Source organism: Desulfovibrio litoralis DSM 11393 (assembly GCF_900143255.1).
Lineage (GTDB): Bacteria > Desulfobacterota > Desulfovibrionia > Desulfovibrionales > Desulfovibrionaceae > Frigididesulfovibrio_A > Frigididesulfovibrio_A litoralis.
Window position 1 is genome coordinate 69854 of the sequence record NZ_FRDI01000002.1, and the last position, 102987, is coordinate 172840.

The window sequence follows — 102987 nt, forward strand, 5'->3', positions numbered from 1 at the left end:
AAGATATAGGCTGAACTGGGAAGGGTATAAGAGAAAAAATCTTTATTCAGTGAATCGTTTTTGAGACACTCATAAAATATTTCTTTTAAACTTTCTTTTGTGGTTGCCAAAGGTTGTTGGAAAAAAGCCTGTTCTGTTGTTGAGCTTATTGTCTGTAGAGCTAAAGGTTTTGATAAAAGCTCATTTAACTCTGTTAAATTTTCTTCGGTCAACATTGGGTTAAGGTAGTTTAGCGGAATACCGTTAGGGGTAAAATAATCTAACAAACTAGTTTGATTTTTAACAAAAGTGTCTGTTGTCGCAATCAGCAAATGTTCTGATAAAGATGCGTCGTTTAATATTGCGTTTAAAATAGTTCGGATAAGTTTATCGTCTTGGTTGACTTTATTGTGGAACTTAAAGTCATAGCAGGTAAGCTTTTCTTTTTGGCTTTGCTTTAAATTTAATGAATTCAACCATGCGGGTTCATAGCCCGTAACAATAATTTTTCTGACCCAAGGAAAGCCGTTTAGAAAAAATTTAAGAGACAGGGCGAAAAGTTCTTTTTGGTGTTTGAAATTTAGCTCTGAGTTTTGAGGCATTAAAACCAAGTCAACCTTAAAGTTAGGAGAGATCGATGTGCAAAGATTGTTTTTAACGGGTTTTTTGATCTCGCTACAAGACGCACAACAAGAAAACCAAGGGTGTTGCCTGATTAATGCGTTACGCAAAGTGCGTGAGAACGGACGAGATATAAATTGTAACATGGCTTTAACTTTTGTGTTTATTAAAAACAGCCCTGAAAAACATTTAATCTTTCAGGGCATTTTAAGTTGAATAATTTTTATTAGAGCTTAAGCTTTTTCTAAAACACGTTTGAAAATAGTATCTTCATGGCGTAAGTAATATTTTAAATCAAATATTTCCGACAGATCGCTTTGTTTTAAATATTTACGAATTTCAGTATCAGCATAAACTAAGTCGGTAAACGGAACCCCTTGTTGCCAACTTTGCATGGCACATTTTTGTACCATGACATAAGCTTCTTGGCGAGAGAGTTGTTTATCGCTTTTTCCGCCTTTTTCAATCAGGGCGGTTAAGACGCGTTGAGAAAAGAATAAACCGTGAGATAACCAAAGGTTACGTTCCATATTTTTAGGATAAATAACTAGATTGGCTATTAATTTAGTTAAACGGTTGAGTACATAATCTGTTAAAATGGTTGAGTCAGGCATAATGACACGTTCAACAGAAGAGTGGCTTATATCTCTTTCGTGCCAAAGAGGCATATTTTCCATAGAAGCTAAGGCGTTAGTACGGATAAGACGTGATAAGCCCGCCATATTTTCAGCAGAAATAGGGTTCTTTTTGTGTGGCATGGCGGAAGAGCCTTTTTGTCCCTTTCCAAAGCCTTCTTCTACTTCTAAAACTTCAGTACGTTGCAGGTGGCGTAATTCAACGCATAAACGTTCTACTCCGCCGGCTGTTAGTGCTAAGGCGGTAAAATAATCAGCGTATCTGTCGCGTGAAATAATTTGAGTGGAGACGGTTTCAACGCCAAGCCCCAATATTTCACAGATGCGTTTTTCAAGTTCAGGGTCAAGCATAGCGTAAGTTCCGACAGCACCGGAGATTTTTCCGACTTTGATCCCTTCGATGGCGTTGACAAATCTGGCTCTATGTCTTTGAAATTCAGCATAAAAACCTAAGATTTTAAGACCAAAACTTGTTGGTTCGGCGTGAATTCCGTGTGTACGTCCTATACAAAGTTGGCTTTTTGTTTTTAAAGCGAGTTCTTTCAAGGTTAAAAGTAAGCCGTCAAAAGCTTTTAAAATCATATTTCCGGCACGCACCAAGAGTAGGGCATTAGCCGTATCAACAATATCTGATGATGTACAACCAAGGTGAATAAAGCGTGCGGAAGGACCAACTTTTTCTTCAACAGCCGTCAAAAAAGCAATAACATCATGGCGAGTTTCTTCTTCAATTTCCAAAACTCTGTTAACGTCAAAGTCAGCTTTTTCTTTGATTTCTTTCATGGCTGCGTCGTCAATTATGCCCCGTTCATTCCAAGCTTGACAAACAGCCAACTCAACCTCAAGCCAAGCTCTTAATCGACTTTCTATAGTCCATAATGCACCCATTTCCGGTCTGGTATAACGCTCTATCATTTATTATCCTCATTATAATATTCAACTCTTCAAAGAGTTTTGTTAGATTCTTTTTTATATAAAATCTGACAACATTTAATAAATTAAAATCTTAGTATAAAACTTTAAACGTTTTAAAGCAATAATTTTAACGCAAAGTTTTTTGGTAATTTGGGTTTTGCTAGATTACTTTATGACGATTGCACAATAGTCGCAAAGCGGCTTTCTTTAGAAAGACACTCCAAAAAACACGAATAAGGACAATTTAATTTCCCTGTAAAATAAGTGTTTTTGTGTTTTAAAACGTTTTAACTATAGTATACAGAGCATAAAACTATGATAAAAGCACGCAACACAGAGTTTTGCAATGGTCTTACTTTATGACGTTTATTTTTTGGTTTGTTCCGGATAATTCACAAACTTTTGAATTAACTTAAAGCGATCAATTGCAAGTAGCAAGATAAACGCCGTTAAAGTTGCAAAAAAGAAAAGACTTAGTCCGGCAGTAAAGACGCCTGTTGCGTATAAAAAGGCTTCAATAGCTCTTGTAATTATACTTGTTGGGTGATGAATTACAAGTTGTTCTTCTGTCAAAGAAAAACGTACGGTAAAAAAGGCATTGATTTCATCAAACTCACCCAGTGAAACGCCAAGTGTTTGTAGTTCTTGTTCAACTTCAAGAATACGATTTTGCAATTTTATAAAATCTTCAATTTTTCCTTCATGTTTTTTTAATTCAACGAGGGAAGCTTTTGTACTTTCCAAAGAGGCTCTTTTTGCCTTTAAAGTTAGAAAGTGGTTTGTTCGGTCTTGTTTTTCGGTAGAAACGCTACGAACAGTACCTATTTTTTGGGCGGCTTCATAAAAAGTATCAAAGCTAGCAGGGGTAACACCGATAATTAAGTGAAGACGCCTTGAGCTTTTACGCCCTAAAGTTTGTTCATCTTGAATAATCGCTTTTTGTTCACTGATTAAATTGCGTATTTTCTTTTCATCTTCGTTAAAAGCTCGGGAGCTTGCATTAATCGAAGCTGTTTTTTCAAACTTTTGTTCACCTTTTTGTTTGTTGGAAAATGTATTTTCGCTAGGAGTATGTTCCACCATGGCAGAGATTGATGGTGCTTTTGCTGGTGCGGCATATGTTATACTTGCATAATTTTTCTTTGTTTGAGCGGGAACGGGATTGTTGTCGTAATATTCCAATTGCCAAGATTCACTTGTAGTAAGTCTTGGATTTTTATAAAAATCGTAAGCTAAAAAACAAAGGAAAAGTCCGATATATATTCCCAACATAATTAATAGAATACGCTTGATACGCATACCTAATGACATAGTTTTTCTCCTAATATACTAATAAATTTTTATGTAATTATTATTTTTTCTTTTTTGTTGTTTTGCTAAAAGTATTTTCCACAAAGCTGTTTGTTTCTTTTAATACTTCGCTCATACTGCTTTCCATAGCAATAATCATGCTTCTTAAAGTGCGGTCTGTTGCTTTTGTAGATTTTGTGATTTGCGTGGAACCTAAGATGCTTGCATCTCTCGTATTAATTATACGCAGGTGAAATGTTACGCTCGCTGTTGGAATTCCCCCGACCTCAGGGTAAGTAAATTGAAATTCTCTGACGCTGACTGTTAAACGATAATCAGGAAAAATTCCGCTAGTTTCGTCTAAAACGCCGTTGAGTATGTTACTTGTTTCAAGAGAGTCTAAGACGAGACGCTGAATTAATCTTGGAGCGGGGCTTGACCATTTTGCACCGCTTAAATAGCGTACAAGGTTTCCGTCAAAGATTAAGGCAATATTATCGGTATCTAAATCAAAACCGAGTTCGGGAATAGGAACGAGAACTTGATAAGGCAGGGGCGTTTCTCTTACCTTTTCGTTATTGATATTTAAAAGAACTCTATCGGGGGCAGGGCCTGCGTCTAAAATTCTGCCGATACAGCCACCAAAACTCAGCAAAGTTAAGACTAAAACAAAACTTAAGAATAGTTTTTTTATATTATTTTTCATTTTTTGCACTATACTCCGGTAAGGTATTTCCAAAGAAAAAGCGTCTTGGATCGCTTTCAAGTTTTAAGGCAACACGGTTTAAAGTTCCGAGTAATAATCTTGCTTCAGAAATGGCTCTGCGTGCGTCGTTTAAGCCTTCTGTCGCAAACAGGGTAATACTTGGTTCTGATTTTTTCAAAATGTTATTAATTGATTTTATCGTTTGGTTTAGTTCAGTTAGGGTTCCTTTTAGTTCTGTGTTGCTTAATTTATTTAGGTTATTGATTAATTTATTTAAGTCCTGACTTGCTTTCGCTAAATTGTTCATGGCAACAGGCATAGAGTCTGCTCCATTGGCGATGTTTGATAAGATTGTGTCTGTTGATTCTAGGATCTCTTTAATCGACTTTTGGTTTTCTTCGCTGAGCATAGCCTGAACATTTTGCATGGCTTTATTTGCCGCTGTGATCATTTCAGGGGCGTTACTCAAAAAAACGTCAAGAGGTGATGAAATAGTTTGTATCTTTGGTATTCTTTCTTGAGCGGTGGGAACTAAAAGGGGGCTTTCGGCGGAACCGCCGGAGATTGAAACAACCGCCAATCCGGTCATGCCTCTTGCTTCAAGTCTTGCGACAGAGTCTTTTCTGACCGGTGTATCATCGGAGATTTCAACCAGTACGTTAACCAAAGACGGATCTTTTTGGTCTAAATTTATACGACGAACTTGACCAACTCTTACCCCGTTAAACAGGGCATCGTTGCCGACAGAAAGACCACTTACGCTACCGCTGAAAACAGCCTCATACATCATCTGATCGTTTTGATTATTGTTTGAAGCACTCCATAGGCTAAAACTTATTAAGCCAACAATGCTTAATAAAGTAAAAAGTCCTACTAATGCGTAACTTGCGCGAATTTCCATTTTGCCTCCAAAGTGATTGGCAATATTAATATATTGTTGATAATTTAAAGTTTGTTTTTTTCTTGCGTTCCGGAGACTTCTCGTCCACGTTTTCCGTTAAAATATTCTTGAATCCAAGGTAGTGGAACTTGTTTAACCTCGTCAATTGTTCCGATAGCGGCGATTTTTTTTTCGGCTAAAACGGCAACACGATCGCTAATGGCAAATAAAGTATCTAAGTCGTGGGTTACAATACAGACGGTTAGACCGAGGGTTTCTTTTAAAGAAACTATAAGAGCGTCGAACGCTTCGGCGCTGATTGGATCTAGACCCGCCGTTGGTTCATCTAAAAATAAAAGTTCGGGGTCGAGAGCCAAAGCTCTTGCGAGACCGGCTCTTTTGATCATTCCGCCGGATAATTGAGAGGGGTATTTATCAGCGGAATTTTCGGGGAGTCCGACCATGCGTATTTTTAACATAGCTATTTCGTTAACTAATTTATTGTTTAAGTTTGTATATTCATTTAGTAGGGTAGCGATATTTTCTTTTACGGTTAAAGAAGAAAATAAAGCACCGCCTTGAAATAAAACGCCCCATCTTTTTCTTAATTTTTGAAGTTCGCTTTCACTCGCTTTTTGAATATTGGTATTAAAAACCGAAACAGTTCCGTGGGTTGGGTGTCTTAACCCTAACATACAGCGTAGCAAAACACTTTTTCCCGAACCGGATCCACCAATAAGGCTTAAAACTTCACCTTTATAAACATCAAGGTTTAAGTTTTTATGAACGGTATGTTTCCCAAAGCGGTTTGTGATATTATGCAATTTTATTATTGTAGCTTTATTCATTGTTTTAAAAACCTATGTTTTTATAAATAATTGCAAAAATAGCATTAATCACAATAACCATAAAAATAGATTCCACGACTGACTTTGTTGTAAGTTTTCCAACCGAATCGGCACTTCCCGTTGATTGAAAACCTTGATAACAACCGATAAGAGCAACAGCCAAGGCAAACACGGGGGTTTTTAAAAGACCCGCCCAGATACTGTTTGTTGAAATTACTTCTTGAAGGCGAGAGACAAAAGAGAATAAGTCCATATCAAAACTTATTTTTAAGGCAAACCAACCACCCAATAAACCTAGAATATTGGCGATAAAAACAAGTAAGGGCAGGGTAATAACAAGCCCCAAAACCCTCGGAATAACTAAATAGCGTATTGGTTCAAAGCCCGAAACGAGCATGGCGTCAATTTCTTGGTTGGCGACCATTGCCCCAATCTCTGCGGTATAAGACGAACCGGAACGTCCGGCAACAACAATCGCCGTCAACATCGGTCCGAGTTCTCTTAAAAGAGAGACAGACAAAAGATTTATGACAAAAGGTTGGGCCCCTAGTCTGGTTAATTGGTCGGCTGACATATAAGATAAGACCATACCGATTAAAAATGATAGTAAGCCGACAATCGGAACAGCCATAACTCCGGCTTGTTCCATATGATAAAAGACAGAAGTCCAACGCAGTTTCCACGGTTGAAGCAGTTCTTTAATAAGCTTAGTTACCAATAACCCGAGAAAAGCCAAAACTTGAACAAAGGTTTTGCATTCGTTAATAACACGTTCACCGATTTTGGTAAGAGTTACAAGTAAGGGTGAAACTTGTTCTTTTTCTTGTTTTTCTTCTTTTGTATTAACTAAGGTAAAGAGTTGTTCTTGGTTTTGGGTTGTGTTAATAAATTCTGTTTGAATACCTGATTTTTGTATTTTATTTTTTATTAAAGTAATAATTAAAGCACCGGCAGTATCTAACGAGTTTAACTCAGTACAATTTAACAGGCATTTATTTTTTTTTTTACTTTTTAATAAAGACACAAAACCTTTATTTTTGAGAGTCGAGTTTAACTCTTGATTAACAGTATCAAGGTTTAATACTCGCCAGTCTCCGAAAAATAACAGTTCGGCATTATTTGAACTCGGGTCAAGGTTGAGTTTAAATGAGGCTTGTTTCATATAAAGTGCAAATTTTGCGGGTAATAAATTGATATTTTTTAATATTCATCGTTGTACCATTCATGTTCCAAGTCGTCATTAAACGAATAATCTCTTACAAAAAAATAACTACGTTCATTTTCGTTAAAGATATTACCTGTTGCGGTAATGTTTGCGTTTAAGCGTTCTAAAAGATCGTTCCCCGCCCCTTTAGGGAGTATGATGTACTGTTCTCCGCTTGTGGTTACAAGGGATATTTTTGCGTTTTTTTCAAGTTCTTTGTCATTTTCGGCGATTATAGGTCTTATGTATCCTGTAACGGTAGACTTTATAGCTTCTTGGGTCATGTGTTAGTTGCTCTTTAAGAATACTTGTTTTTTTTGAATGACATAAAAAATAATATGCAAATTTATAATATAAAAAAATATAACAATCAAGATTTTTATCTTAAAAGACGGCTTAAAACAAGAATACAATAGTCTTAATTAAGACCATAGCACAACTTCGTTATGCGTGTGTTTTTCATTGTTTTATGTTCTGCAACACTAGCATGAAACGCCTTTAAGTCACGCAACTCACTTATTTTACAGGAAAATTAAATTTCACCCATTGTTTCGGGGATACCCTCAGAAGCCCCAAGTTCACTGGCATACAAAGGCAACGCATTGTTTTTATTAGTGTTTTTTGTAGTGTCTTTTTAACGAAAGCCACTACAATACTATTGTTAATAGTCTTAATTAAGTTTTTTGGGTTCTTTTAAGATAATCAAAAAGATCGCGAAAAATATTAAGCTGGCACCCAACAGACCTAAAGGCGGAAACAGCTCTCCCCACCACCACCAAGCAAGCAGCGAGGCGATAACCGGTTCAAGATTGGCGATTACAGCGACTTTTGTGGCATTTAAACGCATCATACCTTTGCAATAACTAAAATATGCAAGATAAGTAGATAAAAAACCCAAAAAAAACAAAATAGCCACAAAATTTTTATCTTATAGAGCGGGCTTAAAACAAGAATACAATAGTCTTAATTAAGTTTTTTTGGGTTCTTTTAAGATAATCAAAAAGATCGCGAAAAATATTAAGCTCGCACCCAACAGACCTAAAGGTGGAAATAGCTCTCCCCACCACCACCAAGCAAGTAGCGAAGCGATAACCGGTTCAAGGTTGGCGATTACTGCGACTTTTGTGGCGTTTAAACGCATCATACCTTTGCAATAACTAAAATATGCAAGATAAGTAGATAAAAAACCCAAAAAAAACAAAATAGCCCAAGCGGAGTTTGTTTTATTGGCAAACTCAGTAACGGGGAAAAGCGTTAATGCACCAAAAGGCAGACAATAAGCGTATAAAGTTATGGGAGAGTGTTTGCTTAAATATTTTTTGGTAAATACATAATGCAAAGAATAACAAAAACCGGCGAGCAGTCCACAGACTATTCCCGTTATGCTAATTTGAGTGTTTGAAGCGTTTCCGGAGCTACTTAATAAAACAACTCCTAAAAGAGCAATGAACACAGAAGTTGTTTTTATTTTAGTAAAAGGTTCGTTAAAAAACAGGGCGGAAAAAATAATTACCCAGATAGGGGCGGTATATAATAAAATAGCCGCTAAAGCCGCACCGCTTTCTTTAACCGCAATTTGATAAACAGTAAAAAGTATGGCGACTCCCACCACCCCAAAAAGAGAAAAGATAATTTTTTCTTTGAAAGTTGTGTGTAATAAATTACAGACTATAGCGTGGATTAAAAAAAATGCTCCACCAAAAACCGAACGCCAAAACGAAATTTCTTGAGGGCTTATTCCTTCCGCTAAAATAAACTTTGCTAAAGGACCAATAAGACCCCAACAAGTAGCGGCAAATAAAACAAAAATATAACCGCTGGTCGCCGATGGCATCTTGGCACTTAGTTTATTCATTTGTTTAGCCTAACAGAAGCATAAAGTGCTTTAATTTCTTGTTCGCTAAGCGAGCGAACTTTTCCCGTAGGTAAAGCAGCTAATTGGATTGGGCCATGCGATATACGACAAAGTTTAAGTATTGTTAAACCCAAATCACGACAAACTCTACGAATTTGGCGATTTAAGCCCTGAATCAAGGTCATTTTTATAATAGTATTTTCGTTGTTATGTAGGTAGCCAAAGAGGTGGCGATAATTATTGGTTTGTGGAGATAAAATTTCAACTTGCATAGGGGCGAGTTTGTCTCCCTCGCTTAAAGTCATACCTTTTTGCATAATATTTTGCATTTCAGGCGTAAGCTTACCATGCGCTAAAATAAACTTTGCTAAAGGACCAATAAGACCCCAACAAGTAGCGGCAAATAAAACAAAAATATAACCGCTGGTCGCCGATGGCATCTTGGCACTTAGTTTATTCATTTGTCTAGCCTAACAGAAGCATAAAGTGCTTTAATTTCTTGTTCGCTAAGTGAGCGAACTTTTCCCGTAGGTAAAGCAGCTAATTGGATTGGGCCATGCGATATACGACAAAGTTTAAGTATTGTTAAACCCAAATCACGACAAACTCTACGAATTTGGCGATTTAAGCCCTGAATCAAGGTCATTTTTATAATAGTATTTTCGTTGTTATGCAGGTAGCCAAAGAGGTGGCGATAATTATTGGTTTGTGGAGATAAAATTTCAACTTGCATAGGGGCGAGTTTGTCTCCCTCGCTTAACGTCATACCTTTTTGCATAATATTTTGCATTTCAGGCGTAAGTTTACCACGCACAGCGACAATATATTCTCTTTGTAAATTAAAAGAAGGGTGGGTGAGCCTATGTGTTAACTCACCGTCATCACTTAATAAAATTAGACCCTCAGAAAAATAATCAAGACGACCAACAGGATAAATTCTGCGTTTTTGATTGTTTGGCAGTTTTAAAAAAGTATCAGGCACAAGGTCTAAAACGGTTTTTCTACCCTCCGGATCTTTAGCTGTTGAGACAATTTCAATCGGCTTGTTGAGGAGTAGATAACAAAAATTTTCCGCTTGGGCGTTTTGGTTTAATTCGATTTTTCGTCCATTAATCAATATTGTGTCTTGACTTAAATCAACATCTTGACCTGTTTGTGCGGTTTCGCCGTTTATACGGACTTGTCCTTGGCTAATAAGTTCGTCCGCTTTACGCCTGGAACAAATGCCGGCTTGTGCTAAGGCTTTATTTATACGCATTATATTTTTCTTTTTGTTATGTTGTTTTTATCTTTATCTTTTTATAGAAAGCATAACTCAGTATAACTTAGTTAAATTTGTACAGCAAGTTTAAAATAGCTGTAAAAAGCCAAGGTTTGATTATTGTGGTTTTGCGATTTTTCTTATATGATGTTACGATATAGACAAATAATTTTTTATGCTTAATATAATGATAATATTTTTTTGTTTTTCTGCTTTACAAAATCTAAAGAATAGCTTAATAGTAATAATTGTTGTTAGTGTTAGTTAATTATAAACTTAAAATAAAAGGAAATTATTATGTCAAAAACACAAGAAAACTTAATGGCTGCCTTTGCCGGTGAATCTCAAGCTAACCGTAAATATTTAGCTTATGCTAAAAAAGCCGAGAGCGAAGGTTTTACTCAAGTTGCTAAACTTTTCCGTGCTGCTGCTGAAGCTGAAACCATTCATGCTCATGGTCATTTGCGTATTGCCGGCGGAATTCATTCTACTTTAGAAAACATTAAAGACGCTATTGCCGGTGAAACTCATGAGTTTACAAGCATGTATCCTCAAATGATCAAAGAAGCCGAAGCCGAAGGTAATAAAGCTGCGGCTACTTATTTTAAATTCGCTAATGAAGTAGAAGAAGTACACGCAAAACTTTATAAAAAAGCCCTAGAAGCCGAAGGCAAGCTTAAAGATGTAGATTATTATATCTGTAATGTTTGTGGCTATACTCACGAAGGTCCACACAATGATAAATGCCCTGTTTGTAAGGCGGGAGCAAACGCTTTTTATAAAGTAGATTAATTTTTTAGTTTTTATTTAACAAAAACGTCTGTTAGTAACAAAAACGCCTCTTGGTTTATAACTTTGGGGCGTTTTTTTAATGATACTATCAAAATACTTTTCCTAAACTCAAACCATTGCAAAACTCCGTTTTGCGTTCTTTGTCATCGTTATATGCTCTGTATGCACACAGTATGAAACGTCTTAAGCCACAAAAACCACTAATTTTACAGGAAAATTAAATTTTCCCTTTGTTTCAGGGGTATCCTCCGAAGCCCCCAAGTCCCCAAATCTCAATGGCAGGCAAAGCCAGCCTAGTGTCCTTATTCGTGGTTTTTGGAGTGTCTTTTTGACGAAAGCCACTTTGAGCCTATTGTGCAAAAGTCTCAACTCGTTTTTGCGAACAAAAGACTTGTTAAATTGTTCAACTTGTTTTATTAATTTTTTTCAGTCAAAAGATTGTTTCATTATTATAATAAAATTCGGAAGTGTTTCGTTACCGGTGTAACGCCTGGTCTTCAAAACCAGTGGACGGCTAATACCCGTTTGTAGGTTCGACTCCTATGCACTTCCGCCAAATAGAGTTTTATAAAGCCCCGTAAAGTCCAAAAAGCCTTACGGGGCTTTGCTTTTGTGGGGGTTGGTTGTTTGATGGTGTCCAGTGGAATCCATTGACATACCAACAATTTGTTGGTATTAATGTTGGTATGTTGAGCTTGTTGAGAGCGTTAATTTGTAAATACCAACAAATGTTAAGAGTCTTAAATAACAAAGTTTTTTTAAGTGTTGTTGGTATTTTTGTTTCTTTAACTTATAATTTAAAGATAGAGTACCAACATTATGAAATTAACAGACACGCTTTTACGCAGTTTAAAAGCTCCTGATAAAGTACAAAAACTAACAGATGGTGGTGGCTTGTATTTGCAGGTTGAACCAAAAGGCGGGAAGCTTTGGCGTTTGGCTTATCGATTTGGTGGCAAACAAAAAACGTTAGCTTTTGGTGCATATCCAGCAGTTTCTTTAAAAGAAGCTAGAAAAAGGCGAGATGAGGCTAAAGAACTTATAGCGAATGGAGTAGACCCTAGTGAACAAAAAAAGGTTGAAAAAGCTAAAACAGTAGCAAAGCAAAAAGAGTTAGTTTCTACTTTTGAATCTGTCGGGCGTGAATGGTTTAATAAAAGAACAGTGCATTTAACAGAAGAATATAGAAAACAAATTTTATCACGCATAGAAAACCAAATATTTCCTTATATTGGAACAAAATTAATCTCTAACTTAGAACCAGCTGATATTTTGTTTGCTGTTAGTCATGCAGAAAAAAAAGGAGCTATCGAAACGGCTCATAGACTTGTACAAATATCTGGGCAAATTTGCAGATATGCTCGCCTTGCTGGGTATTGCAAGTATGATATTACCGCTGGTTTGACAGAAGCCTTACCTAAAGTTCAAACAAAACATCTTGCATCAATAACAGACCCTAAAGAGTTGAGTTTACTTTTGCAGTCGATAGAGAATTATCAAGGTGATCTTAGCGTAGTTTATGCTTTAAAAATATTACCTTATGTTTTTGTGCGTTCAAATGAACTAAGGGGAGCTAGGTGGGCGGAGATTGACTTTAAAACAGCGGAATGGGTTATTCCAGCTGGACGCATGAAAATGAAAACAGTGCATGTGGTGCCATTGGCAAGTCAAGTATTAAAACTTTTAGAGGAATTACAGCCTCATTCTGGACATAGTGAATTTTTATTTATCAGTCCTGCCAGTGCCAGCAATCCTATTAGCGATATGGGCTTATTAAATGCTTTACGTCGTATGGGCTATCAACGAGGCGAGATGACAATTCATGGCTTTCGTTCGACTGCTAGTACGCTGTTAAATGGAATGGGGTATAATTCAGATTGGATTGAACGCCAACTTGCACATTGTGAAAGAAACGCAGTAAGAAAAGCCTATAACCATGCCGAATACTTGCCAGAACGTAAAAAGATGATGCAAAAATGGGCTGATTATTTGGATGGGTTGAGAGAAAAGACAACTCAAAGTTAAATACATAGTAATATTTAATAAAATAAATCCAAACAAGTGCAAATTCCTAAAGGTAGCAATTAATCATATAACTATTTGCAATTACTGAATATAAAAGTATTAAATTTTAAAAGGTGTCGGTAGCGTGTCGGCTCTTTTTTTAGGAAAATAGCATTTAATACCAGTGTTTACTTCCCCTAAAATAGGCCCATTTCAAAAGAGAGACTTTTAGTCCAAAGTGCGGACAGGAGTTTTCTATGAAAAAGACAAAATTTAGTGAATTTCAGATTGTTAAAATTTTAAAACAGGCAGAGGCTGGGCGGACTGTGGTTGATGTTTGCCGTGAATACGGCGTTAGCAGTGCTGCTTTTTGTCGTTGGAAATCCCAAGATAGTGGATGGAGACGGCTAATATTAAGCGAATGAAGGAGTTTTAATCGTAAAATACTAAGCTAAAACAGATGGTTGTAGGAATTAGTCTCGAATGCAAAATGCTTAAAGACGTTATCGAAAAAAATCTTTAATACTTCTTTTTCTCTTGCCCTTCAATTTCTTTAACCTTGCGGAAAATTGTGCTTCTATCAACCTGAAAGTTTTTAGCGAGCTCTGTAATATTGCCATAGCGTTTTAAACCCGCTTTTATTACAGAGGTTTCAAGGTCTTTCATAATATCTTTAAAAGATCTACCTTCTATTTCTAAAGAGCCTACATTCAATAAATCTGCTTCTGTCTTATTATTAAAGGCTTTAGTTATAGGCAGATCCATGGCTTCAACAAGGGGATTTTTCCCCGTTATTACTAACCCTTGAATCATGTTTTCTAACTCGCGCACGTTTCCTGGCCAAGTATAGTGTTGTAACAGATGTTGGGCATCTTCGCTAAAAGTTATTTTTTTATTATATTTATTACAAAACAGATTTAAAAAATAAGTTGCTAAAGGAAGAATATCGTCTTTTCTTTTACGCAAAGGTGGAATTGTTAACACAGCAACTTTTAAGCGATAGTATAAATCGCTACGAAAACGCCCCTTCGCCACTTCTTTTTCTAAATCTCTGTTGGTTGCGGCGATAATGCGTGCATCAATAAACTTAGAACTTGTAGAGCCGACTCTCATTACTTCTTTGTCTTGTAAAAATCTGAGTAAACGAGATTGGGTGCTAAGCGGAAGTTCTCCAATTTCATCTAAAAACAAAGAACCAGAAGCAGCAGCTTCAATAAGACCCACCTTACCATTTTTATTCGCACCAGAAAAAGTACCTGTTGCGTAACCAAATAATTCTGTTTCGATTAAATTTTCAGGAATACTCCCGCAATCTACTTTAATAAATACTTTATCTGCTCTTAAGCTATTAGCATGTACAGCTCTTGCAACAACATCTTTACCAACGCCAGTTTCACCTAACAATAAAACAGTTGCATCGGTATCTGCGATAGTTTCGACTTCTGCATACAATTTTCTCATTGCAAGGCTATTAGAGACTTTGGGAGTTTCTCTATTTTGACCTTGTAATATTTTAAATGTTGTTAATAACTCTTTTTGTGAAGCTATTTTTTGACGTAAGTTAGTTAGTGCCGTTATATCTCTCATAAAAGTAACAACAAAAGCTACATTACCGTCTTTATCAAAAACAGGGTTTCCGTCTAAAACCAAAGTGCGACCATTAGAAATATTTTGCACTCGCGTAATAGCCTGTTTGGTTTGAACAATTTCTGGATTTAATACAACATCAAAAACACCATTACGCATCATTTCGACAACAGAGCTACCAACCATTTCTTCTTTAGGTATACCAGTTAACTCAGTATTTTTTTTATTCACTAATATAATAATACCATTTTTATCAGAAATGGAAATTGCGTCACTAAACGCATCACATAGTTGGTGTAAATAATTTTTTAACATTATATAATTACCTTAAAGATATATTTAATAAATTAATCAAGTAGTTGAATTTTTTAAAAAGACCATTAACAAAGACCATAGTTAAACTTTTTGATAACTATCAGTCAACATTCCTCTTTAACAAAAACCCTTTGTTATAAAAGAAATTAACTCCTATTACAACAAAGGGAATAGCTTAGCTATAAACTATCTTGATTTTTATTTTTTAGAAATAAGACAATGGTTATAACTTATATTTAACTAATTAATTATATTAATTATATTAATTATGTCCATCTAATAATTGTTGTTTTCTCATGCGAGCCATCCATACGGTACAGGCAGCACTCATAATAGCAACAACAAGAAGATAGATACAAAGGAACCAAGGTTGGTGGTCGTTCCATTCTGTTAAAGTAATAGCAATCATTGGAGTAAGACCCGATGCAAAAATAGCTGTAAATTGATAAACAAAAGAGATACCAGAATAACGCACAGAAGCATCAAAACTTTCAGAGAATAAACCGGCCATTGTGCCAAATACAGCAGCATGGAAGATACCAAAAGGTATACCTAATGCTAATGTAACTAGCATGAAGTGATCAGGGTAGTTATTCAGAATCCAAAAAGCCGGAAAACTTAAAATACCTACCATCAATGCCGAACCACCATAAATTTTTGCTTTACCTATTTTATCAGCAACAGCACCCCAAAAAGGAATACACAGCGTCATAACAATAGCCGCAATCATCAAGGAGCTTAGGGCTACGTCTCGGTGAATATTATGGGTTGTTGTTAAATATGTTAAAGAATACACACCAAATACGTTAAAAGAGACACCGTCGATAAAACGTGCCCCCATACAAGCAATCATCATCTTAGGATAACGCTTAAACGCATCTAAAAGAGGATATTTCACTTCTGGTCTTTGTTCTTTAGCTTCTTTAAAATCTTGAGTTTCATGTATAGAGCTTCTCATATAAGAACCAACAGCCAGAAGCACCGCACTCGCAATAAACGCAAGGCGCCAACCCCAGCTTAAAAACGCTTCATCACTTAAAGTAGCAGAGAGAAGAGCAATAACACCAGTAGCGAGTAATAAGCCTAACGACATACCAATTTGCGGTAAACTACCATAAAACGCACGTTTGCTCGCTGGAGCAGATTCAAAAGACATTAAAACAGCCCCACCCCATTCGCCACCTAAGCCCAAACCTTGAGCTAAACGACAAATAATAAGTAAAATAGGAGCCCATATACCGATCTGTTCATAGCTTGGAATCAAACCAATACCAACAGTTGCAACACCCATAATTTGTAAGGTCAAAATAAGTACTTTTTTTCTACCTATTTTATCGCCAAAGTGTCCAAAAACAATACCACCCAAAGGGCGAGCCACAAAGCCTATAGCAAAAGTAGCAAAAGCCAATAAAGTTCCAACGGTTGGGTCAAAAGATGGAAAGTATAAGTGGTTAAAAAATAAACTAGCCACAACGCCGTATAAAAAGAAGTCATACCATTCTATAACAGCCCCTAATATAGATGATATTACAATTTTACGAAGGTTTTTATCTTGGTCAAATTCGGTAGTATTGCTCATATTTTATTTCCTTTTTTATTTCCTTTTATCGATAGTTTAAAGAATTAATTTGTTATGCCAAGTAGTTTTGCGGCGTTATTATACATAATATTTTCTAAAACATCTTTTTTAAACGCTAAACTCTTATAAAGAGCTATTTGTTTTTTAAAATCAAGAAACGGTGAGGCACTAGCAAAAATCATTTTATCACCAATCAAAGTATTTGCGGCTTTTATGTATCCTTCAGAAAAAGGAGTTTCTTCGTATTCTGAAATTTCCATAAAAACATTTTTGTGGCGATGAACAACCATAATCACTTCATTAACCCAAGGGTAACAACCATGACTTATAACAATCTTTAAATCAGGAAAGTCACAGGCAACTCTATCTATATGCTTAGGGTGTGCATCTTCCATCACAGCATTTTTAACTAAAGTCGCGGGTCCAGTTGTAATAACAATTGGAATATTTAATTCACAGCATTTTGAATAAATTGGATAGTATTTAGCATGATCAGCAGGAATACGAGCCAGATATGGGTCTGTTGCTACTCCTTTCATGCCATGTTCCAGCACCATTTTATTTAAGCCATAAACAGCTTTCATCCCTTTATGTGGGTCTACACCAGCAAACCCAATAAATAAATCAGGGTGTTTTTGCATTAATGCCAAAACACCTTGGTCGCCAGAGGTTAAGCCATAGGTCGTTTCAGCATCACGACTAGTAACAACACCTTTTACAACATTCATAGCACGGAGATCATTCACTATATCATCTAACTCTTGGGGGTTAGCACGTTCGGCATAGTTGAATAACTCAAACATATCACCGAAAACTTTATGGTTTAACATTCCCGCAACAGCATCAGGAGTATTAGGGCGGAAACGAAAGTCAATTATTTTCACAAGTTAACGACCTCTCAAAAATATAAAATTATATAAAGGACAAAACGAGAAACCTTCTTAAAACAAGACAACTCTAATGTATATTAGCAAATACAATGCCACTGTGAAAAAAATCTCAATATAAAACAATAAATCTATTTATGTAGTATTTATATATTAGAATTTTATTAAAATTATATACATTTCAAGACATTATAGCGTTAATGCGTTCTTTTTTGCTCTTTTTGTTTTAAAAATTTAATAACTCAAATAAGCTTCTAGCTTTAACTGTTTAGAAAAAATTAACAGATTGATAAGCATTACTGTTATATATAAAAAAAATATAATAAAATAAGCATGTTAAGAAAGAGATTTAACATAGCTTTTGTTATTTTTTTTCGTTGCAAAAAAACACAAATATTTTACTGCCAAACATTAATTAGGCATACACACAACAATTAAGAATTTCTTACATTAAGCATTGCAAAAAAACACAGGAGTATTCGTTTTTTTATGTTTTTTTACATCAATATAAATAAGTTACGGTGTAGCTATTAAATCAGTTTGTTAATCTATATAAATGCGAAAATGCAACAGAGTATATAAAATACTATGTTGCATTTTTTTCTTTATTTATTTGAGTTATATTTTGAAAATATTTTGTAATAGACTCATATAATTAATTGTTTTAATGTTTCCATCTCTTGAGGTGCTAATGCTTTACCGTGCATTTCATAATTACGCCCAAGATATGAATATTTTGGTTCACCCATTCTATGATATTCCAACAATTCATAACTAATATTTGGCGTTTTAGGTAAAAAGTTGCGAATAGCAATAATATCTTCTTGAGTATTATTAAAACCAGGTACAACAGGAGTGCGCACGAGTATTTTTAAGTTGGGAAAGTCCTCGCAAACTTTTTTAAAATTTTCTAAAATAAGCTTGTTCCCAACTCCTGTAAATTCTTTATGTTTTTCAGAAGAAAGACTTTTAATGTCATATATTAATGTTTGTAAATATTGGCAGGCTTCAGCGAGTCTTTTGTAGGGATAATGCCCACAAGTTTCTATTACTGCATTGATATGGCGAACTTTTGCTTCTCTCAACAGCGCATTAACAAACTCTGGTTGCATTAACACCTCACCGCCACTAAGAGTTAAACCTCCACCAGAACGAGAATAAAACACACCATCTTCTTCAACACGGCGTAATACTTGATCAACGGTCATTTCTTCGCCATACACCGTTTGGGCCCCAGAAGGGCAGGCATTGGCACACTTAAAACAAGACTGACATTTAGAAAAGTCATTAAACAATAAACCATCAATATTTTGTATCGTTCCAAATGAGCAAGATTGTACACAACGCCCACAAATTTCAGCACTTAAACAACGCATCGGGTTATAAGCTTTTTCAATGGCTAGCTTTTGAGATTCTGGGTTGCTACACCATTTACATTTTAACGGACAACCCTTTAAAAAAACTAAAGTTCTGATGCCTTTTCCATCGTGTACTGAAAATTTTTGTATGTTAAAAACAATACCTTTTTGGTTTTTATCTAACATATTATAATCCTTTGAAATTATTATTTTTCATTTAAAGGCTTAAGCGAAAAAACTGTAAATCTAAAAAGAGTACTGCCACTTTGAACGTTTTCTGGAATTTCAAAGTGGCAGTGGTTAGAGGGTTATTATCTATTGTGTGTGTTTACTTTTAATTAGATGCTTGCATGTTCAGTGCGGTCAATAATATCATTTTGTAAGTCTTTAGATAAATCACAGAAATAAGCACTATAACCAGCGATACGCACTAAAAGGCTACGGTAGTTATCAGGCTCAGCTTGGGCAGCCACAAGAGTTTGGCGGTTTACAATGTTAAATTGTAAGTGCCACAATTTCAGATCACACCAAGTACGGATAATATTTACGATTTTTTCAGTGCCATCATGTCCGGATACACTCTTAGGAGAAAGCTTAATGTTAAGCAAACGAGAAGCACGGTTTTTTAAACCATAGTTTTTAGTATGATAGTTAGACAAGAGAACAGCGGTTGGTCCGTTTTTATCTGCACCATGAGAAGCTGAAGAACCATCTGAAAGAGCTGTCCATGCTCTACGTCCGTTAGGAGTCGCAGAGACGACCTTGCCGAAAGGCACGTGAGAGGTGATTGGTACATAGCGTACGTCGCAGTTGACACCACGTTCGTCAGAATATTTTTTAGCATAAACTTGGGTAATATGGTCAATGTCTTTTGCTATGCTGTCAACATACGGGTCATTGTTGCCATAACAAGGAGCGTTACGAAGCATTTCGCGTACAGGTTCATAACCTTCAAAGTTATTTCTTAAAGCAGAAACAACTTCTTTCATTGTGAGTTTTTTCTCTTCAAATACTAACTTTTTAATAGCAGATAAAGAGTCAACAACAGTGCCATAACCTAAGAATTCAAAATAGGAAAAGTCTAAACCGCCCTCAATTTTTTGAGACTGTAGGTCTTTAGCCTTGTCCATACAAAGGTCATGCATTACTGATGCAAAAGGGCTAGCAAAGTGTTCAGGGCGTAAACAATCAACAATATATTGTTGTTTAAAAGCTTTTTTGAGTAAGTTCATGTGTTGTGCTTTGTAAGCATCATAGAAACTTTCCCAGCTATCAAACTTAGTAACATCACCAGTTTCAACGCCAATTACTTGGTCGCCATATTTCAACATATGCCCGTTATACATTAGCATTTCTAACGCAGTGGCAAAGTTGATGTAAACACAACCAGAAGTATAAGTTTCGTGGTTTGGCAGACGAGCTTCTGTGCATCCAGACACTGAGTAGTCTAATGCTGCTTCCATTGGTGCACCTTTAATGGCATAAAGAGGCACAACTTCTTCATCGTTAATCAGCTTAGGGAAACCAGAACCGTCTTTAACAGTTAATGCAATCTCTTTCAGAAAACGCTCTGGGGAACGAGAGTGAATACGAGTAGCTAAATCAGGGTAGTTGAGCGGGAATTCACGTTTAGATTCAAGAAATAAATAAGACAAATCGTTAGTAGCGTCTTCGCCTTCTGGAGTTTGACCGCCAATTGTTACAGCTTCCCAGTGAGCATAACCTTCGTTAAATTCATTACCGGTGGGGTTAATATAAAGATCAATAAATTGAGCCATTTCAACCCACATGCATTCAAGCAATTCTTTAGCTTCTTTGTTAGTAATACGACCTTCTTCAATATCTTTTTTGAAATAAGGAAATAAGTATTGATCCATACGACCATTTGAAATAATCGCACTAGATTTTTGTTCAATACGTGAGAACATTTGAACAAACCATTGGCTTTGAATTGCTTCACGGAAGTTAGTAGCAGGGTGAGCAGGTACTTTTTCGCAAATATCAGCCATTTCTAATAATTCTTTTTTACGTTTAGGGTCGCTTTCTTGAGCAGCAAGAGTACGAGCCAAATCAGCATGACGCTTAGACCAAATCATAAAAGCATCACAAACAATAATCATGGCTTCATAAAATGGTTTTTTATCCCAACCTTGAACAGGACTGTCTTGGTCTAGTTGAGCCATTTTTGCACGTGCTTCAGCTTGAATATTGAGCATACCACGACTTAAAACTTTTTCATAATCATGCACCCATTGTAAGGCTGAGCGATAAGAAGAAGTTTCACTTACAACAAACTTAGATTTTAACCCCTGATCATCATCATAAGTTACGCCACGTAAATCTTCAGGCATAGCATTGTTTAAATGTTCGTGATAAGTTTTACCTTCCCAGTAAGGAGCGATTTCATCTAAAATGATGTTAATATCTGTATCGGAAATTTTAAAAGGACTTTTTTCGCGATTAGGTAGATCCTTCATAACAACAGCGTAAAAATCGCCATCAATTTCAGGATATAAAATACCATAACGTCCAAATTGACCTGCACGACCAGCAATAAGCTGATCAGGAGTAATATATACAGTCATTTTTTCTGCAATATGCTTTAGAGCTTTAGCCCAGCGTAAGGTTAAAAGCTGACCTTCTGTTTGCTTCATAGATTCAGTAAAATAACGGGCACGTTCAACATCAATGATAGGTATTTGGAACAAAATACGATCAAGAATTTTATAAATACGCTCACGACCTTTACGGTTAGTGGATTTTTCTAGAATACGCTCTTCCTGTGGAGAGAGGCAAAGATTTTCACAACAAGACATAATATTTCTCCTGAAAATTTTTTATATATGGGAACACAGTGCTTGTGATTTTTATCCCAATCGGTAATGTTTAATTAGCATCTTCTGTGCCAAAGATAAATATTCTATATTAACAGCATGTTATACGTGTTTGTAATGTTTTCTTATCTAAGCAATATATTGATGAATTTATTGCAATACAACACGATATAATATATAATATATTGATAATATTTATATTTTAATATTAGTGTTTTTTTGCACTGTTGTTTTTTTACACTGATAACCAACGCAGCTATCATATCTAATTAATATTATTTAATATTATTTTTATCATCTTATTTGTTAAATGTGAAGTGCTACTCGCATAACAGTCTGTATTATATAGATAAAATTCGTTTATTATTCAGATATTGAAAAGCATTCTATTTAAGCATATTGTGATTTTTTTTACTTGTATTTAAGCTTTTACGCTTGACGTCTCGACTCGGCTCAACTGTTTTTAGGCTAAATTTTTACTCCAGTTTTCGCATAAGGATTTCTTACCCGTGGTAATCATGACTATCACTGAAAACCTGCCTATCTATGTCGATAAACGATTATAAGTTAGGTTCAAACATAGATTGTCTAGAACTAAAGAAATACGTTGCGAACGAAACAGTATTGCTTGTTTTTGGGTAAAGGTTTAAATAAATATGTGGAAAAATAGTACGGTACAGCATGAAGTGTGTAGATGAAAATTCGGAGGTGAATGTGCCTAATACTAATTCAAATAATTTGTTTGCACTGTTAACAAATAGAAAGATATTAGATATTGTGTTCTAAGTGAAAAAGCTTGAAATTATATCAAACTAAAAATAAACTTTACCAATAAAGCTATTTGTGTATTTTCACTCTTATTTATGTTTTAATATAATTTGTGTTTCTATGTTTCCTAAAACATAGGTGTAATAATATTACTTTGAATGTTGTCTTCTATTTCTACAATTATGTAACACTCTGAGATAAATACTTTTATATGTGCTTGACTCCTTTTAGTTCTATTTTTTTGTAGCTTGCAGTGCTAAAAAAGCTTGAAATTCCTCCTTAAATTTTCTTTTGCTTCCCACGTTGATCTCTGGTGCTTCTTATTGTAATGGGGTGATTTTGCAACGATCAAGGTACGCTTGCACATCTATAAGCTTGTACCGGACGCTTCTACCAATTTTTGCATACGGTAACCCTCTGTGTTTATGTCTATCTTGTCTCAATTTACTGACACTACATGCTAAAAGCTGTTCGGTGGCAAACTCGTTCATCCATGCAAGGTTATCTTTTATATCTACGTTTTTTATGGGTATTGATAATACGCTCATAATTTCCCCTTTTTTTATCTTTTGTGTTTTATGTTGATTGATAAATAAAAAAAATAAAAACACGCCATTTTTTATAAAACGGCGTTTTAATAGCTTTTTTCCAATCTTAAAAAATTTAATAATGAAGACTATTGAATATTTTTATGTTTAACCTGTTAATAATATTAATAAAAATATAACTAGGATTCTAGCATCATTAAAAAAAAGTGCTATAAAATAAATATATAATTCGTTTAAAAAAAAATGATTTTTTTTTAATTTTGAAAAGCTTAGACTAACATGGTTTAACGGAGCACTTTTTAACAAGTTTATTTTTCACTAAAATGATTATAATTGAGAGTATTGATAAAATAACGAGATAAAACATTCAGTAGAGTTGACAAATGCTTTTTTTGATGCTAAATAAAGCACCTAATAAGATATAAAATTACATATCAAGAGGGAAGCCATGCAAACTATTCATGCGGAAAAAACAGTGAGTGTTACCGAACTCAAGCGAAATTTTTCTGCTATTCTCAGCCAGGCAGAAGATAACCCGGTGGCCGTGCTTAATCACAACAAGCCAGAAGCCTATCTATTGTCTGCTGCTCATTATGAAAAGCTGTTGGGGCGTCTGGAAGATTTGGAAGATATAAAGCTAGTGCAAGAGCGTTCTGGTGGTCCTTTTGTGGAAGTGGATATAAATGAGCTATAAACTACGCTTTCATGAACTGGCTTTGAAAGAGTGGCAAAAGCTTGATAGAACCCTGCTGGAGCAATGAAATGAGAAAACTTAAGTTGATGTGTGATTATTACTGTTATCCGTTATGGGACTCTGAGTCAGATGAATATAATATTGATCCATTGAGTCTTAATATCTCACAAACGTTGAACGCTCAACTAATGACCTAACCGCTAAAGAGGTACATCATGAAAGCAAAAATATATGTTTCGTTGTTAAACGAAGGAGTTTCTACATATAAATACATACTAGCAGAAAGGATACGCGATACTATCTATACTATTTCAGAAGACAATGATTATGACTCAGAAGACGAGGAGTGGGAGTTTATTCCAGGAACTACAGTAGTTGTAGAAATGAAAAAGTTCCAGGATGGGACTAGCGATCTCGTTGCAATTAAAGAATATAGTAAAATGTAATAAGTTGTGTTAGTCGCAAATTAAGTTAACAATATTGTTGTAGATCAAGGCAAAACAGATTCCGACTGGGTGGGGCAACAGACCAGTATTGTTGGTCGTAGCGAGGTAGATATTTATGTGGAAAACAACACCCATATCAAAGGGGCTATCATTGCCACTGAACCGGGTGGCGATTTAACCCTCAACACCAACACCCTAACCTTTGAGGAAATAAAAGACAAAAATAAAGGCTACGACTGGTCATTTAACGTTTCCTGAAGTGTTAGCAGTGGCAATGGTGGGCTTGACAAAGACACAGAGATTTTGGGAACAAAACCTTATGACTACACCACTAAATCGGAAAACGGCAATGGCGGTAACACGGAATACAAGCCAAATAGTACTACTACAAATAAAGACAATATTAAAGCCACCCTTTTTAGAGTGGCTTATTAATGTGTTCTTTAACTTATATACTAAGCAAATGCACTTTTTATTAACCTTTTATTCTTATTTAAGACCATTGCAAAACGCCGTTTTGCCTACTTTTTTCATCATTTTATGCTAAACATAAAAAGTCTTAAGTCTCAAAAATCACTAATTTTACAAGAAAATCAAAGTTTTCTTATTTGTGTTTTTTTGAAGTGTCTTTCTAAATGAAGCCTCTTTGAGCTTATAGTGCAATAGTCTCTAATAATACTTCTAATACGTATTATTGAATGATGGTGACACTTTTACATCACAATAACTGTGATGACAGAATAATTTCTGATTTTATGGCTTTTGGTGCAATACGCTTTTTAAAAAGTCTTTAAAGTCGTCTACCTTGAATAACTCGTACAAGAATTATTATAACAGCTAAGACTAAAAGTAGGTGAATAAATCCGCCCATTGTGTAGGAAGAAACAAGACCCAAAGCCCACAAGGCCAGTAAGAGAATCGTAATGGTTTCTAACACATCTGCCTCCTTATTCAACTATAGGGTTACTGATTAAGTTAACAATAATTGTATTTATTAAACCCGTCTGTACGGTGTAGCACATAACAATAAGTATTTTGATAACAGTTTGTCTTTGTCTTGCTTAAAAGCATTGCGTAGTGTACATCTAAGGGGTGGAATATATATATTTGATATTAATTAATTTATTTTCATTCCAAATTTTTTTTACAGGGGTTTATCATAGAAAAAAAATCACAGGCTTTGAAAAATCATCTTCTGGCTACTTTGTCGCCAAGCATTTTTGAATCAATGTTACCACATCTTGAATTAGTAGAAATGCCACTTGGTAAGGTTTTATATGAATCAGGAGACACGTTAAGCCACGTATATTTTCCTGTTGATTGCATTGTATCCTTGCTCTATGTAATGGAAAACGGAGCATCAGCGGAAATTTCAGTTATTGGTAATGAAGGAATTATCGGCATATCTTTGTTCATGGGTGGCGAAAGTACGCCAAGCAGAGCTATAGTACAAAGTGCTGGGCAGGCATATCGACTCTGTAGTCGGATTTTTAAAGAAGGGTTCCACCGTCATAGTGAGGTATTATATTTATTACTACGCTATGTTCAGTCCCTCATCACTCAAATGGCTCAAACTGCTGTTTGTAATCGCCACCATTCAATAGACCAACAGCTTTGTCGTTGGCTTCTTTTATCTCTAGACCGATTGCCAAGCAATAAACTAACAATGACCCAAGAACTGATAGCTAATATGCTTGGGGTGCGTCGTGAAGGGGTAACAGAAGCGGCTGGAAAGTTGCAAAAGCTCGGTGTTATAAAATATCACCGAGGGCAGATTACTGTTCTTGACCGCCCCAAGCTTGAAGAGTTGTGTTGCGAATGTTATGCCGTTGTTAAAAAAGAAACAGACCGCCTCTTACCTTAAAAGAAATGATTAAAGCTCGTGTTAACACCACATTGTTATAAATGAAGACCATTGCACAATAGTCTCAAAGCGGCTTCATTTAGCAAGGTAATCCCAAGCACGCATAAGGACAATAGGCTGGCTTTGCTCGTCCATGGACTTGGAGCTTTGAGCTTATACCCCAGAAACAAGAGAAAAAGTTATTTTTTTGTAAAATTAGTGTTTTTTGCGACTTAAGGTGTTTTATTCTTTGTGCAAACGAGGCTAAAATGATAGCAAAGAACTCAAAACAGAGTTTTGCAATGGTCTTATTAATATATAAAGAAAAGAATTAAAATTTGCGGGTACTTTTCGGAGTGTATCAAAAAGATAAAGACATTCTATTAATATATTTAAGCATATTACCTCTTGGCTTTTGGTCCAAACAGTTCTAAAAATTTTAAAAAAATTTTGTTTATAGTGCTTTCTGTATCTGCAAAAAAGTTATTAGGGTTATCTTTAAATTGCTTATAGTACTTGGGTTTAGCTATTAGTTTTAAAATTGGAGTGTAAAAGAATAAAAAGAAGCTCTGTGGAGTGTTGGGGAAACTCACTAGATGTTGTGAAATATTGCCTAAATCACTTTTTAAATATTTATCTATTGAAGACCTTAAGAGGTTATTTTTTTTTAACCAACCTGCAATATTATGTTCTTTTCCTGCTACAAATGGGTGCAACTCAACACCATGAACATTTTTCAATCTTTCACAGGCAATTTTATCTCTTTCATACTCTTGGCTATAAAATAAAGCAATATTGGCATTCAAAGATTGCCAGTCAAGAGAGGTCAGTAAATCAAAATAAGTCTGGTCTACTCCATTTAAACAACTTACATCTGGTAAAGGAAGAGGGCGAGGTAAAAGAGTTTGAGGTGCAAAAGCTATAATACGTTTAGCTCCCAATAAATAACCAAATAGTAAAGATGCATAACCACCGCTAGAACAACCTATAGTAAAAATGTTAGAAGACTCTTTCTCAAGTTCATTAATTTTTTTTCTTAAATATAAAACAGTATCAGGTACATCATTCGTAAGAAATGCTAACCCTTTTAAATACCATGCATCATACATATCTCTTACAAAAATTAAATTATAATTATAGACTGAAAGTATATCTGTTAGTTGATAATTCAACTCATTTATTTTCTCATTGCGACTAGCAAAGCAAATCAGAGTACAATCACTTTTTTTATCAATTATCTTTATATTCAATAGCTCAAGAAGTTCTACGTTTTTATGGTGTTGCAACTCTATAATAGAAAACAATAAAAATGGGTTTTTCTCTAACCATGAATAATATTGAGAAACTGATTTATCAATAATGAATAAAGATGCAAGTTGCATTATTTGATTGTTGGAAAGTTGCTTTTTTGCACAATTAAAAAATCTAATAAAAAGGCTGTTATCTCTAAGTTTTTTTAAAGATAAAAACGCTGTATTGTATATGGCATCAATATTATTGTATTGAACTAAATAACAAGCCCTATTTAATAAAAAATAAGATAGATTTAAAGATGTTGAGCAATAACGTATATATTCTGATTTTTCTCTTTTAATCTCTAGCTTCACTTATGAATATCCTTTTTTATTGGATTCTTTCTACTCTACTTCTGCTAAAAGCAACGTACCAATAAAAACATTATTATCAAATACTTTAACTATTTTAACTCGATATCTCAAGTTCCAGATTCTTCGTATGGGCTACAATAAATTCAAAAAGTTCATTTGTATTTTCTGTAACGGTTTTATTTTCTGTAACAATAATTAAGTCAGGATTAGTTGGGGCTTCATAATTAGAGGAAACTCCGGTATAATTTTTAATTTCCCCTGTTCGAGCTTTTTTATAAAAGCCTTTTACATCTCTACGTTCGCATTCTTCGGAAGAACAAGAAATAAAAACCTCTTTAAAAAATTCTTCTCCAATAATATCTTTAGCATTTTTTCGTGCCGTTTCAGAAGGCGAGATAAAAGCACAAAGACATATAGTTGCATTTCTTACTAATATTTTTGCGAGTTCTGCTATACGTCTGTTATTCTCTTGTCTGTCTTCAGGCGAAAAACACAAGTCATTACAAAGCCCTGTGCGAATAGCATCTCCATCTAACACAACTATATTATAACCCTTTTCAAAAAGCATAAGCTCTGCCGTGTGTGCAAGAGTTGATTTACCTGCTCCTGATAAACCTGTTAGCCAAAAGACCATGCCTTTATGAGAGTGCCTCGCCTCTCTCATTTCTTGACTTACATGGCTACGAGGAGCAACTAAGTGAATGTTTTCTTTATTATTTGTCATTTTATTATATGATTAAAAACGTTTTGCCTTTGGGCCAAACAGCTCTAAAAACTTTAAAAATATTTTGTTCATAGTACTTTCTGTATCTGCAAAAAAGTTATTAGGGTTATCTTTAAATTGCTGATAGTACTTGGGTTTAGCTATTAGTTTTAAAATTGGAGTGTAAAAGAATAAGAAGAAACGCTGTGGAGTGCTAGGAAAATTAATTAAATGTTGTGCGATGTTTTCTATTGTTTTTTGCAATGCAGATAACGTATTTTCAACCTTAATCAATTGTTGAGTATTGAGTTTTTGTAAAGTAGCATTTTCATTTTTTAAATTATTTATTGTATTATTTGAAACGGAACGCATTTCACTGATTCGTTGATGTCGCCAACGTATCATGTTAATAGCTTGTATCGCTATTGATATTTCTTGTTCTGAAATGTTCTTCTTTGAAACAGGAAGTTCAGTGCTATAATTAAATATTTCAAAGTCTTTTTGATATATAGTTTTTATCAATTCAACAGACCTAGCCGTTATAAATTCTGTGTTATAGGATAACAGGCTAACATTATTCCCTTTATCTTCAAAAGGGAGTGCAACATCCTCTCCTAAATGTATTTTTAAGGCTTCTTTTAATTTTTCTTTTTCTTCTAATTTAACAATTAATGAGTATGGGAATATATCTGGGCGTAATATTTTGTATTGAGGCATAAAATGAGGATCCAGAAAGTTGGCAGGATGTTCGTAGGCATATAAATGTTCTAAAAAATATTCGAACGCCAAACTTATGTCTTTTTTGTTATCAATTTTATAGTTACAAAAATCGTATTTTTGATATGGTATTATTCGCAATGGTTCTTGCAATAACATTTTTGACTGCCATGCAGAAAAAATACGCATATAAGGATTACGCACCAGAGTAAAACAAAAGGCATCCTTTTTTGAAAGATATTCTTCTATTACACTCAAGGGTAACCTTGTCAAATGTGGAGCAATATTAGCAATATCGTGTATTACTAATTCTGGGGTACTCTCAAGACTCTTGTGTATAGAAGAAACATCTAAATCAACTGCTTCAAGTTTTGCAAACCACCATTTCATAGTCGTGCAGGCAACCTTTGGGACAGCCACATACAAAAAGTTATAATTATATGATAAAAAACCATTAATTAATAAGTTATTTAAGAATGGCTTATTCTCTTGAATATTTTTTATGTCAAGTTGTTTATATAAAGTTTGCATTGTTATTGTCCTACAAAGAAATAGTAATTATTACACATCAATTTGACTATGCTTTATTAAGGCTAAATCAACCTTAGATAAAATCTTGTTAAAAAAACGCACATTTTCCCCCTTTATTTAATAACACTTTAATCAGGAATAATCTTTGTCAGTTTTGATAAAATATGGTCTTTGTTATGTTTTTGGAGAATATTATATTTTAAGCGTTTTCTGTCTAACATTAACAAAGATATAATCTTAAGCCAATGAGGAGCTTTTTTGTAGCGTTGTTCAAGGGTAATATCTCTATTTTTTTGTATTCGTTTTTTGTATTCAGCTTTGGTTAAAAACACTTTTTCAAATATTTTTTGTGGATATTCACAAATGGATTGTGCAACTTCAATATATTCATAAAAATCTAAATCATTTTTTTCAAGCTCTTTGCGAAAAACTCTTAATAATAAAACGCGGTTCCACATATCCGGCTCACTATGTATTCTTAGTAAAATGAGATCAAACAAACGGTAACATAAGGCATAATAACTTCTATGATATTTATCGAAAAGATTTTCTTTAATATAAAACTCTTTTAAATTTTTACATATATGGGAAATGTCTTCTATGCCTTTTTTATTTTTCACTCCGTAGGTCAATGAATCTTTTCTAATAGCCCAAGAGTAACCTATATAAGGTATAGTTATGCTTTGAGAAGAAAAGTAATGAGCTTTTAAGGAAAACTCTATATCTTCGTGGTAAACATACTCTTCAAATAAAAGATCATGTTTTCTGAAAAAATCTATGCGATATAATTTTGCCCATGCAGAGAAAGAATGTCCAATACTCATTTCTTGGATTGCCGTATAACCCGAGAAGTTTAATGAGGCTTGATATGTTGCTATTATCTTATCCTTTTCGACTCGTTCATAACCACACTGTACAATATCAGCCTTAGCTTGTTCTGCTGCTGTATAAAGATTTAACAACATATCTTGTTTAATTACATCGTCGGCATCAACAAAGGTGCAATATTTACCTTGAGCGTGATGTATGCCAGCATTGCGGGCTCCAGCAGCACCTTTGTTCTCTTGAGAAATAACTTTTATGTTATCAAAATTTCGAGCATATTCTTCAATTATACTTAAAGTTGAATCAGTAGATCCATCATTAACTATAATTATTTCAACGTCTTTAAAAGACTGATATATTATAGAATTGATAGTGTTAGCAATATAATTTTCTACATTATAAGCTGGTACAATTACAGAAATTTTTATATCTCTACTTTGTTGTTTTTCTATTATGGAGCTTACATAACTCTTAATTTCTTCCGGACTTTTATTTGGAGCATAACTGTCGCTCAAAACCTTATCATAGTTATCACGACGAAAAACATTTAATTGTCCACCGGGGGTAATATTTATAATTTCTCTATTATCTAAATCAAAAGCTCTTTTAGCTTTGATATAGCAAAGTTCCATACGATTAACTAAAGGTATATGCCAATGATAACCCTTTCCAAAATAATTAGGGTGAAAATGATTAGGATCGTCAACCGTAGATAGAATATCATCCCCTTTTACTATAGCAGATGAAGGAATTGTATATTCATGGTCAAAACCAATAAGGTAAACATTCTTAAATCCCATATAATATGCGAGTTGCATATTAATATAAGAAACTGTTCCGCCAACCCATAAACGCCTCGAAGCATCTATACTAAAGTAAGGGTATCCAACATAACGACGATAATCAACTAGCGTATTTACAAAAAGATTATTTGTGTGTGCTAATATACAATCTTTCAAATAGTAACCATAAAATTTTATAGTACTATTCACTTTTTGCATTTCATGCTTACGTTCTTTGGCAACGTGTGTATCCTCAACACAATAAAAAGTTGGCTCAAATCCCATCTTATCACGAGCTAAAAATATAGAATTAACACCAAAGGTAAATTCATTTTTAAGTTTTGTTAAGTCAACTTTATTTAAAGAAGGACCATTGCCAAGAATAAAACAACGCTCTCCAGCATAGCGATCTTTTAAAGCTTCAATATCAAATAAAGATAAGTTTTCCTTCTTAAAAAAAGAACAAGTCCGATTACTAGCTGCTAGTTGCTTGTCATAAAGTGGAGCAAGCTTTTTTTCATATTCGTCTGACCATATGTCATTTTTATTGATAAACTGATATTCGTTAAGCCACAGCAATGCAAGGTCAATATTGTTTTTTTTATAGGCTTTTATTATTTTTTCTTTTAAAAGTTCTGATGTTTTTTCTTTACCCATGTTTTTAGTTGATTCAAGAAAATCATTTAACTCTGAAAAAATATCACTATTGATTGTTGTTTCATCCCAGCTACTGAGGCTCATAAAGATATTCTCCTTTAATATATAACCATACAATAAAACGCTGATAACTGTCTATGTTTATTTAATTATTACGTTTTCAAATATATCACTCATACATTGTAATAAACCCTGACCCATATCAATATGCGGGTTGTTTACAATTTTACGTCCAACTTTAGGGCTAAAATTATACGGAGTGATTTTATAATGTGAATCTCGTGTAGAAGGCAGTATCTCAATATCTACATTATCATGCAACATTTCTTTAATCATTGATAATAATTCAATATATTGCATTTTCTCAGGGCCAGTTAAGACAACATTCTCATTAATAAATTCATCAGATAATATTTTTACACTAATATCAGCCGCATCTTTTACATGAATAAATTCTCTTATTTCATTACCTGTGCCATAGTAGGTGATTTTTTTATTATGTAAAGCTTGTTTGATTAATTTAAAAATACTATTACGCTCGTCTGCTCTAGGTCCATATAAAGAACCATAGCGTAAACAGGTGTATTCTAGCCCATGTAACTTATTGTAAGTTTCAATATATGCCTCACAAGCTTGTTTGCTACAACGATAAAAATATCCTGCATCACTATAAACATAAGCAGAACTGGCAAAAACAAAACGTTTGATATTCGCTTTTATGGCAGATTCTAATAAATTTACTGTACCTAAAATATTAATATTCACTGTATCAATTGGTCGCTGCTTACATTCATCAATGTCGGCTATCCCTGCGAAATGATATATTATATCTGAACGGCTAACTAGTTTTTCGATTAATGGATAATCAAGAATACTACCAACAGCCATCTCTTGTTCTTCTTTTAAATAAGGCGAGTTTTGTTGGTCAAAAACAATAACTTTATGCCCAGCCTCAGTTAACGCATCTGCTACATGACTACCTAAAAAGCCAGCTCCACCGGTAACTAGAATTCTCATATATTATCTCTTATTTTTTTTCTGTATTGCTAAAAGCTCGGCTAAAATAAAGTCTTCTTCTTCATCTATGTCTACAGACTCTAACTGTCCAAGAGTAAATATCTGAGCTTTATTGCCTATTCTTTTATTATTGGCAGCTTTAAACGATTCTTTTGAAAATAAATAAATACAAGAATTTTCTTCATATAGTGCTGGTAAGTCTTGAGTTCTCAATAATTCGTTCGGATTATGATTTACAGGATTACCATTTTCCCAGTAAAATCTTGTTTGCCATTTGGTTACAGAAAAAAGAGAGTCAAATTCATTTAATTTCTTAAAATATTTATGGATACTTTGTTCTATGGAATTTTTTGTTAATAAAGGATTAGTAGAATGCGTTTGTAAAAAATGTTCACTATTACTATGTGTTATATCGTAGGCAATAATATCATTCATAGGTACTGTATCACCGCATAAGTGGTTCGGCCTTTCTATTATCTTCACTTTTTCTTTGTTTTTAGCTAAATCTGCAATTTTTTCACTATCTGTGTTGATTAATATTGTCGTAATTTGTTTACAATCAATAAGAGTATCCAAAATGTGAAAAAATAATGGAACCCCCGCAAAATCACGGATATTTTTATTTGGTACTCTCTCTGAGTTGCCTTTCATGGGTAGTATTGCTGTGATCTCGTTCAAAAGAATATTCCTTCATATAGTAGTTATAGTTTTTTTTGATTTAATTTGAAAACATTCTAAAAAAGATATAGCGTGAATTGCTATCATTTCTCAAGGCTATTTCTCTTAGTATTTTCTATATATTTATTGTATATATTTGTTTTTAGCCTTTTAGGATCTAATAAGCACAAGGATAATACTTTACGCCATTGAGAAGCTTTTTTATAACGTTGCTCTAAATTGACAAGAGTATTTTGCTTAATTGTTTGTGCTATTTTAACTTTCTGTTCTTTCTTCCAATTTAAATATTTACGCATTAGTTGATGCCTAGCTTCTTTTATCACACTTTTTTGTTCATCATGTGCAGAATCATGATAAATATATATGGTTGGAAAATAAAAAGTAGCATCTTTACTATATTTTTGGTGGATTCTATAAGATAACTCTGTTCCCTCATGTCCAAATAGTAATGGATCCATTCCGTCAAATTCTTTGTATATATTTGTTCTCCACGCTGAGTTTCCTTCAGTATTAATAACCGAAGGAATAGGAATGTCTCCAAGGTCATAACAAGGTTCTGCTATTTGAAACGCTGTTGTCGTCTTAGGTAATATTTTTCCTCTTATAGCAGATAGATTAGTATCTAATAATACATCTAAAATCTTTTCAACAAAGTTTGGCGGAGCAATAGCATCATCATCTAAAAAGATACAAATAGGTGCTGTTGCAAAATGAACTCCAATATTACGCCCTTCTGATAGTATAAGGTTTATAGGCGTTTTAATATACAGTATGTCCATTTTTAATAAGATTGGCACTACAGAATCATTTTTGCCATTATCGACTACAATAATTTCAATATCTTTTTCATTTCCATCCATTACAGATTGTAAACAAGTAATTAAATCTTCTTGAGTATTATAAGCAACGACAATAACTGATGCTTTAGGATTTTTGTTTGTACGGTTGTCTACTGTCTTTAAATCATTGTATAATATACTATTTCTGTATATATTCATTAATTTATACGCCAAAATAAAATCTTTTTGTTGTAATGCGTTTTGTGCTTGTAAAAAAATATTACACGCATATATATTTTGCATAGAAGTATTTTCAATATGTTGAAATATGCTTTGCTCTTCTTGATTCATCTTTTCACTCCTTTCGAAAAATATTTTTACCCAACTGTAGCATATAGAATAGTATCCAACATTGTTTCTGAATGATGTCCGATATAAAATTTATAGCCTAAATTCAATTTATCTATAAATAGTGGAATCTCAAAAATATGTGTTGGCTTATAATGTATTGAAATGGCTAGGTTTGGAAGATGATTTCTTAGGGTTTCTATACCACTCTCTAAAACGATTAATTCATCGCCCAAAGCATCTATCTTAAGAAAATTTAACGAGTCAATCTTATATTCTTTCATAATTAAATCAATGCAAGCGAAGCTATTATTAACACAATCACTAGAAGAAAGACTGTGGTTGCAACATGTTGCTGGGTTTATAAATGTAACATTCTCTATACCACAAAATTTTTCTTTATTATTCAAATGAGCATTAATGGAAAAAATATGACCTTTATCACCAATAGTTTTACCAGCTTGTTTTATTATGCCAATATCATTACCCCCAACACACATCAAAGTATCATCTTGATGCAAAACGACATTTGGGTGGCAATATGCAGAATATATATCTTTTATATAATAAATAGGATTACCAGTTGTTCTTGCTTTTATTATTTGAACCAGGTTTTGCTTACTACTCTCATCTTTCAACAAATTATAGACTGATTGGAATTGTGATTTCCATGTTAAATAGTGATGCGGTAAAAATGTTTTATCTTTACCAAGAGCGAGTATTTCTTCTGATGTATTAATTATAAAAGAATTTGCTTTATCATTTTCAATAATGCACTTTTGAACCGATTTATCTAAATTATAAAAAACAAATTCTAAGTAACCAACATTGTATAAAGAAGTTATATTACCAACGGAAACAGATCGTTCACCGTTTTGATCACTAAAAGGAATAACATCAGGCAAGTTATCAGTAGCATCAACAACAATAACTTTTTCTAGACGGCATTGCGGGTATTTCTGCATTATCTGAGAGATATTATTCAACTCTTTTTTACTTAAAAAAAGTGCAATTTGAGTGTTATATTGCGGAATTTGAGCGAAGTTAAATAAAGAGGCAAAAATAAGGCGTTGTTCTAGCGTTAAAGTGTTTTTTAACTCTTTTAATTTATCTTCAGTTTTAGTTATGCGACTACGTTTTATTAAGGCTAAATCAACCTTAGCTAAAATTTTGTTAAACCATTTCATATTAAATTTTTCCTGTTTTTCATTATCATTTTTTATCTAACTCTAAAATCGATTGATAAACTCTTTCGCAGTTTTTTCCGTCACGAAACTGAAAAAGATCTTCCATTCGCTGTAAATAGTTAGGCATAGGCTGTGCGTTATTTTTTAATATCTGTTCAAGTTCTTTTAAAAGAGTATTTTCGTCTAAAACAACAGGTCCAAAACCATCTCGTTCATAATCAAAATAACCTTTTAATGTTAAATGTGCTGCACCTGAAAAAATAGTTTCTTGATCAAACTGATAATACAAGACAGCTTTCTTTAAAAATGCCATTTCAAAAGCGACAGAGGAATAATCAGTAATCATGATAGAAGCTTGTTTAAAAAGATTTTGAATAGAACTGTCTGAATGAGAAAGCACTTTAATGTAGTTTGGAATTGTAAAAAACGGAATATACATTTGCATATTCATATGTGGAAAAAATATAATATTCATCTTAAATTTTTCAGTCAGTGCTTTTAAATAATCTGAAATCAAAAAAGATTGCCATGCTTGTGCATATTGTGATTGCATAAAGGTCCCAAGAGGCCTTCTTTTGTTGGTTTTACCTATCACCTTTCCTACCAAACTTTGTCTCCAAGTAGGCATAATAAGAATGGTATTTTCGTGCTGTTGTATAAAGGGGACTAAAGCATCATGGCGTGGAAAACCTGTTAGGAAAGTATTACGTTTTGAATGCATGTAAGGAGAACCGTCAGCTACGATTGAGTTATATTCATGATGCGTTGTGGTAACAAATAAGTCTATTTTTTGACTATTGAGCCAACGAGATATATTATCTTTAGTTACACCATGTTGTAAAAACACAAAGTGTTTATCTTTGACTAAACCTTTAAAATAATCTGTAACATAATGGTCCGCATGAGAAGAGATAATTTTAGAACAACCTAATAAAATTCGTTCATGGTGTTTGCTACCAAAATCAAGGAGGTTAAAGCCTTCTGCTTCTAATCGCTTCCAGTCAGAAGAGGTTTTGCGTAATGCAAAAAATATTTCTTGGGCAGGATAGTTATTTTTTATGTAGCGATATAAATGTTCCGCACTATCATCAGCATGAATGTCTCTATCCATTAAAATCCAAGCATCTTTATACGGGGAATTGTTAGATAGGTTGCAATTTACAAAAGCACTTTCTATATCTGCCTTTTTAATATGACTAAGTTCTCTCCCCTCAACAATCAATTGAGTATCTAATTCATCCATATTACAGCTTAAAGTATACTTAGCTTCAGGTAGTTGTATCCAAACTTGTCGACGTATGCAAAAGGGTTTACCTGCAAAAGTAAGTTGTGTGTTTTTTGTAAACACAGGCTCTTGTTTTATTCCATTCACAAGTATGTCTTCTGTTTCGTCGCCTTTTCCCAAATATACAAGACAAAGCTGATTTTTCACTCTGTCATATTCATAAATATAGACTTTTTGACTACTTGGTTTAATATTTTTCAAACAGAGTAGAGTTCCTACTTTATGTTCCCAGTTAAACCCATTAATAGTGCTATCATAGTTTTCAATAATGTCTTGGTCTATATATTTGAAAATATTTTTTAAAATGGCTTGGTATTCTTCCGTTTCTTTTGGGTTTAGACAGAACGGAGGCGGGTTGTTTAAAAACTGTTTTATTTGCCATGATGAATTGTATAAGATTATTTGTTGCATAAAATATGGAATATTAGTTTTCTCTTTATAAATAGCTTCCAATAATTCTAGCTGGCTCTCTCGAGGTTCTGCTAAATATTTTTCTTTTTTAAGACTGCCCAAATCCACGTTAGAGTTTTTCGCTAATCGCTTTCTATAATAGTAACGAGGCAAACTTGCAAAAGCAATAACGCCTTCATCTAGCAGGTTAAGGTATCTTAAAATCAAGTTTGCATCATCAAACCCTGCCCATTTACGTTCGTCAAATAATATATTTTTTTTTATTAGGTCATTAACGGGAAAAAAAGCAGTAGCAACACTAAGTTGCATAAAATGATTTAACTTTTGAATTTTAAAAATACTTTCTTTTTCTTTAAACTTAAATTTTAGAGGGTGTTTGTTGAAAAAACGCTGATTGTGCTCGTAATACATAATAAGATTACACGCCAACATTTTTATTTCTTTATCAGCTACTCCTTCTACATGATGTTTTTTTAAAAAATTATCCACATGAGAAAAATAAGTAACATCAACAAAGTCATCAGGGTCAATAAAAGTTACCCAAGGAGTCTTGACTCTCTTCAGTCCATAATTGCGAGCGGAGTTTAATCCTCCGTTCTCTTTATAAAGGTAAGTAATATTATCGGGATATAATTTTTGCCATTTTTTAATTATAGAGGCAGAGGAATCAGTAGAACCATCATCAACCAAAATAAGCCAGATATGTGATTTGAAGTCTAATGTTTGATCAACAATAGATTTAAAAAAATCATCTAAATATTTTTCCACATTATAGACACTAACTACAACACTATATTGATATTGACCATTTTTGTGTTTTTTTCGCCAAATACGATGCGTACGAGAATAATCTATGCAAACCCTTTTTATAAAAGGGATTGTTTGTCCGGTATAATATTTAGTTTTATCATAGATATGATCTATTCGCATGAAAAAATCTCAATCATGTTAGTTTTTATTATTTATTGGCTTAGAAAATTCTATAATGCTGTCATAAACTCTTTGGCAATTGTTTTGATCAAAAAAACAAAAAAATGATTCTATTCTTTTTTTATATTTTTCTTTTAGCTGACAATCGTTTTTTAAATATGATTCCAGCAGAGCATTTAATTCACTATACACTGTTGCTACTTCTCCAAACCCATCTTTTTTATAGTCAAAATAACCTTTTTTACAAGAATGATGTTCAAAAAACTCTTCTTGATCAAATTGAAAATAGATAACTGGCTTTTTTAAAAGGGCAAAATCCATAGCGATAGAAGAATAATCAGTAATAAGTAACGAAGATCTTACTAAAATATCTTGAATGCTTTGCGTATCGTTTTGATTATCAAAAACCATATTAATTTGTGAACAATTAGTAAATTCAAAATCACTTAAATAGCTCTGAAAACATGGGTGAATTTTGAAATATATAGAATAGCCATATTCTGTCAATAAATTTAAGAACATTTTATCGGTTAATATATTGAACCAGTTTTTATAAAACAAACTATCTTTAAAAGATTGCTCAGTTGACTGAGCCGTAAACGTTATATTTTCATCAGTCAGGTATTGTCTCCAAGTAGGCATGATAAATATTATTTTTTCTTTAAGTATAGATTCTGTTTTTTTTAATAAAATATCATGTCTTGGTAGACCTGTTAACACAACTTCTTTTTCGCTAAGGCAATAAGCGTATGATTCAGACTTGGCTAAAGATTCATGTTCTCTAACGGTTGACGTAACAAATAAATCAATATTTCTGCGAGCGATTTGTGGCATATAATCTTTAATAATACCATGTTGTAAAAAGCAAAACTGATGGTTAACAATATCAGCGTAAAGCATACGCCAACCGGTTTTGTTTAACGCACCAAAAGAATGAGAAGAAATAAGCCAATTACAATGCATAAAAGCAAAAGCGTATTCTAGGCTATATAAATTAATTAGATTGAAATTATCTTTTTTTAAACGTTGCCAATCTTTTGAATTTTTATCTATGACAAAAAATATTTTTTGTGATGGAATATTCGCTCTAACCCAACGATATAAATGTTCAGCGTTGTCATCAGCTTTGTCCGGTCTGTCTGAAAAAATCCAAGTGTTTTCATATTTGTTTTTGATGAATGAGAGTTGGGCTATAAAAGCAAACAATTTGTGAGTGATTTTTTTTCTTAAAGGAGCGTTAAATATCTTAGTTAAGTATTCGGTGTGAATAGTGTAATGTACGTTGTTATTACATATTATTTTTATTGATTTGTTGTTATTTTTAACACTTATTATACTGTTTTTTGTAAAAGCAATCCAAAAGATGTGTGCATAGCGTTTGATGTTGTGATCAAAGCTGTATAATGCAGTACGTTCAAAGTTAACAAAGATATTTTGCTGTTTATCATCAAAGAATTTTATATTGTGAGTTATCGTTTCAGAAAAAAAGATAAAGCCTAATAAATTACGTTTTAAATCTATATCAAAACAGTATATTATATTTGTTTTAGGTTCTGATGATTTAAGTGAAGCGTAATAATTAAGAAACACTGATTTTAAATTATGTGGTAGGTTATTTAGTACATTTTCCATGTCTATGTGAGTTGTGTGCATGCACCTATTCCTTATGGTGTAAAAGACACGTATCTTTTATCTTCCTACACATAAACAATAGTTGGTAAAAAGGCAATATTACTTAAATCGGGTGCTGTTCGCATTGGCTACGAACAGCTTGTTAATCAATTAAGAGATATTTTTTGTTTTTATATTACTGGTGTTATTTGTGTGTTTTGGGGTTAAAATATAACTCTTTTATAAAGCAAAAGGCAATACCATCTTCAAACGGTACTGCCTTTTTTTCTACAACTTCAAATGCACCCAGCTAATCCACCACTAAATATCAATCTCTATCCCTCAACTCCCAGTGCCTCTAATCTTTTCTCTAACGCCTCCCATTTTTCGAGGATTTTGGTTTGTTCCGATTCGAGCTTTTCTAATTGTTTCGCAATGCTGGCAAATTCGTCGGGGTTTTGTGAAAAAAAGCTTGGGTCAGAGAGTTTTAGTTCAAGTGTTTTTTGGGTTTCTTCAAGGGCTGTTAAACGTTGAGGCAATTCGCTTAGTTCTTTTCTGAGCGTTTCAATCTCTCTTTGTTCTTTAAAACTCAACTTTTTGGGTTTTTGTGGTGCGGAATTTTCAGAAACGCTTGTTTTTGTTGCTTGAATATTGTTTTTTTCTATGGTTTCTTGCTGACTGCGTTGGCGTAACCAGTCGGTATATGCCCCGACATATTCATGCACCTGTCCGTCTCCTTCCAATGCCAAAACGCTTGTAACCAAATTATCCAAAAAACTTCTGTCGTGGCTGACCATAATGACTGTTCCAGAATAATCGGAGATTAGTTCTTCTAATAATTCAAGAGTTTCCATATCTAAATCATTGGTGGGTTCGTCGAGTACCAAAAGGTTAGAAGGGCGAGTAAACAACTTGGCGAGCAATAAGCGGTTGCGTTCTCCACCGGATAGAACTTTGACCGGCAATCTTAACCGGTCGGGTGTGAAGAGAAAATCTTGTAAATATCCGGCAACATGACGAGTATTTCCCCCGATAGTAACAACGTCGTTTCCTTCGGCAACACTTTCCATTACCGACTCTTCAGGGTTTAAAGAGGCTCTTAGTTGGTCAAAGTAACTTATTTCAAGTTGAGTTCCTAGGCGTATTGAACCGCTTGTTGGTTTTAGTTCGCCTAAAAGAAGACGCAGTAAAGTGCTTTTTCCTACGCCGTTTTGACCTATTAAGCCGATTTTGTCGCCTCGTTGAATTACGGTCGAAAAGTTTTGAAATAAAGGTGTTTGATTAGGATAAGCGAAACTTACCTCGTTTGCTTCAATTACCAGTTTCCCCGAGCGTTCTGCCTCTTGGGCAAAAAGATGGACATTACCTTGTTTTTCTCGTCTGATCCTTCTTTCGGAACGCATTTTTTCCAAAGCTCTGACCCGTCCCATATTGCGGGTGCGTCTGGCTTTTACTCCTTGACGAATCCAAACTTCTTCTTGGGCGAGCTTTTTGTCAAAAAGAGCAAAGTGGCGTTCTTCTATTTCGAGGCGTTCTTCTCGTTTTTCGGTATACTGAGCAAATCCACACCCATAGCTATAAAGTTTGCCACGGTCTATTTCAACCATGCGTGTTGCCAAGCGTTGGGCAAACGCCCTGTCGTGGCTGATAAAAACAAGGGTTCGAGCTTTACGCAATAAAAAATCTTCAAGCCAAGTAATGGTGCTAAGATCAAGATGGTTGGTTGGTTCGTCCAATAAAAGGTCATTAGAACACAATAAAGCCCCGGCGAGGGCAACACGGCGTTTTGTTCCCCCCGAAAGGCTTGAAAAATCGGCATCAGGGTTTAAGTCTAAGTGGTTGATAATACTTAAAACATCTCCGTAACGCTCCCAAGCATGTCCTTGTTCCAACAATTTTTGAGCAGTTTTAAACTCTTGAGGATTCAGTTCTTTTTCTTTGCCCGTTGAAAAAAGATGGGCTGCGTTTAAGGCTTGCCCTTCTTCGCCTAAAACGGAGCTTACTACTTTTAAGACAGAGCCTGTCCAAGCTTGCGGAACATCTTGGGGCATTTGACCGAGTATGGGGCAATCTCTTATTATAGTGCCGCTGTCTGCTTTAAGTTTTCCGCCAAGCAAGGCGAGTAGCGAAGACTTTCCCGCTCCGTTACGCCCCATAAGGCAGACTCGTTCACCCGGCTCAACCGCAAAATCAACATTATCGAGTATTGTTTTACCACCGAGATTAAGGCTTATTCCATGTAAATTCAATAAGGACACTGAACTCTCCACTTACTCTTTTTATTACATTTTCTTAAGTACGTTTTGGTTTAAATGATTTTTCTGGTTTAGTCATTGCTTTTGTAAGGTTATATTATAGTTTTTTATGCTTTTTATACAATTTACAAGTAAAATCATTTTGTTAGTTTGTAAAATGATAATTGTAAAACGCAAGATAATTTTTTGTTCACCTTGCACTTTAATAGATTATATGCAATTATTTAGTTAGGCTTTTTATTTTTCATGTAACTTCTAAATAAGATGAGGTATGTTATGAAAGGTTTCGCAATGATGTGTATTGGTAAAACGGCTTGGATTAACAAAGAGCGTCCTATTATTGGGCCCTTTGACGCACTTGTTGAACCACTGGCTTTAGCCCCTTGTACTTCTGATATTCATACAGTTTACAGTGGTGCTATTGGCGAAAGAACTAACATGATTTTAGGTCATGAAGCTGTTGGACGAGTTGTTGAAGTTGGATCTGAAGTAAGAGACTTTAAAAAAGGTGATAGAGTTGTTGTGCCTGCGATTACTCCAGAATGGCGTACGACTGCTATACAAGAGGGCGTTCCTGCTCAACATTCCGAAGGCATGCTCACTGGTTGGAAATTTTCAAATATTAAAGATGGTGTTTTTGGGGAGTTCTTTCATGTAAATGATGCTGATATGAACCTCGCAATTTTACCAGAAAGTATAAGTTTAGAACAAGGTTTAATGATGTGCGATATGATGACCACTGGTTTTCATGGTGTAGAAATGGCTAATGTACAGTTTGGTTCAACAGTTGCCGTTATTGGTATTGGTCCTGTTGGCTTAATGGCTGTAGCAGGAGCTGCTTTACGTGGTGCTGGGCGTATATTTGCTGTTGGTAGCAGACCTACTTGTGTAAAGATTGCCAAAGAATATGGGGCTACTGATATTGTTAATTACAAACAAGGTTCTATCGTAACACAAATTCTTGAAGCAACTAAAAATCATGGCGTTGACCATGTGATTATTGCTGGTGGTGATAATTCTGTGTTGGGTGATGCTGTTACTATGTTAAAACCGGGTGGAGTTATTGGTAATATTAACTATTTTGGAGAAGGCGACTCTCTTCCTATCCCCCGTTTAGCTTGGGGTTGTGGTATGGCTCATAAGTATATCCATAGTGGGCTTTGTCCAGGTGGGCGTGTACGTATGGAACGCATGATTGCTTTAGTTAAATATGGTCGTGTTGATCCTGCTAAAATGGTTACTCATCGCCTTTCCGGTCTTGAGGGTGTTGAAAAAGGTTTAGAAATGATGCATTCAAAAGATGCTGATGTTATTAAGCCGATTACCATTATTTAATTTTTTGTTTATTTAATTTGATAAGTTGGTTATAGGTATAAGTACACACTGTGCTTATACCTATATTTTTTTTATATTAAGCTTTAATTTCGGAGTCTGCCCATGTTTTTTCCACCTTCTGCATGCATAAAACAACTCAATAACTTAGATACAACAGCAAGTTACGGAAAGGTAACCAAAGTTGTTGGTTTGGTCGCTGAGGGAAGCGGAATAGAAGCTCCTTTGGGTGCTGTTTGTCATATTATTCCTGAGGGCGTATCTTTTTTAAACGGAGAATTAAAAGACGATGCTGCTGCAAACATGATTGCTGCGGAAGTTGTCGGCTTTAGAGACGGAAAGTTACTGTTTATGCCTTACGGAGATTTAAGAGGCGTAAAACCCGGAAGTTTAATTCGCAATAGTAGTCTTCCGCCTTTGTTTCCCGTTGGAGCCGCCAGCCTCGGACATTCTTTTGATGCTTTTGGAAAACCATTAATGTCTGATCTTGTAATTAACCTTGATGATGTTGTGCCTATTTATGCCTCACCTCCAAACCCATTGAGCAGGCCTCGTATTACTGATATTTTAGATGTTGGAGTGCGTACTATCAACGCTCTTTTAACTTTGGGCAAAGGACAAAGAGTTGGGATTATGGCGGGTTCGGGTGTTGGTAAATCGACTCTTATGGGAATGATGGCTCGCTATACTAAAGCTGATGTAAACGTTATTGCACTGATTGGTGAACGTGGGCGAGAAGTTCTTGAATTTATTGAGAAAGATTTAGGCCCTGAGGGAATGGCTCGCTCTGTTTTAATTATTTCTACTTCTGATGAAAGTCCGCTTGTGCGTATGCGGGCGGCTTATGCTGCTACGGCTGTGGCGGAATATTTTAGAGATCAAGGGAAAGACGTTTTGTTAATGATGGACTCTGTTACTCGTTTTGCTATGGCAGCTCGTGAAATCGGTTTGGCAATCGGAGAACCACCGACAACAAAAGGTTATACTCCGACTGTTTTTGCCCAACTTCCCAAATTGCTTGAAAGAGCAGGGCGTAGTAGTAAAGGAACAATAACGGGTATTTATACTGTTTTGGTTGACGGAGATGATTTTAACGAACCGATCGCAGACAGTGTACGTTCCATTATTGACGGTCATATTGTTTTAACCAGAGAGCTGGCGGACCAGGGGCATTTTCCCGCTATTGACGTTTTGCGTTCAATCAGCCGTTTGCGGACGGATATTTGTGAACCGAATATTATTAATGCCGGTAGGAGAATTACTTCTTTAATGGCGACTTATAAACGAGTTGAGGATATGATTAATATTGGTGCTTATGTTTCCGGGTCAAACCATGAAATTGATAAAGCGATCGCCATGCGTGAAGATATTGCTTTATTTTTACAACAAAATGTTTCGGAACAACAAACGGTTGAAGAATCTTTTAGCAGTTTATTGGCTTTAGCTGCAAAGTAGATTATATGTTTCAAATTGATATTACGCAGTAAAAACATGGTATTAACTACAGAATATAAAACAGAAATGATTCAGGATAACCCCGAGATAAAAAAAGGTATTCTTGTAACCAAGAGTGAAACTGGGCGTAAACTCATTAATTTTTTAAGTTTACGTTTAGAAAAAATGCCTGATTGTACCATGTCTGTTTTGCAAAAGTGGATACGTAGCGGACAAGTTAGAGTAAACGGCGGGCGTTCAACTCCGTATATTCCGCTAAAACAAGGTGATATTGTTAGAATTCCACCTTTTGCCATCTCTTATCTTAATAATAATGCGAGTTCGGAGCCTGAGTTGTTTGTTGGTTTGGAGTTACCTTTTCAAGGTAAAACGCAAGAATCTAATATTGCAGCCTGTTCCGAAAACCCTAAGTTGTTATTTCTTGAACCTGAATTACTTGTATTTTTTAAACCTGCGGGTTTGGCGGTTCAACCGGGAAGCAATACGCATGACAGTTTATCTGAACGCTTAAAAAAATATTTTCAAGATACTTATTTTGTACCTGCTCCTGCACATCGTTTGGATAAATTTGCCTCGGGTTTGGTGCTTTGTGGGCGTAATCAAGAGGCTCAACAACAGCTATCAAACTTATTAAACACCGAAAATATCAAGTTAGCTGGCGTTCTTAAAAACGGCGAGCTAGAGCAGTATGTTACCAATCAAAAAGAATTGATGCCATATTTTGAACTTTTGCCAAAGATAGTTCAAAGAACTTATTTGGTTTGGGTTCAAGGTCGTTTCCCTTTGGCTCAAGAAACTTTATTGCAAGATTATCTTTACCTTGATTATGATGCTAAAAGCCAAAAAGAGCTTGTTAAAGCCAGTTGTGTGAATAATGCAAAGGCTAAACTTGCTTTAAGTTTGGCAAAATGTCTTTGTGTTAAACAGCACCCTAAACTTGGGTTTTGTTCCTTGTTGGAAGTACAGCTTTTAAGCGGACGTAAACATCAGATTAGAGTACAGATGGCGAGTCGTTCTTTCCCTGTTTTGGGCGATTTTAAATATGGTAATTTTCCCGTTGTGAGTGTTGATATTCAAAAAAAACTTTTTAAAGGTTTATTGTTGCATGCACAAAAGGTTGCCTTGCCTGATGGTCGCATTTTTTCGGCTTCTCCGCCGTGGAAAGATTTTTTTGCAGTATAAAAAGCAGAAAAATAATTTTTAAAATTTTCAGTTGTCGTGATATTTTGTAATGCCTTATTCGTGGTTTTTAGAGTATCTTTCTGGTGCAAGCCACTATGAGATTATTGTGAAATAGCCTCTCATAGATTAATTTGAATAAAAGTTTTAACTAGTTAAAGAAAAAAGAGTATAATCATGTTAAAACAAATAAAAGCCTCTGCCGGTTCGGGAAAAACTTATACACTCACCAGAGATTTTTTAACTTTATTAAAAGACTCAAAAGAAAGGCAGAGTGCGTTATGTCGTCTTTATAAAAAACAAGAACACAAGCCTTTACTCAAAAATACTCAGGCAAGCCTTTTTGACGAAACCTTATCTTATGCGTGGTCTGATATTTTAGCTGTTACTTTTACCAATAAAGCGGCGGCTGAAATGAAAGAGCGTATTTTGAAGACATTAAAAACCTTTGCGTTAGCCCCTGACAATTTAGAACTCAAAAAACAGAAAAAAGATGAATTTACTTTGAGTAAGGGACAGGCGAAGAGCTGGCTTAAAAGAATTTTAGCGTCTTATGCCGCTTTAAATATTCGCACTATTGACAGTTTATTGACCCAGTTGGCTCGTTTGTCGGCGTTAGATTTATCTTTGCCCCCTGATTTTCAGCCGGCTTTTTCTTCTAAAGATTATTTTGATCCGGTTTATGATGCCTTGGTTTTAAGACTGGCTCAAGGAGATAGGGAATTAAACTCTTTATTTAGAGAGGCAATTCAAAGCTTATTGTTATATACAAACAGTCGAGGTTTTATTTTGCGTAAAGCTTTGACGGAACGCTTGCAAAGCTTAGTCGAACTTGGTTTTGTGAATATGCCGTTTTTGCAGGTTGAGAATGAACAGGCAAATTATTTTTCCCGTTTTTTAACTGTTAGTTCAGATGAACTTAAAACTCGTTTTAAAAAAATACATGGTCATTTTCAAAACACAGCTCAAACACTTTCAAAAAATATTGCCGAAAACAATATCGCTTTGAGTAAAAATGCTTCAAACGCTTTGGGAAAAGCAATAAATTCCTATGGATTATCTATTCCAAAATATTCTGCACTTTATGAAAAAGATAGCTTAGAGGCTTTAGTTCTCAAAAAAGATCAGGATAAAATTAACGCTTTTTTAGAAAAAGATTACCAAACGTTTAAAGATGCTTCTCAAATTCTTTATCAAAAAGGTGTTTTATATAAACTAATTCTTGAATATTTACCTTTTATTGAACTGGTTCAACCTGTTTTTTCAGAACTTTGTTCTTTGCAAGAAATACATGGTAAAATTCCGTCCGAAAGAATTTATAGCGGAGCCGGCGAAATAGTGAGTAGTGAGCTTGGTGTTTCTACTGCGTTATGCCGTTTGGGAGCTAATTTGGCTCATGTTTTAATTGATGAATTTCAAGATACTTCACGCACTCAATGGCGAGCAATCGCCCCTTTAGCCGAAGAATGTATTTCTCGAGGCGGTTCTTTAATTTATGTGGGTGATGTTAAACAGGCAATTTATGGTTGGCGTGGCGGTGATGCTTCGTTATTTGATGAAGTTCCGGAATATAATGATTTAAAAAATAAAGTTATTGATTTTAAACAAGACAATTTAAAATATAATTGGCGGAGTAGTCGGGCTGTTGTTGAATTTAATAATCACTTTTTCAATACCTTGGCAGATTATAAAAAAGCCTTCGCCGTGGCGGAAGAGATGTTGCCAAAAGAGACGCCAAACGCCGATATTTGTCTTTGTGCCGAACTTTTGCAACGTTCTTTTGAAGGTTCGGAACAAGCGCTTCCGCCAAGAACTATGCTTTTAGATGAACAAAATAAAGAAAATTTACAAGATTTAAAGAAAGATACGGAACAGCTTGAGAAAAAAGACTCTTTGCCTGCGGGTTTAGTACGTTTAAGTGTTGTTGAAGGTGCATCAAAAGGCGAAATCGAAGAAGCCGTGCGTATTCAACTGCAAAATACTTTAAAAGATATTATTCAAAGGCGTGGACAAAGCGGGATAGCAATTTTAGTCAGGAAAAACAAACAAGCTTCTCAAATAGCGGGGTGGTTAAGCGAACTAGGCTTACCTGTTGTTACAAATGCGAGTTTTTTGTTGTCGGAAAATCTATTGATTCAAGAGTTGATGGCATTTTTGAGATTTTTGGATAATCCCCAAGATGAACTTGCCTTTTGGACAATTATTTCAAGTCAAAACTTGTTTTTATCTCATGCCCGGTTTGAACGTGAATTTATTTTTTCTTGGTTGGCTGAATTAAAAATAAAATCCAATAAAGATAATAGCTTTGAACGTAATATAATATCCGCATTCAAAAACGATTTTCCCGTTTTGTGGACAAAGCTTTTCAAACCTTTTTTAAACAGTGCCTCATTTATGAACGCTTATGATTGCGTTTCTGAACTCATTCGCTGTTTTGATTTGATGAATTTATACACTGAACAACAAGCCTATTTATCACGTTTTTTAGAAGTGTTACACTCGGGAGCAGAACAGGGATTTAGCTCTATTTGTGAGTTTTTGGGATATTGGAATGAGGTTTGTGAAAAAATACATCTACCGGCACCGGAAGATTTGAGTGCTATTCGTATTTTAACAATTCATAACTCAAAGGGTTTGGAATTTCCTGTTTTAATAGTGCCTTATCATGATTCAGACAGTTCAAGCAATAAAGATGTAAAGCTGGTTGAGGGTGTTGTTGATGGGCAAGAGTTTTTACTGCCTTGTAAAAAAGAGATTGGTGAGTTGTGGTTTAAAGAAAAAGTGAAAAGTGTTTCCGAAACCTTAAATTTGCTTTATGTGGCTTGGACAAGAGCCGCAGAAGAAGCCCATTTATTCATTAATCGTAGTGTAAAAAAATCAACGGAACAAAACACAATGGCTGATACAGCGGAAGAAAAGCTTTCTTCTTCTCCGACAATCAGGGGTATTGAAAAGATTCTTGAATTGAATAAGTTAGAATTAAAAAGAGGCGAAAGCTTAAGTTTTATTTCCGGTTTTGATAATAGGCATTATGATAAGTTTGGTGAAACTGAGTTGTTTAAGGGTTTTAATTCTATGGATAAACCTATTGATAACTTGGCGGATAAACCGAAAAGAGCAGATTATAATACAAATCAGAATTTGCAGTTGATTAAAGAACAGATATTTGATTTAAACGCACAACACGATAAAATTGCGAGCTTCCAACCGATGCAGTGGTTGCCACGTTTAAAGATCTTTCGTAACCAACTTGAGGAATTTAATTTTACGCCAAAACGCCGTGGAATGTTAGTTCATGCTTGTTTGGAACATTTATTTTTAACGGGAGATGATCGGCATGATGCTGAGGCTGCCGTGCGTTTGGGGCTTAGCGGTTTTCCCTTGCCTGTGCCTGATGTGGAGCAGATTTCTAAAGAGCTTGTGAACCTGTTGCTTTGGTTGATCAAAGAGCCACAGTTAAAAGATTGGTTGAAATATGGCGTAGCAGAACAAAACATTTTAGACGAAAATCAAAAATTACACAGAGTAGACCTGTTGGTTGATGACGGAAAGAGTATTTCGGTTGTGGAATATAAAACCGGCGGAAAAGAAGATGCACATATTCAACAAGTTAGGCGTTATTTAGGCTTGTTGGAAAAAATTTATCAAACAGGATATAGTTTTAATGCTTACCTTGTGTATTTAGATGAAAAAGAGATAGAGACTGTTACACAATAGTTTTTATCTGGTTTATCTCGGGAAGACACTCAACTCTAATTACGTATAATGACAAAGTATGCAAAAAACAGTTTTGCAATGGTTCTATTTTAGGGGAAGTGAACAGTTTAAATAAAAAGTGGAATTATAAAAAAAGACTGCCTGATAAATAAGTTTATTCAGACAGTCTTTTTATTTTTAAACTAAGTGATTAATTAAGAGAATCAGCATAAATTTCAATAGTATGCTTGACTCCTACCTTGTCTTTGTTTTGTGAAAGCACGTCAATCATTTGCATCATACAAGCAGGACAACCGGCGGTAACAATATCAGCACCTGAGTTTATGATATTATTGCGTTTACGTTGACCAATTTGTTTTGATAAATCATAATGATAGATGTTAAAGCTTCCGCCTGAACCACAACAGCGGTCGGCTTCAGCCATTTCAACGAATTCATATTTATCATTCATACCTAAAATCTGGCGTGGTTCAGCACTAACGCCAAGTGATTTTTTCATATGACAAGAATCGTGATAAGTCAGTTTTGTTCCGCCTTTTGGCATTGATTCCGGCTTAACATTTAATATTTTTACTAAAAATTCATTAATATCCATAACTTTGTCATGGATAGCTTGAATTTTTTTACGTTCTGCGGGTTTAAAATAATCTGCCATTGTCGTCCATACTTCTTTAAAAGTAGCGGTACAAGTGGCACAAGGTGTGATTAAATAATCAAACTCGCTGTTATCAAAGATTTCAAGGTTTTGGCGTACGAGTTTTTCAAAGCTTTGAATATCACCGGAAGCTAAAGGCGGAATTCCGCAACACGCCATTTTTTCAGGCATGCATACTCCAACTCCATGATAATTAAAGACTTTTAAACAGGCTTCGCCAATTTGCGGAAGCATTTTATCAGTAACGCAACCCGGGAAGAAAAAGACCTTAGGCATTCCGGGACGACCGGGAACATTAAGGTTTTTGGCAATACTGTGAAAAGGCTTATCGGCAAGCTTAACAAAGTGGCGTTTTCCGATAATCGGGTCTAACATGGCGGCACAAGAAGCACCTTGAATATCGCCCGTATCTTTAACCATCAAACCTTGGAACTTAGAGCCGATTGAGAGCAAAGAGTTAAAAATACCGGGGTTTGAGAGCATTCCCCTGAAGATAGCTTTTTGCAATAAAGACAAGCCTAAATATTCTTTAATGATAACTCTTGCGTTTAAGAAAATATCCATTAATTTTACGCCTGAGGGACAATTAGCCGCACAAGAACCGCATAACAAACAGCGGTTTAGTTTTTCGTTAACGCCTACAGGGTCAGAGATCATCTCGTTGGCAAGGTTTTCCAAGAGGGCGACTTTACCTCTTGCGACATCTGCTTCTTTTAAGGTAGCACCATAAACGGGACAAACCGCCTGACACATACCACAACGCATACAGCTTACGAGGTTATCGTCAAGCTCCATAAGCATTTGTCTTAATTTTTTTAGTTTATCTGTGGACTGGTTTGACATCAAAGACTCCTTCTAAACAATCTTTTTGCTTGGGTTAAGCAAATATTTAGGATCAAGAGCTTTGCGTAAACGCTTAGAAAACTCGATAGTCGCACGGTTTGTTTCTTTTTCCATCCACTTGGCTTTTGCGATTCCTATTCCGTGTTCACCGGATAAAGTTCCTTGAAGCTTAAGGGCAATATCAAAGATTTCGTCAACAGCTTTTTCAACTCTTTCAAACTCTTCTTTATTGCGACGATCGCAAAGTATTGTTGGGTGAAGATTTCCGTCGCCGGCATGACCAAAAGTACCGATTGCAAGGTCGTATTTTTTGGCAATTTCGTTAAAGGCACGAATAGCGGCAGGAATTTTAGAGCGTGGAACAGTCGCATCTTCGAGAACGGTAGTTGGCTTGGCACGAGCTAAAGCAGGTAATGCGTTGCGACGTGCTTCCCAAAGTTTATTTTTTTCAGCCGCATTTTGAGCTATTTTAACGTCAGTTGCCCCGGTTTTTTTACAGATTTCAACAACGGCATTAGCGTCGTCTTCTACTAACTGGATATGACCACCGTCTACTTCAATCAATAAAATAGCAGCAGCATCAACAGGTAAACCGGCTTTGGTATAATCTTCAACGTATTTAATTGAATTAGCGTCCATTAACTCTAAAGTACAAGGTACAATATGAGCGGCGATAATGTTGGCAACAGTTTCAGAGGCTTTGTTAATATCGTCAAAAACAGCCATCATTGCTTTACTGGCTTTTGGAGGTGGAACAAGTTTAAGAATAATTTCGTTAAAAACTCCAAGAGTTCCTTCGCTGGCGATCATTAAACCCGCCATGTTGTAACCTGTTACACATTTGACGGTTTTAGAACCTGTTTTAACCAAGTTTCCTTCAACATCAAATATTTCCATACCCATAACGTAATCTTTGGTTACGCCATATTTTAAACCACGCAGACCGCCGGCGTTCATAGCAACGTTACCACCAAGGGTAGAAACGCTTTGTGAACCCGGATCAGGCGGGTAGAACAAGCCGACTTTTGCTACTTCGGCTGCAAATTGAGCAGTAACTACTCCGGGTTGAACTACGGCGTATAAGTCTTCTTGGTTAATTTCAAGAATTTTATTTAGAGCGTTGGTTAAAATTACAACTCCGCCTTCTTTTTCGGGAATTACTCCGCCTGAAAGGTTTGTGCCTGAACCACGAACGGTAATCGGTAAACCTTCTTCATAAGCAAGTTTAATAGTTTTTCCAAGTTGTTCCGAATTAGTAGGGCGTAAAACGGCTTGTGGAACAACCGGTTCTAATACTGCCGCATCATAAGAGTATGATTGACGATCGACTTCGCTTGTTAAGACGTTGTCTTTTCCTAAAATTGTTTCAAATTCTTTTATTAAAGAGGGATTTAAAGCCATATGATTATCCTTTTTAAGAAGTTTTCTAGTGTGTTAGATAAATTATCTCTACCCTTTATATTGGGTATTATAAAAATCCGATAGTCAAAATTGTTTTTCAACTATCGGATTTCAATATGTCAATAATTGAAAGTTAAAAAATTATACTGAAAAGTAAAAATTTAACCTTCTATTTTATCAGAAACAGGTGGTAAACCAGCAAGTTGTTTCAAATGGTTATATCTGCGGATATAATCTTTTTCTATTTCAGCACGCAGAGTTTTAGAAACTTCCGGTTCCATTTTTTCAAGTTGTGCATAGCGGTTTTCGCCTGATAAGAAGCTTTGGAGTGTTCCATCAGGGGCTTTACTGTCAAGTGTTAATGGATTTTTACCCTCAGCAACAAGTTCAGGGTTGTAGCGATATAGAGGCCAATAGCCTGATTCTACCGCTAACTTGCCTTCTTCCATGCTCTTGCCCATGCCTTTACGGATACCTTGGTTGATACAAGGAGCGTAGGCGATAACAATAGAAGGACCTTTGTAGGCTTCGGCTTCTTTGATTGCTTTAAGGGCTTGTTGTTTATTTGCACCCATAGAAATAGAGGCAACGTAAACATAACCGTAAGTCATGGCGATTGCACCAAGGTCTTTTTTACCGATACGTTTACCAGCGTTGGCAAACTTAGCGATAGCACCGAGAGGAGTCGCTTTTGAAGATTGTCCACCTGTGTTGGAATAAACTTCGGTATCCATAACAAAGATATTAATATCTTGACCTGAGGCGATAACGTGGTCAACGCCACCAAAACCGATGTCATAAGCCCAACCGTCGCCACCAAAGATCCAGATTGATTTTTTGGTAAACATATCAGACATATGCCAAATTTGGTGCATAATAGGGTAGTTTAAAGAAGAGCCTAAATGTGCCAATACTTCTTCGCCATATTGCTTAGAAAGTTCGGCATCGTCCATATTGGTAAGCCAGTTATTCATTGCTGTTTTTAATTCAGCAGGAATATCAAGCTCTTTGGCTTCTTTAACAAGGTCAGCAAGTTTGCTACGCCCTTGAGTAATAGCCATATTAAATCCATATCCATATTCGGCGGCGTCTTCGAATAAAGAGTTACCCCAAGCAGGACCGTGTCCGTCTTGGTTTGTGCAGTATGGAGTTGTTGGATCTGAAGCACCCCAAATAGAACTACAACCGGTAGCGTTAGCAATCATCATGCGTTCGCCGAACAGTTGAGTAATCAATTTTACATAAGGGGTTTCACCACAACCGGCACAAGCACCGGAGAATTCGAGAAGAGGCTGTTGAAGCTGTGATCCTTTAAGGGTATCACGAGGCATGAGGTCAGATTTAAGACTTACGTTGCAATCTGCAAATTTCAGGTTAGCAACCTGATCAGCCAATTGAGTAGCAATAGGTTTCATAACCAAAGCTTTTTGTTTTGCCGGACAAACTTCGGCACAAGAACCACAACCAAGGCAGTCTTGAGCGTATACTTGCATACGGAACTTAAGTTTGTGGTCTTTAAGCTCTTTACCGATAGCGTCAATGGTTTTAAAGCTTGCAGGAGCACCTTCGAGTTCGTCAGCTGTTGCAAGAATAGGACGAATAGCCGCATGAGGACAAACATAAGAACACTGTGTACATTGGATACAGTTTTCAGATTGCCACTCAGGAACATCAATTGCTACGCCACGTTTTTCATAAGCGGCTGTTCCTAAAGGAGTAACACCATCAGGAGAGAAGGAAGAAACAGGAAGTGTATCGCCTTTTTGAGCTAAAATTGGGCGAACAACACTTTCAACGTATTCATTGAGTCCTTCACTACCACAGGTGTTGCAAGTATCAAAACAGCTTGAGCAAGCAGATTCGGTAGTGTTTATCCAGCTTTCAGGATATTTAACTTCTTGAATTGCGTTAATGGCTTTATCAACGGCTTCGATGTTTTGGTTAACGATCTTGTCGCCTTTGTTGCCATAGGTTTTTTTGATGGATTCTTTTAATAATGCAACAGCTTGTTCAAATGGCAATACATTTGAAAGTTTAAAGAAAGCTGTTTGCATGATCATGTTAATACGTCCGCCAAGACCAACTTCACCGGCAACTTTTACGGCGTCAACGTTGTAGAATTTAAGTTTTTTAGCGGCGATAGTACGCTTCATTGCTACAGGCAATTCTTTTTCCATATCGGCAATAGTGTTCCACTCAGAGTTAAGAACAAAAACTCCGCCTTCTTTGATGCCTTCGAGTATATCATATTGATTTACATAAGCAGATTTATGACAGGCAATGTAATCGGCACTGTTTACAAGGTAAGTTGATTGAATTGGATCTTTACCGAAACGTAAGTGAGAAACGGTAAAACCGCCTGACTTTTTAGAGTCATAAGCAAAGTAACCTTGAGCGTATAAATCTGTGTTATCACCAATAATTTTAATAGCTTGTTTGTTAGCTCCAACAGTTCCGTCAGCACCAAGACCAAAGAATTTACACTGTACGGTTCCGGCAGGTACGGTATTTAAGTTTTCTTCGATCGCTAAAGATGTATAGGTAACATCGTCTTCTATACCAACAGTAAAGTGGTTTTTAGGTTCGATAGAGAGAAGGTTGTCAAAAACTGCTTTTGCCATAGCCGGAGTAAAGTCTTTAGAGCCAAGACCATAACGACCGCCAACGATATTCGGACGAATTTTTGCTTCCATAAAAGCGGTACAAATGTCAAGATATAAAGGTTCGCCTAATGCTCCGGGTTCTTTTGTACGATCAAGAACAGCGATGTTTTGAGCTGTTACGGGAATTGCACGCAATAAAGCTTTTGGGCTGAAAGGACGGAATAAACGAACTTTTACCAAGCCGACTTTTTGGCCCTTGGCAACGAGATAATTTACTACTTCTTCCAATGTTTCACAGGCAGAACCCATACAAACAACAACGTATTTTGCTTTTGGGTGTCCGACATAATCAAAGAGGTGGTGTTTTCTTCCCGTTACTTTGGCTACTTTATCCATACAAGCTTGAACGATATTAGGTACGGCCTCATAAAAACTATTAGCAGCTTCACGAGATTGGAAATAAACATCAGGGTTTTGAGCTGTTCCACGTACTTGTGGGTTTTCAGGACGCATTCCGTTTTGGCGGAACTCAGCGATTTTATCGTGATTTATCAAAGATTTAATTTCATCATAGCTGATTTCTTCGATTTTTGAAACTTCGTGAGAAGTACGGAATCCATCAAAGAAATGACAGAAAGGTACGGAAGTCTCTAAAGTTGCCATATGAGAGACCAAGGCTAAGTCCATAACTTCTTGAACAGAAGAAGAAGCAAGGAAAGCAAAACCGGTTTGGCGAGCCGCCATAACGTCTTGATGATCGCCAAAAATAGAGAGGGCTTGAGCGGCCAAAGCTCTTGCAGAAACGTGGAATACGCTCGGTAAGAGTTCGCCGGCAATTTTATACATATTAGGCACCATCAAGAGCAAGCCTTGAGATGCTGTAAACGTAGTGGTTAAAGCTCCGGCAGCCAAAGACCCGTGAGTCGCTCCGGCAGCACCGGCTTCTGATTGAAGCTGGCGTATTTGAACTACTTGATCAAAAATATTCTTTTTACCTTTTGAGGCCCATTCGTCAGCAACTTCACCCATTACGGAAGAAGGAGTAATAGGGTAGATAGCGGCTGTATCACTTAGTGCATATGCGATATATGCGGCGGCGGTGTTGCCGTCCATAGTTTTCATTTTCTTAGACATACAAAACTCCATAAATGGTTAATATATTCAAGATAGACTGAATAGAGTAAAATGTTAAAATCAAAAACATATAGAATTATTCTATAATATATTATCTCATAATACCTTGGTTAATAATACGTCAAAACACGTTATAAAACAAGCAAAAAAAACATAACATTTAACTCAGTTTTTACTGATTGTTAGGACTTTGCGTTTTTAATTCTTCTTTAATTTTTTCTTTAACGTCTTCTGAAATATTTGGTAAACTCAGGGCTTCGTTAAAAATAGCTTCTCCCTTTTTGTTATTATTCAAAAAATATTTATATAATACGCCCAAACTATATAAATGCTCGGCTTTTTTTTCTATTTTAATAAGCTCTTCAAAACTTTCGGCGGCTTTGTTATATTTTTTCAAACTGTATTGTGTCATGCCTAATAGTCGCCAGATATCAGGACTGTTTTTATTTTGTGAACTTGCATTTAATAAAAGCAGCTCTGCATCTTCGAGTTGATTGGCTTGCAGTAAATGTTCGGCAAGATCAATTAATATGGCTTGATTGCTTGGATCTTTTTCCAATGCACTCATAAGCTCTTGAATGTGTTGCATTTCACTTAGGTTGGGATTTGCTTTGTTGTTTTTTTCTTCTGTGTCTATGATTGTAAGATGTCCCGGGTGGGTGTTTTGAAAATAAGCCGCACCGCAAAACATAAATAAGAGACTTACGAGTAAAAGAGAGAGGTAAAAATTTCTTTTTGAGTTTGAGATTGGGTTGTTTTGAGAAGTTTGAGACATGGTTTAATCCTTAAGGTTTGTCATTTTGAGAAGGGTTTAAAAGCTCAAGGCGGGAAATGCGTTTTACTAATTGTTGGTGTTTAAAGGCTATAAACATTAAGTATACACCAAGCCCTGCCCAGATAGCGATATTTGCAAACATAAGCCAGTTGATTGTGTCCATATTAACCTCTTTATCTGTGATTTAATGTTAAAAATTATAGCGTAAAATAGATTAAATATTGTCTAAATTTATTTGTACGGCTTTATCATTTAAGTAGGTTTCAAGAGTTTTTTGGCGTTGGCGTATTAAAACCAAAGCGAGCCAGAAAAACATAAATGCAAATAAACAGATAAAAACCGTAAGCTTCATTTCCGGTTCGAGTCCGCCGTTTTGGTTTCCGAATACAGCCGGGTGGACGGTTCTCCAGAGCCTTGCTGAAAAAAAGACCAAAGGGACGTCAAGAAAGGCGATAATGCTTAAAACGGCTGAGATAGTGGCTAAGCGAGCTTTAGACATTTCAAGCCCTCTGATGATTAAATAGCCCACATAAATAAACCAAAGAACAAGGCTTGTTGTTAACCGAGGGTCCCAGGTCCACCAAGTGTTCCAAGAATGCCTTGCCCAAATTGAACCCGTTATTAAAGCGAGGGAGCAAAAAACGACGCCGACTTCAACGGCAGCAACGCCAAGATTATCCCAAAAGAAATTTTTGGAATATAAATATAAAATACCCGAAACAAAAGCCACAAAAAAACTTATAAACGACCACCAAGCAAAAGGCAGGTGGAAGTAAAAAATCTTTTGAGTAATCCCCATTTGAGTTTCAACGGGGGCATATATAAAAATCAACCATTGGCATAATGAAAAACCAAGACCGCCCAAAACCGCCAATAAAGGGATAAATTTGTCGATTTTTGAATTTATGGGTGTTTGTATAGTGTGCATTAATCATCTCCGTGTAACAAAAATGGGAACAAAACTAAGCCGAGGGCAATAAAAACTCCGTCAAAGGCAAGAATAATACTGAGCCAATTTGTTAGATCGAGCGTGTCTTCAGCCCCAAATAATACAGTTCCGTTTTTTATTCCTGCCAATAAAATCGGAATAAGTAAAGGGAATAACAAAATAGAGAGTAAAGATTCACGCCCGCTTTGTCCTTGGGCTAAAATACCCAACAGAGAGCCGAGCGAGATTATTCCTATATCGGTTAAGAAAAGCCCGAGTAAACTTTGCCATGCGTTAACGTTAATGTTTTGCCCTAAAAATACAATGCAAGCCGGTAAAAAAACGAGTTGAGACAACAATAATAAAATTAAACCACAAAACGCCTTACCAAGCCAAACGCTTTGAGCTGGTATCGGCGATAGAACAAGCCCGAGTCTTGCTCCGTTTTGTTCTTCGATTGAATATAAGTTGCTGAAAATTAAAACCTGACAAAAAACTGAGGCCAGCCAAAAAATAGTTGAGGCGGCCAAGGGTGGTGTTAAGTCGCCGGTTTCACGAGAAAGGCTAAAAATAAATATTAAAATTAAACCCAAAACTAAGGGTTGAAATAAGCTTGAACCAGAGAACAGGCTTAGTTTCAAATCTTTAGAAGCGATTAAAAGTCCTGATTTGAGCATAAGTTAACCTTGTTCCGTCATTAAATTACAGTCAAAGTTTTCTGCATTTCCCGAGTAGAGCATTTTGGCTTTTCCGAGCATGATTACAGAATCGGCAATTTTTATGTCTTCATTTATATTATGACTAATCCAAACGATTGCCGTATTATTTTGTTTTGCTTCCAAAACTGCTTGTTGCAACATATTGATGGAGTTTAAATCTAGTCCTGTTGAGGGTTCGTCCAATAAAATAAGTTTTGGTTTTTGTAAAAAAACACGAGCTAAATTTAGGCGTTGTGCCATTCCTCTTGAAAAAGTTCCGGCTTTTTCTTCGGCAAAAGCACGCAAAGATACTTTATCAAGCACGCTTTCAATTTGTTTTGTCAGTTCTTTTTTTGAACTTGGTTCGTCTTGATATTGGTTATATAACTTAGCCCAAAACATCAAGTTTTCCAAAGCTGTTAATTGTGGATATATAAAGGTTTGATGTCCAAGATAAGCCAGTTTTAAGGGAGATACTTTGTTTTCGACTTTTCCGATACTGGCAGGCGTTAACCCTGCCAGTATTTTCATTAACGTTGATTTTCCCGAACCGTTATTGCCGATCAACAGAGTGATTGTTCCTGTTTTGATGATAAAGTTAACTTCTTTAAAAATTAACCTTTGTCCATAAAACTTAGCTAACTGTGTTGTTTTTAACAGTTCTGACATGAGAACTTACTCCGAATCTGTGTTGGAATTATCTATAGACCAGTCAGCTTTTTTGCCCAATACTTTTTTTCTTCTGAATATGCCTAAAATAGGGAATATAGACATGATTACTCCGCCTATCCAAATTAGGTTAACCATAGGGTGAAGGCTGATGTTTAAAACGGCTCTGTTTTGTTCGTCTACTCCGAAAACAGAAGCGTATAATTCTTGTCCGATATGGTCAAGGGTATCTGATTCCAAAAAGGTTTGATTGCCGAAATTATGATAACGGCGTTGTTCCGGTCTCATTATACCTAATTCTTTACCGTCTTTGCTGATTGCCAAAACCGCTTCAAGATAAGAATAAGTTTTTGCATCAGCAACGTTTAACTCTTTTAAGGTAAAGCTATAACCGCCTAGTGTAAAACTTTCGTTAATGTTTAAAACAACATCTTGATTTTCTTCTTTGAATGGCCCTGACATGGCTATTCCCAAGACAATTAAAGCCAGACCGAAGTGTATTCCGTGTGCGGCAAGAGTACCGAAATCAGAACTCATGTTTTTATCTTTGATATATAAAAAGATAAAGTTGAGCATTATTGCAACGGCGAATCCAACGCTTATATGGGGTAAAAGCGAACCTGAAGGAAGTTTATAACCAAACATATAAACAGTAACGGCAGTTCCCGTAATTGTAAGTAGCAATAAAATAGCGATTATATTATTGCGTATTCCGCCTTTCCACTTGATCCACGGACAAAAAACAAGCAATAAAGCCAATAAGCTGAAAAAAGGAAGACAGACTTTGTTGTAAAAAGATGCGTCCAAGCCCATACTTTTTCCGCTAAATACTTCTGATAATACAGGCCATAGAGTAGCGAGCGTTATGACAAGGGAAAGCAGGAGCAGAATAGAGGTTGTGAGAAGCAATAAACCTTCTTTGCTAAACGGTTGTGCCAGCTCACTATCTTGGGCTTGATTGGTGTTTGAAAAAAATGCCACACCACTAGCAAAGAATGTGCTTATTAGAATAAAGCTTAAAAGAGGCGTTCCGACTCCGCCATCACCAAAGGCATGAACAGATTCGACTATACCGCTGCGTACAAGATAAGTAGCAAAAAAAGCCGAAATAGTAGTTAAACTAATTAAGAACGCGTTGGTTCTGTGCAATTTATTACGACGTGTTTCAATAATTGAGGTATGTATAAAGGCGGTTGCAATCAGCCAAGGAATTAAAGAAGCGTTTTCAACAGGGTCCCAAGCCCAATATCCGCCCCAACCAAGTTCCATATATGCCCACCAAGCACCAAGCACTATTCCGGCGGTCAATAAAAGCCAAGCAATTAAAATAAACGGTCTTGAAAGTTCTATCCAAGAACCTTCTTCTTGTCGTTTGCCTGATAAAAATTGAGCTAACGCCAAACAGCCGGGAATAACAAATCCGCCGTAACCTAAAAACAATAAAGGCGGGTGGAAGATCATTCCGGGGTGTTGTAATAATGGGTTTAGCCCTTTACCGTCGCTTTGTTCTGTAATAAAGGTAATAAAGGGGTTAGACCAACCTGTTAAAATTAAAAGGAAAAATCCCATAATAGAAAGAAACAAAGCCCAAAAAATCATTTTTGTTGTTGGAGTCAAATGGGTATAAGATTTTGAAAACAAAAAGAAAACGCCGAAGATTGCGACTGACCAAGCCCAAAACAACATTGAACCTGATTGCCCTGCCCAAAATGCAGTAAGTTTATAAAATTTAGGTAGGTTTAAGTCTGTATAAGAATAGACGTAATGAAAAGAAAAGTCGCTTGTTGCTAAGGCATTTAACAAAATTAGAGAGGCAACCGACAAAAGAGCCGTTATTGCCAATTGGCTTTTTTCTGTCCAACCTAAGCTTGATATTAAGTTAAAGTCAGAATCTCCGCCTTTATTGGGCGAAGGATACTTTTCTTTATTGATAACGTGCCATGTTGCCATAGCGGAAAAAAATAAAGCAAATAAAAAGGCTCCCGTGAGGATAAGATAGGCAACGGTTTGCATGAATGCTCCTTAAAAATACAGAATGGAATTTAAGATGTGAATATCGTGATAAGTTTAATAAGCAGAATAAAAAGATGAGTTTTAACCAGCTGTTTTTAATAATTATTTTCGGTTTAAACTTTTTGTTTTCCGGTTTCTCGATTTTCTTTTTCATATTTTGAAGGACACTTGGTCATTAGTGTTTTGGCCACAAAATTTGAGCCGCTCTGATCAAAACTTCCTTCTACGATAACTTCGACGCCTGCTTTAAAAGTATCCGGAATAGTTCCTTTATATTGAACAATAATGTTTTGATTGTTCATATCTTTGTCTTGTAATTTAAAGATGAGAGCGTTTTTGCTTCCCGGAGAAGGAATCTGTAAATTTTCTTCACCAACCGTTCCGAAAAGACGGGCGGCTTTACGTTCTTCTGTTGGCATAGCCAGAGCTTCGGAGACATTTAGAAAATAAATTGAATTTTCCGAAAAGCCTGAAAATATTAAATAGCCAGCACCGCATAAGAAAAAAACCAAGGCAATCAGATAGGCTTTATTATTTTTTTTTCCGTTCATATTTTGCTCCTATTATAATTGTTGCAGAATGGAATAAAGATAGGGTAGTTTGTTGCGTTGTTGTCGGTTTGTGTGTAATATAAAATACAGAAAGAGGAAAGATGGGGTTTTAACAGGAAAGTTAAAGCGGAATTTTATTCTCTAGAATAAAGATAAAAATATGATAGTGTTTTTTTTTATTAAGAGCAAGAATATTATGTTCAACTCATAAAAAATACGTTAATAAAAGTAATATCGTTAAAGTTGAAAAAATTTTGAATGTGGTTGTTTGTTTTAAACCAACAGAGGTTTTTGTGTATAATTTTTCTTTATTAAAATATAAATGTCCGATGCTGTGTATTTTGGCTATATTAAGCTGTTCTTTTATTCTTTTTCACCCCGCATATGGGCTTGGACAAAAAGCAACACCTGTTCCCCAAAAGGCTGCGATTAAATCGAAAAAAAATGTTACAAAGCCAACAACTATAGCCGAGTTGCCCGATGTTATTTGGCCACCGATTTTATGGCCCAAAGAGGGTGTTACTTTTCATAGGCTTAAAAGCAAGCAAACTAACGATATAGCTGATTTAAAAAGCACACCAACAGTTTTAATCGTTGGTGGAATTCAAGGAGATGAACCCGGCGGATTTTCGGCGGCATCTTTGCTTGTTACTAATTATACAATTACTAAAGGTGAAGTTTGGGTTGTTCCAAGTTTGAATTTTAACAGTATGGTTACAAGAAACCGCGGTACTCTTGGAGATATGAATCGTAAATTTGCGTATATTTCTAAAGATGACCCTGATAAAGAAATAATTCAACATATTAAAGTATTGATAGAACAGCCCGAAGTTTCTTTGGTGTTAAATTTACACGATGGAAGCGGTTTTTATCGTCCTCAACACGAAGATGATTTGCATAGTCCAAAACGTTGGGGGCAATCTTTAATTATTGATAATACAATTATGAAAGACAGTTCTCATAAAGTTGACCTTGAAAAACTTGGGAGCGAGGTCTTGTCTGAGGTAAATAAACGTTTGGTTAAACCCGAACACCGCCTTTATTTACATAATACTCGAACCCCCGCCGGAAATAAAGAGATGGAAAAAACCCTTAGTTATTATGCTTATTTAAAAGGGAAACCGGCTTTTGGTCTAGAAGCAAGCAAAGAATTTTCAACAGAATACCGTGCTTATTATCATTTATTAATGATTGAGGCATTTTTAAAACAGTATAACGTAGAGTTTAAACGTGATTTTTCTTTAACTCCAAAAGGCATTCTTGCTGCCTTAAATAGAGACGTAAAACTTTCTGCGGAAGAAAACAGGATTGTTTTGCCCCTGGAAAATGCACGTCAATTGATTACCATGTTACCTATGAAAAAAAGAACCGACTCAGATTTAAAACCCAGTAAGCCGATTATGACGGTTATTCAAAAAAACAATAGCTATCAAATTCTTTACGGAAATCGTTTTTTAACTCAGGTTAAGCCGGTGTTTATGGATTTTGACAATAGCCTTAACGAAGTCGAAATTGTTGTTGATGATATGAAAAAAAAGGTAAAGTTCGGAGAGGTTTTAAAAGTCGGGTCAACGTTTAGCGTTTCTGAAATTAAAGGCATAAGAGTTAATGCGATCGGGGCTCAAAAAGGCGACCCTAAACGTAATGGGTGTGAGTCTGGTGTTGTTTTGACAAAGAAAGACTTTATTGAGAGCTACTCCGTTGATAACGCTGCAAATTTATATAGGATAGAGCTTTATAAAGGCAAAGCTTTTGCGGGTATGATTCTTATTGATTTTTCTAAAAAACAAACAAGGCAAGAGAAAACCGCCACTTTAAACAAGGGTGTTTTGTCAGAACAAAAAGGCCAAGAAAATTCTTTGGGGTTTTAATAATTAATATTTTTATTAGACCAAAAATATTAAATTTAATCTTGTGTGTTTACTTTATCACAGATTAAATTTAGAGTAACGTTATTAATATCTTAGCCGTTTGGCAATATTATTTTATTTTAACTTAAACCAATTTTCATTAAAAATATTATGATTCATTCAGCACTCACTGCAAAATATCGTCCTCAAACGTTTTCGGAACTTGCCGGTCAAGCTATGATCGCATCAATTTTATCTCGTGCCTCTTTGGAGGATAAGGTGGCTCCGGCTTATATTTTTAGCGGAACTCGAGGGGTCGGAAAAACAACGGTCGCACGTATTTTTGCCAAGGCGTTAAACTGTCAAAAAGCTCCAACCGCCGAGCCTTGTAATGTTTGTGATCAGTGTCGAAAAATTACAAGCGGTATTGCCGTTGATGTTTTGGAAATAGACGGTGCTTCAAACACCGGTGTTGACGATATGCGAAAGCTTAAGGAAAATGTGGGTTATGCCCCCATGGAAGGGCGTTATAAAATATTTATCATTGATGAAGCCCATATGCTTTCACGCTCTGCCTTTAACGCCTTATTAAAAACCTTGGAAGAGCCACCGGCAAAAGTAACTTTTATTATGGCAACAACAGAGCCACATAAATTTCCCCCGACCATCATAAGTCGCTGTCAACATTATGTTTTTAAGGCCTTGCCAAAAAATGAGCTTGAATTGCATTTAAGCAATATTTTAAATAAAGAAGGGGTTGAATTTGAACCTTCCGCTCTTTCTTTAATCGCAGAGCGAGGGGCGGGAAGCGTTAGAGATTCTATGTCTTTGCTTGGTCAAGTTTTGGCTTTGGGTGATACTCGTTTAAGCGAAAAAGGTGTGCGTTCCGTACTTGGACTTGCCGGGCGTGAAATTTTTATAAAGCTTTTAAATGCTGTCGCAAGCCAAGACTGTTTGGGAATTGTGAGTATAGTCGGCGAACTTTTGGATCAAGGACTTGATTTGGGCTTTTTTTTGAGAGAATTTACAACTATTTGGCGTAGGTTATTTATCTTAAAACAATCAGGGCCGGCCGCTTTTGACTTGTTGGGGTTAAGTAAAGAAGAGGGCGAGCTGTGGGTAAAAATTGCCGATAACTTTTCGGAAGCACATATTCATGCGGCTTGGCAGATGGTCTTAGATTCTCAACGCAGAATTTTAAACAGCTTGGAACCCGCCTTGGGATTGGAACATTTATTGTTAAACCTTGGTTTGTTAAAGCGTTTGTTACCGCTTGAAAAAGCAAATATTTCAACGTATCAAGTTAGCGTGGGGGATAACAACGCAAAAAAGCCCTAAACTCAGCAGAAAACCTAAACAGCGAGCCTGAGCTTGCGGAGTGTGATGCTGAGTTTATAATAGAAGAGCTTGTTTTTGAGAGTCCTAATGGTGATATTGTTTTAGCAAGCACGACAAATGAAGCTTGTAACGAAGCTTGCAACGAAGATTATAACGAAGATTATTTTGACGCGCCTTGTGACTTTATTCAATATTCACAAGATCATATAACTTGGCTTAATTTTTTGGGGCTATGTAAAGACAACCCTGCTTTGAGCCCTTTTACCATTAATTGTTTTGAAAGTTGTATCGGGGCTTTTGCAAAAGATGGCAAGATTTGGCAACTTAGATTGGAAACAGAGTCGCAAGTGAGTTTTGAGTTTTTAAGTGATCCTGAGTTTCGCCCTGTCTTGTCGAAATTTTTGCAAGACTTTATTGATGCCAATGAACCTGTTGACTTTGAAATTAAACTTTTGGCAAGTAGTGAATTGTTGTCAGGCGAAATTAAAACTCTTTTTGAAAAACACCCTGACGTTAAAACTTTGCAAGACAGTTTTGGTGCTTATTTTGTTGATTGGGGCAATCTAAAAAACAGGCGTTAAAAAGTAACGCATAGTTATCGATAAGTTTTTTATTTTAGAAGTATAATTAATTAAAATAGATGTGGAGGATTTTATAATGTTTGGTATGGGAGATTTATTGAAACAGGCTCAAGAAATGCAAGCCAATATACAAAAAGTGCAGGCAGAGTTAGCGAATATACTTGTTGATGGGAGCAGTGGGGGCGGAATGGTCAAAGTTGTTTGTACGGCAGGGCAAGAGCTTGTCAGTATTAACATAGACCCCGTATTAATAGACCCAAACGAAAAAAGTATGCTTGAAGATATGGTGCAAGCGGCAGTGAATGATGCGTTACGCAATGCAAAAAAGAGATCCGAAGAGGAAATGGCTAAAATCACAAACGGAATTAAGTTGCCGGGTGGTTTTAACTTACCGGCCGGGTTTAAGTTGCCGTTTTAAGTTACTGTTTTAAGTTACTGTTTTAAGTTACAGGCATTGTATTAAAATAATTGTCTTATTTTATATTTGATATATTATATACACAGAGAAAGTTGAAAATGGGCTGTCTTAAAGGTAAGCCCATTTATTTTTGAACATATTAAAACCATTGTAAAACCTCGTTTTACGTGTTTTTTTTATCGTTTTATGCTCTGTATGCACACAGTATAAAATATCTTAATGTGCAAAAGCCACTAATTTAACAGGTAAATTTTTAACAGGGAAATTAAATTTTTCTTTATTTCGAGGGGTTCACCCCCATTCATGGTTTGGGAGTGTTTTTTTTAACGGAAGCCTCAGAGAGACTATTGTGTAATAGTCTAATATTAATAAATTTATGGGTTGTGGTTTTAGGTGATGAGCGAAAAAGTGAACGAAAATAATAATTATTTATTGAATAAAAACCAACTAAGTTTTTCCACGGTTGTGCCTTGGATTTTGTTTTTGGCATATATGTTTTTTATAAACTATTCTTGTCGTGCGTTGATTGGTCCTTTACTGGTTTTTATAGAAGCAGATTTTCATATTGATCACGTTGAGGCAACGAATATTACCCTTTTGCAAACTATTGGACTAAGTCTTGGTATTTTTTTATCAAGCTTTGTATTGGCTTATCTTTCGCCTAAAAAACAAATTGTTTTATCTACTTTTGGGGCGGGATTTTTTTTGTTTGTTCTTTCTTTTATAAAAAACTTATTCTTGATGAAGCTACTTTTTGCTTGCATGGGCTTTATGGCAGGGTTGTATTTTACCGCCGGAATGGCGAGTATCAGCTATTTAAGCCCGACTCAATATTGGGAGCGTTCTATTTCCGTTCATGAGTTGGCACCACCGTTAAGTTTTATTGTTACTCCTTTAATTATAAGCGGAACTTTAATTTTTTTTGAGTGGCAACGAGCTTTGGCAGCCATGGGGATTTTGGCGATGTTTTCTTCGCTGGTCTTTTTTATTTGGGGACGAGCCTTGGAAAATACTATTCCACGTACAGGAATGAGTGGTGTTGGGCGTTTATTAAAAGAAAAGGGTCTTTGGATTTTTCTTTGGCTGTTTGCCTTGGGCGTAAGCGGTGAGTTTGCTGTTTTTAGTGTTTTACCTTTACATTTAAGTATAGAAAGGGCGTTAGATCAGGAGACAACGAATCAAATTTTATCTCTTAGTCGCCTTGTTACTCCTTTGGCTGTTTTGCTTGGTGGTTGGTTGGCGTTTCGTTTTGGCAGTATTTGGGTTTTAAGATATTCCCTGTTTTTACAAGCCTTGTCTTTGTTTGCTATGTATTGTGATAACTGGGTTTTGGCTTTAACGGGCATTATTTTTCAACCGATTATTATTGCCTGCATGTTTCCTTCTGTTTTTGGTTATTTTGGATTATATTTTAATGCAAAATACCAAACGGTGGTTTTGGCGTTGGTTGCTCCTGTTGCCTCTATTTTGGGTGCGGGAATTATTCCGTCGCTTTTAGGGCAAATTGCTCACTATTCCAACTTTCAGATTAGTTTTTTAGTGCTAGGTATCTTTTTCATCTTGAGTCTATTTTTGCCTTTAAATGTTAATTCTGGTAATTTTAAATAAGTTATGCTAAGTTATAAAACAATTCAAAGTGTTGATGGTTTATTTGAAAAAAAAATGTTTTGATATATGGTTATTATTTGCTGACAACAATTTGTAGTTATATTTTTTTGTACTGATTGAAGTTCTGGGGTTTGTTGTGATTAAAATTTTGATAGCCGATGATTCTGTGTTTATTCGTAAAATACTTACCACTATTTTAGAAAAAGACCCTTTACTTAAAGTAATTGGTAATGCCAAAAATGGTGAAGAAGCCGTGGCGCTTTGTAAAGAGCTAAATCCTGATGTAATGACGCTTGACGTTGATATGCCAAAGCTTAACGGGCTTGAGGTTTTAGAACGTATTATGCCGACTAACCCTTTACCCGTATTAATGGTTAGCTCTTTAACCAGTGAAGGAGCCGAGACAACGCTTAAAGCCTTGGAGCTCGGAGCTTTGGATTTTATTCCGAAACTCTCAAAAAGTGGGGGGCTTAACGTTTTTAATATCGAATCTGATTTGATAGAAAAAGTTAAGGCTGTGGCTCATCGTAAGGCGATTATGCAGCGTAACTTAAAAAATAAAACACTTTTAAACAACAACCCTTCTCGTTCTACTTTGCTTTCCGGAACAGGTTCTTCTTATCAACCTACTCACGTTTCAAGTTTAGCTTCGGTTACAAGAAACACAAGCAGGCCGACCAAAGATGTTGTTGCTATCGGCGTATCTACTGGTGGGCCTCCGGCTGTTCAAAAAATTTTATCGGGGTTTGAAGCAGATTTTCCCGCTCCTATTTTAATAGCACAACATATGCCGGCATCTTTCACAGGGCCTTTTGCCGCAAGGCTTAATAACATCTGTAAAATACAGGTTAAAGAAGCAGAACACGGAGAACGACCACGTCCGGGTTGGGCTTACGTCTCTCCCGGAGGAAAGCATTTAAGCTTGGAAGGGCGTATGGGATCTTTAACGCTTTCAGTTAGAGAAGAGCCTAAAGACGCACTCTATAAACCTTCTGCCAACGTATTGATGGAATCGGTCAGCCTTCTGGGACGCAGGGCTCTTGGTGTTATTTTAACCGGAATGGGCAGTGATGGTATGGAAGGTATGAAAATATTAAAACAAAAAGGTGGGCGAGTCTTAGCCCAAAACGAAGCTAGTTGCGTTGTATACGGAATGCCTAAAGCGGTAGTCGACGCTAATCTTGCCGATGAAGTTGTTGATATTGAGAATATGTCTGTTGCGATATTAAACAATATTTACCAATAATGTATATTTATATCTTCCCATTTATCCCTTTTCATGTTATTTTTAATAATGTAATCTAATTTTTTTAACGTTTGCACATGCGACTACAGTTTACAAGGATAAAAACCATGCAAAATCCACAGGAAGTAAACGAGCTTTTAAATAGTTCCGATGAAGATGTAATTCGTGCCGGAGCTTTTTTTGCCGGAGAAAATAAAATTGTTTCCGCTGTTCCTCTTTTGGTAAAGCTTTTGGAAAGTGGTAAGCCCGGTATTATTGAAGCCGGCGAAAGAGCCTTGAATAAAATCGGCGGTGCAACCACCATTACTGCGTTAGCTCCCTTATTGCGTTCGGAAAATGTTTCTGTTCGCAACTCTGCAATGGAATTATTACGAAATATAGGAAAGCAGGATATTAATTCTTTGGTTCGCCTGCTTTATGACGATGATGCCGATATTAGAATTTTTATTTCTGATATTTTGGGAAGTTCGGGAAGCTTGTATGCCGTTAACCCTTTATCTTCCGCTTTACTTAAAGATCCTGAAGTTAACGTGAGGTATCAGGCGGCCGTCAGCCTAGGAGAGCTTGGTTTTCCTCAGGCAGCAGATAGCCTGACTCAAGCTTTGCAAGACGAAGAATGGGTACAATTTGCCGTGATTGAAGCCTTGACAAAGATTAAAGCAGAGTCAAGTTTAAATCCGATGTTAAATATTTTGTCTACTTGTACTCCTCTTGTGGCTTCAATGCTGATTAACGCACTCGGAGAAATAGGCAACATCAAAGTTATTCCTATTTTAATAAAAAATTTATATAAAGCTCCAAAAGTTTTGCAGGTGCATTACGCTAAGGCAATTGTTAAGCTTTTAGGGCATTCATCTTTGCCTTTAATGAGTGAAAAAGATCGCGAAACGCTTAAAAGTATCTTGCATGAATCTCTTGATGCGACCGATGGTGATGATGATGACCTTATTGAGGTTGCAATTATCGGGCTTGGTGCTTTAGGCGGAGAAGAGAGTACAAAAAAAATAATCGATTATGTTATGCGAACTAACCCGGATAAATCTCCGGAACTTATTGACCTTGCCATAAAAGCGATTGGAACTATCGGGTTTAATCAAGAAATTGTCAAAACGATAGAACAAGGAGACGAAGCGGCAAAAACCGTTGTTGTTACGGCGATGCCTGTTATGAATCCTGACTTATGTGTTGAATTGTTAAAAAATAATTTTTGGGTGGCAACAAGAGATAACCAAAGAGCTTATATCGAATATTTATCAACGTATGGAGACGGACAAGGCGTTGAATTTTTTGTAGATGTTTTACATAAGCATAAAGACGGCAATATTTTAAAAAGCGCTTTACGTTATCTTGGTTCTCATGCGACTTATGAACAAGCCGGTAAAAAAATGTTTGAATTTCTCGAACACCCTTACGATGATGTTAAAGAAACCGCTCTGGAAAGTTGTATTGCCTTAAACTCGCCTGAGATGACAAAACATTTTAGAGAAATGGCTATTAGTGATATTCCGTTTAATCGCTTGATGGGAATTTATGCCCTTGCCAGTCAAAATAATGACGACAATTTAGATGTATTAAAAGAAGCCTTGGCTGATCAAGATTCCGGAATACGCCGTATTGCCATTGAAGGAATGTCTCGGATTTCCCCGGTTTCTGAGCCTCGCCGAGAGCTTATCGTTTCTTGTTTGTCTGATGAGGACAAAGATGTTCGTTTGGCTGTTTTGGAGTATCTTGGAACTTGTGCCGATAAACCTTCGTTGGCATTGTTAATGCAAGCTCTGGACGATGTTGACATCTGGATTGTAGCAAGAGCGATTGAAGCTCTTGGGCGTCAAAAATATGAACAGGCTCTTCCAAGATTAATTGAACTTTTACAAAGCGATAATCAGTTGATTGTAATTAAAAGCATAGACGCACTATCTAAAATTGGTGGACAAGAAGCTTTTTCTGCCATATTGAATCTTGTGGCACATGACGACAACGATATACAGCAAGCAGCTGAGTCTGCTGTTGATTATATGCGTGGCATGGGGAGGAAGTAAGAATGTCTTCATTGTTTTCAAAAAGTCTTGGGGTTAAAAAAGAAATAAAAGTTACAGATGAAGAGTTTAAACAACTTCGAGACTTTATATATGCACAATGCGGTATTTTTATTGCTGAAAATCGTAAGTATTTAATCGAAAATCGTTTGACTAATCGAATTAATGAGCTGAACTTAAAAAGTTTTAGCGAATATTCTTATTATTTGCGTTTTGATGCCCAACGTAAGTCCGAATTGACCAAACTTTTTGAGGTTATTACAACCAATGAAACAAGTTTTTTCAGAAACCCGCCTCAACTTTCTGTTTTTCAAGAAAAAGTTTTAAAATCAACTATTGATAAAATTAAGAGTACGGGACAAAAAAAATTGCGTATTTGGTCTGCCGGTTGTTCTACCGGTGAAGAACCTTATACTCTTGCCATTATTTTACACGAAGTTTTAAAAAGCGAAATTGCTTTGTGGGATATCAAAATAACTGCCAATGATTTGTCGGAAGCGGTTTTAGCCTCAGCTCGCAAAGGTATTTACAGTGATTATGCGATGCGTACTACTCCTAAAGAAATTATTGCAAAATATTTTACTCAAGTAGACAATATGTATCATATTAATCCAAAATTGAAACAACTTGTCAGCTTTGGATCAATTAATTTAAGCGATAAAATGATGCTTAAAAGAGTTGAGCGTTCTCATATTGTGTTTTGTAGGAATGTTATTATTTACTTTGATGAAGAAATGAAAAGACAGGTAATAGAATCATTTTATGATAATCTTTTGCCGGGTGGCTGTTTATTGATAGGACATTCTGAATCTTTACATAACTTGAGTAAAGCTTTTAAGCCGGAACATCACCCCGGGGCAATAGTTTATCGTAAGCAGGAATAAACGGCTAATGATAATAACAAAAAACTCTAGACTTACTCTGGTTTTTGGCATGAAATTTGCAATAAATTATTGAGAAAATTGCGTATTTATCAGTATAAATACAGGAGGCTCAAAATAGTGGCAAAGATCATAGCAATAGCAAATCAAAAAGGCGGAGTTGGTAAAACAACTACCACCATAACTTTGTCGGCTGCACTAGCAAAAAACGGTTATCGTGTGTTGGTTGTTGACCTTGACCCACATGCTTGTGCATCGGTGCATTTGCGTTTTTATCCTGATGAATCATCTTTTAGTGTAAATGATATTTTTGCAGACGAAGCTCACGACCTGGACTATCTCTGGGAAAATATAAGACAACATCATTATTACGGCTTTGATATTGTTCCGGCAAATATTCGCCTTGCCGAGCTTGAGGTTGACTTAAGATCTCGCAAGGGAAAAGGGGGGATTTTACAAAACGCATTAAATCATGTTAGTAAAGAATATGACTTTATTTTGCTTGACTGTCCGCCTCATGTCGGTATTTTGTTGGTTAACGCTCTTGTTGCTTCTGATTTGGTAATTATTCCTATTCAAACAGACTTTTTGGCCTTACATGGATTAAAACTTTTGTTTGATACTTTACGAATTTTAAATAAAGTGTTGCCTAATCCGATTGTTTATAGGGCATTGCCCACTATGTTTGACAGAAGGGCGAGAGCCTGTCATAGAGTGATTGAGCTTTTAACCCAAAAGCTCGGAGATAGAATGTTTTCTACTGTCATTGGGATAGATACAAGGTTTAGAGACGCAAGTGCCAAAGGGCAAGTTATTTTTGAAATAGCTCCGGACAGTAGGGGGGCAAGAGAATATAACGAATTGGCAGAAGAAATGTTGAGACTATGAAAAAAACACCTGAACAATACTTTCAAGAACAAGATTTTGCTGTACTCGAAGCAGACATTAACGCCGGGCATGAATTTACCTTGGCTGAGATTGCTTTTATGGAAAAATATCTTGGAATTGAAAGATCAGACCTAAAACAGAAAAATAGTCCTTTAGCTTCTTTAAAATATGACGATACATATATAGGAAACGGACAAACCCTTGGTCCACCCGAAGAACCCGTTGAACAAGTGCTTAAACGAGAAGAAAATATGCTCTTGGTTGGTTTTTTTATAGGAAATCAAGAGTTTACGATTCCGACTGTTGCTGTTCAAGAGGTTATAAAGGCTATTCCGGTATCAAAAATGCCTATTTCTCCTGATTTTGTTCACGGGGTTATAAACCTTAGAGGGCGTATTACTCCTTTGGTTCATTTAGGCGAAATGCTTGAAGTTTCTGGATATGACAAGAAAAAAGAAGGATTTGTTATTGTTTGTCGTAGACGTGGCTTACAGTTTGGTTTAATGATAGAAAAGGTGCATACAATGTACAGGGTTGCTCAAGGTAGTATTGATTGGGCAGTCGAAGCTCATATAGGGGCAAGCGTTGAATATATTTCAGGTTTGTTAAAAATTAATGATATGTTAGTTAGTGTTGTTTCAATAGATAAAATAGTCGAAAGAATTTTAGCAGAATAGGAAGTTTAAAATGCCAAAACATATACTTGTGGTTGATGACTCCAAAACAGTAAGAAACTTGGTGTCTTTTATCATGAAAAGCGAGGGCTATAAAGTTACTTCGGCAGAAGATGGGCTTGACGCTTTAGAAAAGTTGTACTCCATTGATGATATTGATTTGATCATTTCTGATATAAATATGCCACACATGGACGGTTTAACTTTTATTAAAACCTTAAGAGAACAAGAAAAATATAGAGATATTCCCATTGCCGTATTATCTACCGAAGGTCAGGAAAAAGACATACAGCTTGGAATGGGTCTTGGGGCTAACCTATATATGGTTAAGCCGGCTCAACCTGAAAAAATGGTTAAAAATGTCAAAATGCTTTTAGGTTGCTAATTATAGTATAAAATATTATATACTTTTTTGTATAGTTTAAAATAACGTTTTTTGGGGTATAAGGTATGAGCCAAGAATATATGGATCCGGAAATTTTTGCTGATTTTATAGTTGAAGCAAAAGAACACCTTGAAACTATTGAGCCAAACTTGCTCGAGCTTGAAAAAGCACCGGATAACCTTTCTATTTTGAATGAAATTTTTAGACCCATGCACTCCCTTAAAGGGGCATCGGGTTTCTTGGGCTTAAATAAAATAAATGGTTTGGCTCACCGTGCTGAAAACGTTATGGACGAATTGCGTAAAGGAACCATGACAACAAGCACGGTCATCATGGACGTTATTTTAGAAGCAACAGACGCTCTTCGTCGTATGATTGAAAACCTTGAAACAATAGGAAACGAGGGCGACGTAGAAACAGAAGGCACAATAGTCAAACTTGATGCTATTATGGCAGGTACTTATTCTGCCGATGATGCCGATGGATCAAGTGCTGATGTTATCAACGATGTTTCCGATGATATTGTTGAAGTTTCCGCAACTTCCCCTACTGTTATTGTTGAAAGTTCCTCTGCTGATTCTGCTGATTCTTCTATTGCAGCGGATACTGTCGGCGTTTCCTCGAGAGAGTGGATTGCGACCTTGGCTCCTCTTAATACTTATGCCTTAAACTCTTTTGGAGAAGGACACCTTAAAGACTTTATTGATGAAGCAAAAGAAAATGTTGAAAATTTAGCAACAGGTCTTCTTTCTCTTGAAAAAAATCCAACCGACCACTCAGAGCTTGTAAATGACCTTTTCCGCTTTTTCCATAATTTAAAAGGGAATAGTGGCATTGTTGGCTATAATGAATTAAATAGTGTTACTCATGAAGCTGAAACTCTTCTTAACATGGTGCGACATGATGAAATTCCCGTCAGTAAAAATTTAGTCGATTTGTTACTTTTAGTTGTTGATGTGATTGATGAATTAATTGTGCGTATTGATCCCACATCAGGGCAAGTGCATCCGGTTGATGTCAATACTTTGCTTGGACGATTACAACAGGCAAACAACGGTGGTGCGATTGAAATGCCGGTTGGTGTTGGGCGTGTGCCTGTTGATTCTGAAAACACAAGCACAAAAGATAAGAAAGTTGATCCTAAGTTATCAAGCGAACCTGTTGCGCCTACCATAGAATCTGATGATTTGTCTGTATTTATTGATACGGTAAAACAGCAACAAGCTTCGGTTAACCTTGCCTTGGAAGAACTTGCAAAAGACAGTAGCCAAAAAGAATATATCGACGGTTTGTTCCGCAGTTTGGTAACTATTCAAAACGCTGCCAATTTTATGGAACTTGAAGACATAAAAACTTATGCCCAAAGAACCTCAGGAATAGTTGATAAAGCACGTAGTACAGATATGGATTTTGGCATGATGGTAGACCTTTTGAAACAAGAGTGTAGCATCATCTCAGATATGGTTGAAACCGCCATAAAAGATTTAAAAAAACTTGCATCTGATAAGCCGGCTCCCGCTGCTCCTGCAACAGAAACACAAAAAACTGATAATGTTGTTAAACAAAGCTCGGAAAAGGTGGTGCAGAGTGCGTCCCCTGTTAAGAGTTCTCCTGTGTCTGAAGTTGCTAAACCTGCCTCAGCACCAAGTTCTCCGCAAGCATCTGCTCCGAAACCTCAAGCACCGCCAACGCCCCCCAAACCTGGGGCGCAACCTCCTACCCCTGCCAAAAAAGATGATGCTGTTCCTAAATCTTCATCTACCATCAGAGTAGACCACGAAAAACTTGATCATTTAATGAACTTAATCGGTGAGTTGATCATTAACAGAAACAGATATACGCTTTTAGCACGCCAGCTTGAAGAAAAAGTTGATGTTAACCTTGTGGCTCAAAACCTTACTGAAACTACTTACGGAATGGCTCGTATTTCCGATGATCTTCAAGATACTATCATGAAGGTGCGAATGGTTCCGGTTTCTTCTGTTTTTTCACGCTTTCCTCGTTTAGTTAGAGATTTGTCTCGCAAAAGCGGTAAAGAGGTTGAATTGGTGATGGAAGGGGAAGAAACAGAGCTTGATAAAAGCGTTGTTGAAGTTATAGGCGACCCTCTTGTTCACTTAATTCGTAACTCTGTAGACCACGGAATTGAAGATGCTGATGTACGTGTTGCCAAAGGGAAAAGTGCGAAAGGTAAAGTTTGTTTAAGAGCTTTCCATAAAGGTAACTCGGTTGCGATAGAAGTAGAAGACGATGGAAAGGGTATAGACCCTGAAAAAATGAGAGAAGTAGCTATTCGCAAGGGGATTATCAGCCCTGAAGACGCAAGAGCGTTAGACGACCGCGAGGCTATGGAGCTTATCTTTGCCCCCGGTTTTTCTTCTGCTGAAGTTATTACCGATATTTCCGGACGTGGTGTCGGAATGGACGTTGTAAGAACCAATATCAAAAGCCTTAAAGGTAGTATCACTATTTCTTCGGAAGTAGGAAAGGGAACAAGATTTACCCTGTTATTGCCTCTTACTTTGGCAATCATTGACGCTTTAATGGTAAATGTTGCCGGAGATATGTATGCGATTCCGCTTGACGCCGTATCAGAAACCACAAAAATCGAAGCTCGTCGCTTGACTGATGTTAAAGGGCGTAAAGCGGTTACTTTAAGAGGCGAGGTTTTAGGAATTTTGAGTTTGGCAGAATTACTTGGGCTTCCCAATAACTCCGCCGGGCAAGACGTTCTTTCCGTTGTTGTAATTCATGATAATGATCGCCGTTTAGGTTTGGTTGTTGACCGTCTTCTTGAACGTCAAGAAATAGTTATTAAGCCTCTTAGTGCTTATCTAGGCGACCTTAAGGGAATTTCCGGTGCAACTATTATGGGAGACGGAAGTGTTATTTTAATCCTTGATCCTCATGAAATTTATATGATGGCAACCTCAAAAACAATATAAAACAATAAAAATAAATTTTTGTTCTTTCTTGCAAAAACTCTTTTTTACCTTATATAACAACAATAAACCAAAAAACAATTTGCAAAAGCTACTCTTGACTGTTTTTTGTGAATAAGGTAGAAATTGAAGTTCATTTTTTAAAGGAGCATTATATGCAAAGAACTTATCAACCAAGTGTTATTAAACGTAAAAGAACTCATGGCTTCCGTGAGCGTATGAGTACTGCTGCCGGTCGTAATATTATTCGTCGTCGCAGAGCAATAGGGCGTAAAAGATTAGCCGTTTAACTTTTACTAAAGACCAACATTTAGCGACTCGGCAAGAATTTTCAGACTGCTATGAAAAAGGACAAAGGTTTTTTTCGAAACATTTTGTTGTAATTGTCCGCAATAGAGATTTACAATCTGTGAAGTGGCGTTTGGGTCTTGCCGTTGGGCGCAAAATAGGTTCGGCGGTAAAACGAAATAGAGTAAAGAGAGTTTTACGAGAATTTTTTAGGTTAAATCAATATGATATTCCGAATGGATTTGATTATGTTGTTATCCCTAAAAAACATTTACATGCTAAGCTTATAAATCTGAAAATGGTAGAAACAGAACTTTTTTCTCTTCTTAATTCAAAGCTTTTAATTAAATTAAGCACAGAATAAATTTCTGTTTTTTGATGTTTTTTAATTTATATCCTTTTGGGTTTATATCTTGGCAAGTTTTTTAATTTTGCTTTTTAATGCCTTAAGTCTAATATTTTTTAATGCCTTAAAACTAATATTAAAGATGATATACAATGGTATAACGCAACACAATGCTTAATAAATATTTTTGTTTTTTTTCGGATAAGACCGAATTGGAAAGATATAAAGCTCTTTTGCTTTATTATATACGTATCGGTTTTGTGTTGCCGATTAAATTTTATCGTTATTTTATTTCTCCTTTGTTGCCCAGAGCTTGTAAATATTATCCAAGTTGTTCCGTGTATGCTGTTGAAGCAATTTTAAGACATGGTGTAATTAAAGGCGTTTTTCTGAGCAGTTGGAGAATCCTACGTTGTAATCCTTGGTCGGCAGGCGGTTTTGACCCTGTTCCTCCTAAAAAACAACGCTTACTGTAATTTTAATGGGAGCTATTATTTTTTATGGATCATTATAGAACAATCGCAGCAGTAGTCCTATGTGTAGTTGTATATTTTGCATGGAGCTATTTTGCTGATTATATGGGTTGGTTGCCACCACCTCAAACTCAACAGGTTCAAACTCAACAAGCTGTTAACGCTACTGCAACTTCCGGCAACCAAACTGCCGGTGCTGCCAATATAAGTGGAATAGAGGTAACAAGCCAAGAACTTCCTAACTTTGTACCGGTTGTCGGACATGATGTCGTTGTTGAAACGCCTTATTTTCGAGCTGTTTTTCATAGCGGCGGAGGAATTTTAAAAGAGTTTTTTCTAAAAAAATATCCTCAAACATTAAGCGGAAACGGTTTAGTAGAACCTCTTAACGCTAAGAGCGAAAAAGTATCTCCACTTGGTCTTTTAATTAACGGAACGCCTACATGGAACTCTGGTCAATGGTCTTCAAGCGTTGATAAGCTTGATTTACAAAACGGTGGAACCGGAACTATTGAATTTGTAGGAAAATTTGGCGATATAAATATAGTTAGAACTTTTACCTTTAACGCAGAGACATACTTTTTTGATGAAAAAGTTACTTTAACCCCGACTACCAGCACAGGAACGGGAAAAGTTGCTTTTACCATTGCCGCTAGCCCTATGAGCAGTGATGGCGGAAAACATGACCAAGACAGAATAGCTTATTATAATAAATTTGATTCTTTTGCCGAAGAATCCAGTGTTGACACGCTTAAAAAAGGTATGGCGTTTTCAGAGGGTGTTTATTGGGGCGGAATAATGAGCAACTATTTTCTTGTCGCTACTGCTCCTAAAGATACAAGCGTTGTGTTAAAAGCTCGTTATGAAGATTCTATTTATCGTGTGGCTTTAGAAAAAAGCGATGTTGCTTTAATGCCCGGTGTTGGAACGACTATTGAAACCTCTTATTATATCGGACCGAAAGAGAAAAAATATCTGATAGACGCACCAAACAATTTGGAAGCAGCTTTAGATTATGGTTGGTTTAGTATTTTCTCTCGTCCTCTTGTTTGGACTTTAAACTTCCTTTATAAATATGTTCATAATTACGGTATAGCGATTATTCTTTTAACAGTTTTAATTAAGATTATTTTCTGGCCACTTTCTCATAAGAGTTATAAATCAATGGAAAAAATGAAGAAGCTTCAACCAATGATGCAAAAGATTCGTGAGAAATATGCTGATGATAAAGAAAAAATGAACGCAGAGGTTATGCAACTTTATAAAACATATAAAGTTAATCCTGCGAGTGGGTGTCTTCCTATTTTAATCCAGATTCCGGTTTTCTTTGGGCTTTATCGTGCCTTGCTTTATTCAATCGAATTAAGACATTCTTCTTTTATTCCCCACCTGCCTTTTACCGATATAGTTTGGTTAGCTGACTTGTCGGCGAAAGACCCGCTTATGATTACTCCTTTGGTGATGGGTGCAACGATGTTGATACAACAATGGATTACTCCGACGGCGGGTGATCCGACTCAGGCTAAGATAATGATGTTAATGCCTATTGTATTTACATATATTTTTATAGATTTCCCTTCCGGTTTAGTGCTTTATTGGTTAGTAAACAACTTAATATCTATTGGACAACAATGGTATATGTTGCGTAAGGCGTAGTAAATTAAATCAACTCATAATTTTTTGTGGAGCTGACTCTGTGAGTAACTATACTGAATTTCAGGGCAAGACCCTAGATCTTGCAATTAATGCAGCTTGTACATTTTTTGACGTGAGTCGAGATAAGCTTGAAATCGAAATAGTAAATGATGCTAAATCAGGCATTTTTGGCTTGGTTGGCGTAAAAAAAGCAACTATTCGAGCTAAGCGTATGAGCGACACAAGTAGTGTGCTTGATTCTATTAATGAACAGCTTGAGTCTCCCGTTAATACAAAAACAAGAGATACAGGCAACGAAAAACGCGATTTTGACAAGAAAAAAGGACGTAGAGAAATAGGTTCGGGCGAGCGCCAAACAAAACAGCGTCCTCATAATGATTTTGCCAAACCAAATAATGATGTTGCCAAACCAAATAAGTTAAAAGATAAAAGCGAAAATGGCGGGCGTTGGGCTTATCTTAACGAAAATCAAAAAGATGATGAAGCCTCAAACAACGTTGTTGCCAATGAAAACGTTGAAGCTCAACCTCAAAAACGTGAACGTAACCAACGCTTGAACAAAAACAGGCCTGAACGCCCACAGCGTAAAGAAAGAGTAACCAGACACAACAATCAAGGTAAAGAGTTTGAACCTTCTAAGCCTCAATCTGGCAATAATGAGAGTGAAGGAACAGAGCTTTATTCTGAAGATACTTTGGTTGAAGATAATGCCCGTGAAGGTTTTGCCTTTTTGAATGTTGAAGAGGTTGGAGTTGATAAGGTTATAGAAGAAACCAGAATAGTGGTTTCTCGCCTTGTTGATTGTATTGTTGAAGATTATAGCATTGATATTGAAATAATTGAAGAAAATAAAATAAAAGTAATGATTGACGCCGGTGAGAGTTCCGGTTTGTTGATAGGGCGTTATAGCCAAACCTTAACCGCTATTCAATATATGGCGGCACGCATTTTAACACGTGTCTTTAATGCTACAACTCGAATTCAAATTGATGCCGGTGATTATCGCGAGCGTCAAGATGAGAAAATGAGAGAACTGGCACTAAGTCTTGCTCAACGAGTTAAAGAAGAGGGGCGTGGGCTTTATACGCGTCCTTTAAGTTCTTATCATCGCAGAGTGGTACACATGGTTTTACAAGATGACACTGAGTTGCAAACGCGTAGCAAAGGCGAAGGTTCTATGAAGAGAATCTTGATTTTACCAAAACGTAGACAGCCTAAAGAACAATAATCAAAAAGACCTTAAGCTTAAGAAGTTTAAGGTCTTTTTTTAGCACATTTTTTATAAACTATAATCACAAGCCTATATTATTAAAATAGACGTCATTTTTAACCTTGATTAAGAATCGTTATTTACAAAGAATCCTTTTGTATCATAGGCTGCTGATAAAACATCTTTTTGAAAAAGATAACTTTCTCTTATACTTGAGTTTGTTGAACTCAAAGTATTGTTTGCAGATTTTGTATTATAAGTATTGGAATTTAAAGTATCAAGAGTTTGAGTAATGATCTTTGCATTCAACATATTTCTGTCGCTTGCAACAATAAGGTCAGTTGGATCGTTTATTCCATCTATCATATTGTCCTCCCCTTTTTTTCTCTGATTATATTAATAAAAACATGGCTTATCTTTATATCGGTTGATTGATAAAAAAACTTAAGGGTCGTATATCAAATAATTTTTATTTCAGCTTAATTTTTAAAACCATATTTATCGGTAAATTTTTTTTCTGCTTCTTCTGTTCCCAATAAGATAAGTTCGTCTCCTGGTTTAATTAAATATGATGGTGAGGGATTTATTTTTAGACCTTCTTTGGTTTTAATCGCAACAATGTTACAGTCAGTTGTTTCTCTTATCAGACTATTTTTTATTGTAGTTTTTATTAAGTCGGGGTGAGCCTCAACTTTAAAAATATCTAATCCTTCTGTGAGCATGGTAACCTTTCCCGGCGAGAGAAGATTTAAAACGATATTTGCGGCGATAGAGCTATGAACCATTACGACATTGGCACCGGCGGCATAGAGAGAATTTGCGTTGCGTTCTAAGGTCGCACGACTGATGATTTGAACGTCAGGACGTAGCTTACGACAATATATTGTTAAATAAATGTTTAAATCATCGCTATGAGTCGTAATTAAAACAGACTGTGCCGTTTTGATTCCGCCTTTTTCTAAAATATTAATATCAGCGGCACTGCCTAAAATATAACGTGGATCATTTTCTATGATATTTTGTTTGCTTTTTTCAATAACTTTAAAGTCTATATTCTGATCTTGAAAACATCTTGCTATTTCTTTTCCAACTCTTCCACCCCCAAGTATGATGGCGTGAGCCTGTTTGTTGGAGTTATTTTCTGTGTTTTGCTGGTTATTGACCCAAGTTAAAATATTTTCTTCTGAACCTGAGACAAGAAGATTGCTATTTGGGGTTATAAGAAAATCTGGTTTGGGTAAAATAAGTTTATTGTTTTGCCAAATACCTACGATGTTAAGATTTGACTTTTCTCTAAAGTGGCTTTTTGCAATAGTTAATCCGTCTATTTTACTATGTTTGGCAGAAATCTCCGCAATGCAAAGTTCATTAAAACTGCCAATAATATTTGCTTTTACCCCTGAAACAATTGAGCGTTTCGCAAAGGATTCTCCTAATATTTTTATAAAGTGATATACATAGCTTGAACCCGCCAATTCTAAAATATCAATAGAATCTTCACTCTCAACACTACTTAGAATAGGAATAGTCTGGGAAAGTTCTCGTACTGTTGATGCAATATTGGTATTTTTTAAATCATCACATAAGGCAATTACCATAAGCGAACGTATAGCACCTGTTTTATGATATGTTCTAATATCATCAAATTCTCCGAGTACAACATTATACCCTTTATCAATAAGGGAAAGAGCGAGGTCAGAATCAGGCACTAAAATTATGTATTCTATATTATATTGTATAAGGCGTTCAATGATATTTTCGGCGACCATATTATAGCCTGCTACAATCACATGATCACAAAGAGATTCGGAAACAGAAGTCGGTACGCGAGTTCTATTTTTTTCTTCTATCCATGGTTGATAAATAAAACGTATAAAAGTAAAAGGTAACATCAACATAAAAAAGATGATGCCGGAAAATAATACGACTAAAGTAAAACCGCGTCCCAGATCGCTAGAAAAAGTAATATCTCCAAAACCTAAAGTCGACATTACTGTAAGTGTCCAATATAATCCGCTTAAAGTACTGTGTTCTTTCCCTTCATATTCCATAATAACATGAAATAAATAGCTGTATAAAATAATTTGTCCTAATAAAAGAGCAGAAAAAGCTATTAAAAATTTTACATTCCATTTGTTTTTTACATTACTTTTTAAGTATATCGGAATTTGAGACATAATAAACTTCATGTTATTATCCTTATCATTTTTTTTACAATATATTAAACGTTTTTATTATATTATAATTACTTGTTTATTTCAAGTATCGCTTGTTTAGGTGTTAATTCTCTTTAATTTTTTAAAGGAAAATTTCGCAAGTCTTAAATTAATTGTTTTAAACGACTTTTTGTAAAATTATGCTTTGCGATGATTTTAGATTGTGAACGTTTTTAAGCATTAAAAAAACCTTCTTATAAGACGCTATTTTCTTATAAGAAGGTTTTTGGATTTATATTTTTTGTCTCTAATTCCAATCAGCTGTTTAGTTTTTCCTGATTTCCAAATAGATATTATAGCGTTATCATTGAAAATTCAAGCTTGCTAAGAGGGTAAGTTTTGTTGATTTTTGCAAAATTTTTAAGGTACGAGCGGAGCTAAATTTAAGCCGGTTTCCAACTCAAGACCCAACATTAGGTTCGCATTGGCAATGGCTTGTCCTGATGCTCCACGGCATAAATTATCAATACAAGATACTAAAATTAAACGCTTTGTACGTTCGTCAACAGTTAAAGCAAGGTCGCAAAACATTGTGCCCCTGACAAAGCGTAATTCAGGTAAACTTCCTAAAGGTAAGACCCTGACAAAGCTGTGTTTTTCATAAAATTTGCTATAAACTTCATGTAATTCTTTCGCACTGGATTTTGTATTTAATTCTGTATAGATAGTATTTAAAATACCTCTGTTGAGGGGCAGTAAATGAGGGTTAAACGAAAGGGTAATTTGACTGTTGTTGGCTAAACTTAGTTCCTGTTCAATTTCAGGGGTATGTCTATGCTTTCCGCCAATATTATAAGCTCTGAAACTGTCGCTTACCTCACAAAACAGAGTCCCAACGGTTGCTTTGCGTCCCGCACCGGAGGTTCCTGATTTTGCATCAATAATAATGCCTTGATCTTTTATTAATTTGTTTTTTAATGCCGGATATAAAGCCAAAATCGAAGCGGTCGGATAACAACCGGGGTTAGCGATTAATTGGGCTTTAGCGATTTCTTCGGCGTATAATTCGGGTAAGCCGTAAACAGCTTTTTTAAGCCATGATTGTTGAGCGTGGGGCGTATTATACCAACTTTCAAAAGTAGAAACATCTCTTAAGCGAAAGTCTGCCGAAAGGTCAACGACTTTTAAACCTTGGTCTAAAAGTTCTGCGGCAACATTCATGGCTGCTCCGTGAGGAACCGCCAAAAAAACAAGTTCGCAAGTTTTAGCCAACTCTTTGGGGTTGGGTTCGCTTATAATTAAATCTTGCAGTTTTGTTTTTTGTAAAAAAGGATAAATCTCAGAGAGTTTTTTCCCCGCCTCCGCTCTTGAGGTTGCGGCTGTTAAAGTAAAATTTGGGTGGGCTAAACATAAACGAGCAAGCTCCATTCCCGTATATCCGGTAACACCAACAAGACCAACTTTAATTTGTTTTTTCATGATATTTATTTCTTATCTTTTTTGTAAGTGAACAAAATATTATTTTACGATTTAATTATAATGAACTGAGTTATATGGTATTGTTATTTATTTTTCAGAACATATTTCATGCGTACTTCATAAAGCAGATCGGCAAGCAATTTCTTTTCATCATCACTTACGCCGTTAATTAGTTTATCTTGCAACATGGAGAGCAGGTCTATACTGTGTTTTGCCATAAGCAGGTTTTGTTCAGTTTTTCCCGTTTCCGGGTTAGGAACTTCGCCCAGATTTAATAAAGTACTTGAGGCAATAGATAAAACAAAAGTAGAAAAATTAACCTGTGGCAAAGCGTTTTGCTCTGCTGTTGCGTCATTGTTTTGATTGTTTTCGGACATTTTTTACTTCCTTATTAAACAGCAATTTTTTGTTATATACTTTATAACTTGATGATTAAATTTAATAAAATTATTTTTTTATAAAACAATATTATAATCTTCTGCTAGTGCTTTATGATAAGCGTCAAGAGCTTGTTCGCAATAGGTTTTACAACCGATATAACCGCCCAAAGCGACAAAACTATAAGCCAAAGCGTGAAGACCAGCCAAAACATCGGACCAATCGACCCAACCCATATGTCCAAGTCTTATGACTGTGTCTTTATATTCATCTTGTCCAGTTGCCATTACGATATTAAAATTTTCTGCCATATACGCAACGAGTTTTGTTGCAGACATGCCCACAGGCATTTTAATTGCCGTTACACCCCAAGCATAATTGTCTTTGGCAAAGAGTTCAAAACCCAAGGCTTTAACGCCTGTGCGAGTCATTTGGGTTAAGGCCCATTGTTTTTGATAGACATTTTTTAAGCCAAATTCGGCAAACATTTTTAAACTTTCGTTTAAACCGACAATCATGCTAACCGGAGTTGTAAAGCTTGTTTGGTTAGTTAGGTTATTCTTTTTTTCGCTTGCAAGGTTAAAATAAAAATCGCTGATTGGAACGGTTGCATTTTTTTCCCACGCTCTTTTTGACAAGGCAATCAAAGCTAAACCGGGGGGTAACATTAAACCTTTTTGAGAACCGGTAACCAAACAATCTATACCCCACTCGTCCATAGGACAAGGTGAGATAGAAACGCCGGAAATTCCGTCGACTACGAGTAAGGTATTGGTTTTTCTTGTAATTGCGGCAATTTGTCTAACAGGGTGTAAGGCTCCGGTAGAAGTTTCGGAAAGTTGCATTAAAACACCGGCAAAGTCAGGCTCGGAATTTAATAAGGCTTTTACCTCGTTAGGGTCAACTCCGTTACCCCATTCAACAGTTAAAACGGTAATGCTTAATCCACGCATCTTGGCAATATCTATCCAGCGTTGAGCGAATTTTCCGCCATCAATGATTAATACTTTTTGACCGGGGGCAAAAAGGTTAGTTACTGCCGCCGTCATCGCTCCTGATCCGGAGCAGGCAAGAGGTAAAACCGCTTCGTTTGTTCCAAACAAGGTTTTAAGGTGAGTTTGAACTTCTGATAAAATGGCTTTAAATGGTGCTTTGCGATGGTGGATCATATCAACTGCCATGGCAAGACGAACTCTTTCGGGTAACTGGGTCGGACCGGGGGTAAGTAAGCGTGGTTTGTTTAACATCTTAGTGCTTCCGTTTAAATTTTACTTTTATTAAATTTATTAATTGCTGTAATAGTAATAAATTAAATCAGTTAAGTTTGTTTGAGGTTTGCTTATTTAAAAGCTTCTAATTCTTTTAAAAGATCGGGGTTTACTTCAAAACCGTGTTTTATTGCAAGGTTGGCATATTCCAAAGCTTTTTTCCCATCGCCTTTTTCTAACCATGCGACCGCAAGGTTATTGTAAGCCGGTGCAAAGTTAGGTTCTTTTTTAATTACTTTTTCGCTTAAAGCGATTGATTCGTCAAGTTCGCCAATCATATAACAAGCAACGGCAAGAGAAGCCATAGCTTGCATAAAGTTTGGATCCCATTTCACAGCCTTTCTTAAAGCCGAAATAGCTTTTTCGGCTTCGCCTCGTTGAATATGAACAAAGCCAATATTTCCCCAACCTATAGCGAAACGTGGGCGACAGTTAACGGCTTCGTTGTTATAACTTAAACAGCCTTCCAAGTCTCCACGTTGCATGCAGATTCCGCCAAGTTGAACATATGCTTCGGCAACATGAGAAGAGGCACTGATACATTCCAGAAATGCAGCTTCGGCGGCGACAAAATCACGTTTTGACAATAAAGCCATACCGAGTGCGTAAAGGTGGTTGGCACAATCGGGAGTTTCTCTTATTTGGGCTTGAAGATCGGCGATATATTCATCAACATTATTATATTTTTCTTTCATGGTGTTGTCCTTTTTCTTTTTTTGTTTAAGATAGTTAAATAATTATTTTATTGAATCAGGTTCAATAAAACCTTCTTTTTGCAAGAGCTTTGTATACCAGACAGCAAAGTCAAAAATACCGCGATATTTTTCGTCTTTATTTATTATGCCAATGGCACACTCCAAAGCCCCTTTACCATATTCGTTGCTATAATCTTTTATATTTGATTGTTGAAGAAACTCTCTGATGAGTTGTTGGGTTGTACGTTTTGTTGGGTCTTGGCGAATGTCAAGAGGGTCATTGGGTTTTTGAAAAGGATCCCAATTTTCATAACCTATTCGGTCTATATATTTACGCCTGCGAGGACTCATCGAATCATACATAAAGCGTTTTTGTTCTTCTTCTGCCGGAGTAAGTATTTGCTGTGTTCCGTCGCGAAACATTGTTGCCGAAATGCTCATAATTTATTACCTTAAAATGGTTTATTTAAAAAATAACTTGTTATCAAAAGTTTATTTTGTTTGTTTTACGCCAAGATATTTTTCGTCATATTCCGTTAGTAAAGCAGTTGAAACAGGTACATAGACTAGATGTAATTCTGAGTAAGAAGAATTGATGAGCGGACCTATTTTCATGCTTATTTCAGCTAATTTATCTTGTATTTTATCTAAGTTTACGCTTGGATACGCTGTTCCTGCTTTAAAGTTGGATAGATGACAAGTATTACTGTTTCCGTTAATTGTGGTTGGAATTCCATAAAGTTTACAGGTAATCGGGCGGGCATTATATAAAATGCAGCGTTCGTCCGAACCGAGAAGCGGACAACGTTGTTTTTCTTGTCCGACTTTTTTCATTATTTCTTCAGGGGATGTTCCGTTGTTAAGTTCTTTATTAATTAAACGTTTAAATTTGTAAGAACGCCGATCTGCTTTTCCGGCATATTCTAAAATAGTGGAACGTTCCGCACCGTAATTAAAATTTTCTTTAAATGCCTTGTTTAAGTACATTGCTTCGACTAAAGACAAATCAAATAGGGCATGGCAACAACCGCTACACTGTTCTTTACAGCTAACGCAGTCGGAAAAGTCTCTTTTTATTGTGTCAAAAAGCTGATCGGCAGAGGCAGAAAGCTTTTCGTATTCTGTAAAAACATCTTTTAATACATCAAAAATCATTGGTTGCCTCGTAATAAAAAAATATTTGTGTAATATAACAGGTTAGTTTAAGCCTGGCAATTATTAAGTCAAGGTTAAAATATTAATTTAAACTTGATTGATAATCTTAGCTTTTATTAATTTTCGGAATAATTTAGAATTGAAACTTTCTTTTTTATATGTTATTTTTTGCATATCAATAATATGTTGTACTTTATACGGAGTAACTATGGAAAACGCCAAAAGAAATATATATTTAAAAACCTTAATTATTAAAGAAGCGGTTGAAAACGTTCGTAAAGAGCTTAACAGAGAGGCTTTAATTAAAAGTGAGATTATAGAATCTCAAAATGTTGTCGGGCGAACCAATGCCGAAGCGATTTTTGCGAAATATTCTTCGCCTACTTTTCATAGTGCGGCTATGGACGGTATTGCGGTTACTGCGAATAAAACTTTTGTCGCAAGAGAAGGACACCCGCTTGTTTTGGAATATGGCAAAGACTATTTGCCCGTGAATACGGGAAATACAATGCCTGATGGTTTTGATTCGGTTATTATGATTGAACAAGTTGTAAAGATTGATGAAACTAAAGTTAGTATAGAAAACCCCGCTTTTCCTTGGCAACACGTTCGTCGTATCGGGGAAGACATTGTGGCAACAGAATTGTTATATCCGCAAAATCATCGCTTTAGTGCTTATGATGTGGGTGTTTTGTTGAGTGCCGGAATTTGGGAATTAAAAGTTTGGGAACCTGTTAAAATTCGTATTATTCCTACGGGCGATGAAATTTTGGATTTTACCAAACGCCCCGAACCAAAAGCAGGGCAGGTAATTGAAAGCAATTCACAAGTTTTGTCGGCTTTGGCAAAAGCACAAGGTTGTATTGTTGAGCGGATTCCACCTGTTCCCGATACAATCGAAGCTGTAAGCAAGGCGTTAAAAGAAAGTTTAGATGCGGGAATTACTTTAACTATTTTGTGTGCCGGTTCTTCGGCTGGTTCAAAAGATTTTTCAAGGCGTGCCATAGAAGAACACGGAAGAGTCATTGTTCACGGTATTTCCGCCATGCCGGGAAAGCCAGCACTTTTAGGTTTATGTAAAGATAATAAAGGCGTCGAGCGTTTGGTTGCCGGAGCTCCCGGTTATCCTGTTAGCAGTATTGTGGCTTATGAAGAGTTAATGTCGCCGTTAATTTCATGGTTAGAAAGAGACTTTGTGGCAGAGCGTGAGTCAATTGACGTTGAGCTAACTCGTTCTATACCCTCAAAGCTTGGCGTTGAAGAGTTTGTGCGTTTAAGCGTTGGGAGAGTGAACAATAAATTTGTAGCGACTCCGCTTGGGCGTGGAGCGGGTAATTTAACGACGCTTTCAAAGGCTCATGCCGTAACTCGTCTTCCTTTAAACTCGGAAGGAGCCGAACAAGGGAAACTTGTGAAAGCGACTTTAGTTAGACCTAGGGTTGAACTTGAGTCAACCTTGGTTTGTGTTGGTAGCCATGATAATATCTTGGATCTATTGGCTGATGAGTTGATGACGCTTGATAAGCCAATACGTTTAGCTTCTACTCATGTAGGCAGTATGGGCGGGTTAACAGCTTTAAAGAATGGCTCTTGTCATTTTGCGGGAACGCACCTTTTTGACCCGGAAACTTCAGATTTTAACCATAGTTTTTTAAAAAAATACTTGCCTGAAAAACAGATTACTTTAATAAACTTAGCTTTAAGGCATCAAGGTTTTATTGTCGCTAAGGGTAACCAAAAAAATATTAAAGATATTCATGATTTAACCAGAAATGATGTTAAATTTATTAATCGCCAACGTGGTGCAGGCACTCGTATTTTATTGGATTATCATTTAAAACAAGCAAAGATAGACCCGAAGCAAGTTCTTGGCTACGATAAAGAAGAATTTACTCACATGACTGTTGCTGTTAACGTTTTAACAGGCACGGCAGATTGTGGCTTAGGCATTAAAGCCGCCGCAACTGCTTTGGGTTTAGACTTTATTCCGCTAGCTATTGAACGCTATGACTTAGCTATTCCGAGTGAATACTTAGAAGGTGCTACCGCCGAACCTAAGATGCTTGCTTTATTAGATATTATACGCAGTGAAAGTTTTTTAAAACGTGTTGAAGCTTTAGGTGGTTATGAAACTAAATTAAGTGGTCAAGTTCAAGTAGCAAAGACAAAGTAACAAAGACAAAGTAACAATGGTTTTGCAATGGTCTTGAATAGTTAAGTTTAGGTTTTATTTTTCATCTTACGCAATAAAAAAAGACACTCTTTTTGATTTAACAAAGAGAGTGTCTTTTTTGGCTTACTTATTTAGCTTGAGATAATATTCTTTAGCTTTTTTAGAACTATAAAAATAACAAAAAGCGACTATTGCTGGGAAAAGACCATTATAGTTAAGATCTTTGATTTGAGAATAAAGATAGAGATAGCTACCAGATGGGGCTATTTGTGTTATGCTTAGCGTTAAGCTTACAATCCAGATAAATATCCAGATATAAACGGTTTTAACGTTTTTTGCTTTATAAGACAGATATAAGTTTATTAATGGTAAAATACTCCAAACCAACACTGTAATCGCTGATATTATTATAAAATGACCATCAAAGATATATTGTATTATACATGACACAAACGACCAGGCGAAAGTATATAAACAAAAGATTCTGAAACATAAAATAGGCAGTTCAGCTTTGTTTTTATTAATCAGGTCAGTAGGGATTTCTCTTTGGTAAAAGACGTGTTTTACTTTTTTTGACGATAAAAAATAAATAAACCAAGCTGTTATAGTAAGAAGATTTTCTATGTCATATTGGTCAAAAGTGGAAAGAGATAAATTTGGTGTTATCCTGGTTGCAGCTAATAAAATCAACAATACCATGCAAAGAAGCGGAGTATACTTTTTTTGTTTCCATGCTGCAAATATACTTATTATCCAGACTAATACAGATAATACAGTATTTAAAATAAACAAGTAACTATAGAATAACGTTTCTGGCTGTGGATCGAGGATTTCTCCTCTTATGATGAGGTAGAAGAAGAACCGCATTGTAAACAGTAAATACTGTGAGTACCAGATAAAAAATATTAAGACAAACCCTGGTAAAACCCCCGAGTGCATCTTTTCTATAACCTTACGCACGATGCGAATATTCCACTGATTTGATTGTAAGTCATAATCCGTGTTAAACCATGTTTTAGCCTCGGGGTCGTTCGCAAAATACCACCATAAAGCAATAATCATCAACCCATAAAGGTTTGAGATAAGAGGCAAGTTGCTTAATAAAGAATAAATATTATGAGCTATAGCAGCTGGCAAATAAAATAAAAATGTCGAAATCAATAATACAAACAACCAGAAAAATATAGCATATCGGCTTGATTTAGACTTTAGCTCCTTTAAAAGTATAATGAAACCCAAGTTTGTTGCTGCTAAAATAAACATTGTGAGGTAAGCTGCAGTTTGTTTTAAAATATCTCCGAACGAACGATTAATATAATTATCGATTAAGTTTACAGCTAAAAATGCACTTGTTGTTAAAATAAAGATTACAGAAAATAATTTTAAGAGTCCTACACTGGTAGGTAGTCCTGCCTGTGGTGCTGACGTGTCAGGCTTTTGTAAGTTAAAGGCTGTTTTTACCGCTATAGAATTGTTAAAATATAAAACAAAAGCCCATAAAATAGTGAGTTGAAAAATAATAGAATATATTATGTTTAAAAGTATCTGTATACCTTCACGTGGCATGTAAAATCTAGAACTATCAATTGAATTAATGAAAATTAGTGTTATAATAATTATCGAACCTACGAGTAGCCAAAAAGTAGTTTGCAGGTAACTAAGAGTGTTTTTTATGGCGTGCGGACTGCGACTATATAAACCGTGGAAAACTGATATACTCCATACAAGTATGAAGAGCATAAATAATAAGCCGATTATAATAATTGGTGTTGCAGTGCGGTAATAGTATTTAGTGCTTGTGAACAGTAAAAAGAGATAATACATAGAAAATAATATACAAGAAACAATACTTAAACCTAACTGAGCCATAAAAATCTTGACTATGTTGGGCAAGGGTCTTTTTTCTGTTGTTACAAGCGAGTCTGTCATTTACTTTATTTCCTAAGTTATAGTTTTAATAAAATACGTTTTTATAATTAACTGAGCTATTATTGTTTGTCTAGCGTTTTGAGCTTATTGTAATTGTCTCGTTAGAATAAAAAAAGACACTCTTTTTGCTTGAACAAAGAGAGTGTCTTTTTTATGTATGTGTTAAATAACTATTTTATATTTAGAATTCTTGGCTAGTTGGTTTTGGTTTTTTTACCGGATTAGCTCTAAATTTATTGCCGAACAATAAAAATATTACTAAAGCTGCGATAGCACCACCGATACCAACTTTTGAAGCATAGTCAAAGCTTAAGCCAAAACCAATTGGGCTATAAGCAATAAACGCCATACACACAGAAGTCATAAAGGTAGCAGGTATAGAAATAAGCCAGTGTAACTTTGAACCTGTGCGAACAACATAAGCGGCCGCTGTCCAGAGAACAACAGTTGCTAAAGCTTGGTTAGCGAAACCGAAATAACGCCAGATTATTGTAAAATCTACATTTGTTAGGGCAATACCGACCGCAAATAAGGGGATAGCAACAAATAGACGATTAATGTTCTTTTTCTGAGATAATCCGACTGTATCAGCTATGGTTAAACGTGCGGCACGGAAAGCGGTATCGCCGGAAGTAATAGGTAATACAACAACACCTAAAATAGCCAAAATTCCGCCGATTGGTCCAAGTAAGGCTATGGAAATATGGTTTACAAAAGCTCCGGGGTTGTCGTTGTTAGCAGCCAAAAAGTTAAATAAGCCTTGGACAGCACTTGTGCCATTTTCAGGTGAATAAAAGAAGGTCATACCGGCTGTTGCCCAAATCAATGCGATTAAGCCTTCGGCAATCATAGCACCATAAAAGACACTACGACCACATTTTTCATCAGGGATACAACGAGCGACCATAGGTGATTGAGTAGCGTGGAAACCACTTAGTGCACCACAGGCAATCGTTACAAACATAAGAGGCCAAAGAGGTATTCCTTTAGGGTGTTGATTAACAAAAGCGGCTCCCGGATAAAATTCGTAACCTTTAACGATTAATCCACCAAGAACGCCAACCGCCATAATTAAAAGAATTATCGCAAAGATAGGATAAATTGGCCCGATAATTTTATCTATTGGTAAAAGAGTTGCTAAAAAATAATAAAGAAATATTACCACAACCCAACCGAGCATAACGGTTTTTGCGGCTGTTTCAGCAGGAAGATTAAAAAGGTTTGTTAAAAATTCGTTACTTAAGCTTGTTAACATACCGGCAGGGGCGGTTACAAAAACAACACCGACCAATAGCAACAGAACAACAGAGAAAACACGCATAAATTGTTTGAAAAAATAACCTAAATTTTCGCCAACTACGTCTGGAATAGAACGCCCGCCTGATCTTGCAGAGAGCATACCGGAAAAATAATCGTGTACTCCGCCGGCAAAAATAGAACCGGCAACTATCCAAACTAAAGCCCACGGACCATATAAAGCTCCGAGTATTGGTCCGAAAATTGGTCCTATCCCTGCGATATTAAGCAGTTGGATTAAGAATAGTTTTAGTGGGGGCATTTTAACAAAATCAACACCATCGGCCATAGTTGTTGCCGGTGTTGGATTATTTGGGTCAGGGCCGAATATTTTGTCGATCACTCGGCTGTAAATAGTATAACCGACAATCAAAACAGCCGCCGCAAAGAAAAAATAAAGATATGAGGGCATTTGTGTAACTCCTTAAATATAAAATAATAAATTATATCATTCATAATGCTACACTATTTTATATTCGTTGTAAAATTGAAAATATTGATAATTATTACGATATGTTGAGTATAGTGTTGGTATGATTTAAGTAAATAAAATCACAACTATTTTGTTTTTACTCTGTTATTATAGTCTATTAGTGTAATAAATGAAGCAATTATTTGTTTTTTGTAATATTAAAGTGAGTCTTAAAAACTGTGTTGAACTTTGCTTTATAAACTTCTTTTACTTCATCAACGGAAATATTTTTACCAGCTTCGTAAGATATTGAAGTAAGTTTCGCATTAGGGTCAGCACAAGGGATAATTGCCTCAAATAATTCAAAACTGTTTTCAACATTTAAAGAACAGCCGTGATAACTTAAACCTTTTTTTAGTCCAAGCCCGATAAAAGCGATTTTTTTGCCGTTTTCGAGCCAAATTCCGGCACTATTTTGTTTGCGTTTTCCTTGGATATTATAATGTTTTAGCGTTTCAATTAATACTTCTTCAAGGTCATAAACAAATTGTTTTAAACCGCCACTGCGTCCGATTACTTTCATAATAGGGTAGATGACAAGTTGCCCGGGCATATGGCAGGTTGCCCGCCCGCCACGTTTTATTTTTAAAACTTCGATATTATTTTCTTTTAAGGATAAAGCTGATTGTTTTAAATCAGAGTCTTGGCTGTTTCGCCCTAAGGTAATTGTTTTGGGGTGTTCAAGAATGATTAAAGTTTCTTGCCTGTCTTCTTCTAGTTTTTTTAAACAACGTTCTTGAATCGCTAAACTATTTGAAAAATCTAAAAGCCCAAGTTCTAATAAGTTCATATTAAAAATCTTTTATTTTAGTTGTTAGATATTTTATAAAAATTAGTTTGGTTGATAAATAAAAAGCCCGTGTGTTTTAATTTCACGGGCTTTAAAAGTATTATTTATTGGGTGATTTTTTCTTGCTCGCATATTCTTTGGAAGCTTGGATAAAATCTTTAAACAAAGGGTGGGGGTGCATGGGGTAAGACTTAAATTCCGGGTGAAATTGACAACCCAAGAACCATGGGTGGTCTTTTATTTCAATGATTTCTGCCAAGCGGCCGTCAGGAGAAACCCCGCTAAAAATCAGACCGGCTTTTTCCAAACGTTCTCTATATTCCATGTTAAATTCAAAGCGGTGGCGGTGGCGTTCGCTAATTTCTAAAGTGCTATAAGCTTTTTCGGCTAAACTACCCGCTTGTAAGACGCAAGGATAAGCTCCAAGACGCATTGTTCCGCCTTTATTGCTGTAATCATCACGTTTTTCCACGGCATTTGTTTTATGGTCAAACCATTCAGTCATTAAATAAATAACTTTGTTTGTTGAGATAGGGTTAAACTCTTCTGAGTTTGCATCGCTAAGACCTAAAACGTTGCGTGCATATTCGATTACCGCACATTGTAAACCTAAACAAATACCAAAGAAAGGAATTTTATTTTCTCTCAGATAGCGAATAGTTTCAATTTTGCCTTCTACACCACGAATTCCAAACCCGCCGGGAACCAATACTCCGTCAACGCCACGCAAGTGTTCGGCAACGTTTTGGCTAGTTATTTCTTCGGTGTTAATATGTTTAAAAATAATTTCCACACGATTGGCTAAACCACCATGATCTAAAGCTTCATAAACGCTTTTGTAGGCTTCTTTAAATTCAACATATTTTCCGGCGACCCCGATAGTTATTTTTCCTTGTGGATTGTTTGAACGATCCACCATTTCACGCCAAGGTTTTAAATTAGGATTTTTAGCCGGTAGGCGAAGCATAATCGCAACTTTTTGGTCAAAACCTTCTTCATAAAGGCGTAAAGGCACTTCGTAAATATTTTGTACATCAATGCAAGAAAAAACAGCATCAGTTTCAACATCGCAAAAAAGAGCTATCTTGCGTTTTAACTCAAGCGGAACGGCTTTTTCACAACGACAAAGAATAATATCCGGTTGTATACCAATGCTGCGAAGCTCTTTAACGCTGTGTTGGGTAGGTTTTGTTTTATGTTCACCGGCGGCATTTAAATATGGCACTAAAGTTAAGTGAATATATAAACAGCGATCACGCCCAATATCCCCACGCAGTTGGCGTATAGCCTCTAAAAACGGAAGCCCCTCTATATCACCGACAGTTCCGCCGATTTCAATAATGGCAACATCAAGGTCATCAGACGCAAGGCTACAGATACTTTGTTTAATTTCATCTGTGATATGCGGAATAACCTGAACTGTTCCGCCAAGATAGTCGCCACGTCGTTCTTTAGTGATTACAGTGTGATAAATACTGCCTGAGGTGTAGTTGTTTTTTTGGCTCATGGGCGTATTTAGATAACGCTCATAATGTCCTAAGTCTAAATCTGTTTCCGCACCGTCATCGGTTACAAAGACTTCTCCGTGTTGAAACGGGTTCATTGTTCCCGGGTCTACGTTAATATAAGGGTCGAGTTTTTGAATAGTAACCGTAAGACCTCTGGCTTGTAACAAAGAGCCCAATGATGCTGCCGCAAGACCTTTACCCAAAGAAGAAAGTACGCCACCGGTAATAAATATAAACTTAGTTTTCATGATTAAGATATGATCCTGTTTTTAATTTATAAATAAAATGCTTAAACCTTTCTCAAAACACGCTTTGTTTTTATATTTTTATAAAGACAAGTTTTTTGAGCAAATCCGAAACAAAACTTAAGAACTATTTAATATCTCTTATTAAATAGTATAATTTATTGGGTATGCAATTTTCTTTTTTAAAAAAACCTTGCTTTTAAGCCAAAAATCTTTAAGTGTTTATTAAAAGCTTTAATTAAAAAGTCTAATGTACTTAATCTGACCTGTCAAAGAATTTAGACTGACTCAAATTATTGTTACATACTTTTATTATTATGCGATTGAAAACGTAATCTGTCAAATAACAAAAAGCATTTTACGAGTATTTTTTTTAAATTTTGAATAAGTAAATAAATTAATATTATAAAGCGTAGGAGTCTGAAAATGGCTTTAGTTAAAACTTTGGTAATTACCGGTTATGGAACAAACTGTGAAAACGAATGTGCTTACGCCGCTAAAAAAGCAGGGGCAGATGAAGTGAGTATAGCTCATTTTTCTGAACTTATAACAGGTAAGTTTAAGCTTGAAGACTTCAACTTTTTGGTTTTTCCCGGTGGTTTTTTAGACGGAGACGACCTTGGTTCCGCTTTGGCTGCTGCTCAACGCTGGAGGCACGCGAGGCTTGATAATGGAGCTAGTTTATTAGACGAATTAAATAAATTTGTCTCTAAAGGTGGAATCGCTTTAGGAATCTGCAACGGTTTTCAGCTTCTTACCAAGCTCGGCTTATTGCCGGCTTTACCAGAAAACGATAAAAAAACACCAAGTTATTTTACTCCTCAATTTTCTTTAGGGCATAATAACTCAGGGCGTTATGAAGATCGTTGGTGTTATTTAAAGGTGAATGCAAAAAGCCCTTGTGTGTTTACTAAAAATCTTGATTTTTTATACCTTCCCATCAGACACGGCGAAGGTAAGCTTGTTGCCGATACTCCTGAACTTTTTAATGCACTTAAAGAAAACAATCAGGTTGTATTGCAATATGCTAACCCTGAGAATAAAATGCCTACAGAAGAATATCCGCTAAATCCTAATGGTTCCCCCGAAGGTATAGCAGGGATCTGCGACCCAACAGGGCGTATTTTTGGACTAATGCCACACCCGGAGGCTTTTAACGATAAAACAAACCACCCGGCTTGGACAAGAGGCGAAAGTTCCGAGCTTGGAACAGCCTTATTTGTTGGTGGAGTGAATTATTTAAAAAGTATTTAGTTTTGGAAACCTCTAAAACCAGAGGTTTCTTTGATACGTTTTATAATTTTAAAAAAGACCTAAGAGCATAGAATTTTTATCTATATTGTTAGGTCTTTTGTTTTGTTGTTTGACATCATTTAAAGACCATTGCAAAACTCTGTTTTGCGTGCTTTTATCATCGTTTTATGCTCTGTATGGGCATAGCATAAAACGTCTTAATACACAAAAACCACTCATTTTACAGGAAAATTAAATTTTCCTTATTCATAGTTTTTGGAGTGTCTTTCTGGAGTATCTTTTTGGCGAAAGCCACTTTGAGACTATTGTGCAATAGTCTCATTTATATTATAGCTAGAGTAGTATATAATGTAGTGAAGCTATTAAGCGTTGTTTTACTTTAATATAATAACGACTATTGTATAATATAGCGTTTTTATGATGTATTGTTTTATAAGGATATTATATGCAACCGCAAGCTCAAGAATTAATTCAAACAAATAAAGATAATAGTACAAAAATAGAACATCTTACTTTAAAAGTTAACGGCATGCATTGTGCCGCCTGTTCCGCTCGCATTGAAAGAGTTTTAAGTAATACTAACGGAGTAAATAAGGCAAGCGTAAACCTAGTAAGCAGTCAATTGAGTTTAAGTTATGTTCCTGAAATTATCAGCTTGGAAAGTATTTTTGAAAAAGTTGCAAGCTTGGGCTTTAGTCTTGAATTACCTGCCGCCGAAGACGATTTATTGTCAAACATGAAGCAAAGACAAAAAGACGAAACGGAAAGATTAAGAAAGCAGGCTTTAAACTTAATCCCCAATCTTGGGCTTGCCTTACCTTTATTAATTATTTCTATGGGTGAGATGTTTGGATTAAACTTACCTGAGTTTATTTCTAGCACTCATTCACCAAAAATGTTTGCCTTTATACAGTTTATTCTCTGTACTCCGCTTTTGTGGTTGGGGCGGAATTTTTATATTTCTGGCTTTCGTCAGTTGTTTAAAGCCAGCCCTAATATGGATTCTTTAGTGGCATTAGGCACGGGGGCAGCATATTTATATAGTTTATGGTTTAGTTTTGTTGTTTGGTTTGGTCAAAATACTGTGGAGCTTTCCGCTACCATGGCTTTAGATGGTCATCATGCTGCGATGAATGGTGCTATTGGGCAACTTTATTATGAATCGGCGGCTGTTTTATTGGCGATGATTTCACTCGGAAAATATCTTGAAGCTCGCTCTACTCATAAAGCGGGGAGTGCGATTGAGGGTTTATTAAACTTAGCACCTGAAACCGCTACAAGAGTGTCATTAGAAGCGAATGAGCAAGAAGAGCTTGTTTCAGTTTCCGCCCTTTTGGTGGGTGATTATATTTTGATACGCCCCGGAGAGCGTGTTCCCGTTGATGGTTTGGTGATAAAAGGGCAGTCTAGTGTTGATGAATCCATGTTAACAGGCGAAAGTTTGCCTGTGTTTAAAGAAAAAGGCAGTAATGTTGTTGCCGGTTCTTTAAATAAAAACGGAAGTTTTGTGATGCAGGCACAAAAAATAGGCTTAAATACAAGTTTAGCACGCATTGCACGCATGGTGCAAGATGCACAAAGTTCAAAGCCTGACTTGGCTAAACTGGCGGATCAAATCAGTCTTTATTTTGTTCCAACAGTAATGGCTATTGCTCTTTTAAGTGGAGTCTTTTGGTTTTTTTATGGCGATCTTGCTTTGAGTTTAAAACATTTTGTTTCCGTGCTTGTTATCGCTTGTCCTTGTGCTATGGGCTTGGCTGTTCCGACCGCCGTTATTGTTTCATCAGGTAGGGCGGCAGAGCTTGGAATTTTAGTGCGTAATGGTGCGGCTCTTGAAAGAGGTGCTAAAGTACAAACCATTTTGATGGATAAAACAGGGACACTCACAGAGGGAAAGCCAAAGTTAAAAGATATTATTATATTAACTGATGAGAATAATTTTGACTTTTCAGAACTCAAAGCAGTAGCACAGCTTTATAGTTTAAGTTTAGAAGAACTTTTGGTTTTAGCTTGTGCTACTTTAGAGGCTAGCTCCGAACACCCTCTGGCAGATGCACTGATTCAAGCCAAAACAGAGCTTTATACACAACATAATTTAATAGATAGTACCTTTGAACTAAACCTTATAGAGAATAGTTTTAATAGTGTAGCGGGTAAAGGGGTAGAGGCGGAGTTAAATATTGTAAGCGGTGCAAAAAATATGACTTTTCATATTGCCTGTGGAAATAGATTGTTTATAGAAGAGTTAAATCAAGTTAAGTTAACGGCGAAAGAATCAGACATTATGCAGGCCGTAGCCACTAAAGGACAAACTCCTTTGTTGTTAAGTATCAATAAAATTTTAGTTGCTGTTTTGGGAATAGCCGATAGCCCAAGAGAAGAATCTAAGGCTGTTATCCAAGAGCTTAAAAGATTAAATATTGAAGTAGTAATGCTCACGGGTGATAATCAGGAAACAGCAAAAGCAGTGTGTAGTGAACTTGGCATTAAACAGTATCATGCCGGGTTGCTCCCCGGTGATAAAGCCAACATTATTCATGAGTTTCAAGAAAAAGGTTTGGTTGTGGCAATGATTGGGGACGGCGTAAATGATGCACCCGCATTAGCTAAAGCAAACCTTGGTATTGCTATGGGCAGTGCGATTGATATTGCTGTTGATGCCGGAGATTTGGTCTTGTTAAAACCCGGTCTTGTTGCCTTGCCAACTGCTTTAAGATTGTGTTCGGCAACAGTAAGGAATATTAAACAAAATTTATTTTGGGCGTTTGCTTATAATTTATTGGGTATTCCCGTTGCTAGCGGAATTTTATCAATTTGGGGTGGACCAACCCTGTCCCCTATGCTTGCAGGAACAGCAATGGCATTGAGTTCTGTTTCTGTTGTTACCAACGCTTTACGCCTACGTTATTTTAAGTAATACCATTGCAACACTCCGTTTTGCGTGGTCTTTTTCATCGTTTTATATGGCCTAAAACGTTTTAATACACAAAACTCACTAATTTTACAGGGGAATTAAATGTTCTTTATTCGTGATTTTTGGAGTGCCTTTCTGACGCAAGCTACTATGAGACTATTGTGTAATAGTTTTACAGTGGTTTTTTCTTTGGTTGACAAAGATTCGCTAGAATAGAATAATCAAAAAAGAAACAATTATAAAAACATAATATATTTAAGTAGTTTTTTATTTTATTAAATTCCAAAATCTTATCAATTAAGGAAATAATTTTATGCTAGATCAAACAGATAAACGTATTCTTGATATTATTCAGGGGGATTTTCCTCTGGCTTCTCGTCCGTATAAAGTTATAGCTGAACAAACAGACTTAAGCGAAGAAGAAGTTTTGACTCGGGTTAACAATATGCGAAAAAATAAAATTATTCGCCGTTTGGGGGCTAATTTCCAATCGGCTAAATTAGGTTTTCGCAGTACCCTTTGTGCCGCCAAGGTGCCTGATGAGAAGATGGAAGAGTTTGTTGCCTTGGTTAATAGTTATAAAGGAGTAACACACAATTACCTTCGCAGGCATGATTATAATATTTGGTTTACTTTTATAGGAAGCTCTTGGGAGTCAGTTTGCAATCAACTTTTAGAAATTGAAAATAAAACCGGTATAAAAATCCTCAACTTACCGGCTAAAGAATTATATAAAATCAAGGTAAACTTTAAACTCGAAGATTAAACTTAAATTCATTTTTTATTTAACATCTTGTTATTGTTGAATAATAAAAAAAATAAAAAAAATATAACTTTTTCCTAAAGAGTTTCTGACAAGAGACGATAAGCTAATCAACAGATGTGAATTGCAAGGATGCAAAAACAACACATCTGAAAATAAAGATTTTTTAAATATTCATGGAGGAATATTATGGCTCTTGTTATCAATCACAACTTAATGGCAATGAACGCTGCTCGTAACTTAAGTCAGGCTTATGGTGCTTTAGGTAGCTCTGTTTCAAAACTTTCTTCAGGCTTACGTATTACTACTGCTGCTGACGATGCTGCTGGTTTGGCTATTCGTGAACTTATGCGTGCAGAAATTGCGTCTTTAAACCAAGGCGTACGTAATGCTAACGATGCTATTTCTTTGATTCAAACTGCCGACGGTGCGTTGGGCGTTATCGATGAAAAGCTTATTCGTATGAAAGAGTTAGCTGAACAAGCTGCTACTGGTACTTATAGTTCTACTCAGCGTTTAATCATTGATTCTGAATACCAAGCTATGGCATCAGAAATCACTCGTATCGCCAATGCTACTAGCTTTAACGGTGTTCACCTCTTAAACGGTAACTTGTCTGGTGATAACCATAATGGTGCAGGTTTAGTTTCTTCCGGTAAATTAAAAGTTCACTTTGGACCAAATAACCAAAGTGCTGAAGATTACTACTACATTAAGATTGGTAACTCTACCGCTTCTTCTCTTGGTGTTGGTAATAACTCTGCAGCTGGTGATGGACACAGCATTTCTACACAACAAGGTGCACAGAAAGCTCTTGAAGCACTTAAAGAGGCGATTTCTTCAAAAGACGATATTCGTGCTAACCTTGGTGCTATGCAAAACCGTCTTGAAAACACTATCAGCAACTTGCAAATTCAAGCTGAAAACATTCAGGCTGCTGAATCACGTATCTCTGACGTTGACGTAGCAACCGAAATGACCGAATTTGTTCGTCAACAAATTCTCAGCCAATCAGCTGTAGCTATGTTGTCTCAAGCTAACTCATTGCCAAAGATGGCCATGACTCTTATCAACGGCTAATTGCTAGATTAAGTTGTAAAGGTTTAATACATTTGGACACCTTCGGGTGTCCTTTTGTTTTTTGGGGTTTTTGTAAAATCATTAACAGAAAAAATAAACTTAGTGGTTCTGTTGATTGTGATAAGTTTCCGATTATTTTGTTAAATGGAACTTTAGGTATGGGAAAAACTACTGTTTTCATGGCTATAGTGCTTTCAAGTTTGAAAAAAGAAGCTGTTGATTTTTCTAGTCCAAGTTTTAATCTTTATAATATATATCCGACTGTTTTTTTGGGCTTTTGTAAAATCATTAACAGAAAAAATAAACCGAGTGGTTCTGTTGATTGTGATAATCTTCCGATTATTTTGTTAAATGGAACTTTAGGTGTTGGAAAAACTACTGTTTTCAGAGCGATAGTGCTTTCAAGTTTGAAAAAAGAAGCTGTGGATTTTTCTAGTCCAAGTTTTAATCTCTGTAATATATATCTGACTGTTTTTTTGGGGCTTTC

87 protein-coding genes and 1 tRNA gene are annotated in these 102987 nt (G+C 35.9%); 36 read left to right on the plus strand and 52 right to left on the minus strand.

Annotated elements, in window-relative coordinates; all coding sequences use genetic code 11:
• From BT999_RS12460 to BT999_RS00375, 12 genes are all read right to left on the minus strand, one after another.
• The coding region (locus BT999_RS12460; RefSeq protein WP_178139290.1) for a hypothetical protein at positions 1-746 on the minus strand (746 nt) is incomplete at its 3' end.
• 87 nt (positions 747-833) lie between these two features.
• Entirely contained in the window at positions 834-2150 is a 1317-nt protein-coding gene (gene purB, locus BT999_RS00325; RefSeq protein WP_072695347.1) for an adenylosuccinate lyase, read from the minus strand.
• 366 nt (positions 2151-2516) lie between these two features.
• The gene (locus BT999_RS00330; RefSeq protein ID WP_072695348.1) at positions 2517-3461 is read right to left on the minus strand and encodes a DUF4349 domain-containing protein; all 945 of its coding nucleotides are present in this window, start codon (positions 3459-3461) and stop codon (positions 2517-2519) included.
• A 40-nt stretch (positions 3462-3501) separates the two neighbouring features.
• Entirely contained in the window at positions 3502-4146 is a 645-nt protein-coding gene (locus tag BT999_RS00335) for an ABC-type transport auxiliary lipoprotein family protein (protein WP_072695349.1), read from the minus strand.
• On the minus strand, positions 4136-5047 hold the full coding sequence (locus tag BT999_RS00340; protein ID WP_072695350.1) for an MlaD family protein: 912 nt from the start codon (positions 5045-5047) through the stop codon (positions 4136-4138). The genes BT999_RS00335 and BT999_RS00340 overlap by 11 nt, the downstream gene beginning before the upstream one ends.
• 44 nt (positions 5048-5091) lie before the next feature.
• Positions 5092-5874, minus strand: coding sequence for an ABC transporter ATP-binding protein (locus BT999_RS00345; protein ID WP_072695351.1), 783 nt, complete (start codon positions 5872-5874; stop codon positions 5092-5094).
• Positions 5875-5878: 4 nt separating this feature from the next.
• Positions 5879-7036 carry an MlaE family ABC transporter permease gene (locus BT999_RS00350; protein ID WP_084650523.1) on the minus strand — a complete coding sequence of 386 codons (1158 nt, stop codon included), beginning with the start codon at positions 7034-7036 and terminating at the stop codon, positions 5879-5881.
• A gap of 38 nt (positions 7037-7074) precedes the next feature.
• Positions 7075-7362: a hypothetical protein gene (locus BT999_RS00355; protein WP_072695352.1), complete on the minus strand. Its 288-nt coding sequence runs from the start codon at positions 7360-7362 to the stop codon at positions 7075-7077.
• 386 nt (positions 7363-7748) lie between these two features.
• Positions 7749-7994, minus strand: a complete 246-nt coding sequence (locus tag BT999_RS00360) for a DMT family transporter (protein ID WP_072695353.1) — start codon at positions 7992-7994, stop codon at positions 7749-7751.
• 51 nt (positions 7995-8045) lie between these two features.
• On the minus strand, positions 8046-8933 hold the full coding sequence (locus BT999_RS00365; RefSeq protein ID WP_245790970.1) for a DMT family transporter: 888 nt from the start codon (positions 8931-8933) through the stop codon (positions 8046-8048).
• Positions 8930-9394, minus strand: a complete 465-nt coding sequence (locus tag BT999_RS00370) for a pseudouridine synthase domain-containing protein (protein WP_072695354.1) — start codon at positions 9392-9394, stop codon at positions 8930-8932. Before BT999_RS00370 ends, BT999_RS00365 begins: the two co-directional genes overlap by 4 nt.
• Positions 9391-10191, minus strand: a complete 801-nt coding sequence (locus BT999_RS00375; protein WP_072695355.1) for a pseudouridine synthase — start codon at positions 10189-10191, stop codon at positions 9391-9393. The genes BT999_RS00370 and BT999_RS00375 overlap by 4 nt, the downstream gene beginning before the upstream one ends.
• A gap of 300 nt (positions 10192-10491) precedes the next feature.
• Between BT999_RS00375 and BT999_RS00380 the strand changes: the two genes are divergently transcribed.
• The 4 genes from BT999_RS00380 to BT999_RS12250 all read left to right on the plus strand — a co-directional run bounded on the left by BT999_RS00380 (position 10492) and on the right by BT999_RS12250 (position 13415).
• Entirely contained in the window at positions 10492-10986 is a 495-nt protein-coding gene (locus BT999_RS00380; protein WP_072695357.1) for a rubrerythrin family protein, read from the plus strand.
• 463 nt (positions 10987-11449) lie between these two features.
• Positions 11450-11542, plus strand: a tRNA-Sec gene (locus BT999_RS00385).
• A gap of 263 nt (positions 11543-11805) precedes the next feature.
• On the plus strand, positions 11806-13011 hold the full coding sequence (locus tag BT999_RS00390; RefSeq protein WP_072695359.1) for a tyrosine-type recombinase/integrase: 1206 nt from the start codon (positions 11806-11808) through the stop codon (positions 13009-13011).
• 236 nt (positions 13012-13247) lie between these two features.
• Complete coding sequence (locus BT999_RS12250; protein ID WP_084650524.1) at positions 13248-13415, plus strand: transposase; 168 nt, start codon at positions 13248-13250, stop codon at positions 13413-13415.
• 94 nt (positions 13416-13509) lie between these two features.
• On the opposite strand, the gene BT999_RS00400 is transcribed toward BT999_RS12250, so the two are convergent.
• The 6 genes from BT999_RS00400 to BT999_RS00425 form a co-directional block, all read right to left on the minus strand.
• On the minus strand, positions 13510-14892 hold the full coding sequence (locus tag BT999_RS00400) for a sigma-54 interaction domain-containing protein (RefSeq protein WP_072695361.1): 1383 nt from the start codon (positions 14890-14892) through the stop codon (positions 13510-13512).
• Between the two features lie 262 nt (positions 14893-15154).
• Entirely contained in the window at positions 15155-16471 is a 1317-nt protein-coding gene (locus BT999_RS00405; protein WP_072695363.1) for an MFS transporter, read from the minus strand.
• A gap of 44 nt (positions 16472-16515) precedes the next feature.
• Complete coding sequence (locus tag BT999_RS00410; RefSeq protein WP_072695365.1) at positions 16516-17355, minus strand: amidohydrolase family protein; 840 nt, start codon at positions 17353-17355, stop codon at positions 16516-16518.
• 650 nt (positions 17356-18005) lie between these two features.
• The gene (hpsH, locus tag BT999_RS00415) at positions 18006-18902 is read right to left on the minus strand and encodes a (2S)-3-sulfopropanediol dehydratase activating enzyme (protein WP_072695367.1); all 897 of its coding nucleotides are present in this window, start codon (positions 18900-18902) and stop codon (positions 18006-18008) included.
• Between the two features lie 152 nt (positions 18903-19054).
• Positions 19055-21532 carry a (2S)-3-sulfopropanediol dehydratase gene (gene hpsG, locus BT999_RS00420; protein WP_072695368.1) on the minus strand — a complete coding sequence of 826 codons (2478 nt, stop codon included), beginning with the start codon at positions 21530-21532 and terminating at the stop codon, positions 19055-19057.
• A 1106-nt stretch (positions 21533-22638) separates the two neighbouring features.
• Positions 22639-22866, minus strand: coding sequence for a MerR family transcriptional regulator (locus BT999_RS00425; protein ID WP_072695370.1), 228 nt, complete (start codon positions 22864-22866; stop codon positions 22639-22641).
• A 448-nt stretch (positions 22867-23314) separates the two neighbouring features.
• Here BT999_RS00425 and BT999_RS00430 point away from each other — a divergent pair, with 448 nt between their 5' ends.
• From BT999_RS00430 to BT999_RS00440, 4 genes are all read left to right on the plus strand, one after another.
• Positions 23315-23560 carry a type II toxin-antitoxin system Phd/YefM family antitoxin gene (locus BT999_RS00430; protein ID WP_072695372.1) on the plus strand — a complete coding sequence of 82 codons (246 nt, stop codon included), beginning with the start codon at positions 23315-23317 and terminating at the stop codon, positions 23558-23560.
• A 68-nt stretch (positions 23561-23628) separates the two neighbouring features.
• Positions 23629-23757 carry a hypothetical protein gene (locus BT999_RS12685; RefSeq protein ID WP_281246527.1) on the plus strand — a complete coding sequence of 43 codons (129 nt, stop codon included), beginning with the start codon at positions 23629-23631 and terminating at the stop codon, positions 23755-23757.
• Between the two features lie 18 nt (positions 23758-23775).
• The gene (locus tag BT999_RS00435; protein ID WP_084650525.1) at positions 23776-24006 is read left to right on the plus strand and encodes a hypothetical protein; all 231 of its coding nucleotides are present in this window, start codon (positions 23776-23778) and stop codon (positions 24004-24006) included.
• 69 nt (positions 24007-24075) lie between these two features.
• A complete protein-coding gene (locus BT999_RS00440; protein ID WP_072695374.1) occupies positions 24076-24264 on the plus strand; it encodes a hypothetical protein in 189 nt (62 codons plus the stop codon).
• Between the two features lie 532 nt (positions 24265-24796).
• Here the strand turns inward: BT999_RS00440 and BT999_RS12345 are convergent.
• A complete protein-coding gene (locus tag BT999_RS12345) occupies positions 24797-24943 on the minus strand; it encodes a lmo0937 family membrane protein (RefSeq protein WP_143145464.1) in 147 nt (48 codons plus the stop codon).
• A 243-nt stretch (positions 24944-25186) separates the two neighbouring features.
• On the opposite strand from BT999_RS12345, the gene BT999_RS00450 reads away from it, so the two are divergent.
• Positions 25187-25870, plus strand: a complete 684-nt coding sequence (locus tag BT999_RS00450; RefSeq protein WP_245790971.1) for a Crp/Fnr family transcriptional regulator — start codon at positions 25187-25189, stop codon at positions 25868-25870.
• 380 nt (positions 25871-26250) lie between these two features.
• On the opposite strand, the gene BT999_RS00455 is transcribed toward BT999_RS00450, so the two are convergent.
• The 11 genes from BT999_RS00455 to BT999_RS00505 all read right to left on the minus strand — a co-directional run bounded on the left by BT999_RS00455 (position 26251) and on the right by BT999_RS00505 (position 42175).
• Positions 26251-27456, minus strand: a complete 1206-nt coding sequence (locus BT999_RS00455) for a hypothetical protein (protein ID WP_072695379.1) — start codon at positions 27454-27456, stop codon at positions 26251-26253.
• 94 nt (positions 27457-27550) lie between these two features.
• A complete protein-coding gene (gene cysC, locus BT999_RS00460) occupies positions 27551-28180 on the minus strand; it encodes an adenylyl-sulfate kinase (RefSeq protein WP_072695381.1) in 630 nt (209 codons plus the stop codon).
• Between the two features lie 12 nt (positions 28181-28192).
• The gene (locus tag BT999_RS00465; RefSeq protein WP_072695383.1) at positions 28193-29407 is read right to left on the minus strand and encodes a sulfotransferase family 2 domain-containing protein; all 1215 of its coding nucleotides are present in this window, start codon (positions 29405-29407) and stop codon (positions 28193-28195) included.
• A gap of 128 nt (positions 29408-29535) precedes the next feature.
• On the minus strand, positions 29536-31755 hold the full coding sequence (locus BT999_RS00470; RefSeq protein ID WP_072695385.1) for a glycosyltransferase: 2220 nt from the start codon (positions 31753-31755) through the stop codon (positions 29536-29538).
• A 57-nt stretch (positions 31756-31812) separates the two neighbouring features.
• Positions 31813-32688, minus strand: a complete 876-nt coding sequence (locus tag BT999_RS00475; protein WP_072695386.1) for an NAD-dependent epimerase/dehydratase family protein — start codon at positions 32686-32688, stop codon at positions 31813-31815.
• Between the two features lie 3 nt (positions 32689-32691).
• Positions 32692-33366, minus strand: coding sequence for an acylneuraminate cytidylyltransferase family protein (locus BT999_RS00480; protein ID WP_218587501.1), 675 nt, complete (start codon positions 33364-33366; stop codon positions 32692-32694).
• A gap of 83 nt (positions 33367-33449) precedes the next feature.
• Positions 33450-34496 (minus strand): glycosyltransferase family 2 protein, encoded by a 1047-nt coding sequence (locus tag BT999_RS00485; protein WP_072695388.1) that lies wholly within the window; start codon positions 34494-34496, stop codon positions 33450-33452.
• Between the two features lie 26 nt (positions 34497-34522).
• Positions 34523-35680: an FkbM family methyltransferase gene (locus tag BT999_RS00490; RefSeq protein ID WP_072695390.1), complete on the minus strand. Its 1158-nt coding sequence runs from the start codon at positions 35678-35680 to the stop codon at positions 34523-34525.
• A gap of 25 nt (positions 35681-35705) precedes the next feature.
• A complete protein-coding gene (locus BT999_RS00495; RefSeq protein ID WP_072695393.1) occupies positions 35706-38306 on the minus strand; it encodes a CDP-glycerol glycerophosphotransferase family protein in 2601 nt (866 codons plus the stop codon).
• Positions 38307-38324: 18 nt separating this feature from the next.
• A complete protein-coding gene (locus BT999_RS00500) occupies positions 38325-39938 on the minus strand; it encodes a CDP-glycerol glycerophosphotransferase family protein (protein WP_178139291.1) in 1614 nt (537 codons plus the stop codon).
• Positions 39939-40252: 314 nt separating this feature from the next.
• Positions 40253-42175 carry an ATP-binding cassette domain-containing protein gene (locus tag BT999_RS00505; RefSeq protein WP_072695397.1) on the minus strand — a complete coding sequence of 641 codons (1923 nt, stop codon included), beginning with the start codon at positions 42173-42175 and terminating at the stop codon, positions 40253-40255.
• Between the two features lie 273 nt (positions 42176-42448).
• Between BT999_RS00505 and BT999_RS00510 the strand changes: the two genes are divergently transcribed.
• From BT999_RS00510 to BT999_RS00525, 4 genes are all read left to right on the plus strand, one after another.
• Positions 42449-43507, plus strand: a complete 1059-nt coding sequence (locus BT999_RS00510) for an NAD(P)-dependent alcohol dehydrogenase (protein ID WP_072695399.1) — start codon at positions 42449-42451, stop codon at positions 43505-43507.
• Positions 43508-43609: 102 nt separating this feature from the next.
• Positions 43610-44959, plus strand: a complete 1350-nt coding sequence (locus BT999_RS00515; RefSeq protein WP_072695401.1) for a FliI/YscN family ATPase — start codon at positions 43610-43612, stop codon at positions 44957-44959.
• 36 nt (positions 44960-44995) lie between these two features.
• Entirely contained in the window at positions 44996-46141 is a 1146-nt protein-coding gene (locus tag BT999_RS00520) for an RluA family pseudouridine synthase (RefSeq protein ID WP_072695403.1), read from the plus strand.
• A gap of 174 nt (positions 46142-46315) precedes the next feature.
• The gene (locus tag BT999_RS00525) at positions 46316-49855 is read left to right on the plus strand and encodes a UvrD-helicase domain-containing protein (protein ID WP_072695405.1); all 3540 of its coding nucleotides are present in this window, start codon (positions 46316-46318) and stop codon (positions 49853-49855) included.
• Positions 49856-50045: 190 nt separating this feature from the next.
• On the opposite strand, the gene BT999_RS00530 is transcribed toward BT999_RS00525, so the two are convergent.
• From BT999_RS00530 to BT999_RS00575, 10 genes are all read right to left on the minus strand, one after another.
• Positions 50046-51353, minus strand: coding sequence for a (Fe-S)-binding protein (locus BT999_RS00530; protein WP_072695407.1), 1308 nt, complete (start codon positions 51351-51353; stop codon positions 50046-50048).
• A 12-nt stretch (positions 51354-51365) separates the two neighbouring features.
• On the minus strand, positions 51366-52754 hold the full coding sequence (locus tag BT999_RS00535) for an FAD-binding oxidoreductase (RefSeq protein ID WP_072695409.1): 1389 nt from the start codon (positions 52752-52754) through the stop codon (positions 51366-51368).
• A 161-nt stretch (positions 52755-52915) separates the two neighbouring features.
• Positions 52916-56491, minus strand: a complete 3576-nt coding sequence (gene nifJ / locus BT999_RS00540; RefSeq protein ID WP_072695411.1) for a pyruvate:ferredoxin (flavodoxin) oxidoreductase — start codon at positions 56489-56491, stop codon at positions 52916-52918.
• A 172-nt stretch (positions 56492-56663) separates the two neighbouring features.
• Complete coding sequence (locus BT999_RS00545; RefSeq protein ID WP_072695413.1) at positions 56664-57266, minus strand: tetratricopeptide repeat protein; 603 nt, start codon at positions 57264-57266, stop codon at positions 56664-56666.
• Positions 57267-57276: 10 nt separating this feature from the next.
• Entirely contained in the window at positions 57277-57429 is a 153-nt protein-coding gene (locus tag BT999_RS00550) for a CcmD family protein (RefSeq protein ID WP_072695414.1), read from the minus strand.
• A 51-nt stretch (positions 57430-57480) separates the two neighbouring features.
• Entirely contained in the window at positions 57481-58194 is a 714-nt protein-coding gene (locus tag BT999_RS00555; protein WP_084650527.1) for a cytochrome c biogenesis protein, read from the minus strand.
• Entirely contained in the window at positions 58194-58871 is a 678-nt protein-coding gene (locus BT999_RS00560) for a heme exporter protein CcmB (protein WP_072695416.1), read from the minus strand. Before BT999_RS00560 ends, BT999_RS00555 begins: the two co-directional genes overlap by 1 nt.
• Before the next feature lie 3 nt (positions 58872-58874).
• Complete coding sequence (locus BT999_RS00565; RefSeq protein WP_072695418.1) at positions 58875-59561, minus strand: ABC transporter ATP-binding protein; 687 nt, start codon at positions 59559-59561, stop codon at positions 58875-58877.
• A gap of 6 nt (positions 59562-59567) precedes the next feature.
• Complete coding sequence (locus BT999_RS00570) at positions 59568-61574, minus strand: heme lyase CcmF/NrfE family subunit (RefSeq protein ID WP_072695420.1); 2007 nt, start codon at positions 61572-61574, stop codon at positions 59568-59570.
• A gap of 113 nt (positions 61575-61687) precedes the next feature.
• Positions 61688-62125 carry a cytochrome c maturation protein CcmE gene (locus BT999_RS00575; RefSeq protein ID WP_072695422.1) on the minus strand — a complete coding sequence of 146 codons (438 nt, stop codon included), beginning with the start codon at positions 62123-62125 and terminating at the stop codon, positions 61688-61690.
• 293 nt (positions 62126-62418) lie between these two features.
• Between BT999_RS00575 and BT999_RS00580 the strand changes: the two genes are divergently transcribed.
• The 17 genes from BT999_RS00580 (at position 62419) to BT999_RS00665 (ending at position 80963) form a co-directional block, all read left to right on the plus strand.
• The gene (locus tag BT999_RS00580; protein WP_072695424.1) at positions 62419-63996 is read left to right on the plus strand and encodes a M99 family carboxypeptidase catalytic domain-containing protein; all 1578 of its coding nucleotides are present in this window, start codon (positions 62419-62421) and stop codon (positions 63994-63996) included.
• A 150-nt stretch (positions 63997-64146) separates the two neighbouring features.
• Entirely contained in the window at positions 64147-65313 is a 1167-nt protein-coding gene (gene dnaX, locus BT999_RS00585) for a DNA polymerase III subunit gamma/tau (RefSeq protein WP_072695426.1), read from the plus strand.
• 251 nt (positions 65314-65564) lie between these two features.
• Positions 65565-65894, plus strand: a complete 330-nt coding sequence (locus BT999_RS00590) for a hypothetical protein (RefSeq protein WP_143145465.1) — start codon at positions 65565-65567, stop codon at positions 65892-65894.
• 76 nt (positions 65895-65970) lie between these two features.
• Positions 65971-66312, plus strand: coding sequence for a YbaB/EbfC family nucleoid-associated protein (locus BT999_RS00595; protein WP_072695430.1), 342 nt, complete (start codon positions 65971-65973; stop codon positions 66310-66312).
• A 396-nt stretch (positions 66313-66708) separates the two neighbouring features.
• Positions 66709-67920 (plus strand): MFS transporter, encoded by a 1212-nt coding sequence (locus BT999_RS00600; protein ID WP_072695432.1) that lies wholly within the window; start codon positions 66709-66711, stop codon positions 67918-67920.
• Between the two features lie 136 nt (positions 67921-68056).
• The gene (locus tag BT999_RS00605) at positions 68057-69166 is read left to right on the plus strand and encodes a protein-glutamate methylesterase/protein-glutamine glutaminase (protein ID WP_072695434.1); all 1110 of its coding nucleotides are present in this window, start codon (positions 68057-68059) and stop codon (positions 69164-69166) included.
• 107 nt (positions 69167-69273) lie between these two features.
• The gene (locus tag BT999_RS00610; RefSeq protein ID WP_072695436.1) at positions 69274-71205 is read left to right on the plus strand and encodes a HEAT repeat domain-containing protein; all 1932 of its coding nucleotides are present in this window, start codon (positions 69274-69276) and stop codon (positions 71203-71205) included.
• 2 nt (positions 71206-71207) lie between these two features.
• Complete coding sequence (locus BT999_RS00615; RefSeq protein WP_072695438.1) at positions 71208-72086, plus strand: CheR family methyltransferase; 879 nt, start codon at positions 71208-71210, stop codon at positions 72084-72086.
• Between the two features lie 114 nt (positions 72087-72200).
• Positions 72201-72971: a ParA family protein gene (locus tag BT999_RS00620; RefSeq protein ID WP_072696085.1), complete on the plus strand. Its 771-nt coding sequence runs from the start codon at positions 72201-72203 to the stop codon at positions 72969-72971.
• Complete coding sequence (locus BT999_RS00625; RefSeq protein ID WP_072695440.1) at positions 72968-73648, plus strand: chemotaxis protein CheW; 681 nt, start codon at positions 72968-72970, stop codon at positions 73646-73648. Before BT999_RS00620 ends, BT999_RS00625 begins: the two co-directional genes overlap by 4 nt.
• 10 nt (positions 73649-73658) lie before the next feature.
• Positions 73659-74030, plus strand: coding sequence for a response regulator (locus tag BT999_RS00630; RefSeq protein ID WP_072695442.1), 372 nt, complete (start codon positions 73659-73661; stop codon positions 74028-74030).
• A 65-nt stretch (positions 74031-74095) separates the two neighbouring features.
• A complete protein-coding gene (locus BT999_RS00635) occupies positions 74096-76975 on the plus strand; it encodes a chemotaxis protein CheA (protein WP_072695444.1) in 2880 nt (959 codons plus the stop codon).
• A 152-nt stretch (positions 76976-77127) separates the two neighbouring features.
• Positions 77128-77262 (plus strand): 50S ribosomal protein L34, encoded by a 135-nt coding sequence (rpmH, locus tag BT999_RS00645; protein WP_072695448.1) that lies wholly within the window; start codon positions 77128-77130, stop codon positions 77260-77262.
• Entirely contained in the window at positions 77250-77624 is a 375-nt protein-coding gene (rnpA, locus tag BT999_RS00650) for a ribonuclease P protein component (RefSeq protein WP_072695450.1), read from the plus strand. Before rpmH ends, rnpA begins: the two co-directional genes overlap by 13 nt.
• A gap of 194 nt (positions 77625-77818) precedes the next feature.
• Positions 77819-78082: a membrane protein insertion efficiency factor YidD gene (gene yidD / locus BT999_RS00655; RefSeq protein WP_425429652.1), complete on the plus strand. Its 264-nt coding sequence runs from the start codon at positions 77819-77821 to the stop codon at positions 78080-78082.
• A gap of 24 nt (positions 78083-78106) precedes the next feature.
• A complete protein-coding gene (gene yidC, locus BT999_RS00660) occupies positions 78107-79735 on the plus strand; it encodes a membrane protein insertase YidC (RefSeq protein ID WP_072695452.1) in 1629 nt (542 codons plus the stop codon).
• A 40-nt stretch (positions 79736-79775) separates the two neighbouring features.
• Positions 79776-80963, plus strand: a complete 1188-nt coding sequence (locus BT999_RS00665) for a Jag family protein (RefSeq protein ID WP_072695454.1) — start codon at positions 79776-79778, stop codon at positions 80961-80963.
• Between the two features lie 108 nt (positions 80964-81071).
• On the opposite strand, the gene BT999_RS00670 is transcribed toward BT999_RS00665, so the two are convergent.
• The 8 genes from BT999_RS00670 to BT999_RS00705 form a co-directional block, all read right to left on the minus strand.
• Positions 81072-81311: a hypothetical protein gene (locus BT999_RS00670; protein WP_072695456.1), complete on the minus strand. Its 240-nt coding sequence runs from the start codon at positions 81309-81311 to the stop codon at positions 81072-81074.
• Between the two features lie 113 nt (positions 81312-81424).
• Entirely contained in the window at positions 81425-83134 is a 1710-nt protein-coding gene (locus BT999_RS00675) for a potassium channel family protein (protein ID WP_072695458.1), read from the minus strand.
• 387 nt (positions 83135-83521) lie between these two features.
• Positions 83522-84580, minus strand: coding sequence for an N-acetyl-gamma-glutamyl-phosphate reductase (argC, locus tag BT999_RS00680; RefSeq protein ID WP_072695460.1), 1059 nt, complete (start codon positions 84578-84580; stop codon positions 83522-83524).
• An 83-nt stretch (positions 84581-84663) separates the two neighbouring features.
• Positions 84664-84957 (minus strand): DUF1844 domain-containing protein, encoded by a 294-nt coding sequence (locus BT999_RS00685; protein WP_072695462.1) that lies wholly within the window; start codon positions 84955-84957, stop codon positions 84664-84666.
• A 78-nt stretch (positions 84958-85035) separates the two neighbouring features.
• Positions 85036-86205, minus strand: a complete 1170-nt coding sequence (locus BT999_RS00690; protein WP_072695464.1) for a pyridoxal-phosphate-dependent aminotransferase family protein — start codon at positions 86203-86205, stop codon at positions 85036-85038.
• 92 nt (positions 86206-86297) lie between these two features.
• Positions 86298-86921 (minus strand): tetratricopeptide repeat protein, encoded by a 624-nt coding sequence (locus tag BT999_RS00695; RefSeq protein WP_072695466.1) that lies wholly within the window; start codon positions 86919-86921, stop codon positions 86298-86300.
• Between the two features lie 42 nt (positions 86922-86963).
• Positions 86964-87362, minus strand: a complete 399-nt coding sequence (locus BT999_RS00700) for a hypothetical protein (RefSeq protein WP_072695468.1) — start codon at positions 87360-87362, stop codon at positions 86964-86966.
• 51 nt (positions 87363-87413) lie between these two features.
• Positions 87414-88076 carry a hypothetical protein gene (locus tag BT999_RS00705; protein ID WP_072695470.1) on the minus strand — a complete coding sequence of 221 codons (663 nt, stop codon included), beginning with the start codon at positions 88074-88076 and terminating at the stop codon, positions 87414-87416.
• A gap of 208 nt (positions 88077-88284) precedes the next feature.
• Here BT999_RS00705 and BT999_RS00710 point away from each other — a divergent pair, with 208 nt between their 5' ends.
• Complete coding sequence (locus BT999_RS00710; protein ID WP_072695472.1) at positions 88285-90249, plus strand: molybdopterin biosynthesis protein; 1965 nt, start codon at positions 88285-88287, stop codon at positions 90247-90249.
• A gap of 123 nt (positions 90250-90372) precedes the next feature.
• On the opposite strand, the gene BT999_RS00715 is transcribed toward BT999_RS00710, so the two are convergent.
• From BT999_RS00715 to BT999_RS00730, 4 genes are all read right to left on the minus strand, one after another.
• Positions 90373-91815: a hypothetical protein gene (locus BT999_RS00715; RefSeq protein WP_143145466.1), complete on the minus strand. Its 1443-nt coding sequence runs from the start codon at positions 91813-91815 to the stop codon at positions 90373-90375.
• A 544-nt stretch (positions 91816-92359) separates the two neighbouring features.
• Positions 92360-93886 carry a carbon starvation CstA family protein gene (locus tag BT999_RS00720; protein WP_072695476.1) on the minus strand — a complete coding sequence of 509 codons (1527 nt, stop codon included), beginning with the start codon at positions 93884-93886 and terminating at the stop codon, positions 92360-92362.
• Positions 93887-94085: 199 nt separating this feature from the next.
• Positions 94086-94736 carry a lipoyl(octanoyl) transferase LipB gene (gene lipB / locus BT999_RS00725; RefSeq protein WP_072695479.1) on the minus strand — a complete coding sequence of 217 codons (651 nt, stop codon included), beginning with the start codon at positions 94734-94736 and terminating at the stop codon, positions 94086-94088.
• Between the two features lie 100 nt (positions 94737-94836).
• On the minus strand, positions 94837-96492 hold the full coding sequence (locus BT999_RS00730) for a CTP synthase (protein WP_072695481.1): 1656 nt from the start codon (positions 96490-96492) through the stop codon (positions 94837-94839).
• A 423-nt stretch (positions 96493-96915) separates the two neighbouring features.
• Between BT999_RS00730 and BT999_RS00735 the strand changes: the two genes are divergently transcribed.
• The 5 genes from BT999_RS00735 to BT999_RS00755 all read left to right on the plus strand — a co-directional run.
• The gene (locus BT999_RS00735) at positions 96916-97743 is read left to right on the plus strand and encodes a phosphoribosylformylglycinamidine synthase subunit PurQ (protein WP_072695483.1); all 828 of its coding nucleotides are present in this window, start codon (positions 96916-96918) and stop codon (positions 97741-97743) included.
• Positions 97744-98188: 445 nt separating this feature from the next.
• A complete protein-coding gene (locus tag BT999_RS00740) occupies positions 98189-100660 on the plus strand; it encodes a heavy metal translocating P-type ATPase (RefSeq protein ID WP_084650531.1) in 2472 nt (823 codons plus the stop codon).
• A gap of 310 nt (positions 100661-100970) precedes the next feature.
• Entirely contained in the window at positions 100971-101423 is a 453-nt protein-coding gene (gene ahbA, locus BT999_RS00745; RefSeq protein WP_072695485.1) for a siroheme decarboxylase subunit alpha, read from the plus strand.
• 186 nt (positions 101424-101609) lie between these two features.
• A complete protein-coding gene (locus BT999_RS00750; RefSeq protein ID WP_072695487.1) occupies positions 101610-102500 on the plus strand; it encodes a flagellin N-terminal helical domain-containing protein in 891 nt (296 codons plus the stop codon).
• A gap of 32 nt (positions 102501-102532) precedes the next feature.
• A partial coding sequence (locus BT999_RS00755) for a tRNA (adenosine(37)-N6)-threonylcarbamoyltransferase complex ATPase subunit type 1 TsaE (RefSeq protein ID WP_218587502.1) occupies positions 102533-102987 on the plus strand: 455 nt, incomplete at its 3' end.

Bases quoted from the DNA above. Each gene is read 5' to 3' on its own strand.
- purB (WP_072695347.1), bottom strand. From the start codon at position 2,150: ATGATAGAGCGTTATACCAGACCGGAAATGGGTGCATTATGGACTATA.
- BT999_RS00330 (WP_072695348.1), bottom strand. From the start codon at position 3,461: ATGTCATTAGGTATGCGTATCAAGCGTATTCTATTAATTATGTTGGGA.
- BT999_RS00335 (WP_072695349.1), bottom strand. From the start codon at position 4,146: ATGAAAAATAATATAAAAAAACTATTCTTAAGTTTTGTTTTAGTCTTA.
- BT999_RS00340 (WP_072695350.1), bottom strand. From the start codon at position 5,047: ATGGAAATTCGCGCAAGTTACGCATTAGTAGGACTTTTTACTTTATTA.
- BT999_RS00345 (WP_072695351.1), bottom strand. From the start codon at position 5,874: ATGAATAAAGCTACAATAATAAAATTGCATAATATCACAAACCGCTTT.
- BT999_RS00350 (WP_084650523.1), bottom strand. From the start codon at position 7,036: ATGAAACAAGCCTCATTTAAACTCAACCTTGACCCGAGTTCAAATAAT.
- BT999_RS00355 (WP_072695352.1), bottom strand. From the start codon at position 7,362: ATGACCCAAGAAGCTATAAAGTCTACCGTTACAGGATACATAAGACCT.
- BT999_RS00365 (WP_245790970.1), bottom strand. From the start codon at position 8,933: ATGAATAAACTAAGTGCCAAGATGCCATCGGCGACCAGCGGTTATATT.
- BT999_RS00370 (WP_072695354.1), bottom strand. From the start codon at position 9,394: ATGAATAAACTAAGTGCCAAGATGCCATCGGCGACCAGCGGTTATATT.
- BT999_RS00375 (WP_072695355.1), bottom strand. From the start codon at position 10,191: ATGCGTATAAATAAAGCCTTAGCACAAGCCGGCATTTGTTCCAGGCGT.
- BT999_RS00380 (WP_072695357.1), top strand. From the start codon at position 10,492: ATGTCAAAAACACAAGAAAACTTAATGGCTGCCTTTGCCGGTGAATCT.
- BT999_RS00390 (WP_072695359.1), top strand. From the start codon at position 11,806: ATGAAATTAACAGACACGCTTTTACGCAGTTTAAAAGCTCCTGATAAA.
- BT999_RS12250 (WP_084650524.1), top strand. From the start codon at position 13,248: ATGAAAAAGACAAAATTTAGTGAATTTCAGATTGTTAAAATTTTAAAA.
- BT999_RS00400 (WP_072695361.1), bottom strand. From the start codon at position 14,892: ATGTTAAAAAATTATTTACACCAACTATGTGATGCGTTTAGTGACGCA.
- BT999_RS00405 (WP_072695363.1), bottom strand. From the start codon at position 16,471: ATGAGCAATACTACCGAATTTGACCAAGATAAAAACCTTCGTAAAATT.
- hpsH (WP_072695367.1), bottom strand. From the start codon at position 18,902: ATGTTAGATAAAAACCAAAAAGGTATTGTTTTTAACATACAAAAATTT.
- hpsG (WP_072695368.1), bottom strand. From the start codon at position 21,532: ATGTCTTGTTGTGAAAATCTTTGCCTCTCTCCACAGGAAGAGCGTATT.
- BT999_RS00425 (WP_072695370.1), bottom strand. From the start codon at position 22,866: ATGAGCGTATTATCAATACCCATAAAAAACGTAGATATAAAAGATAAC.
- BT999_RS00430 (WP_072695372.1), top strand. From the start codon at position 23,315: ATGCAAACTATTCATGCGGAAAAAACAGTGAGTGTTACCGAACTCAAG.
- BT999_RS12685 (WP_281246527.1), top strand. From the start codon at position 23,629: ATGAGAAAACTTAAGTTGATGTGTGATTATTACTGTTATCCGTTATGG.
- BT999_RS00435 (WP_084650525.1), top strand. From the start codon at position 23,776: ATGAAAGCAAAAATATATGTTTCGTTGTTAAACGAAGGAGTTTCTACA.
- cysC (WP_072695381.1), bottom strand. From the start codon at position 28,180: ATGACAAATAATAAAGAAAACATTCACTTAGTTGCTCCTCGTAGCCAT.
- BT999_RS00465 (WP_072695383.1), bottom strand. From the start codon at position 29,407: ATGCAAACTTTATATAAACAACTTGACATAAAAAATATTCAAGAGAAT.
- BT999_RS00470 (WP_072695385.1), bottom strand. From the start codon at position 31,755: ATGAGCCTCAGTAGCTGGGATGAAACAACAATCAATAGTGATATTTTT.
- BT999_RS00475 (WP_072695386.1), bottom strand. From the start codon at position 32,688: ATGAGAATTCTAGTTACCGGTGGAGCTGGCTTTTTAGGTAGTCATGTA.
- BT999_RS00485 (WP_072695388.1), bottom strand. From the start codon at position 34,496: ATGAATCAAGAAGAGCAAAGCATATTTCAACATATTGAAAATACTTCT.
- BT999_RS00490 (WP_072695390.1), bottom strand. From the start codon at position 35,680: ATGAAATGGTTTAACAAAATTTTAGCTAAGGTTGATTTAGCCTTAATA.
- BT999_RS00495 (WP_072695393.1), bottom strand. From the start codon at position 38,306: ATGCGAATAGATCATATCTATGATAAAACTAAATATTATACCGGACAA.
- BT999_RS00500 (WP_178139291.1), bottom strand. From the start codon at position 39,938: ATGGAAAATGTACTAAATAACCTACCACATAATTTAAAATCAGTGTTT.
- BT999_RS00510 (WP_072695399.1), top strand. From the start codon at position 42,449: ATGAAAGGTTTCGCAATGATGTGTATTGGTAAAACGGCTTGGATTAAC.
- BT999_RS00515 (WP_072695401.1), top strand. From the start codon at position 43,610: ATGTTTTTTCCACCTTCTGCATGCATAAAACAACTCAATAACTTAGAT.
- BT999_RS00520 (WP_072695403.1), top strand. From the start codon at position 44,996: ATGGTATTAACTACAGAATATAAAACAGAAATGATTCAGGATAACCCC.
- BT999_RS00525 (WP_072695405.1), top strand. From the start codon at position 46,316: ATGTTAAAACAAATAAAAGCCTCTGCCGGTTCGGGAAAAACTTATACA.
- BT999_RS00530 (WP_072695407.1), bottom strand. From the start codon at position 51,353: ATGTCAAACCAGTCCACAGATAAACTAAAAAAATTAAGACAAATGCTT.
- BT999_RS00535 (WP_072695409.1), bottom strand. From the start codon at position 52,754: ATGGCTTTAAATCCCTCTTTAATAAAAGAATTTGAAACAATTTTAGGA.
- nifJ (WP_072695411.1), bottom strand. From the start codon at position 56,491: ATGTCTAAGAAAATGAAAACTATGGACGGCAACACCGCCGCCGCATAT.
- BT999_RS00545 (WP_072695413.1), bottom strand. From the start codon at position 57,266: ATGTCTCAAACTTCTCAAAACAACCCAATCTCAAACTCAAAAAGAAAT.
- BT999_RS00550 (WP_072695414.1), bottom strand. From the start codon at position 57,429: ATGGACACAATCAACTGGCTTATGTTTGCAAATATCGCTATCTGGGCA.
- BT999_RS00555 (WP_084650527.1), bottom strand. From the start codon at position 58,194: ATGCACACTATACAAACACCCATAAATTCAAAAATCGACAAATTTATC.
- BT999_RS00560 (WP_072695416.1), bottom strand. From the start codon at position 58,871: ATGCTCAAATCAGGACTTTTAATCGCTTCTAAAGATTTGAAACTAAGC.
- BT999_RS00565 (WP_072695418.1), bottom strand. From the start codon at position 59,561: ATGTCAGAACTGTTAAAAACAACACAGTTAGCTAAGTTTTATGGACAA.
- BT999_RS00570 (WP_072695420.1), bottom strand. From the start codon at position 61,574: ATGCAAACCGTTGCCTATCTTATCCTCACGGGAGCCTTTTTATTTGCT.
- BT999_RS00575 (WP_072695422.1), bottom strand. From the start codon at position 62,125: ATGAACGGAAAAAAAAATAATAAAGCCTATCTGATTGCCTTGGTTTTT.
- dnaX (WP_072695426.1), top strand. From the start codon at position 64,147: ATGATTCATTCAGCACTCACTGCAAAATATCGTCCTCAAACGTTTTCG.
- BT999_RS00595 (WP_072695430.1), top strand. From the start codon at position 65,971: ATGTTTGGTATGGGAGATTTATTGAAACAGGCTCAAGAAATGCAAGCC.
- BT999_RS00600 (WP_072695432.1), top strand. From the start codon at position 66,709: ATGAGCGAAAAAGTGAACGAAAATAATAATTATTTATTGAATAAAAAC.
- BT999_RS00610 (WP_072695436.1), top strand. From the start codon at position 69,274: ATGCAAAATCCACAGGAAGTAAACGAGCTTTTAAATAGTTCCGATGAA.
- BT999_RS00615 (WP_072695438.1), top strand. From the start codon at position 71,208: ATGTCTTCATTGTTTTCAAAAAGTCTTGGGGTTAAAAAAGAAATAAAA.
- BT999_RS00625 (WP_072695440.1), top strand. From the start codon at position 72,968: ATGAAAAAAACACCTGAACAATACTTTCAAGAACAAGATTTTGCTGTA.
- BT999_RS00630 (WP_072695442.1), top strand. From the start codon at position 73,659: ATGCCAAAACATATACTTGTGGTTGATGACTCCAAAACAGTAAGAAAC.
- BT999_RS00635 (WP_072695444.1), top strand. From the start codon at position 74,096: ATGAGCCAAGAATATATGGATCCGGAAATTTTTGCTGATTTTATAGTT.
- rpmH (WP_072695448.1), top strand. From the start codon at position 77,128: ATGCAAAGAACTTATCAACCAAGTGTTATTAAACGTAAAAGAACTCAT.
- yidC (WP_072695452.1), top strand. From the start codon at position 78,107: ATGGATCATTATAGAACAATCGCAGCAGTAGTCCTATGTGTAGTTGTA.
- BT999_RS00670 (WP_072695456.1), bottom strand. From the start codon at position 81,311: ATGATAGATGGAATAAACGATCCAACTGACCTTATTGTTGCAAGCGAC.
- BT999_RS00675 (WP_072695458.1), bottom strand. From the start codon at position 83,134: ATGAAGTTTATTATGTCTCAAATTCCGATATACTTAAAAAGTAATGTA.
- argC (WP_072695460.1), bottom strand. From the start codon at position 84,580: ATGAAAAAACAAATTAAAGTTGGTCTTGTTGGTGTTACCGGATATACG.
- BT999_RS00685 (WP_072695462.1), bottom strand. From the start codon at position 84,957: ATGTCCGAAAACAATCAAAACAATGACGCAACAGCAGAGCAAAACGCT.
- BT999_RS00690 (WP_072695464.1), bottom strand. From the start codon at position 86,205: ATGTTAAACAAACCACGCTTACTTACCCCCGGTCCGACCCAGTTACCC.
- BT999_RS00695 (WP_072695466.1), bottom strand. From the start codon at position 86,921: ATGAAAGAAAAATATAATAATGTTGATGAATATATCGCCGATCTTCAA.
- BT999_RS00700 (WP_072695468.1), bottom strand. From the start codon at position 87,362: ATGAGCATTTCGGCAACAATGTTTCGCGACGGAACACAGCAAATACTT.
- BT999_RS00705 (WP_072695470.1), bottom strand. From the start codon at position 88,076: ATGATTTTTGATGTATTAAAAGATGTTTTTACAGAATACGAAAAGCTT.
- BT999_RS00710 (WP_072695472.1), top strand. From the start codon at position 88,285: ATGGAAAACGCCAAAAGAAATATATATTTAAAAACCTTAATTATTAAA.
- BT999_RS00715 (WP_143145466.1), bottom strand. From the start codon at position 91,815: ATGCCACGTGAAGGTATACAGATACTTTTAAACATAATATATTCTATT.
- BT999_RS00720 (WP_072695476.1), bottom strand. From the start codon at position 93,886: ATGCCCTCATATCTTTATTTTTTCTTTGCGGCGGCTGTTTTGATTGTC.
- lipB (WP_072695479.1), bottom strand. From the start codon at position 94,736: ATGAACTTATTAGAACTTGGGCTTTTAGATTTTTCAAATAGTTTAGCG.
- BT999_RS00730 (WP_072695481.1), bottom strand. From the start codon at position 96,492: ATGAAAACTAAGTTTATATTTATTACCGGTGGCGTACTTTCTTCTTTG.
- BT999_RS00735 (WP_072695483.1), top strand. From the start codon at position 96,916: ATGGCTTTAGTTAAAACTTTGGTAATTACCGGTTATGGAACAAACTGT.
- BT999_RS00740 (WP_084650531.1), top strand. From the start codon at position 98,189: ATGCAACCGCAAGCTCAAGAATTAATTCAAACAAATAAAGATAATAGT.
- ahbA (WP_072695485.1), top strand. From the start codon at position 100,971: ATGCTAGATCAAACAGATAAACGTATTCTTGATATTATTCAGGGGGAT.
- BT999_RS00750 (WP_072695487.1), top strand. From the start codon at position 101,610: ATGGCTCTTGTTATCAATCACAACTTAATGGCAATGAACGCTGCTCGT.